This window comes from Shewanella septentrionalis (assembly GCF_025370265.1).
Lineage (GTDB): Bacteria > Pseudomonadota > Gammaproteobacteria > Enterobacterales > Shewanellaceae > Shewanella > Shewanella hafniensis.
In genome coordinates this window covers 57,672-173,014 of record NZ_JAMTCC010000001.1, presented here as the reverse complement: position 1 = coordinate 173,014, position 115,343 = coordinate 57,672, and the positions used below count along the sequence as shown (strand labels likewise).

At 42.7% G+C, this 115,343-nt stretch carries 110 protein-coding genes and 1 tRNA gene (2 of these 111 cut by a window edge); 90 read left to right on the top strand and 21 right to left on the bottom strand.

Translation table 11 applies throughout. From position 1 onward, the window contains the following. Window positions 1-421: the beginning of an efflux RND transporter periplasmic adaptor subunit gene (locus tag NE536_RS00810; RefSeq protein ID WP_261271487.1), read on the bottom strand. Its footprint begins 686 nt before the window's first position; 421 of the gene's 1,107 nt are visible here — the first part of the coding sequence; the start codon lies at window positions 419-421; its stop codon lies beyond the left edge, outside the window. 139 nt (window positions 422-560) lie between these two features. On the opposite strand from NE536_RS00810, the gene NE536_RS00805 reads away from it, so the two are divergent. Further along, a complete protein-coding gene (locus NE536_RS00805) occupies window positions 561-1,187 on the top strand; it encodes a TetR/AcrR family transcriptional regulator (protein ID WP_261271486.1) in 627 nt (208 codons plus the stop codon). Window positions 1,188-1,309: 122 nt separating this feature from the next. Next, entirely contained in the window at window positions 1,310-2,254 is a 945-nt protein-coding gene (locus NE536_RS00800) for an autotransporter outer membrane beta-barrel domain-containing protein (protein ID WP_261271485.1), read from the top strand. A gap of 12 nt (window positions 2,255-2,266) precedes the next feature. On the opposite strand, the gene NE536_RS00795 is transcribed toward NE536_RS00800, so the two are convergent. The 4 genes from NE536_RS00795 to NE536_RS00780 all read right to left on the bottom strand — a co-directional run bounded on the left by NE536_RS00795 (window position 2,267) and on the right by NE536_RS00780 (window position 5,135). Beyond that, window positions 2,267-2,827 carry a chalcone isomerase family protein gene (locus tag NE536_RS00795; protein WP_226058954.1) on the bottom strand — a complete coding sequence of 187 codons (561 nt, stop codon included), beginning with the start codon at window positions 2,825-2,827 and terminating at the stop codon, window positions 2,267-2,269. Window positions 2,828-3,116: 289 nt separating this feature from the next. Next, window positions 3,117-3,596 carry a DUF2947 domain-containing protein gene (locus NE536_RS00790; RefSeq protein ID WP_261271484.1) on the bottom strand — a complete coding sequence of 160 codons (480 nt, stop codon included), beginning with the start codon at window positions 3,594-3,596 and terminating at the stop codon, window positions 3,117-3,119. Window positions 3,597-3,837: 241 nt separating this feature from the next. Further along, window positions 3,838-3,913 (bottom strand) — tRNA-Arg (locus NE536_RS00785). Window positions 3,914-3,968: 55 nt separating this feature from the next. Next, entirely contained in the window at window positions 3,969-5,135 is a 1,167-nt protein-coding gene (locus NE536_RS00780; RefSeq protein WP_261271483.1) for a flagellar assembly protein FlgT, read from the bottom strand. 279 nt (window positions 5,136-5,414) lie between these two features. On the opposite strand from NE536_RS00780, the gene NE536_RS00775 reads away from it, so the two are divergent. Together NE536_RS00775 and NE536_RS00770 are read left to right on the top strand one after the other, a co-directional pair. Beyond that, on the top strand, window positions 5,415-6,047 hold the full coding sequence (locus NE536_RS00775) for a FlgO family outer membrane protein (protein ID WP_006085650.1): 633 nt from the start codon (window positions 5,415-5,417) through the stop codon (window positions 6,045-6,047). Further along, the gene (locus NE536_RS00770) at window positions 6,044-6,493 is read left to right on the top strand and encodes an LPP20 family lipoprotein (RefSeq protein WP_261271482.1); all 450 of its coding nucleotides are present in this window, start codon (window positions 6,044-6,046) and stop codon (window positions 6,491-6,493) included. The genes NE536_RS00775 and NE536_RS00770 overlap by 4 nt, the downstream gene beginning before the upstream one ends. A gap of 142 nt (window positions 6,494-6,635) precedes the next feature. On the opposite strand, the gene NE536_RS00765 is transcribed toward NE536_RS00770, so the two are convergent. From NE536_RS00765 to flgA, 3 genes are all read right to left on the bottom strand, one after another. Then, window positions 6,636-7,061, bottom strand: coding sequence for a flagella synthesis protein FlgN (locus NE536_RS00765; protein ID WP_006082434.1), 426 nt, complete (start codon window positions 7,059-7,061; stop codon window positions 6,636-6,638). A gap of 2 nt (window positions 7,062-7,063) precedes the next feature. Continuing rightward, window positions 7,064-7,387, bottom strand: coding sequence for a flagellar biosynthesis anti-sigma factor FlgM (gene flgM / locus NE536_RS00760; RefSeq protein WP_006082433.1), 324 nt, complete (start codon window positions 7,385-7,387; stop codon window positions 7,064-7,066). Between the two features lie 75 nt (window positions 7,388-7,462). Beyond that, window positions 7,463-8,170 (bottom strand): flagellar basal body P-ring formation chaperone FlgA, encoded by a 708-nt coding sequence (flgA, locus tag NE536_RS00755; protein WP_261271481.1) that lies wholly within the window; start codon window positions 8,168-8,170, stop codon window positions 7,463-7,465. A gap of 205 nt (window positions 8,171-8,375) precedes the next feature. Between flgA and NE536_RS00750 the strand changes: the two genes are divergently transcribed. The 50 genes from NE536_RS00750 (at window position 8,376) to NE536_RS00505 (ending at window position 58,809) form a co-directional block, all read left to right on the top strand. Further along, window positions 8,376-9,296: a chemotaxis protein CheV gene (locus tag NE536_RS00750; protein WP_006082431.1), complete on the top strand. Its 921-nt coding sequence runs from the start codon at window positions 8,376-8,378 to the stop codon at window positions 9,294-9,296. Window positions 9,297-9,395: 99 nt separating this feature from the next. Further along, entirely contained in the window at window positions 9,396-10,235 is an 840-nt protein-coding gene (locus NE536_RS00745) for a CheR family methyltransferase (protein ID WP_006082430.1), read from the top strand. Window positions 10,236-10,377: 142 nt separating this feature from the next. Further along, window positions 10,378-10,782, top strand: a complete 405-nt coding sequence (flgB, locus tag NE536_RS00740) for a flagellar basal body rod protein FlgB (protein ID WP_011847319.1) — start codon at window positions 10,378-10,380, stop codon at window positions 10,780-10,782. 2 nt (window positions 10,783-10,784) lie between these two features. After that, a complete protein-coding gene (gene flgC / locus NE536_RS00735) occupies window positions 10,785-11,201 on the top strand; it encodes a flagellar basal body rod protein FlgC (protein WP_006082428.1) in 417 nt (138 codons plus the stop codon). A gap of 24 nt (window positions 11,202-11,225) precedes the next feature. Beyond that, window positions 11,226-11,996 carry a flagellar hook assembly protein FlgD gene (gene flgD, locus NE536_RS00730; protein ID WP_261271480.1) on the top strand — a complete coding sequence of 257 codons (771 nt, stop codon included), beginning with the start codon at window positions 11,226-11,228 and terminating at the stop codon, window positions 11,994-11,996. 82 nt (window positions 11,997-12,078) lie between these two features. Beyond that, complete coding sequence (gene flgE, locus NE536_RS00725; RefSeq protein ID WP_261271479.1) at window positions 12,079-13,440, top strand: flagellar hook protein FlgE; 1,362 nt, start codon at window positions 12,079-12,081, stop codon at window positions 13,438-13,440. Window positions 13,441-13,613: 173 nt separating this feature from the next. Further along, window positions 13,614-14,357 (top strand): flagellar basal-body rod protein FlgF, encoded by a 744-nt coding sequence (gene flgF, locus NE536_RS00720; protein ID WP_219250937.1) that lies wholly within the window; start codon window positions 13,614-13,616, stop codon window positions 14,355-14,357. Window positions 14,358-14,367: 10 nt separating this feature from the next. Further along, window positions 14,368-15,156 carry a flagellar basal-body rod protein FlgG gene (gene flgG, locus NE536_RS00715; protein WP_261271478.1) on the top strand — a complete coding sequence of 263 codons (789 nt, stop codon included), beginning with the start codon at window positions 14,368-14,370 and terminating at the stop codon, window positions 15,154-15,156. Between the two features lie 11 nt (window positions 15,157-15,167). Next, on the top strand, window positions 15,168-15,842 hold the full coding sequence (gene flgH / locus NE536_RS00710; protein ID WP_261271477.1) for a flagellar basal body L-ring protein FlgH: 675 nt from the start codon (window positions 15,168-15,170) through the stop codon (window positions 15,840-15,842). An 11-nt stretch (window positions 15,843-15,853) separates the two neighbouring features. Further along, window positions 15,854-16,945 carry a flagellar basal body P-ring protein FlgI gene (locus NE536_RS00705; protein ID WP_028761203.1) on the top strand — a complete coding sequence of 364 codons (1,092 nt, stop codon included), beginning with the start codon at window positions 15,854-15,856 and terminating at the stop codon, window positions 16,943-16,945. Window positions 16,946-16,962: 17 nt separating this feature from the next. Continuing rightward, on the top strand, window positions 16,963-18,105 hold the full coding sequence (gene flgJ, locus NE536_RS00700) for a flagellar assembly peptidoglycan hydrolase FlgJ (RefSeq protein WP_219253409.1): 1,143 nt from the start codon (window positions 16,963-16,965) through the stop codon (window positions 18,103-18,105). A 40-nt stretch (window positions 18,106-18,145) separates the two neighbouring features. Next, on the top strand, window positions 18,146-20,071 hold the full coding sequence (flgK, locus tag NE536_RS00695) for a flagellar hook-associated protein FlgK (protein WP_261271476.1): 1,926 nt from the start codon (window positions 18,146-18,148) through the stop codon (window positions 20,069-20,071). A gap of 11 nt (window positions 20,072-20,082) precedes the next feature. Further along, complete coding sequence (gene flgL, locus NE536_RS00690; protein ID WP_261271475.1) at window positions 20,083-21,291, top strand: flagellar hook-associated protein FlgL; 1,209 nt, start codon at window positions 20,083-20,085, stop codon at window positions 21,289-21,291. 193 nt (window positions 21,292-21,484) lie between these two features. Then, window positions 21,485-22,891 carry a flagellin gene (locus NE536_RS00685; RefSeq protein WP_261271474.1) on the top strand — a complete coding sequence of 469 codons (1,407 nt, stop codon included), beginning with the start codon at window positions 21,485-21,487 and terminating at the stop codon, window positions 22,889-22,891. Window positions 22,892-23,292: 401 nt separating this feature from the next. Next, a complete protein-coding gene (locus tag NE536_RS00680) occupies window positions 23,293-24,696 on the top strand; it encodes a flagellin (RefSeq protein WP_261271473.1) in 1,404 nt (467 codons plus the stop codon). A gap of 293 nt (window positions 24,697-24,989) precedes the next feature. Then, window positions 24,990-25,388, top strand: a complete 399-nt coding sequence (locus NE536_RS00675) for a flagellar protein FlaG (RefSeq protein ID WP_261271519.1) — start codon at window positions 24,990-24,992, stop codon at window positions 25,386-25,388. A gap of 141 nt (window positions 25,389-25,529) precedes the next feature. After that, window positions 25,530-26,885, top strand: a complete 1,356-nt coding sequence (gene fliD / locus NE536_RS00670) for a flagellar filament capping protein FliD (RefSeq protein WP_261271472.1) — start codon at window positions 25,530-25,532, stop codon at window positions 26,883-26,885. A gap of 110 nt (window positions 26,886-26,995) precedes the next feature. Next, complete coding sequence (locus tag NE536_RS00665) at window positions 26,996-27,349, top strand: flagella biosynthesis chaperone for FliD, FliT (protein WP_113939463.1); 354 nt, start codon at window positions 26,996-26,998, stop codon at window positions 27,347-27,349. 8 nt (window positions 27,350-27,357) lie between these two features. After that, window positions 27,358-27,768 (top strand): flagellar export chaperone FliS, encoded by a 411-nt coding sequence (gene fliS, locus NE536_RS00660; RefSeq protein WP_261271471.1) that lies wholly within the window; start codon window positions 27,358-27,360, stop codon window positions 27,766-27,768. 286 nt (window positions 27,769-28,054) lie between these two features. Next, window positions 28,055-29,488: a sigma-54 dependent transcriptional regulator gene (locus tag NE536_RS00655; RefSeq protein WP_261271470.1), complete on the top strand. Its 1,434-nt coding sequence runs from the start codon at window positions 28,055-28,057 to the stop codon at window positions 29,486-29,488. Window positions 29,489-29,597: 109 nt separating this feature from the next. After that, window positions 29,598-30,680, top strand: coding sequence for a sensor histidine kinase (locus NE536_RS00650; RefSeq protein ID WP_261271469.1), 1,083 nt, complete (start codon window positions 29,598-29,600; stop codon window positions 30,678-30,680). Then, on the top strand, window positions 30,673-32,016 hold the full coding sequence (locus NE536_RS00645) for a sigma-54-dependent transcriptional regulator (RefSeq protein WP_220590733.1): 1,344 nt from the start codon (window positions 30,673-30,675) through the stop codon (window positions 32,014-32,016). Before NE536_RS00650 ends, NE536_RS00645 begins: the two co-directional genes overlap by 8 nt. Window positions 32,017-32,246: 230 nt before the next feature. Continuing rightward, window positions 32,247-32,582 (top strand): flagellar hook-basal body complex protein FliE, encoded by a 336-nt coding sequence (fliE, locus tag NE536_RS00640; protein WP_261271468.1) that lies wholly within the window; start codon window positions 32,247-32,249, stop codon window positions 32,580-32,582. A 45-nt stretch (window positions 32,583-32,627) separates the two neighbouring features. Further along, window positions 32,628-34,310, top strand: a complete 1,683-nt coding sequence (fliF, locus tag NE536_RS00635; protein WP_261271518.1) for a flagellar basal-body MS-ring/collar protein FliF — start codon at window positions 32,628-32,630, stop codon at window positions 34,308-34,310. After that, window positions 34,303-35,355 (top strand): flagellar motor switch protein FliG, encoded by a 1,053-nt coding sequence (gene fliG, locus NE536_RS00630; protein WP_220590731.1) that lies wholly within the window; start codon window positions 34,303-34,305, stop codon window positions 35,353-35,355. Before fliF ends, fliG begins: the two co-directional genes overlap by 8 nt. Continuing rightward, window positions 35,342-36,358, top strand: coding sequence for a flagellar assembly protein FliH (gene fliH / locus NE536_RS00625; protein ID WP_261271467.1), 1,017 nt, complete (start codon window positions 35,342-35,344; stop codon window positions 36,356-36,358). Before fliG ends, fliH begins: the two co-directional genes overlap by 14 nt. Continuing rightward, complete coding sequence (gene fliI, locus NE536_RS00620; RefSeq protein WP_012089703.1) at window positions 36,327-37,664, top strand: flagellar protein export ATPase FliI; 1,338 nt, start codon at window positions 36,327-36,329, stop codon at window positions 37,662-37,664. The genes fliH and fliI overlap by 32 nt, the downstream gene beginning before the upstream one ends. A gap of 29 nt (window positions 37,665-37,693) precedes the next feature. Next, a complete protein-coding gene (gene fliJ, locus NE536_RS00615; protein WP_006082402.1) occupies window positions 37,694-38,140 on the top strand; it encodes a flagellar export protein FliJ in 447 nt (148 codons plus the stop codon). A gap of 261 nt (window positions 38,141-38,401) precedes the next feature. Continuing rightward, entirely contained in the window at window positions 38,402-40,012 is a 1,611-nt protein-coding gene (locus tag NE536_RS00610; RefSeq protein WP_261271466.1) for a flagellar hook-length control protein FliK, read from the top strand. Window positions 40,013-40,100: 88 nt separating this feature from the next. Continuing rightward, window positions 40,101-40,628: a flagellar basal body-associated protein FliL gene (gene fliL / locus NE536_RS00605; protein ID WP_261271465.1), complete on the top strand. Its 528-nt coding sequence runs from the start codon at window positions 40,101-40,103 to the stop codon at window positions 40,626-40,628. Between the two features lie 39 nt (window positions 40,629-40,667). Further along, complete coding sequence (gene fliM / locus NE536_RS00600; protein WP_006082398.1) at window positions 40,668-41,696, top strand: flagellar motor switch protein FliM; 1,029 nt, start codon at window positions 40,668-40,670, stop codon at window positions 41,694-41,696. Window positions 41,697-41,707: 11 nt separating this feature from the next. Continuing rightward, window positions 41,708-42,088 carry a flagellar motor switch protein FliN gene (gene fliN / locus NE536_RS00595; RefSeq protein ID WP_028761182.1) on the top strand — a complete coding sequence of 127 codons (381 nt, stop codon included), beginning with the start codon at window positions 41,708-41,710 and terminating at the stop codon, window positions 42,086-42,088. A 29-nt stretch (window positions 42,089-42,117) separates the two neighbouring features. Then, window positions 42,118-42,546, top strand: coding sequence for a flagellar biosynthetic protein FliO (gene fliO / locus NE536_RS00590; protein ID WP_261271464.1), 429 nt, complete (start codon window positions 42,118-42,120; stop codon window positions 42,544-42,546). Further along, window positions 42,543-43,289 (top strand): flagellar type III secretion system pore protein FliP, encoded by a 747-nt coding sequence (fliP, locus tag NE536_RS00585; protein ID WP_220590727.1) that lies wholly within the window; start codon window positions 42,543-42,545, stop codon window positions 43,287-43,289. Before fliO ends, fliP begins: the two co-directional genes overlap by 4 nt. 18 nt (window positions 43,290-43,307) lie before the next feature. Next, entirely contained in the window at window positions 43,308-43,577 is a 270-nt protein-coding gene (fliQ, locus tag NE536_RS00580; protein WP_106651069.1) for a flagellar biosynthesis protein FliQ, read from the top strand. 4 nt (window positions 43,578-43,581) lie between these two features. Continuing rightward, complete coding sequence (gene fliR / locus NE536_RS00575; RefSeq protein ID WP_261271463.1) at window positions 43,582-44,379, top strand: flagellar biosynthetic protein FliR; 798 nt, start codon at window positions 43,582-43,584, stop codon at window positions 44,377-44,379. An 18-nt stretch (window positions 44,380-44,397) separates the two neighbouring features. After that, on the top strand, window positions 44,398-45,528 hold the full coding sequence (flhB, locus tag NE536_RS00570; RefSeq protein ID WP_106651067.1) for a flagellar biosynthesis protein FlhB: 1,131 nt from the start codon (window positions 44,398-44,400) through the stop codon (window positions 45,526-45,528). Between the two features lie 108 nt (window positions 45,529-45,636). Then, window positions 45,637-47,736: a flagellar biosynthesis protein FlhA gene (flhA, locus tag NE536_RS00565; protein ID WP_107404157.1), complete on the top strand. Its 2,100-nt coding sequence runs from the start codon at window positions 45,637-45,639 to the stop codon at window positions 47,734-47,736. An 11-nt stretch (window positions 47,737-47,747) separates the two neighbouring features. Beyond that, window positions 47,748-49,130, top strand: a complete 1,383-nt coding sequence (gene flhF / locus NE536_RS00560) for a flagellar biosynthesis GTPase FlhF (RefSeq protein WP_261271462.1) — start codon at window positions 47,748-47,750, stop codon at window positions 49,128-49,130. Between the two features lie 4 nt (window positions 49,131-49,134). Next, window positions 49,135-50,016: a MinD/ParA family protein gene (locus NE536_RS00555; RefSeq protein ID WP_261271461.1), complete on the top strand. Its 882-nt coding sequence runs from the start codon at window positions 49,135-49,137 to the stop codon at window positions 50,014-50,016. After that, on the top strand, window positions 50,009-50,722 hold the full coding sequence (locus tag NE536_RS00550; RefSeq protein WP_028761175.1) for an RNA polymerase sigma factor FliA: 714 nt from the start codon (window positions 50,009-50,011) through the stop codon (window positions 50,720-50,722). The genes NE536_RS00555 and NE536_RS00550 overlap by 8 nt, the downstream gene beginning before the upstream one ends. A 47-nt stretch (window positions 50,723-50,769) precedes the next feature. Continuing rightward, the gene (gene cheY / locus NE536_RS00545; RefSeq protein WP_007649667.1) at window positions 50,770-51,153 is read left to right on the top strand and encodes a chemotaxis response regulator CheY; all 384 of its coding nucleotides are present in this window, start codon (window positions 50,770-50,772) and stop codon (window positions 51,151-51,153) included. Between the two features lie 13 nt (window positions 51,154-51,166). Continuing rightward, a complete protein-coding gene (locus tag NE536_RS00540) occupies window positions 51,167-51,904 on the top strand; it encodes a protein phosphatase CheZ (protein ID WP_261271460.1) in 738 nt (245 codons plus the stop codon). 15 nt (window positions 51,905-51,919) lie between these two features. Then, a complete protein-coding gene (locus NE536_RS00535) occupies window positions 51,920-54,142 on the top strand; it encodes a chemotaxis protein CheA (RefSeq protein WP_261271459.1) in 2,223 nt (740 codons plus the stop codon). 20 nt (window positions 54,143-54,162) lie between these two features. Further along, a complete protein-coding gene (locus tag NE536_RS00530) occupies window positions 54,163-55,290 on the top strand; it encodes a protein-glutamate methylesterase/protein-glutamine glutaminase (RefSeq protein WP_006085600.1) in 1,128 nt (375 codons plus the stop codon). Between the two features lie 13 nt (window positions 55,291-55,303). Continuing rightward, the gene (locus tag NE536_RS00525) at window positions 55,304-55,843 is read left to right on the top strand and encodes a membrane anchored protein in chemotaxis locus (RefSeq protein ID WP_261271458.1); all 540 of its coding nucleotides are present in this window, start codon (window positions 55,304-55,306) and stop codon (window positions 55,841-55,843) included. A gap of 66 nt (window positions 55,844-55,909) precedes the next feature. Further along, window positions 55,910-56,701 carry a ParA family protein gene (locus NE536_RS00520; RefSeq protein WP_106651060.1) on the top strand — a complete coding sequence of 264 codons (792 nt, stop codon included), beginning with the start codon at window positions 55,910-55,912 and terminating at the stop codon, window positions 56,699-56,701. Continuing rightward, a complete protein-coding gene (locus NE536_RS00515; RefSeq protein WP_261271457.1) occupies window positions 56,685-57,680 on the top strand; it encodes a chemotaxis protein CheW in 996 nt (331 codons plus the stop codon). Before NE536_RS00520 ends, NE536_RS00515 begins: the two co-directional genes overlap by 17 nt. A gap of 7 nt (window positions 57,681-57,687) precedes the next feature. Beyond that, on the top strand, window positions 57,688-58,182 hold the full coding sequence (locus tag NE536_RS00510) for a chemotaxis protein CheW (RefSeq protein WP_006082380.1): 495 nt from the start codon (window positions 57,688-57,690) through the stop codon (window positions 58,180-58,182). Window positions 58,183-58,410: 228 nt separating this feature from the next. Continuing rightward, a complete protein-coding gene (locus tag NE536_RS00505) occupies window positions 58,411-58,809 on the top strand; it encodes a DUF2802 domain-containing protein (protein WP_006082379.1) in 399 nt (132 codons plus the stop codon). A 79-nt stretch (window positions 58,810-58,888) separates the two neighbouring features. On the opposite strand, the gene NE536_RS00500 is transcribed toward NE536_RS00505, so the two are convergent. Together NE536_RS00500 and NE536_RS00495 are read right to left on the bottom strand one after the other, a co-directional pair. After that, window positions 58,889-59,197 carry an EscU/YscU/HrcU family type III secretion system export apparatus switch protein gene (locus NE536_RS00500; protein WP_106651058.1) on the bottom strand — a complete coding sequence of 103 codons (309 nt, stop codon included), beginning with the start codon at window positions 59,195-59,197 and terminating at the stop codon, window positions 58,889-58,891. Window positions 59,198-59,241: 44 nt separating this feature from the next. After that, a complete protein-coding gene (locus tag NE536_RS00495; RefSeq protein ID WP_261271456.1) occupies window positions 59,242-61,173 on the bottom strand; it encodes a hypothetical protein in 1,932 nt (643 codons plus the stop codon). Window positions 61,174-61,392: 219 nt separating this feature from the next. Here NE536_RS00495 and NE536_RS00490 point away from each other — a divergent pair, with 219 nt between their 5' ends. Together NE536_RS00490 and NE536_RS00485 are read left to right on the top strand one after the other, a co-directional pair. Next, window positions 61,393-62,178 carry an MlaA family lipoprotein gene (locus NE536_RS00490; RefSeq protein WP_261271455.1) on the top strand — a complete coding sequence of 262 codons (786 nt, stop codon included), beginning with the start codon at window positions 61,393-61,395 and terminating at the stop codon, window positions 62,176-62,178. Between the two features lie 120 nt (window positions 62,179-62,298). Then, window positions 62,299-63,402 carry a response regulator gene (locus NE536_RS00485; protein WP_261271454.1) on the top strand — a complete coding sequence of 368 codons (1,104 nt, stop codon included), beginning with the start codon at window positions 62,299-62,301 and terminating at the stop codon, window positions 63,400-63,402. Window positions 63,403-63,502: 100 nt separating this feature from the next. Here the strand turns inward: NE536_RS00485 and NE536_RS00480 are convergent, their stop codons facing one another. After that, a complete protein-coding gene (locus NE536_RS00480; RefSeq protein ID WP_071939665.1) occupies window positions 63,503-65,008 on the bottom strand; it encodes a peptide MFS transporter in 1,506 nt (501 codons plus the stop codon). A gap of 475 nt (window positions 65,009-65,483) precedes the next feature. Here NE536_RS00480 and rfaH point away from each other — a divergent pair, with 475 nt between their 5' ends. From rfaH to rfbB, 28 genes are all read left to right on the top strand, one after another. Next, window positions 65,484-65,990: a transcription/translation regulatory transformer protein RfaH gene (rfaH, locus tag NE536_RS00475; RefSeq protein ID WP_226058932.1), complete on the top strand. Its 507-nt coding sequence runs from the start codon at window positions 65,484-65,486 to the stop codon at window positions 65,988-65,990. Between the two features lie 797 nt (window positions 65,991-66,787). Beyond that, window positions 66,788-69,556 (top strand): SLBB domain-containing protein, encoded by a 2,769-nt coding sequence (locus tag NE536_RS00470; protein WP_261271453.1) that lies wholly within the window; start codon window positions 66,788-66,790, stop codon window positions 69,554-69,556. 202 nt (window positions 69,557-69,758) lie between these two features. Next, window positions 69,759-70,721: a Wzz/FepE/Etk N-terminal domain-containing protein gene (locus tag NE536_RS00465; protein WP_261271452.1), complete on the top strand. Its 963-nt coding sequence runs from the start codon at window positions 69,759-69,761 to the stop codon at window positions 70,719-70,721. 232 nt (window positions 70,722-70,953) lie between these two features. Then, entirely contained in the window at window positions 70,954-72,234 is a 1,281-nt protein-coding gene (gene tviB, locus NE536_RS00460) for a Vi polysaccharide biosynthesis UDP-N-acetylglucosamine C-6 dehydrogenase TviB (protein ID WP_261271451.1), read from the top strand. 11 nt (window positions 72,235-72,245) lie between these two features. Next, a complete protein-coding gene (locus NE536_RS00455; RefSeq protein ID WP_261271450.1) occupies window positions 72,246-73,190 on the top strand; it encodes a Gfo/Idh/MocA family protein in 945 nt (314 codons plus the stop codon). 22 nt (window positions 73,191-73,212) lie between these two features. After that, window positions 73,213-73,788, top strand: coding sequence for an acyltransferase (locus NE536_RS00450; RefSeq protein WP_261271449.1), 576 nt, complete (start codon window positions 73,213-73,215; stop codon window positions 73,786-73,788). Window positions 73,789-73,815: 27 nt separating this feature from the next. After that, complete coding sequence (locus tag NE536_RS00445; RefSeq protein WP_261271448.1) at window positions 73,816-74,970, top strand: DegT/DnrJ/EryC1/StrS family aminotransferase; 1,155 nt, start codon at window positions 73,816-73,818, stop codon at window positions 74,968-74,970. Beyond that, complete coding sequence (locus tag NE536_RS00440) at window positions 74,970-75,467, top strand: acyltransferase (protein WP_261271447.1); 498 nt, start codon at window positions 74,970-74,972, stop codon at window positions 75,465-75,467. The genes NE536_RS00445 and NE536_RS00440 overlap by 1 nt, the downstream gene beginning before the upstream one ends. Then, entirely contained in the window at window positions 75,460-76,464 is a 1,005-nt protein-coding gene (locus tag NE536_RS00435; protein ID WP_261271446.1) for a Gfo/Idh/MocA family protein, read from the top strand. The genes NE536_RS00440 and NE536_RS00435 overlap by 8 nt, the downstream gene beginning before the upstream one ends. Continuing rightward, window positions 76,461-77,429, top strand: a complete 969-nt coding sequence (locus NE536_RS00430) for an NAD-dependent epimerase/dehydratase family protein (RefSeq protein WP_261271445.1) — start codon at window positions 76,461-76,463, stop codon at window positions 77,427-77,429. The genes NE536_RS00435 and NE536_RS00430 overlap by 4 nt, the downstream gene beginning before the upstream one ends. A 4-nt stretch (window positions 77,430-77,433) precedes the next feature. Then, window positions 77,434-78,543, top strand: coding sequence for a DegT/DnrJ/EryC1/StrS family aminotransferase (locus NE536_RS00425; RefSeq protein WP_261271444.1), 1,110 nt, complete (start codon window positions 77,434-77,436; stop codon window positions 78,541-78,543). Next, entirely contained in the window at window positions 78,530-79,054 is a 525-nt protein-coding gene (locus tag NE536_RS00420) for an acyltransferase (RefSeq protein ID WP_059744204.1), read from the top strand. Before NE536_RS00425 ends, NE536_RS00420 begins: the two co-directional genes overlap by 14 nt. Beyond that, a complete protein-coding gene (gene hisH / locus NE536_RS00415; protein ID WP_261271443.1) occupies window positions 79,051-79,674 on the top strand; it encodes an imidazole glycerol phosphate synthase subunit HisH in 624 nt (207 codons plus the stop codon). The genes NE536_RS00420 and hisH overlap by 4 nt, the downstream gene beginning before the upstream one ends. A gap of 4 nt (window positions 79,675-79,678) precedes the next feature. Next, window positions 79,679-80,443: an AglZ/HisF2 family acetamidino modification protein gene (locus tag NE536_RS00410; protein ID WP_261271442.1), complete on the top strand. Its 765-nt coding sequence runs from the start codon at window positions 79,679-79,681 to the stop codon at window positions 80,441-80,443. A 7-nt stretch (window positions 80,444-80,450) separates the two neighbouring features. Beyond that, window positions 80,451-81,602 carry an N-acetyl sugar amidotransferase gene (locus NE536_RS00405; RefSeq protein WP_261271441.1) on the top strand — a complete coding sequence of 384 codons (1,152 nt, stop codon included), beginning with the start codon at window positions 80,451-80,453 and terminating at the stop codon, window positions 81,600-81,602. A 47-nt stretch (window positions 81,603-81,649) separates the two neighbouring features. Continuing rightward, window positions 81,650-82,804, top strand: a complete 1,155-nt coding sequence (locus NE536_RS00400) for a hypothetical protein (RefSeq protein WP_261271440.1) — start codon at window positions 81,650-81,652, stop codon at window positions 82,802-82,804. Beyond that, entirely contained in the window at window positions 82,797-84,098 is a 1,302-nt protein-coding gene (locus NE536_RS00395) for an oligosaccharide flippase family protein (protein ID WP_261271439.1), read from the top strand. The genes NE536_RS00400 and NE536_RS00395 overlap by 8 nt, the downstream gene beginning before the upstream one ends. 616 nt (window positions 84,099-84,714) lie before the next feature. Continuing rightward, window positions 84,715-85,230, top strand: coding sequence for an acyltransferase (locus tag NE536_RS00390; protein WP_261271438.1), 516 nt, complete (start codon window positions 84,715-84,717; stop codon window positions 85,228-85,230). A gap of 52 nt (window positions 85,231-85,282) precedes the next feature. Then, complete coding sequence (gene wecB / locus NE536_RS00385; RefSeq protein WP_342455065.1) at window positions 85,283-86,410, top strand: non-hydrolyzing UDP-N-acetylglucosamine 2-epimerase; 1,128 nt, start codon at window positions 85,283-85,285, stop codon at window positions 86,408-86,410. Between the two features lie 93 nt (window positions 86,411-86,503). Next, window positions 86,504-87,544 carry a glycosyltransferase gene (locus NE536_RS00380; RefSeq protein ID WP_261271437.1) on the top strand — a complete coding sequence of 347 codons (1,041 nt, stop codon included), beginning with the start codon at window positions 86,504-86,506 and terminating at the stop codon, window positions 87,542-87,544. A 36-nt stretch (window positions 87,545-87,580) separates the two neighbouring features. Then, window positions 87,581-88,648, top strand: coding sequence for an EpsG family protein (locus NE536_RS00375; protein WP_261271436.1), 1,068 nt, complete (start codon window positions 87,581-87,583; stop codon window positions 88,646-88,648). 9 nt (window positions 88,649-88,657) lie between these two features. After that, window positions 88,658-89,776: a glycosyltransferase family protein gene (locus tag NE536_RS00370; protein ID WP_261271435.1), complete on the top strand. Its 1,119-nt coding sequence runs from the start codon at window positions 88,658-88,660 to the stop codon at window positions 89,774-89,776. Beyond that, window positions 89,766-90,524: a glycosyltransferase family 2 protein gene (locus NE536_RS00365; protein ID WP_259508347.1), complete on the top strand. Its 759-nt coding sequence runs from the start codon at window positions 89,766-89,768 to the stop codon at window positions 90,522-90,524. The genes NE536_RS00370 and NE536_RS00365 overlap by 11 nt, the downstream gene beginning before the upstream one ends. Beyond that, window positions 90,521-91,441, top strand: coding sequence for an NAD-dependent epimerase/dehydratase family protein (locus NE536_RS00360; RefSeq protein ID WP_261271434.1), 921 nt, complete (start codon window positions 90,521-90,523; stop codon window positions 91,439-91,441). The genes NE536_RS00365 and NE536_RS00360 overlap by 4 nt, the downstream gene beginning before the upstream one ends. Before the next feature lie 14 nt (window positions 91,442-91,455). After that, complete coding sequence (locus NE536_RS00355) at window positions 91,456-92,010, top strand: sugar transferase (RefSeq protein WP_261271433.1); 555 nt, start codon at window positions 91,456-91,458, stop codon at window positions 92,008-92,010. A 286-nt stretch (window positions 92,011-92,296) separates the two neighbouring features. Further along, window positions 92,297-94,237 carry a nucleoside-diphosphate sugar epimerase/dehydratase gene (locus NE536_RS00350; RefSeq protein WP_261271432.1) on the top strand — a complete coding sequence of 647 codons (1,941 nt, stop codon included), beginning with the start codon at window positions 92,297-92,299 and terminating at the stop codon, window positions 94,235-94,237. Window positions 94,238-94,314: 77 nt separating this feature from the next. After that, window positions 94,315-95,667, top strand: coding sequence for a phosphoglucosamine mutase (gene glmM / locus NE536_RS00345; RefSeq protein WP_261271431.1), 1,353 nt, complete (start codon window positions 94,315-94,317; stop codon window positions 95,665-95,667). Between the two features lie 131 nt (window positions 95,668-95,798). Further along, a complete protein-coding gene (gene rfbB / locus NE536_RS00340; RefSeq protein WP_261271430.1) occupies window positions 95,799-96,821 on the top strand; it encodes a dTDP-glucose 4,6-dehydratase in 1,023 nt (340 codons plus the stop codon). 198 nt (window positions 96,822-97,019) lie between these two features. Here the strand turns inward: rfbB and NE536_RS00335 are convergent, their stop codons facing one another. After that, a complete protein-coding gene (locus NE536_RS00335; RefSeq protein ID WP_261271429.1) occupies window positions 97,020-97,730 on the bottom strand; it encodes a HutD/Ves family protein in 711 nt (236 codons plus the stop codon). A 164-nt stretch (window positions 97,731-97,894) separates the two neighbouring features. After that, window positions 97,895-98,344, bottom strand: a complete 450-nt coding sequence (locus NE536_RS00330) for a copper resistance protein NlpE (RefSeq protein WP_115334245.1) — start codon at window positions 98,342-98,344, stop codon at window positions 97,895-97,897. A 259-nt stretch (window positions 98,345-98,603) separates the two neighbouring features. Here NE536_RS00330 and NE536_RS00325 point away from each other — a divergent pair, with 259 nt between their 5' ends. From NE536_RS00325 to NE536_RS00305, 5 genes are all read left to right on the top strand, one after another. Then, window positions 98,604-100,145 carry a DUF3369 domain-containing protein gene (locus NE536_RS00325; RefSeq protein ID WP_261271428.1) on the top strand — a complete coding sequence of 514 codons (1,542 nt, stop codon included), beginning with the start codon at window positions 98,604-98,606 and terminating at the stop codon, window positions 100,143-100,145. Continuing rightward, the gene (locus NE536_RS00320; protein ID WP_261271427.1) at window positions 100,142-101,503 is read left to right on the top strand and encodes a sensor histidine kinase; all 1,362 of its coding nucleotides are present in this window, start codon (window positions 100,142-100,144) and stop codon (window positions 101,501-101,503) included. The genes NE536_RS00325 and NE536_RS00320 overlap by 4 nt, the downstream gene beginning before the upstream one ends. Before the next feature lie 236 nt (window positions 101,504-101,739). Continuing rightward, on the top strand, window positions 101,740-102,627 hold the full coding sequence (gene rfbA / locus NE536_RS00315; protein ID WP_063884881.1) for a glucose-1-phosphate thymidylyltransferase RfbA: 888 nt from the start codon (window positions 101,740-101,742) through the stop codon (window positions 102,625-102,627). Beyond that, window positions 102,617-103,156 (top strand): dTDP-4-dehydrorhamnose 3,5-epimerase, encoded by a 540-nt coding sequence (gene rfbC, locus NE536_RS00310; protein ID WP_226058906.1) that lies wholly within the window; start codon window positions 102,617-102,619, stop codon window positions 103,154-103,156. The genes rfbA and rfbC overlap by 11 nt, the downstream gene beginning before the upstream one ends. A 33-nt stretch (window positions 103,157-103,189) precedes the next feature. Beyond that, window positions 103,190-104,284: an NADH:flavin oxidoreductase/NADH oxidase gene (locus NE536_RS00305; protein ID WP_261271426.1), complete on the top strand. Its 1,095-nt coding sequence runs from the start codon at window positions 103,190-103,192 to the stop codon at window positions 104,282-104,284. Between the two features lie 84 nt (window positions 104,285-104,368). Here the strand turns inward: NE536_RS00305 and NE536_RS00300 are convergent, their stop codons facing one another. Both NE536_RS00300 and panB read right to left on the bottom strand, forming a co-directional pair. After that, window positions 104,369-105,508 carry a patatin-like phospholipase family protein gene (locus NE536_RS00300; RefSeq protein WP_226058904.1) on the bottom strand — a complete coding sequence of 380 codons (1,140 nt, stop codon included), beginning with the start codon at window positions 105,506-105,508 and terminating at the stop codon, window positions 104,369-104,371. 136 nt (window positions 105,509-105,644) lie between these two features. Continuing rightward, complete coding sequence (panB, locus tag NE536_RS00295; RefSeq protein ID WP_261271425.1) at window positions 105,645-106,487, bottom strand: 3-methyl-2-oxobutanoate hydroxymethyltransferase; 843 nt, start codon at window positions 106,485-106,487, stop codon at window positions 105,645-105,647. A gap of 183 nt (window positions 106,488-106,670) precedes the next feature. Between panB and NE536_RS00290 the strand changes: the two genes are divergently transcribed. Further along, entirely contained in the window at window positions 106,671-107,588 is a 918-nt protein-coding gene (locus tag NE536_RS00290) for an AraC family transcriptional regulator (protein ID WP_342455064.1), read from the top strand. Window positions 107,589-107,706: 118 nt separating this feature from the next. On the opposite strand, the gene NE536_RS00285 is transcribed toward NE536_RS00290, so the two are convergent. The 6 genes from NE536_RS00285 to NE536_RS00260 all read right to left on the bottom strand — a co-directional run. Next, window positions 107,707-109,422, bottom strand: a complete 1,716-nt coding sequence (locus NE536_RS00285) for a proline--tRNA ligase (RefSeq protein ID WP_261271423.1) — start codon at window positions 109,420-109,422, stop codon at window positions 107,707-107,709. A 166-nt stretch (window positions 109,423-109,588) separates the two neighbouring features. Next, entirely contained in the window at window positions 109,589-110,227 is a 639-nt protein-coding gene (locus NE536_RS00280; protein ID WP_261271422.1) for an acyltransferase, read from the bottom strand. Continuing rightward, complete coding sequence (gene tsaA / locus NE536_RS00275) at window positions 110,228-110,962, bottom strand: tRNA (N6-threonylcarbamoyladenosine(37)-N6)-methyltransferase TrmO (protein WP_261271421.1); 735 nt, start codon at window positions 110,960-110,962, stop codon at window positions 110,228-110,230. It lies immediately after the preceding gene. A 223-nt stretch (window positions 110,963-111,185) separates the two neighbouring features. Further along, window positions 111,186-111,566, bottom strand: coding sequence for an Rcs stress response system protein RcsF (rcsF, locus tag NE536_RS00270; protein ID WP_006082342.1), 381 nt, complete (start codon window positions 111,564-111,566; stop codon window positions 111,186-111,188). A 78-nt stretch (window positions 111,567-111,644) separates the two neighbouring features. Further along, window positions 111,645-112,988, bottom strand: coding sequence for an amidohydrolase family protein (locus NE536_RS00265; protein ID WP_261271420.1), 1,344 nt, complete (start codon window positions 112,986-112,988; stop codon window positions 111,645-111,647). Further along, a protein-coding gene (locus tag NE536_RS00260; protein ID WP_261271419.1) for an amidohydrolase family protein crosses the window boundary here: on the bottom strand, window positions 112,988-115,343 show its 3' portion. Its footprint extends 734 nt past the window's final position; only the last 2,356 of its 3,090 coding nucleotides appear in the window; its start codon lies off the right edge, out of view — the gene reads right to left on this strand; the stop codon is at window positions 112,988-112,990. Before NE536_RS00260 ends, NE536_RS00265 begins: the two co-directional genes overlap by 1 nt.

The window sequence follows — 115,343 nt, the reverse complement described above, 5'->3', positions numbered from 1 at the left end:
AGACATAACCCGATTTTTTCAATTCTTGATTACGTTTTAGAGTGCTGGTGGCCAGATCAACATCGGCTTGGGTTTGCGCCAGACTCGCCTGGATCTCTTGACGCTCGGCTTCGAGTAGTCGGGTATCGAGAATTGCCAGTATTTGACCTTGCTTCACTTTGATGCCGGAATCGGCCTGTAGTTCGTTTAACTTTCCTGCTAGTTCAAAGCCGACGCCAGTTGTGTTGCCCGCACGGATAGTCCCCGTGAAGGTCTGCTCGTGCTCATAGCTTAGTGTCAGGATCAACGCTTGGCTCGTGACTGTGGGCAGTATGGTTGTCGTGGCGTGTTCAGTGACTTCCTTTTGACAGGCGGATAATGTGACTAAAGCAAACACGCAGACGCTGATAGTGCGCCAAGAACGTCGGGCAGTTCGATCCATTTTAAGTGCTTCCGCTGTAAGTTAAACGTTAATGCTATGTAACTAGACTTGCTAGTCTAGTTGTGTGGAACTAGACTGTCTAGTCTATTTTGTGCTTAACTAATGCCAATTTATTAGGTCTACCTATTCGAGAGTCGATATGACGCATTCCTCTGAGACGCAGTTACCTCTGAGCCGTAGCGAACAAAAACGTCAGCAAGTGCTTGTGGCTGCTATTGATTTATTTTGTCGTCAAGGGTTTCCCCATACCAGTATGGATGAGGTTGCCAAGCTTGCAGGCGTGTCGAAACAAACCGTTTATTCCCATTACGGCAGTAAAGATGAATTATTTGTTGCGGCAATTGAATCTAAATGTGTTGGCCATAATCTTAATGATGATTTGTTAAGTGATCCCACTAAGCCGGAATCCGCATTAACCCAATTTGCCCTGCAATTTGGGGAGATGATCGTCAGCCCTGAAGCTATTACGGTATTCAAAGCCTGTGTGGCGCAATCTGAAAGCCATCCCGAAGTGTCGCAGTTGTTCTTCGATGCGGGCCCGAAACATATAGTGGGATTGCTGGCTGACTATTTAGTGAAAGTAGAGGCGATAGGGCAATATCGATTTGGTAACGCTCACCACAGTGCGGTGCGTTTATGTTTAATGTTGTTTGGTGAGCTAAAACTCAAATTAGAATTGGGGTTAGCGGCCGATGAACTCGCTAACGATAGAAATGCGTATATTTTGGGTTGTGCCGACATGTTCCTGAAGGCGCATCGGGTTTAATAAAATTTGCACAATATAAAGGTATTATTTTGTATCTGAATATTGAAAGCATGAACCTTTTAGCTCGATAGCGCGTATTATGCGCAAAAATCTGTTAATCAATTTAAATGCAAGGAGCTGACGTGGCTAACCGAGAACTCTCACCATCGAGCGCAAAACTGCGCCTGCTGAAAAGCGCTGTATTACTGTTGCCGTTAATGAGCTGTGCTGCTATTGCAGCGGATAAACCTTCGCAGGAATACAAGCCTTTTAGATTAAGTGTCGCGCAGATCAGCACCCAGAGTGCCGAGGTTGCCAATGGTAATACTGAGCTACAAAGGGACAGTTTATTACTGAGTGCAGGGATGAATGTTCCGTTAAATCAGCAATGGTCTTTGGGCTTTCGTGTGGGTTACGACAGGCTGGATTATGATTGGCGCAATATCACGCTCACTGGTGCTAACAATGTCGCACCGCTGTTTGGTATCGACGGGCAGAATTGGGATCATATCAATCGTTACCGTGCCGGAGTGTCGTTAAATTATCGCATGGATAAACATTGGGCCTTCTTTTTAGCGCCGCAGATCCAATATGCCTACGCCGACACTGCATCGGCCAGCGAAGCCCAGAGTTACGGTGTTGTGGCATCTGCCATGTATGCATTTGATTCGGGGAATATGATTGGTGTTGGTGTCGCGTATCTTAATGATATCGATGAAGTTCGCACTGTGCCTTATCTCGCAATGCGCTGGCAGATAGATGAACATTGGGCACTCGCTAATCCTTTCCAAGCTGGTTTTAGTGGTCCTGCAGGATTAGAGCTCAGTTATCAATTCAATCCTGATTGGAATATTGGCTTTGGTAGTTCGCGTCGTACTGAGCGATTCCTGATCGAAGACGATGACACTGTAGTGGAAACGAACGAATGGGTGAGTTATCTGCGCGGTGGTTGGCGAGCAACGTCTGCAATAACAGTGAATCTTTACGCCGGATATTACTTTGATGGGGAGCTAGAAGTGACCGACCAAGCCGCGCTTGATATGGATAGCCAAGGCGCTGCGGCCTTGGATATCGAATTCAAATTCTAACGTTAATGTTAGTTATTTGCCTAGCATGGCCTCTTTGAGGCTTTTCTGGGCTGGCTTGTCACCTAGCCAAATTTTTAACAGTGCTTGACGGAACATTTCACCTTCGATGGTGGCTTGTTCCTGACCATTTTTATAGGCCGTCACGCCGCGGGCTTTATTGGCGACTAAGGTAAATTGGTCGCCTTCTTTAATTTCTTCGTTAAACAGCGCCATAAAGGCATCGATTTGCGGTTGAATATCGGCGGTATTATCTGCCGTCGCGTGCTCAAAACCTTCGGTGATCGCATCGCGCATTTTTTCTGAGGTGATCATGCCAGAGGTAATGTTAAGGCGGATTGCCGCAATCGGAGCATCGATAACCGCTGCTGTGCTACTCAAGGCTGCTGGCAAATACAGACTGCCCACATATAAATCCATAAAGAACTTACTGCGAACGCCCGCGCCATTGAGCTGTAATGCTTGGCTATCTAACGTCACAGTATCTGCGACTTGCACACCTGATACTTCTTTGGCCATTAATGTGTGGGGTAATAACAGCGCGCTTGCTAGGGTAAGAGTGGAGAGTAACTTCATAATACACCTCATTTTTCTATTTTAATTATTGGGTTTTAAGCAGATTTTTATGAGTATTTACAGCAGAAAGTTGACCCCAACTTCTCAAATACTCGGCACCGAAAATGGATGTTAATCTAAAGAAGAGGGGAGAGATAGGCTAATTGTGCCTAAGCATCATTCGAAAATGGTTAAATATGGCATACTCATCATTAAGTATGAGCATGCCTACAAGATGACTCATCGCGTTAAACTATTGATATAAAACTATCGGCGGCAAATCATCAGCGTTAGACTTTCTGCGTGAAAATTATCCGCGAGTGCCTAGCTTGTACTGACCACTCTGTTCGAACATCACAGCTTGTTTCTGTTTTGGTGAGATCAAAATTGGACCGTCGTCGAAGAAGAGAAAACACTTCCAATTACGGACGAACACATCCCAACGAGTTTCAATAATCTGATATTTTTCATAGCAAAAATAGACGGTTGTCTCATCGGGCCATTGTATAAACTCGGCTAACATGTCGGGTAAACTGCTCTCTTCACTATCCCAAGCACTCTGCCAATGATCTGTTTCCACCCAAGCATCAGCCTTCGCCGCCCAGTCTCCCTTAGTAAATTGCTCCGCACGACTACTCTTGTTACTGATCCATTGATTCCAGATTTCCATCGCATTTTTATCTGTTAACGGCAGGATATGCGCCTTGTCTTCGTCAGTGACAGGCAAGTCTTTGTTGTTGAAAATCCACTTACGGCGGTATTGTTCTAGCGGGATATAAGTGTTGGCCAAGCAAGCTCTCCTAGGTTGAGCCCTGAAGGCTCATCAAACATCAATGTGTCGGATTATACTGACTTAGCCAAGTTTAGGGAAATGGCGCAATGTGGCTATATCCTAGTATTGGATTTTATAGTAACGATTAAGAGAGCTGTTTTTTAAGGGGGATAGACAGAGGAAGCTGTAAATTGTGTTTCTGGAAATCATGCTTATCAGAAAACTCTTCAAGTGAAGTTGAAATCACATAAGCACTATCTGGTCTCTCCACAGGGACTCGAACCCCGATCGGCCGCTTAGGAGGCGGCTGCTCTATCCTGTTGAGCTATAGAGAGACGACAGTGATTATACTGGTTTTATCTCTGATTAAAAGGCTTATGATTTAGTTGCTTAAATCTTAAGCGCTATGTCGTTTATCTGCACATTGTAAGCTGCATTTTGGTCTAAAAGTACTGCTGTAGAGCTTTCTTCACTCACTTGTTCGATTTTTACCGTGGCTCGGCTTTTGGTTGCGACGGCGCGCATTTCATTGAGTCGATCGGGTAGGTTTTGCTGTAATACGACTTGGAATTTATCCCCGACACGAATGCCATGTTTACGGCCGAGATTTAAAATGATCCTGTCCGCTTGGCGGCTCACGACTTGGCCGAGTAAGGGTCTGCAATTGAGTGTGCTGTCTAAATCATGGGTAGCCTGTTGCATTAACTTAGTAATATTTTTGCCATAGGATGATCGCCAGAATCTGTCCGTATTCGGGGCAATAATGGCTTGTTCTTCAAATTCCCATGGCGCCGATGTGCTGTAGCTTTTACTCCAAACTTCTTCGCCACTGATCCCATGATAGAGGCTAAGTTTGAACTGGAATTGCCTGAGTGGAGCTTCATCCCAAAATCCTAGGAAGGTTGCCTGCACTGGCTCCATTGAGATATCCATAATTTGTGGTTGGAGGATATATTGGCTGTCGGTAATTTCACTGAGCCAGCTTGGGAGTCGATAACCGCGAATATCCACTAGATCTTGTTTAATATCGAGCAGCTCTTCAGCGTGAGTGTGGCTAAAACCTGTGGAAGAGTAATCTTCTATAACACTGCCTAATTTTTCGGAAATAACTTCTTCAAAGCCTGAAAGCTGTCCGTATCTGAGCTGAGTACGATCTTTAATTTGTGCTTGAGGGATTAGAATCGCAGCCTTTAATTGTCCATTTGGACACTGCTGCGTAGGATCATCATTTAGATCGAGTCGTAGGGACACATAAATTTTGTTTCCCTGGATTCGTTCGCTAACGAGTTGGATGCTGATGGCTTGGGCGTTGCGATTTATCGCGAAGTTATTCTGTGTAAGGTTTCCGTTAGAGGTTTGTTGTTCACTGGAGATTTGAATGCCCGTGCTTAATGTCGCGTAGCTAACGGCTTGATTAATCGCTTCTTCCCTTGCTTGAGCCGTATTACCATTGATAATAGTCGCTTCACCACTGGCTTCTATCCATTCGGCCCGAGTAGGCAAAGACAGCAGTGCAAGGCTCAAAATGATGAGCGAAGCTGAACGTGGTATGTGCATCAATACAATCCTTATCGCTAAGCTATTGGCGAGCTTGCTAATCGAGCCAGTTTCCTGACACTTAATCTAATATACCGACAAAGCAAATTTCATGCCTGACTAACGAGAGTTTTCGATAAAGTTTCCATTGGCGCAGTCGATATACAGCGTATGAGCATAATATTGTCGGGCTGGAGCAATTTTGGTCCGAAGATTGCTGGCTTTTGTTACTCACAAAAATGAGACGCGTAGAGTGTGAGTGATTTAATTGCCAGTACACCCACAGATGAGGTAAATCCAATGCTAAAGCGTGTGATTATTCCCTTAACATTACTGATGTTAGGTGGATGTGTGGCTAAATCGGTTACACCGCCCAAGCCGAGTTTAGTGGATGGCAATGGGTTGCCGCCAACGGCAGTGATCAACCATTTAGCACAGCGAATTGTGACAGAGCTCGTTAAGCAAAATGATGCTCTGCGTTCTGATCAACCAATTGTTGTCGCAACCCCAGTATTAGTGGGTGACATGAATGGCACAAATGCGTTGGCGCAGCAGTTACAGCAAGGATTAATGACGTCGCTCCATAGCTTTCAGTTTAATGTAGTGGATTTAAATTTAGCTGATGGCTTGAGAGTGACGGCTAATGGGGATTTTATTTTGACGCGAGATTGGCAACAATTGTCGAAAAATCTTCCCGTTGAGCATCTTGTTGTATCGACTATGAGCCCCGTTACCAATGGTATGGCGATCAATACTCGGATTGTGAACATAAGTAACAATCGTGTGGTATCGGCCTCTCAAACTTTTGTGACTCAAAAAGAGTTGGCAAACTACATGCAGCCTTCGGAGCAAATTGTGTCACAAAATGGCATCTTATATCGTCAGGCGAGTCCAGGCATGAATGAAGTCCGTGTTTTAGGAGATGGAAAATGAAACGCTACTTTTTAGTTATTGCGGCGCTAATGCTAACTGGCTGCGCTGCTAAAGATAGATATGTGCAATGGGAAGATGTGCCGCCGCCGAGTTTTCCTAAGTTAACGGCCATAGGATATGCGCCCTTAGCGACTCAACCGGCTAAAGAGCAATCACAAAGAGTGTTGATGGCCATGCAAGCATCAAAAATTGTGGCCTATCGTGAATTAGCAGAACAAGTTTATGGGCAGAAAATAACGGCAAACAGCAGTGTCAGTGATTGGATGTTGACGGACGATAATGTTAAAGCGTCGGTGTCTGGTGTGATCCGTGGGGCGCGGGTCGTTAAGAGTTATCCAGCTGGCGATCATTATGTCACTGAGTTAGAACTGGATTTTTCACAGGTATGGGCGCTGTATCAACAACAGAGTCGTCCACAGCGAGTGAAAGAAGTCACGTATTTCTAGTCATTTCTACATGACTCTATTGAGCCGCGTACTATGCGAGTAGTTATGCGGCTTTTCTTTTTCTGCACAAGTATCAAAGTCTAATCTTTAATCAAAGCAGAGCTTAGACGCGGGAAATACAGAGTGGAAATTGATGCGCCTGTTAGGCCTTTAAATCATTGCCTAAACTTGAGATAGTTGAGGTCTTGCCTTTATCGTTATACGTAAGGCTGGAGGCGTTTCTGCTAGCTTGTAAAGCTTGAGCGAAGCGATTCAGGCTGGCTAAATTCATCTCAATTAAACTGGCATTTTGATCGTTCAGTTCTTTGCATTCAGTTAATGCGTCTTTGACAACGGCCATTTTATGCACGAGTTCACTTTGCTGAGTGAGTTGAGACTTATCAGTGTGGTTTGCCAGAATATCGTCATTAGTCTTGAGTTCTTTCAGACATTGTGATTTTTCGTTAGCAAGAGAAAGCAGTAAATCGGCGTTTTGGTCAACCAAAGCGCCTTTTTCCTTGAGTATGATTTGCTTAAGAACAGCCAAATGGGCGTGTTGTAGATCTACCAGTTTAGCTATTTCAGTCATAGTTACTCTTTATTCAAGTCATTAAGTTCGGCTTCAAAACTTGCAATATTGGCAGCCAACTTTTCAGGGTCAATTTTATAGCGGCCTTCGGCGATAGCCTGTTTAATTTCGGCCACTTTCTTTTGATCAACTTCAGGAAGGCTCGCCATTTTAGTCTGAGCTCCTTGAAGTTGTTGCGCTTGCGCTGTAATCACCACTGAGTCGCTTCTTTGTGGTGTTGTCGATTTTGTGGCAACTTGAGCAGATTGATCGCTGCTAGTTTTAGTTGCACCTGAACGAACTTGTGTGGTCGTTGCAGTGTTGAGTTTGCTAATATCAATTGCCATTTTCGGCTCCAGCGTCGTGTGTACGGGATTTCTTAACTGGGGTATCGGCAGCTTATAAAAAAGCTTTAGATTATTTTACATTCTTACTTCAACTTCGCCAATGCCCGTGACTATAGCATCTAGTTCTTTGTTTGAACTGCTATTTTTAACTCTGATCCGATCGCCTTTATTGCCATCCTGTAGGGCTTCGCCCGCAGTTTTGAGCTCGAAGGAGTTAGAACGAACATAAATAGATACCGAGTCGTTTTTACACACAAAGCATAAGTTATTGCTCAATATAGGATAATCCTTCGAGACGCGTCGTTTGACTCGCACACCAGCTAATTTACTTGGGTCATCAAATTCAGCGCCTCGTAAACTATTTTGCTCAATGTAACGGATTTCAACTTGGCTAGGGGAGATGAGTTCGCCAGGCGCTAAGGTTTCAGTTGTGACAACAACGGGGAATAAAATATCCACTCTAACCGAGATATAAATCTGCCAAGGGTAAGCGAGCTCTTGCGTATTGCAGCTGACTTTTAGGGTGTTATTACGGCTAATTTCCCTGTCACTAGCCAATTCAACCTGAATTGGCGACGAACATAGTGACGGCAGCATTCTTGCGTCAACTATTTGCGGCGAAATATCGACTTTGGCATTCGCTGGCACGGATATCTTTTCTGAAATAAGCGCTTTAGCTAATTCTGAGATGGCCGATACGGTGGGAACAATAGGCTCTGCACTCGCAAAAGCGGGCATGAAGAGGGCGAAAACACTAAAAAAACAGACTAAATTTACTTTCATAATGAAGAGACTAGCTTGTAACGCCAGAATGCACCTATACTTTTATCAAGTTCGAAGCTGACCACTGTAATAATATTTTGCATCACTGTCAGAAGATTGACTCAGTTTCGACTATGTTTATCGATAGATAAGACGTAAGCAATTAATATGCCTATACTCAAACGAGTCATAGGGCCGTACATAAACAGAACAACAAGGCAGAGTTATGTCGAGTATTCTTGATTCAGTCAACAAACGAACCCAGCTCGTTGGTCAAAACCGTTTAGAATTGCTGCTTTTTAAATTAAACGGTCGTCAACGGTTTGGGATTAACGTGTTTAAGGTGAAAGAAGTACTGCAGTGCCCGCCACTGACAACTTTGCCTAAACTTAATCCTTATGTTAAAGGTGTCGCGCATATTCGCGGTACGACTATTTCAGTTATTGATCTGAGTGCGGCAACAGGTGGTAGACCTTTAGCGAGTACTGAAAACTGTTTCATCATTATTTCTGAATATAACCGCAGTGTTCAAGGTTTCTTGGTCAGTTCTGTTGAGCGGATTATCAACATGAATTGGGAAGCGATTATGCCTCCGCCGCAAGGTGCCGGTCGTTATTCTTATCTGACGGCTGTAACTGAGATTGAAGGTGAATTGGTTGAAATTCTCGACGTAGAAAAAATCTTAGATGAGATTTCACCGGTTAAAACCGCTATCAGTGAAGAAGCCAATGAAAAGCTGACCCTCGACAGAACCCAGCATTACCATATTATGGTTATCGATGATTCTGCCGTGGCGCGTAAGCAAATTATTCGTTCACTCGAGTCATTGAACTTACAAATTGATACCGCAAAAGATGGTCGAGAAGCATTAGATAAGCTTAAAGAAATCGCCAAAGAAATGGACAATGTTGCCGATGAAATCCCTCTCATTATCTCAGATATTGAGATGCCTGAAATGGATGGTTATACCCTGACCGCTGAGATCCGAGACGATCCTAAGCTCAAGCATATTAAAGTGGTACTGCATACGTCGTTAAGTGGTGTATTCAATCAGGCAATGGTTCAAAAAGTGGGGGCCAATGACTTTATCGCTAAGTTTAATCCCGACGAACTGGCTGCTGCCGTGAATAAACACTTAAGTTTGTAAGTGCAGTAGTTAGTACCTAGATACGCTTTACGCTATAATCTCGACTTTATAACATGATGGTTTCGCACTGATTTTGGTGCTTGCTATAGGATTTAGGATGTGAATGTGCCAAATAAATCACTCGCTGAAGCTGAATATAATCAATTTAGGTTGTTCTTAGAACAACACAGCGGCATCGTACTGGGTGAAAATAAGCAATATCTGGTGCGCAGTCGTCTAGCTCCTCTGATGGGGAAATATAACCTGCCATCCTTATCCGATGTGGTTAAGCATTCGATGAAGCCAACGGAACGTGCGCTTCGGGCTGAAGTGATCGATGCTATGACGACCAATGAAACCCTTTGGTTTCGTGATCGTTATCCATTTGAGTTATTGCATAACGTTTTGTTACCTGAGTATAGTCGTTTAGGTCGTCCACTTAAGATTTGGTCGGCCGCGTGTTCGTCTGGGCAAGAACCCTATTCATTGGCGATGACGATTCTTGAGTATCAACAGAAGAAGCCTGGTGCGCTTGCGGGTAGTGCGTCAATTCAAGCCACGGATTTGTCGCCTTCCATGTTGGAACGTTGCAAAAATGCTGAGTACGATAGTTTGGCATTAGCGCGCGGTTTATCCGAAGAGCGTAAGCGTCAGTTTTTTGATGCTTTGCCTTCAGGCAATATGAAGTTAAAGGATAATGTTAAGCGTTTGGTGAACTTTAGAGCACATAATCTGCTTGAAAGTTATAGCTTACTTGGTAAGTTCGACATTATTTTTTGCCGCAATGTGCTGATTTATTTTGCGCCTGAGGCAAAGGCAAAAATTTTGCGGCAATTCGCTGCCGCTCTTAATCCAAAAGGTATTCTATTTCTTGGTGCTTCCGAATCTATCGCTGGTTTAACGGACGAATTTGATATGGTCCGTTGTAACCCAGGGATTTATTACCAGAAAAAGACTTAAGTCTACAGCTTTAAAGAAATTACCGACATTTGTCGGTAATTTTTTACCCATCACTTGCTTATCCTAATTGTTATTTTCATTGTCTCCTGATGTTGGCACATGAATTGCTTTGTTTCCGTGAGTAACACGAGGAGGCAATTTTATGGCGATCAATTTTGATAATGCACTGGGTGTGCATCAGTACACTCTCGGTATTAGAGCGCAGCGAGCTGAAGTCATTTCGAGCAATATCGCTAACGCCGATACGCCACATTATAAAGCCCGCGATGTTGATTTTTCTGCGGCAATGCAGGCCGCCCGTGGCCAACAACAGCAGCGTAATAGTCTTGAAATGCAAGAGACAGACAAGCATTTTGGTCTTGCTGAGTTGACTGGTCAATTTGTTAAGTTCCGTGTGCCAAATCAACCCGATACCGGTGATGGTAATACTGTTGATATCCAACAGGAACAATCGGCATTCATGCAAAATGCACTTGAATATCAAATGTCGCTAGGTTTTTTAGATAGTAAGTTTAGTGGCATGAAGAAAGCGTTGAGAGGGGATTAATCATGAGTTTATTTAGCATATTTGATGTTGCTGGCTCGGGAATGTCTGCTCAATCGGTCAGGCTAAACACCACCGCGAGTAACATAGCTAACGCTGATTCCGTCTCGAGTAGCGTAGATAAGACCTATCGTTCCCGTCATCCTATTTTTGAAGCTGAAATGGCTAAAGCGCAAAGCCAGCAACAAGCCTCACAAGGTGTTGCGGTAAAAGGTATTGTTGAAAGTGATCGACCACTACTAAAAGAATATTCGCCCGATCATCCAATGGCGGATGCGGACGGGTTTATTTATAAACCGAATGTTAATGTCATGGAAGAAATGGCAGATATGATTTCTGCTTCGCGCTCATATCAAATGAATGTTCAGGTCGCTGAAGCAGCTAAGTCTATGCTGCAACAAACACTTGGGATGGGTAAATAACATGTGTTACTTAGGAGGTAAGCTGTGAGCCTCATTAATCAAATTAACCAAGCATCGGCGCAGACGGCTCAAAATAAGAGTCAGTCAAATGCCGTTACGACCAATTCATCAACTAGTTCAACGGGCAATCCGTTTCTTGATGGCATACGTCTGCCAAAAGATTCGATAGTACCGGAAGCGAAAAGCCAACAGTTAACTCAAGATGACTTTTTCTCGTTATTAAGCCAACAGTTATCGATGCAAGATCCCTTTAAGCCCGTCGACAACGACCAAATGATTGCGCAGATGGCATCATTCTCGACGGTTGATGGTATTACTAAGTTGAATAAGGAAATCGTTAATTTAAACGGTGTTATGACATCAAGCCAAGCATTACAGGCATCAGGACTTGTTGGTCGCAAGGTGTTGATCCCAACTGATACAGGTAACATTTCAGCTGAAAGCCCAACAATAAAAGGTGTGATTAGCACGCCAGCAAAAATTCCTGAAGTTACTGTACGTGTTGAGGATGAGAAAGGCCAAGTTGTGACCACCTTTAAAGTTGATGGCAGTAAGGGGGGGAATGTCGATGTTAACTGGGATGGCCTCGATAAAGATGGAAAACCTGTAACCGCAGGTAACTATACGATCAAGGCGAGTGGTTTAGTGGATGGGAAATCCCAAGAATTGCCAGTCTCGACCTATGCTCATGTGACCAGCGTTTCTCTCGGTACGGCCAGTACTGGCGCGATTCTTAACTTGAGAGGCGGTATGGGCATCAAGTTAACCGATGTGTTAGCTGTGTCTGAAACCTAAGCTTGTATAAAAGAATTTTTGCAGCATCCGAATTGGGCGTAAATCGCTCATAAATGAATTGAGTTAAATGTAGAGGTGAATTATGTCGTTTAACATTGCATTGAGTGGCATTTCTGCCGCGCAGAAAGATTTAAACACTACGGCGAATAACATTGCTAATGCGAACACCATTGGCTTTAAAGAATCCCGAGCTGAATTTGCGGATGTTTACGCTAATTCTATTTTTTCAAATGCTAAAACTGCCGTGGGTGGTGGTGTTGCTACGAGTAAAGTGGCGCAGCAATTCCATCAAGGTAGCTTACAGTTGACGAATAACTCCCTTGATATGGCGATTAAAGGGGGTGGCTTTTTCGTTACAGCCTCTGAACTGGGTACATTAGACCACTCGTTTACCCGTGCTGGAGCATTTACGGTCGATAAAAATAATTACATGGTTGATTCTTCTGGTAATTATTTGCAAACTTTCCCAGTGGATAAAGATGGGAACTCAACATCAGTGAGTTTAACGACGGCTAAGCCGGTACAAATACCAGACACTGCAGGTAGCCCTGTAAAGACTGAGAATGTTACTTTGCAAATGAACTTAAATGCTAAGGAAAGTGCACTCGACCCCGCGGCATTCGATCCTCTAGATGCAAAAACCTACAATAGCGTTACATCAATGACAATTTATGACTCACTCGGTGAGCCGCATATTATGACCACTTATTTTGTTAAGCCCAAAGATGGTTCGTACGATGGTGAGAACAATTGGGTGGCTTACTATGCTGTTGATGGAAAGCAAGTCGATCTAGCTGGTCCTGCTGGTACTTATCAAACAGATACCACAGGCGATGGTACACCTGATGCAACGGGCACGGCTCAAACTGCTGGTGGTTGGAAAGGCTCTGTACTCAAATTCAATTCTGTTGGTGTCTACACAGGTAGCGATCCTGCTATAGTCAAGACTGAGACTTTGGGCGTCAGTGGTGCGGGTGTTTTAGGGGCTGGTGCCGATGGTACTCAAGAGTTGACTGTGAAGTTTAATGCCCCAACGCAATATGCTGCTCCTTTTGGTGCAACTCAGTTGACGCAAGATGGTACGACTGTAGGTCGCTTAACTAACGTTGAAATCGGCGAAGATGGTTTAGTGACCGCGAGTTATTCTAATGGTTCAACCGTGCCTTTAGCACGGGTTGCTTTAGTTCGTTTTGCTAACGAACAAGGTTTAACGCAAGTGGGTAATACGTCGTGGAAAGCCAGTTTAGCTTCAGGTCCAGCGTTAGCGGGTCAGGCAAATAGTGGTACTTTTGGTAGCATCAGTTCATCGGCGTTAGAGCAATCGAACATCGATTTGACCACTGAACTGGTTGATTTAATTTCTGCGCAGCGTAACTTCCAAGCGAACTCTCGTACCCTTGAAGTGAACAACACGTTGCAACAAACCGTATTACAAATCCGCTAATCATTACATTGTTTGACTAAGGTGTTGCCGCCAGTGGCAACACTTAGCCTTTATCTAGCTGTCAATTCACTTCATTTTCCTATTCTTCAATTCTATCAGTAAATTAAACGTCAATTTTGTTGGCATGATGCTTGCTTTGCTATTGTCATGTAGAAAATTTGACGGAGCAGTCTGTGGACAAATTCCTTTATGTCGCCATGAGTGGTGCCAAGCAAAATATGAATGAGCTGGCGCTCCGTGCGAACAACTTAGCCAACGCTAATACCGATGGTTTTAAATCAGATATGGCACAGGCCAGATCGATGCAAGCCTTCGGTGAAGGGTTGCCTTCAAGGGTGTTTGCGATGACAGAATCTCCGTCAGCTAATTTTCGCTCTGGTCCGATAAAAACCACTGGACGGGATCTCGATGTTGCCATTAAAGGCGATGGCTGGTTTGCCGTTCAGGCGAAAGATGGCAGTGAAGCTTATACCCGTTCAGGTAGTCTCAGTTTCGATGCGACGGGCATGTTGTATAACGACAGAGGCAATCCCGTAATGGGGGACGCTGGTCCGATAGTGCTGCCATTACCTATTGATAAAGTGTCAATTTCACAGGATGGCATAGTGTCTGTTCGCCCTCAAGGGGCGACTGCTGAAGTGATAGAAGAAGTGGCGAGATTGAAGTTAGTCAATCCCGGCAATGCGCAGATGATGCGTGGTGAAGATGGATTATTTCGACAAATGTCAGGTGAAGCAGCACCAGCAGACCCTTTCGTCGCAGTTGAAAGTGGTGCCGTAGAGGGCAGTAACGTTAACCCTGTTGATGAAATGGTGTCTTTGATTGATCTTCAGCGCCAGTTTGAATTGCAAGTCAAGATGATGAAAACCGCGGAAGAGAATGATCGCGCTTCATCTTCATTAATGCGTATTAGTTAGGAGATAGATTATGCATCCGGCGTTATGGATTAGTAAAACTGGCTTAGACGCACAGCAAACTGATATTTCAGTGATTTCAAACAACGTAGCGAACGCTAGCACTGTGGGCTACAAAAAAAGCCGCGCAGTATTTGAAGATTTACTCTATCAAACAGTTAACCAAGCAGGTGGTGTTAGTGCATCTAACACTAAGCTACCCAACGGATTAAACATAGGTGCGGGTACGAAAGTCGTCGCTACTCAAAAAATGTTTACTCAGGGTAACATGCTGACGACGGATAACTCACTGGATCTCATGATTGAAGGTCCCGGCTTTTTTGAAATCCAGCTACCCGATGGTACTGCGGCCTATACCCGAAACGGTCAGTTTACCTTAGACGATACGGGTCAGATTGTGACGCCAGGTTCTGGCTATTTGCTACAACCCGCGATCACTATTCCTGATAATGCGACCAGTATTACCGTTTCAGCAGAGGGTGAAGTTTCAGTAAAAACGCCGGGTACCGCTGAGAACCAAGTCGTGGGTCAGTTGACTATGACGGATTTTATTAATCCATCGGGTCTAGATCCTATGGGACAAAACTTATATACGGAAACTGGTGCCAGTGGTACGCCCATTCAAGGTACCGCTTCGTTAGATGGCATGGGTGCAATTCGTCAAGGCGCCTTAGAAACCTCTAACGTGAACGTGACCGAGGAACTGGTGAACCTTATCGAAAGTCAGCGCATTTACGAGATGAACTCCAAAGTGATTTCAGCGGTAGATCAGATGCTGTCTTATGTGACTCAGAATTTATAGAGGCAAACATCATGGCTAGATATCTTGTGTTGGCCGTCGCGTTATTGCTTGCAGCTTGTAGCTCGACGCAAAAGAAACCCCTTGCGGATGATCCCTTTTACGCGCCGGTATACCCAGAGGCTCCGCCAACAAAAATTGCCGCGACTGGTTCTATTTATCAAGACAGTCAAGCATCTAGCTTGTATTCGGATATTCGTGCTCACAAAGTGGGTGACATTATCACTATCGTTTTGAAAGAGTCGACTCAAGCTAAGAAGAGTGCAGGCAATCAGATTAAAAAAGGCTCCGACATGACTTTAGACCCCATTTTTGCCGGTGGCAGTAACGTGTCTATTGGCGGAGTGCCAATTGATTTACGTTATAAAGATAGCATGAACACTAAACGTGAATCGGATGCGGATCAGAGCAACAGTTTAGATGGCAGCATCTCGGCAAACGTGATGCAAGTGTTGAATAACGGCAGCTTAGTGATCCGCGGCGAAAAATGGATCTCAATCAATAACGGTGATGAGTTTATTCGCGTCACAGGTCTCGTTCGCTCGCAGGACATTAAACCCGATAACACTGTCGATTCAACGCGAATGGCTAATGCCCGTATCCAATACAGTGGCACAGGCACTTTCGCAGATGCTCAAAAAGTGGGCTGGTTAAGCCAGTTCTTTATGAGCGACTGGTGGCCCTTCTAAGGAGTCGTATCATGAAATATAAACTGGTGTTAGCCGTTGCCATGCTAGTGTTTTCTCTACCTAGTCAGGCTGAACGAATTAAAGATATTGCCAATGTGCAAGGTGTGCGTAGTAACCAGTTGATTGGTTATGGCTTAGTGGTCGGTTTACCGGGAACGGGGGAAAAAACCAGTTATACCGAGCAGACCTTTATGACTATGCTCAAAAACTTTGGGATTAATCTTCCTGACAACGTCAAACCGAAAATTAAAAACGTTGCAGTGGTAGCCGTACACGCGGATATGCCCGCCTTTATCAAACCTGGTCAAGATCTTGACGTGACGGTATCTAGCTTAGGTGAAGCCAAAAGCTTACGCGGTGGCACCTTATTACAGACCTTTTTGAAAGGGGTAGACGGTAATGTGTATGCCATAGCCCAAGGCAGCTTAGTGGTGAGTGGTTTTAGTGCCGATGGTTTAGATGGTTCAAAGGTGATTCAAAATACGCCAACTGTAGGTCGTATACCCAATGGCGCGATTGTTGAGCGTAGTGTGGCAACCCCATTTTCAACTGGCGATTATTTGACGTTTAACCTACGTCGTTCGGATTTCTCTACTGCGCAGCGCATGGCCGATGCGATCAATGATCTATTAGGTCCTGATATGGCGCGTCCTTTAGATGCGACGTCTGTTCAGGTAACAGCTCCACGTGATGTATCACAACGGGTCTCCTTTTTAGCAACGCTTGAAAACCTCGATGTTGTTCCCGCAGAGGAATCTGCCAAAGTGATCGTTAATTCACGTACTGGAACCATAGTGGTTGGGCAAAACGTACGCTTACTCCCTGCGGCGATTACCCATGGCGGCATGACTGTCACTATTGCGGAGGCGACACAGGTTTCGCAGCCTAACGCGTTGGCAAATGGTCAAACAACCGTCACGAGTAATAGTACGATCACAGCGACAGAAAGTGACCGTCGTATGTTTATGTTTAATCCAGGCACTACGCTGGATGAGCTGGTTAGAGCTGTTAACTTAGTCGGTGCAGCCCCTTCAGATGTGTTAGCAATACTTGAAGCATTAAAAGTGGCAGGAGCTTTGCATGGTGAACTTATCATCATCTAATTTCTGTCGGGAAAATCATGGAAAAGCTTTCAAGTTCATCACATTTTCTTGACCTGGGCGGGCTAGATTCACTCCGCGCTCAGGCTCAGAAAGATGAGAAGGGCGCCTTGAAAAAGGTCGCCCAACAATTTGAAGGTATTTTCGTGCAAATGCTGATGAAAAGTATGCGCGATGCCAATGCGGTTTTTCAGTCTGATAGTCCACTCAATAGCCAATACACTCAGTTTTACGAGCAGATGCGCGATCAGCAGTTATCGGTCGATTTATCTGACAAAGGTGTATTGGGCCTTGCCGATATGATGGTGCAGCAACTCTCTCCCGAAACAAGTCATTTCACGCCTGCATCGGTATTGCGTGACGATGGTGGCATGAAAATGCTCCACGACGATAAAGCGCTTAATGTGCCTATGCAGAGTTCAGCCGCTCCTGTGGTTGAACCCACAGTTGTAAATCATGGTGTGCCGGCTGCTATCGCTCGGCCTGTATTTGAACCGGATAGAGCTGAAGATGCCAATTCATCAATGGACATTGATACGCCTAATCGTTCACTGGCTATCGATACGCCTAAGCCGAGCTGGAGTGAACAATCACTTTCAGTGGTAGAACCTGTGATTAGCGGCCAAGTTTTGCCGACGGCAGCATTTAGGGAAACCCAAAAGATTGTCAGGTTCGGTAGTCGAGAAGAATTTTTAGCGACCTTATATCCACATGCTGAAAAAGCCGCAAAAACATTAGGTACCCAACCAGAAGTATTATTGGCGCAATCGGCACTGGAAACTGGCTGGGGACAAAAAATCGTCCGCGGCAATAACGGTGCGCCGAGTCATAACCTATTCAACATTAAAGCTGATCGTCGTTGGTTAGGCGATAAGGCTAACGTCAGTACCTTAGAATTTGAGCACGGTGTTGCTGTTCAGCAAAAAGCTGACTTCCGAGTTTATAGTGATTTCGAGCATAGCTTTAACGATTTTGTGTCCTTCATTGCCGAAGGTGAACGTTATCAAGATGCGAAAAAAGTGGCCGCTTCCCCTACTCAATTCATCCGAGCTTTGCAGGATGCGGGTTATGCCACTGATCCTCGATACGCTGAAAAAGTGATTAAAGTGATGCAGTCGATCAGTGAAGAACTGAAATCAATTCTGCCAGGAGAAGACAAATGATGAATCTTACAACCCTGTTTGTTCATAGGAGTGTCAACTAATGGCCGTTGATCTACTGAATATAGCGCGAACTGGGGTGCTTGCCTCCCAGTCGCAACTGGGTGTTACCAGTAATAATATAGCTAACGCCAATACCGCTGGTTACCACAGACAAGTAGCAACGCAGTCGACTCTTGAATCGCAGCGTTTTGGTAGTAGCTTTTATGGCACTGGAACTTACGTTAATGACGTTAAGCGTATCTACAATGACTATGCTGCAAGAGAGTTACGCATTGGTCAAACAACGTTAAGCGCCGCCGAAGCCAGCTACGGTAAATTGAGTGAGCTAGATCAGCTGTTTTCACAGGTAGGTAAAGTTGTGCCACAAAGCTTGAATGACCTGTTTTCGGGGCTGAATAGTGTGGCTGATTTGCCTGCAGATTTGGGTATTCGGAGTTCGACCCTAACAAACGCACAGCAAGTTGCCAGCAGTCTTAATCAGATGCAGTCGTATTTGAATGGCCAGCTTAATCAGACCAATGACCAGATCACAGGTATGACTAAGCGTATCAATGAGATCAGTACAGAACTGGCAAATTTAAACCTAGAGTTAATGAAGTCGCCGAATCAGGATGCGCAGTTGCTTGATAAGCAAGATGCACTCGTTCAAGAGTTAAGCCAGTATGCTCAAGTGAATGTTATTCCATTAGAAAATGGTGCTAAGAGCGTAATGCTCGGTGGCTCAGTGATGTTGGTTTCTGGCGAAATTGCTATGACGATGGGAGTCCAAGCGGGTGATCCATTTCCGAATGAGCTCCAATTGACTTCAAGTATTGGTTCGCAAAGTGTCACTGTTGATCCGAGTAAACTTGGCGGTCAGTTAGGGGCCATTTTTGATTATCGTGATCAAACGTTAATTCCCGCGGGTCATGAGCTCGATCAACTAGCCTTGGGCGTGGCTGATAACTTCAATAAAATGCAAGCACAAGGTATTGACCTCAATGGGCAAGTTGGTGCCAATATCTTCAAAGATATCAACGATCCTATGATGTCTTTGGGCCGTGCAGCAGGTTTTTCTGGTAATACGGGTAATGCAACGTTAGGCGTTACCATAGATGACACCAGTTTATTAACTGGTGGTGCCTACGAACTGTCATTTACCGCGCCTGCAACTTATGAGCTGAGAGATTCGAAAACGGGGGCAATTACGCCACTGACGTTAACTGGCTCGACTTTATCGGGTGGATCTGGATTTTCAATTGACATAAAAGCGGGCGCTATGGCGTCTGGCGATCGTTTTGCCATTCGCCCGACAGCGGGTGCTTCAAATGGCATTGAAGTGGTCATGAAAGACCCTAAAGGCATTGCCGCCGCATCACCAAAGATTACCGCAGATGCCGCTAACTCGGGTAATACTCAAGTTAAGTTGACTCAAATTAGCAATCGTAATGCCGCAAATTTCCCTGTAACGGGCAGTGAGTTGACGATAAAGCTCGATACCACAGTTGTGCCTCCAACCTATGAAGCATTCGACGCCGCGGGAACATCCCTTGGGGCTGCAGCCCCTTATACGCCTCCGAGTATTAGCGCTTTTGGTTTTACCTTTGAAGTTGACAGCAAAGCGGCTGCAGGCAATGACAGATTTACCTTCGATTTATCCTTCGCAGCGGGGGATAACTCTAATGCTGTCGCTATGGCTAAGTTGAGCGAAAGTAAGGTGATGAATGGGGGAAAGTCGACCCTAGCTGATGTGTTCGAGAACACTAAGCTCGAGGTAGGCAGTAAAACGAAAGCGGCTGAAGTGCGTGTTGGTTCGGCAGAGGCCGTGTATCAACAAGCTTATGCGCGAGTAGAGAGTGAGTCGGGCGTGAACTTAGATGAAGAAGCAGCAAATTTAATGCGTTTTCAGCAAGCCTATCAAGCCTCTGCGCGGATCATGACGACTGCACAGCAGATTTTTGACACCTTATTATCCTCAGTGCGTTAGGAGATTTAACTATGCGATTATCATCCGCGCAGATTTTTAATCAAAGCATTACCAGTGTGCTGCAAAAGCAAACGGCGACCAGCAAAATTCTTGACCAATTGAGCAGTGGTAAGAAAGTCAATACTGCTGGTGATGATCCTGTGGCGTCACAGGGTATTGATAATTTGAATCAGAAAAATGCACTCGTCGATCAGTTTATTAAGAACATTGATTATGCAACGAATCACTTACAACAGACTGAAAGTCAACTTGGCCAAGCAGATAAACTAGTATCGAGCATGAAGGACATGATGCTACGGGGTTCTAATGGCAGTATGACAGCGGCAGAGCGGCAAACAATTGCCGATGACCTGCGCAAAAGTTTGGATCAATTGCTGACAATTGCGAATACCAAAGATGAATCGGGAAATTATCTCTTTGCAGGTAATAAAACTGACACGCAACCGTTCGCATTCGATAACAATGGTCAGATTATTTACTCAGGCGACTCAGGCGTTCGTAATAGCATGATTGCTTCAGGTATTCAGCTTAATACTAATGTGGCTGGAGATACCGCTTTTATGAAGTCACCTAATGCAATGGGTGATTATAGCGTCAATTATTTGCCGTCCCAACAAGGTGATTTTAGTGTATCTAGCGCTAAGCTAGCTAACGCGACACCTTCTCTCTCTGATTACACAGTTTCATTTCTAGATGATGGTGCTGGTGGCATCAATGTTCAAGTTACCGACAACGCTATTCCCGCCAATATCATCTCCCCCGCAGCGGCGTTCGATCCCGCGGTGCCAGTCACTTTTGACGGTGTTGAACTAAAAATTGCTGGCGAGCCGAAGATAGGTGACAGCTTTACCCTTCATCAAGAACCAGAGGTTAGTATTTTCAATACATTAAATAAGGCAATTGCTCTTTTTGAAAATACTGACCAAGTGCAGACGCCTTCTGGGCAGTCTGAGTTGGCACAGTTATTGAATAATGTTGGGAGTGGTGTCAAACAAATGAGTCAGCAGCAGGGCTTAGCAGGTAACAGTTTAAAGATACTGGAAAAATATACTGATAAGCACACTGATGAAAAATTGATTAACACCTCGGCATTATCCAAATTGGAAGATCTTGATTATGCCACTGCGATAACTGAATTTGAGAAGCAACAACTCGCACTCAATGCCGTATCCAGTGTGTTTAGTAAAGTGGGTTCCGTATCGCTGTTTGATTACATCTAGATCGAATGCCTTCTGAACCGAAAGCGCTAAAACAAGACGGTTTTCAATGATGAAAGGCATCAAGGTCTGAAGGTTAAGTAATTAAATTAAGCAAATAGAGTTAAGCACGTTAAGTAAAGTTGCAGCAATTGATGGCAACAAGATTTAGCCAGGCTTCCACGTCTTGGCACCCAACTTAGAAGAGGAATGTAACATGGCTATTTCAGTAAACACGAACGTCACATCAATGAAGGCGCAAAAAAACCTTGGTGGAGCCAATGGTAATCTGCAAACGTCCATGGAACGCTTGTCGTCAGGATTACGGATTAATAGCGCTAAGGATGATGCCGCAGGTCTACAGATTTCAAACCGTATGACGAGTCAGATTAATGGGCTCGATGTTGCAATGCGCAACGCTAACGATGGTATTTCTATTGCTCAAACTGCCGAAGGTGCAATGCAAGAATCGACTAACATTTTGCAACGTATGCGAGATTTGTCACTGCAATCTGCTAATGGCTCGAATTCAACCAGTGATCGAGAATCAATGCAAAAAGAACTTTCTGCATTGCAAACAGAATTAACTCGTATTTCAGATACCACTTCTTTTGGTGGTCAGAAATTACTTGATGGTACGTACGGTACGCAAAAATTCCAAGTGGGCTCCAATGCTAATGAAACGATTTCAGTATCGTTGTCTAGCACAGCAGCGAATAAAATTGGTAATAATAGCGTTTCAGGTGCAGGCACTAAATTTGGTGTAGAAGCGGCGACTGTTTTAACACAAGGTACAACCGCAGATGCAGCCTTTGCTGTTAATGGAAAAGTTGTAGCCATTACGGCTGGTGACAATGCTGCCAAAGTTGCGGAGAACATTAATAAAGCAGGTGCTGGTGTTACGGCTGAAGCCTCAGTTAAGACAACGCTGTCTGGTTTAAGCGCCGCGGATACCGGGACTTTCTCTGTTGTTGCCAAAGATGGTACAAAAGATAGTTACGATTTAGCGACATATAAAGGTGATTCAGCGCAACTTGCGACTGACTTAGGTAAAGCGGGATACGATGTTAGCCACGATAAAGAAACAGGTGTCATTAGTATCACGGCTAAGGGTGTTGCAGGTGTAGAAGTTGCTGGTTATGGTGGCGGTACAACAGCTAAATTAGGTGGTCAAGCTGCTGGTGCAGCAAACGCCAGTAAAACGGCTGAACTTAAATTATCTTCACCTGATAAATTTGCCATTAAAGGTACAACAGCTAACGAGTTGCTCGGTGGCGGTGTGACTGCCACTGCTGGTAATTCATCTTTAAACGCAGTGAGCAAGGCTGATATTAGTACTGCAAATGGCGCCCAAGATGCGATAGCTGTGATTGATAACGCTTTGGCTGGAATCGATGCACAGCGTGCAGATTTAGGTGCGGTTCAAAATCGAATGAGCTTCACTATTAATAACTTAGGCAACGTGCAGACTAACGTGGCTGACGCCCGTAGCCGTATTCAAGATGTCGACTTTGCAAAAGAAACTGCCCAGATGACCAAGCAGCAAATTCTGTCTCAGACCTCTTCTGCTATGTTAGCACAGGCTAATCAGTTGCCTCAGGTGGCATTATCATTACTGGGCTAATCCTTAAGTCGAGTAATAAAAAATGAGCTTAATGCCCAAGTCTCTATCTAAACTTTTGTTTAGATGATGTACTTGGGCATAGCTATTTTTTCCGCGTTTCATGCTATTAATTTTATTTTTGTGAACAAGCAATAGAATCAGACCATCTATAAGAATTTGCACAGCTCTCAGCTTATTTCCTTCTTCTTTTCTTTTTATTCCTGAGTAATCCCTTAGTTACAATGAGTTAATTCATTGCAATCATTTCTAATGGATATATTTTTTCAATTATTTAAATAAAAATATTAAAGTTAGCCAAAGTGCTGCCGTTAAACTGAATGTAACCCATGAGATTGGCCTGGCTTAACGTCATTACAGCAAGACAGGCACTAACGTAACGTCAGGTAAAGAGGATATATTTTATGGCTATTTCAGTAAACACCAACGTGACTTCAATGAATTCACAAAAGAACCTCACTAATGCGAACAATGGTTTGAAAACTTCCATGGAACGCTTATCTTCAGGTTTGCGTATCAATGGCGCTAAAGATGATGCGGCGGGCCTACAAATATCTAACCGTATGACGAGTCAGATTAATGGTTTAGACGTAGCAATGCGTAACGCGAACGACGGTATTTCAATTGCGCAAACTGCCGAAGGTTCAATGCAAGAATCGACTAACATTCTGCAGCGTATGCGTGACCTGTCTCTACAATCTGCTAACGGTTCTAACTCTACTGCTGACCGTGAGTCTATGCAGAAAGAGATTTCTTCATTACAAACAGAATTAACACGTATTGCTGACACGACTTCTTTTGGTGGTCAGAAATTACTTGATGGTAGTTACGGTAGTCAAAAGTTTCAGGTCGGTTCAAACGCAAATGAAACGATTTCAGTTTCGCTTTCTAGTACTGCGGCGAATAAGATTGGTAATCACAGCGTTTCAGGTGCTGGCACTAAATTTGGTGTAGAAGCGGCGACTGTTTTAACACAAGGTACAACCGCTGATGCAGCTTTTGCTGTTAATGGTAAAATTGTGGCAATTACCGGCGGTGACAATGCTGCTACAGTTGCTGATAACATTAATAAAGCAGGTGCAGGCGTTACGGCTGAGGCCTCAGTTACGACAACACTGTCTGGCTTAAGTGCTGCGGATACGGGGACTTTCTCTGTTGTTGCCAAAGATGGTACAAAAGATAGCTACGATTTAGCAACATATAAAGGCGATTCAGCGCAACTTGCTACTGACTTAGGTAAAGCGGGATACGATGTTAGCCACGATAAAGAAACGGGTGTCATTAGTATTACAGCTAAGGGTGTTGCTGGTGTAGAAGTTGCTGGTTATGGTGGCGGTACAACGGCGAAATTAGGTGGTCAAGCTGCTGGTGCAGCAAACGCCAGTAAAACGTCTGAACTTAAATTATCTTCACCTGAAAAATTTGCCATTAAAGGCACAACAGCTAACGAACTGCTCGGTGGCGGTGTGACTGCAACTGCTGGTAGCTCTAAATTGTCTGAAGTGTCTAAAATTGATATTGGCACGGCTAAAGGAGCACAGGATGCCTTGGCTGTCATAGATTCAGCTATTGCTGGTATTGATTCCCAACGTGCAGATTTGGGTGCGGTACAAAACCGTATGAACTTCACAATCAATAACTTAGGGAACGTGCAAACTAACGTAGCAGATGCCCGTAGCCGTATTCAAGATGTTGACTTTGCAAAAGAAACTGCAGAAATGACTAAGAAACAAATTCTGTCTCAGACATCTTCTGCTATGTTGGCACAAGCCAACCAATTACCACAAGTTGCCCTGTCATTGCTGTAATTATGATTGGCGGTTATCTCATACTGAGATGATTGACAGCTAAGTGTTTGGCACTGAGAGGGGAGGTTCGTTTAGACCCTTCCCTTTGTGCATTAAAATGGTCAGTTTAGTGTTGTTAATAAAGTGATTATAAGTCAATAACATTTAGTAGCATCATCAATATACAGTAGTAAGCAGATTAGTAGCTGTTTGAAGATAAAGCTGAAGCGTGTAGTTTTGTGCTTCATCTGTGAGGTTAGTACTTTCTAGCAGTACCAGAGTACATAGGTAAGTGTGACTAAGAGGGTGGCATGATGGATATTAATTCAGTTAGTACATCTAATGTAGTGGGGCTGAAGACAGAGCTTAAACTAGCTCCTCCACAATCTCTTCAGCAAGAGTCAAGTGGTTCAATAAAGCCTTTGTTTGGCCAATCAAACAGCGTGAACATGGTAGAAGATGGCGAGTCTACAAAAGATACTAAAACGAATGTTGAGCAGTTAGATAAGGTTGCGAGTGACCTGACGGATATGGTAACTATGATGCGTAAGGGATTAGCATTTAAAGTTGATGCGAGTTCTGATAGGCCTGTTGTCAGTGTTATGGATATAGACTCTGGTGAAGTGCTGCGACAAATTCCTAGTGAAGAGGCGCTTGCCTTGGCTGAAAAATTGTCTGAAGTGACTGGTGCATTAATAAAAACAGAGGTTTAAGTTGTAGTTTTTAATATGCATTGATGAGAGGTTCAATCTAAAGTGGTAAGCTATTCACATTAACTGAAGTGTTGGCGTGAATCTTGCTGAATTATTGACTATGCGTTTTGGTAAGTTTTTAGACGCAGATCAGAGGTGGATATGGGATTAACATCATTGGGTGTAGGTACTGGCATGGACATCGGCGGCATTGTAACCGCTCTAGTTAATGCAGAAAAAGCGCCTAAAGAAGCCAAATTCAATGCTCAAGAAGGTAAGATAAATACTCAGATCTCTGCTCTTGGGGCATTGAAAAGTGCAATGTCTGATTTCTTAGAGAAAATAAAACCTCTATCTGATGCTAAAACTTTTACAGGTTTTAAGAGTGCGCTTTCCAATAAAGATTTTATGACCGCAACAGTTGACCCGACTGCAGTAGCTGGTAACTATAAAGTTATTGTTGAACAGTTGGCTGAAAGCCATAAATTAGGTTCTACAGCAGTTACAGATGTTACGGCTCCAATAGGAAGTGGCTCATTAAGTCTGACAGTGGGAAGTGAGAGCTTTAATGTCGCTGTTGGTGCAGAAGACTCTCTGCAAGACATTATGAAAAACATCAATGCTTCTAAAGATAATGTTGGAGTAACTGCAACCATTATTAAGGGCGATAATGGTGCTCAGTTGGTTCTTACATCTAACAAGACTGGTGCGGCTAATGTAGTTCAAGCATCGGCCACGGATGACGCTGGAACAGCACTTTCAGATGTTTTTGCAATGACAGAATTACAACCTGCAAAAGATGCAATTTTGTATGTTGATGGTTTAAAAGTGACTTCTGATTCAAACGAAGTAAAAAATGCGATTACAGGTATCAACTTAACATTGACGGATGCTAACAAAGATAAAACAACGACACTCAAAATTGAACCTAATCGTGAATCTTCTAAAACAGCTATAAAAGATTTTGTTAATTCATACAATGAGTTAATGAAAACCATGTCTGGCATGTCAGGCTATGATCCCAAAACTAAGAAAGCAGGTGTATTGCAAGGTGATTCTGTTATTCGTGGTGTCCAAAACCAGATGAGGGGCGTGTTGTCATCAACGAGTGGTGATAGTGGCTCTATGATGTTAGCGAATCTGGGCATTAAAACCACTCAGACGGGGAGCCTTGAGATTGATGATAAAAAGCTTGATGAAGTGCTAAGTAAAGATATTAATGCCGTATCCGACTTTTTTTCAGCGGAAAAAACTGGGTTTGGTACACGAATGAAAGATGTTACTGACTCCTATGTAAAAACAGGGGGGATTTTAGATAGTCGAGATGAAAGTTTAGATACTCAACTTTCTCGTATTACCGATAGCCGTGAGAGTCTTGCCTTAAAAATGAAGGCCTATGAAGCTAGGTTATTAAAGCAGTACAATGCTATGGATTTGATTGTTGGCCAGATGAACGCTCAAGGTAGTATGCTAACTCAGCGACTCGACTCTCTTCCTGGGCTTGTGAGCAAACGATAATATTTTATCAGCCAAATTGTCCCTACCGTAAGATAGATTTACACGATGTTTGCCAGTTTTTGGATTTTATGAGTTTGTTATCTAAAGTGGCAGAGTAAGAGATTTTATTTATGCATCATAGCCAAATTAATACACAGAATGTTGTTAGCACATTAGATTCTCTTAATGAGCAAATGAATGAAATCATTAGACAAGTGACTACATTATCAATAGATAATGAAAATATTGATTTTTTGGTATTAAAATTGCAAGAGTTTGTTGGCCAGCGTCAATTATTACTTGAGGCTTTGGTTGCAGATGAGCAATTTGTTGACAGAGATTATTTGCAGTTACAGTTTTCATTAACTCAAGCATGTACAGAGAAAGCCAATGTTTTCTTACTGGACAGGCAAGCTCTATTGCATGCTGGTAGTAATAGTCAACGTCATATCAATGTATACAAGTCGATAGATGCAAATAGGTAGGTACTAATATGAGAGGTTCATTACAGTCATATCGTAAGGTTTCTTTAGAAAGTGAGATAGCAGTGGCATCGCCTCACCGCATTATTCAAATGATGTTTGCTGGTTTGCTTGAGCGTTTGGCTCAGAGTCGATATGCAATAGAGCAGCGTGATTTTGCAAAAAAAGGGCTTCTTATTGGCAAATCGCTAGGGATTATCGCGGGGCTGAATAGCTGCTTAAATATGGAAGCTGAAGGCAGTGTTGCTTACAATCTCAGTAATTTATATGATTTTATGTTGCGCCGTATTTCTGAGGCGAATTTGAATAATGATGTTAAAGCGATTGATGATGTAAGTGACATAGTTCGTACTCTAAAAGAGAGTTGGGATGCGATTCCTGCAGATAAACATAATATTTCTGCGCATTCTGAAGCGGGTTAATATCTTATTTGGTGATTAAAAATAGACGCACTGGTTGCGTCTTTTTTTTGGCTTAAAGTCAAACATTTGACGTTTTTAGCTAGAATCATGGCATAAATGAACTAAAATCAATTCAGTTTGGCATAAACCTCATCTGAGGCTTGCTTCTCGTCTGCTGATAATACAATATTCATCACAGTAGTGATGGTGGCACAGATTGTTACATTGAATTTGTTAAGCTTTTACAGCAACTAATCATAAATAATTAATGCGAATTAATACATATTAGAGCTTTACGGCCTACTGAATGATGCAAACAGATCAACGAATTTTACTTATCGGCCCCCCATCAGAGCGATTAAATCGCCTGTGTTGCATTTTTGATTTTTTAGGTGAGCAAATTGTACAAATTGACGCCGAAAAATTAGGTGCTAGCCTCCAAGATACCCGTTTTAGAGCTTTAGTTATCCTAACTGATGTTATGGATGCAGAGATGCTTAAAAACATCGCGGGTCAACATCCATGGCAACCTATGCTGTTGCTTGGCAACGTTGACGATCTGCAAGTATCTAACATTCTTGGAAATATTGAGGAACCTTTAACCTATCCTCAACTCACTGAATTATTACACTTCTGCCAAGTATTTGGCCAAGTTAAGCGTCCTCAAGTCCCCACAAGTGCGAATCAAACTAAGTTATTCCGAAGCTTGGTGGGGCGCAGTGATGGTATTGCCAATGTAAGGCATTTGATTAATCAAGTGGCAACATCTGAGGCAACCGTGCTTGTACTGGGTCAATCCGGTACAGGTAAAGAAGTGGTCGCCCGTAATATCCATTATTTGTCTGAACGCCGTGATGGCCCTTTTATTCCAGTGAACTGTGGTGCTATACCACCAGAGTTGTTAGAGAGTGAACTTTTTGGCCATGAGAAGGGATCATTTACTGGGGCAATATCCTCTCGTAAAGGCCGTTTCGAATTGGCTGAAGGCGGCACACTATTTCTTGATGAAATTGGTGATATGCCATTGCAGATGCAAGTTAAATTGCTTCGTGTACTGCAAGAACGGGTATTTGAGCGTGTTGGCGGCACTAAGACCATCAACGCCGATGTGCGCGTTGTAGCAGCGACACATAGAGATTTAGAAACCATGATCAGCGTTAATGAGTTCCGTGAGGATCTCTATTACCGCCTAAACGTATTCCCAATTGAAATGCCCGCGTTGTGTGATCGCAAGGATGATGTACCTTTGCTATTACAAGAGTTGGTTAGCCGAGTCTACAACGAAGGCCGTGGCAAGGTGCGTTTTACGCAGCGCGCGATAGAGTCGTTAAAAGAACATGCTTGGTCGGGTAACGTGCGTGAGCTGTCTAATTTAGTCGAACGTCTCACGATTTTATATCCGGGTGGACTGGTTGATGTTAACGATTTACCCGTCAAGTATCGCCATATCGATGTACCTGAATATTGTGTAGAGATGAGTGAAGAGCAGCAGGAGCGTGATGCTTTGGCTTCTATCTTTAGTGATGAAGAGCCGGTTGAAATTCCTGAGACGCGTTTCCCAAGTGAGCTGCCGCCTGAAGGTGTGAACCTTAAGGATTTGTTAGCAGAGCTTGAAATCGACATGATACGTCAGGCGCTAGAGTTGCAAGATAACGTTGTTGCTCGCGCTGCTGAAATGCTTGGAATACGTCGTACAACGCTTGTAGAAAAAATGCGTAAGTACGGAATGACAAAAGATTAGTTTTCTATTTTATTGTAATATAAGTCTTTTTAACCTCTAAAGTTTAATTTCTAATTTGGCATAGATACTGCAGTCACTCCGTCATAAGCAATTTTTTGACGGAGTGACTATGTCAGCCAACCCACTAGCGCAAATTGAGTCATTCAAGCACACTAGCAAACAATGGAACCAACTGCGTGAGGCCGCGAATATGTCCAATCGAATGGAGCATATTTTACAGGCTATGCCATCAGGCGTGGTGATTATCAATGGCGACGGTATAGTCACGGATGCCAATCCGGTTGCAGTTGAATTACTAGAGCGCTCCTTGTGTGGCGTTCGCTGGATTGATGTGATCCACAGTGCCTTTGCGCCACAGGATGATGATGGCCATGAAGTGTCACTGCGTAATGGCCGCCGAGTTAAATTAGCCATTACGCCACTCACGCCAGAGCCTGGTCAATTAATTGTGTTAACTGATCTGACTGAAACTCGATTATTACAGAAAAATATCTCCCATCTACAACGTTTATCTGCACTGGGCAAGATGGTAGCAACTTTGGCGCATCAAGTGCGCACACCTTTATCAGCCGCATTGCTATATGCCTCTAATCTTGCGAGTCCTAAGTTATCCGATGCCGCTAAAGCGAAATTCCAGCAAAAACTTGTTGATAGACTCAATGAACTCGAGCGGCAGGTTAACGACATGCTATTGATGGCGAAAGGCCGTCAGGATGAACTGGGAGAGTTGATTACGCTTGCTGAGGTTATCGACAATGTTTTGGCAAATTGTGAGCCAATAGCGGCAAAGCAAGGCTGTGACTTGTCATTTGATGATGCATCAAGCAGTTTAATGTTAGCTAATTCCAATGCGTTAAGCTCGGCGATTAATAATTTAGTCATGAACAGTATTGAAGCTGGCGCCACTGAGATTCGTATTCAGGCGAAAGAAGAGGGCGATCAGTTACTACTGAATGTCATCGACAATGGCAAAGGCCTAGATGCCAATATGCAGCAGAAGGTGCTTGAACCTTTCTTTACGACAAAATCGCAGGGAACTGGGCTCGGGTTAGCGGTGGTGCAATCTGTGGTGCGCAATCATGGAGGGCAACTGCAATTAAGTTGCTTACCGAATAAAGGTTGTACTGTGTCTTTAGTCTTCCCTCGGGCTAAATCTGCGGTGATATTACCTTTGGAGATTACCCATGTCTGAAGCAAAGTTATTGCTCGTTGAAGATGATGCTTCATTGCGTGAAGCCTTGTTGGATACTTTAATGTTGGCTCAGTATGAGTGTGTTGATGTTGCCTCGGGTGAAGACGCTATTCTAGCCTTGAAACAACATCAATTTGATTTAGTCATTAGCGATGTGCAAATGCAAGGTATTGGTGGTTTAGGATTATTAAATTTCCTACAGCAACATCATCCTAAGTTGCCAGTGTTGCTGATGACAGCTTATGCCACGATTGGTAGTGCGGTGGATGCCATTAAATTGGGCGCTGTTGATTACTTAGCCAAACCTTTTGCGCCAGAAGTCTTGCTCAATCAAGTTTCCCGCTATTTGCCGTTAAAACAAAATGTGGATCAGCCAGTTGTTGCCGATGACAAGAGTTTAGCTTTATTGGCACTGGCTCAGCGGGTTGCGGCTTCTGATGCATCGGTTATGATCTTAGGTCCAAGCGGCTCGGGTAAAGAAGTCTTAGCCCGTTATATTCATCAACACAGTAGCCGCGCCGATCAAGCTTTTGTGGCTATTAACTGTGCTGCCATTCCTGAGAATATGCTTGAAGCCACTCTTTTTGGTTATGAAAAGGGTGCATTTACGGGGGCCTATCAAGCGTGTCCTGGGAAATTTGAGCAGGCTCAAGGTGGCACTTTGCTGCTAGATGAAATATCTGAGATGGATTTAGGCCTACAAGCTAAGTTATTGCGAGTATTGCAAGAGCGTGAAGTTGAGCGTTTAGGCGGCCGTAAAACTATTAAGCTCGATGTGCGCGTGCTTGCCACATCCAATCGAGACCTAAAAACCGTGGTGGCGGCAGGTGGCTTTAGGGAAGATCTCTACTATCGAATCAACGTGTTCCCATTAGCTTGGCCCGCATTAAGTCAACGTCCAGCGGATATTTTACCCCTTGCACGCCATTTATTGGTTAAGCATGCCAAGGCATTGAATGTCGCCGATGTGCCTGAGTTGGATGAAAATGCACGTCGACGTTTATTGAGTCATCGCTGGCCGGGGAACGTACGTGAACTCGATAATGTGATCCAGCGGGCTTTGATATTAAGAGCCGGTCAAGTGATCACCGCCAATGACATTATTATCGATACGCAGGATGTGGTTTTAGGCGGTGAAGACCTAGATCAATTTGCTGCCGAGCCAGACGGTTTAGGCGAAGAACTTAAAGCGCAGGAGCATGTGATTATTCTAGAAACTCTTAATCAATGCCAAGGAAGCCGCAAACTGGTCGCTGAAAAACTGGGGATAAGCGCCCGAACTCTAAGATACAAGATGGCAAGGATGCGTGATATGGGCATTCAATTACCAAATTAGTCTTTAAATTCAAGCTATGATATCGCAGCCTCCATATTGATTGTGAGGCTGCATTTTTTGAAATATACCAGCATAAAAGTGACTTATTTTATCCAGAATCCTTAGTGTTAACTTCAGGTTATCCCGTCAATTTATTATCAATCACGACCACTTGAAAACTTGGCCGTTATTTTGCATTGTCCCATTATCGGTATTTTGATCGTCAAGAACTCGACGACTGGGAGCTCAGCATGCAAATAGGCGCAAATTCATTCCTGCAGGAAATGCAGAAACTCCAAGGCGAGATTACGCCGTCTTTTGGCGTTCAGCCAAATATCATGCAGCAAGTGAATAACACCAGTGGTGCGGACTTCGGTCAGTTACTCTCGCAAGCCGTCGGCAATGTCAGCGGCTTACAGTCGACATCATCAAACCTCGCGACGCGCTTAGAAATGGGAGATAATACCGTCACTTTGTCTGATACTGTCATCGCCCGTGAGAAAGCCAGTGTCGCCTTCGAGGCAACGGTACAAGTACGAAATAAACTTGTCGAAGCCTATAAAGAAATAATGAGCATGCCTGTCTAGGCCAGTGAATAACCCAATTAGCAGGTACGAATCGTGAGCACAGAAATGATTGTCGGATCCAATTCCGGCTTAGCTGACCAAGGTGTCCAGCAAGAACATAAGTCAGGAATGATGGGAAACCTTGGCGGTGTCGATATGATGCGTCAAGTAACTATGATTTTAGCCTTGGCGATTTGTTTGGCTTTGGCCGTATTTGTTATGCTTTGGGCACAGGAGCCTGAGTATCGTCCATTGGGAAAAATGGAAACTCAGGAAATGGTTCAAGTATTAGATGTGCTTGATAAAAATAAAGTTAAGTATCAAATCGACGTGGACGTGATTAAAGTCCCCGAAGATAAATATCAAGAAGTGAAAATGATGCTGAGCCGCGCAGGCGTCGACAACCCTGCCGCTAGTCAAGACTTCTTGAATCAAGACAGCGGCTTTGGTGTCAGCCAACGTATGGAGCAAGCCCGTCTTAAGCATAGCCAAGAAGAAAACCTCGCTCGTGCAATTGAGCAACTACAAAGTGTTAGCCGCGCCAAAGTGATCCTCGCGTTACCTAAAGAAAACGTCTTTGCCCGCAATGCTTCAAAACCAAGTGCAACTGTGGTTATCAATACCCGTCGTGGCGGTTTAGGCCAAGGTGAAGTAGATGCCATCGTCGATATCGTTGCCTCTGCTGTACAAGGTTTAGAGCCATCACGGGTGACAGTAACTGACTCGAACGGCCGCTTATTAAACTCAGGCAGCCAAGATGGCGCGTCTGCGACAGCCCGTCGCGAGCTTGAATTAGTACAGCAAAAAGAAGCCGAGTATCGCACTAAGATTGAATCGATTTTGGTACCTATCTTAGGCCCTGATAATTTCACCTCTCAAGTCGATGTTAGCATGGACTTTACTGCGGTCGAGCAAACCTCTAAGCGTTATAACCCTGATTTACCAGCCCTGCGCAGCGAAATGACCGTTGAAAATAATACCACTGGCGGCTCTTCGGGTGGGATCCCTGGGGCGCTATCGAATCAGCCGCCAATGGAGTCAAATATTCCAGAAGATGCGACTAAAGCGACTGAGTCTGTCACCGCAGGTAATTCGCACCGTGAGGCGACACGTAATTTTGAGTTAGATACCACCATTAGCCATACCCGTCAGCAAGTTGGCGCGGTTCGCCGCATTAGTGTGTCGGTTGCGGTGGACTTTAAACCCGGTGCCGCTGGAGAAAATGGCCAAGTGGCGCGCGTTGCCCGTACTGAACAAGAACTGACCAACATTCGTCGTTTACTCGAAGGTGCGGTCGGTTTTAGCTCGCAACGGGGTGATGTGTTAGAAGTGGTCACGGTTCCCTTTATGGATCAATTAGTTGAAGACTTGCCTGCACTAGAACTGTGGGAGCAACCTTGGTTCTGGCGCGCAATTAAGCTCGGTATTGGCGCGTTAGTGATTTTGGTGCTGATTTTAGCTGTGGTACGCCCTATGCTGAAACGCTTAATCTATCCTGACAGTGTCAATATGCCTGAGGATGGCAGATTAGGTAACGAACTGGCCGAAATTGAGGATCAGTACGCGGCAGATACGCTAGGGATGCTTAATACTCAAGAGGCGGAATACAGTTATGCCGATGATGGTTCAATTCATATCCCTAATCTGCACAAAGATGATGATATGATTAAAGCTATCCGTGCGCTCGTGGCGAATGAGCCTGAGCTCTCTACTCAAGTCGTGAAAAACTGGTTACAAGACAATGGCTGAGAATAAAACGAAAGAAGTGGCTTCAGCGGCCGCACCTGCCTTTAACATTAAAGATATTAGCGGTGTCGAAAAGACCGCTATCTTACTCCTCAGTTTGAGTGAGGCCGATGCTGCATCCATTTTAAAACACTTAGAGCCTAAGCAAGTGCAAAAAGTGGGTATGGCGATGGCGGCAATGGAAGAGTTTGGTCAAGAAAAAGTCATCGGGGTACATAAGCTGTTTCTCGATGATATTCAAAAGTATTCTTCTATTGGTTTCAACAGCGAAGAGTTCGTTCGTAAAGCCTTAACCGCCGCACTGGGTGAAGATAAAGCGGGTAATCTGATTGAACAGATTATCATGGGCAGCGGTGCTAAAGGTTTGGATTCGTTGAAATGGATGGATGCACGCCAAGTGGCGACCATTATTCAGAATGAACATCCTCAGATCCAAACGATCGTGTTGTCCTATTTAGAACCCGATCAGGCGGCGGAAATTTTTGGTCAATTCCCTGAAAATACTCGCTTAGACTTGATGATGCGGATTGCGAATCTTGAAGAAGTTCAGCCCGCTGCACTGCAAGAGCTGAACGACATCATGGAGAAACAGTTTGCAGGTCAAGGTGGCGCACAGGCCGCGAAAATGGGTGGCCTAAAAGCGGCTGCCAACATAATGAACTACTTAGACACGGGTATCGAAAGTCAGTTGATGGAAACCATGCGCGAGTCAGATGAAGAAATGGCGCAGCAAATCCAAGACTTGATGTTCGTGTTTGAAAACTTAATCGATGTTGATGACCGTGGTATTCAAGCACTGCTCCGTGAAGTGCAACAAGATGTACTGATGAAGGCGCTCAAAGGCACTGATGATCAGCTGAAAGAAAAAATCTTGGGCAACATGTCAAAACGTGCCGCAGAATTGCTGCGTGACGATCTTGAGGCCATGGGCCCAATTCGTATCAGTGAAGTGGAAGTCGCTCAAAAAGAAATCCTGTCTATTGCCCGTCGCTTAAGTGACAGCGGCGAAATTATGTTAGGCGGCGGTGGTGGCGATGAGTTCCTCTAATCCGAGCGACAATAAACCGTCAAATAAGGTCTTGAGCGACGGTGATATTGAGTTTAGTCACTGGGCGCTGCCGGATGTGACTGAAGCCGATGACGATTCTATCTCGAATTTATTCGGCCATTCTAATCATCAAGCCGCTAAGCCGACAACAGTTGAGAGTGTTTCTCCGCCGACGATGGCCGAGATTGAAGATATTCGTGCCCAAGCCGAAGAAGAAGGGTTTGCCGAGGGTAAACAGCAAGGTTACGAGCAAGGGCTAGAAAAAGGTCGCTTAGAAGGCTTAGAGCAAGGCCATACTGAAGGGCTCGCCCAAGGGCATGAGCAAGGATTAGAAACCGGTTTAGCTCAAGCTAAAGTTTTACTCTCGCGGTTTGAAGCCTTATTAACTCAATTTGAAAAGCCATTGCAATTACTCGATGGCGATATTGAGCTCTCCCTACTGAACCTGAGTATGAAATTAGCTAAATCTGTCATAGGCCATGAGTTAAAAACCCATCCAGAACAAGTGCTTTCGGCATTACGCTTAGGCATAGAGTCGCTACCCATTAAGGAGCAAGCGGTGACTATTCGGCTGCATCCTGACGATGTGATCCTTGTCGAACAACTTTATTCCACCGCCCAACTGACCCGCAGTAAATGGGAACTTGAAGTCGATCCGACGTTAAGTGCAGGCGATTGTATTCTGAGCAGTCATCGCTCATTAGTCGATTTAACGCTTTCATCGCGTATTGATACTGTGTTTGAGTCATTACGAAATCAACATGCGCATTTGAGTGATAAACAGCATCAACTGCAAGAGACGATTGAAGCTGAAGATACTGCCAAACAAGTGGCTGTGGCGCTTGAGTCTGAGCGAGATAATCAAACGGCGGATAACCAAGCTGTCGATACGGTTAACCAAGACGCTGAGGATATGCAATTTGCCTCAAATACAGGTGAGCACTTAGATACCCAACCGGATGCCAGAACAGATGCAAAATCGCCAACACCAACTGCTGAATAGGCTTAATCATCATCAGGATAAAGTGCCGCCATTTCGTGCTGTGGCCAGTGGTCAGCTGGTGCGTGTTGTTGGCTTAACCTTAGAGGCGAGCGGTTGCCGCGCGCCTGTAGGCAGCTTATGTTCCATCGAAACTATGGCGGGCGAGTTAATTGCCGAAGTTGTCGGCTTTGATGGTGAACTCCTTTATTTAATGCCTATCGAGGAATTACGTGGGGTATTACCCGGTGCCCGGGTGGTGCCTTTAGGGGAACAAACTGGACTCAATGTCGGCTTGTCGTTGTTAGGGCGCGTGCTCGATGGTAACGGCGTGCCTTTAGATGGTTTAGGTGCGTTGCAGACTGATCAACAAGCGCCAAGACATAGCGCTGCCATTAACCCCTTATCTCGCCGTGCTATTACCGAGCCGCTGGACGTTGGCGTTCGCGCCATTAATGCCATGCTGACTGTGGGTAAAGGCCAACGTATGGGCTTGTTTGCCGGTTCTGGTGTGGGTAAGAGTGTGCTTTTAGGCATGATGACCCGCGGTACCACTGCCGATATTATTGTGGTTGGGCTGGTGGGCGAGCGTGGCCGTGAAGTCAAAGAGTTTATTGAAGAGATTCTTGGGGATAAAGGTCGAGCGCGTTCTGTTGTTGTTGCCGCGCCTGCAGATACCTCGCCGCTGATGCGCCTGCGCGCCTGCGAAACCTCGACTCGTATTGCCGAATATTTCCGCGATTTAGGCTATAACGTCTTGTTATTAATGGATAGTTTGACGCGTTATGCCCAAGCGCAGCGGGAAATAGCTTTGGCTGTGGGTGAGCCGCCTGCCACCAAAGGCTATCCGCCTTCAGTGTTTGCCAAGCTGCCGCGTTTAGTTGAGCGCGCCGGCAACGGTGGCCCAGGCCAAGGTTCAATTACGGCATTTTATACTGTGCTGACGGAAGGGGATGATCAACAGGATCCCATTGCCGATGCATCACGGGCGATTCTTGATGGTCACATAGTCTTGTCCCGTTCGCTTGCTGACTCTGGGCATTATCCCGCCATTGATATTGAAGCCTCTATTAGCCGGGTAGCACCTATGGTGATCTCCAATGAACACTTGGAAGCGATGCGCCGCGTGAAACAAACCTATTCCTTGTATCAGCAAAATCGGGATTTGATTTCCATTGGTGCCTATGCCCAAGGCAGCGATCCTCGAATCGATAATGCGATACGATTACAGCCGGCGATGAATGCTTTTTTACGCCAAACCATGCGTGATGCATTCAGTTTTGCCGATAGCCAAGTCATGCTCGGGCAACTTGCCGCACAGTGCAAATAATGGCGTCATCGAATTAATCGAGGTCTAGTATGGCTAACGCCGATCCCTTGTTGTTAGTGTTAAAGCTCGCCAATGATGCCGAAGAACAAGCGGCGTTATTGTTAAAGTCCGCGCAGTTAGAGTGCCAAAAGCGGCTGAATCAACTCAGTGCACTGAATAACTATCGCTTAGAATACATGAAGCAAATGCAATCCCAGCAAGGTCAAGCCATTAGTGCCAGTCACTATCACCAGTTTCATCGCTTTATTCGTCAGATTGATGACGCTATTACTCAGCAAAATCGCGTTGTGGCCGACGGTGAAAAACAAAAAGAATATCGACAACAGCATTGGTTGGAAAAACAGAAAAAACGTAAGGCAGTGGAATTACTGTTAGCGAGTAAAGAGAAGAAGCGCCAAGTTGTTGAACAAAAACGGGAGCAGAAAATGACCGATGAATTTGCTTCTCAGCAGTTTTATCGCCGTCATCAGCGTTAGTGAAATAGTGCGTTAAATGATCGGTATCTTCACCATTCACTAGCCCGATATGAGTTCAGTTTTCTGCCGCCGCCCTATGGCGCTGAACATTTGTTCGACTTCTTCCTTTGGGTTTTACTCTTTTTAATATTCTGTAGTAAAAAACTGAAGTTTTGGCACCTTATTTGCTTTGATTTAGTCCATGGCCCTGCAACCGCAGTGTTTAATTGACGTTTTTACCTAGCCATTTTCTCTTCTGCTGGGTGATGTTTGGGAGCTCTTATGCAACAAATGACCAATATCCTGTTGAGTAAAACAGGCAACTCTGCGGCCAATTCCGCTAAGATATCTTCCCAAGATTCTAATAATGAAGACTTTTCATCTACACTTGCGTCTGTCTCCGCTAGCTCATTTTCTATTTCCGCGCCTAAAAAGGCTGTCGCGAATACTGACGATAAAGTGCAGATCGTCTCTACTGATAAAGTAAAAGATAAAGACATATCAATGGATGACGCTGACGTTAATCTTATCTTCGCCCAGATCAGTATGGCAAATGACATGAAGAAAACGGCATCAGAGGGAGAGAGTTTGCCGCTAGTATTTTTAAATGCTGAAGATACTACTGACATGACGGGTAAAGATAATACTGATGCGACATCGGCGGTATTAATCGATCCTTCATTAGTATCAGCTATTTCTGCCGATGTTGAGCAGGCATCAGATGCAATGGTTGATGAAGTGGGCTTCTCTGCTGAATTACAAAAATTAGTTTCTACTGCGTCAGATGTGCCAGTGGCTGTATCTGCTGATAATGATGTTAAGTCAGTCCCTTTGACTGATAAGCCACTCGTTCAGATTCTTCCCATAGATCCAATAATTGCAGCGTCAGTGGATTCCGATGCTGTTATTGACCCCAATTTGATCGATGATGCTGCTGAATTACAGATAGAAGACACAGAACTTGTTGCTACCACTCAAATGGGCGTTAGCATAGATGAGCCTTTAGTCGAGAATGAAGTCACACTTAACGCTATGGTTAATCAAGCTGGTTTAACGAATAGCGCAACGACAAAATCGACGATGAGCACTTCGCCAAAGTCATTTGCTAGTGCCGCGAGTACTCCGATATTGGACAGTCTCAATACAGGTAACGTTTCTACCTCGGCAAATACGTTTGAACTTAATACTTTAGGTTCTGCTGTTTCATCTGAATCATCGGTTACTCAGTCTGTAACAGAAAGTGATCTTGATGGAAGTCCTAATCTTGAACTGGCTGCTAACCTATTACTTAAAGATGCAAAATTGACCGTTGCGATGGATATTCCCCGAGATGAAAATTTTATTGATGATGGCAGTACCTTCTCAGATATTAAGTCTACATCATCAATCCATACACTCTCGATGTCACAAGTAAATCGCCAAGAAACAATGCAAGTTCAATTGTCATTACGCCAAGGTGTCGATCAACAAAACCAAATGCAAGAGATGATCCAACGGTTTTCACCTGTAATGAAGCAACAGTTGATCACTATGGTGAGTCAAGGTATTCAACATGCAGAGATTAGGCTCGATCCCCCCGAGCTTGGGCATATGCTGGTAAAAATTCAAGTGCATGGCGAGCAGACCCAAGTACAGTTCCATGTCACTCAGACACAAACGCGTGATCTGGTTGAACAAGCTATGCCAAGATTACGTGAGTTATTGCAAGAACAAGGGATGCAATTAGCGGATAGCCATGTGTCTCAAGGTGGCCAAGGTGAACGTCGAGAGGGGAGTTTTGGCGACGGTGGTGGTTCAAGTGGGGCTGATGTGGATGAAATCTCGGCAGAAGAGCTACATTTAGGTTTAAATCAAACCACTAGTGTAAATTCAGGTATAGATTATTATGCTTAAGTAGGTAACCTATAGCAATGATTAAACATAATGACGTTTTGATTAATCAGAATCGTCATTTGTTCCGCCTAAATTAAAGAGAATAGTGATGGCTAAGGAAGAATCGTTAGAACTTGAAAGTACCGAAGAGCCTAAAAGTAAGAAAAAACTGTTTATTTTTGTTGGCGTAGGTGTTCTTATCGCTCTCTTAATCGGTGCTGGTATCTGGTTTTTTATGGGGAGCAATTCTGAGGAAGTTCCTGTCGCTACGGCTGATGGAGTTGTTCAGGCTGAAACCCCTGCCACCGGAGATTTAGCCATAGCATCCTATGTGCCTATGCCACGCCCTTTCCTATTCAATTTACCAGGGCCTGACAGAGCACGTTTAGTTGAGATCAAAGTCCAACTTATGGTGCGTGGTACCGATGATGATGTGCTGACACAAAAGCACATTCCGTTGATTGAAGATGCGCTTTTAACAACTTTCAGTGGTGCTGATGTGCAAAAACTCAGTACGCAAGCGGGTAAAGATGAGTTACGCCAGTTAGCACTCTTAAGTGTGCAAAATACTCTGCAGTCGGTCACAGGCCGTAAAGTTGTCGAGAAAGTACTATTTACCGGTTTTGTAATGCAATAACCCTTTAACTTCAGCACCAAAAGAGGCGAAGGCAATATAGTGAGTGATTTATTAAGCCAAGACGAAATTGATGCGCTATTGCACGGGGTTGATGACGTCGATGATGACGAAATTGATGCTGTTGGAGAAGATGCCCGTTCCTACGATTTCTCTTCCCAAGATCGAATAGTTCGTGGGCGTATGCCGACGCTGGAAATTGTGAATGAGCGTTTTGCGCGCCATTTGCGTATCAGTATGTTTAATATGATGCGCCGTGCGGCCGAAGTGTCGATCAACGGTGTACAGATGCTCAAGTTTGGAGAGTATGTACATACGCTATTCGTTCCTACTAGTTTGAATATGGTACGTTTTAGTCCGCTCAAAGGTACAGCATTGATCACCATGGAAGCCAGATTAGTGTTCATCCTAGTGGATAACTTTTTTGGGGGAGATGGCCGTTTCCATGCCAAGATCGAAGGGCGGGAATTTACGCCTACTGAGAGACGTATAGTACAGCTATTGCTTAAAATAATTTTTGAAGATTATAAAGATGCGTGGGCACCTGTGATGGATGTGGAGTTCGATTATTTGGACTCAGAAGTCAATCCGGCCATGGCCAACATTGTCAGTCCTACTGAAGTTGTCGTGATTAATTCATTCCATATTGAAGTTGATGGTGGTGGCGGTGATTTCCATATCACTATGCCGTATTCCATGATTGAGCCGATTCGCGAGTTGCTCGATGCGGGTGTTCAAAGTGATAAGCAAGATACTGATATGCGTTGGTCGCAGGCATTGCATGATGAAATCATGGATGTGAAGGTCGGGTTCGATGCCAACATTGTGGAACATGAATTAACGCTCAAAGATGTGATGAATTTTAAAGCGGGCGATATTATTCCGATTGAGTTACCGGAATATATTATGATGAAAATCGAGGATTTACCGACATATCGTTGTAAAATGGGCCGTTCTAGAGATAACCTAGCACTTAAAATATATGAAAAGATCCCTCGGCCAGAAACCGTTAAATCCGAGCTACAATTAGTGACGCGCAAGGGTAAATCTCGCGATATATCAGAATTATAAGGTGAAGTAAGATGAGCACAGACGATACGGATGATTGGGCTGCAGCAATGGCAGAACAAGCCTTAGAAGAAGCTAACGCGATTGAGCTCGATGAATTAGTTGATGATTCGAGACCTATCTCTAAAGCAGAAGCGGCGAAATTAGACACTATTTTAGATATCCCCGTCACTATCTCTATGGAAGTGGGCCGTAGCTATATCAGTATTCGTAACCTGTTGCAGTTAAACCAAGGTTCTGTGGTTGAGCTCGACAGAGTTGCAGGTGAACCTTTAGATGTGATGGTTAACGGTACGCTGATTGCGCATGGTGAGGTTGTGGTTGTAAACGATAAATTCGGTATTCGTTTAACCGATGTGATCAGTCAAACCGAGCGAATTAAAAAGCTTAAATAATTGTCTCATCAACGAAAGTTGGAACCAGAATGACTATTTCGGTAATACTCAGTTTAGCTGCAGTATCTCAAGCAAAAACTGAGAGTCTTGTAGGCGATAGTGCTCAAGGCGTAACAGCAGTGACATCTTCGGCCGCAAAAATGGCTGAACCTTCTCAAGTCGCAACCCTAGCGAGTATGTTAGGTGGCTTAATTCTGGTTTTACTCTTAATTTTTGCGTTAGCTTATTTATTAAGACGGTTCAATTTAGTTCCCACGACCAACGGTGTTTTAAAAACCATAGCCGTGACTTCGCTCGGTCAGAAAGAGCGTTTAGTCTTAGTGCAGGTGGGGGAGCAGCAATATTTACTTGGCGTTAGCTCGCAGCAGGTGAGTTTGATTGATAAGTTAGTTGAACCTATTCATATAGAGTCTGATTCCTTTGCGAGTCGGCTACGTCAGGCGAAATCAAAACAATGATAACACGTATCCTCGCGTTAGTTGGGTTCGTTATTCTGTTATGCATGCCGTCGGCATGGGCCGCTGATGGTGTTTTGCCTGCAGTGACTGTAACAACAGGACCAGACGGCTCCACAGAATACTCAGTCACAATGCAGATTTTACTGCTGATGACATCGTTGAGTTTTTTACCTGCGATGCTCATCATGTTGACCTCTTTCACGCGGATCATCATTGTTCTGTCTATATTACGTCAAGCTATTGGCTTACAACAAACACCTTCCAATCAAGTATTAATTGGCATGAGTTTATTCATGACCTTTTTTATTATGGCGCCGGTATTTGACCGGATTTATGACGAAGGGGTTAAGCCTTACATCGAGGAGCAGTTAACCCTGCAGCAAGCGTTCGAAAAAGGTAAAGAACCAATAAGAAGCTTTATGCTAGGGCAGGTTAGGACCACAGACTTAAAAACCTTTATTGAGATTTCAGGCTACAAAAACATTAAGTCGCCTGAAGAAGCCCCTATGAGTGTGCTGATCCCCGCCTTTATTACCAGCGAGCTGAAAACAGCTTTTCAAATTGGCTTTATGTTGTTCGTGCCGTTTTTAGTGTTAGATCTAGTGGTCGCCAGTATCTTAATGGCCATGGGTATGATGATGTTATCTCCTATGATAGTGTCGCTACCGTTTAAGATCATGTTGTTTGTGCTCGTCGATGGTTGGAGCTTAGTTCTAGGGACATTAGCGAATAGTTTCGGGTAGCCAAGGGAGAGTACTTACATGAGTCCAGAGGCGCTGATTGATATTTTTCGTGAAGCTCTATCCGTAATTGTTATTATGGTGTCAGCTATTGTATTACCAGGGCTGGGTATTGGTTTGATTGTCGCCGTGTTTCAAGCCGCGACTTCGATTAACGAGCAAACCTTAAGTTTTCTTCCGCGTTTAATCATAACGCTGCTTGCGCTAATGTTTATGGGGCATTGGTTGGTTGAAACTTTGATGGACTTTTTTGTCGAGATGGTTAATCGCATTCCGCAAGTAATAGGCTAACCCAATGGAGCTGCTGCTCGATACGTTAGTGCAGACCATTGCCGCTTATATGTGGCCGCTGTTTCGGGTCGCGAGTATGCTAATGGTTATGGTGGTGTTTGGGGCCGCAACCACTCCAACTCGTGTGCGTCTATTATTGGCCATGGCGATTACCTTTGCGATCGCGCCAGTCCTTCCTCCGGTTCAAAATGCCGATCTATTCTCACTCAGTGCAGTATTTATTACTGCGCAGCAAATCATTATTGGTGTTGCCATGGGGTTTGTGACTCAAATGGTGATGCAAGTTTTTGTATTAACCGGCCAGATTATTGGTATGCAAACCAGTCTCGGGTTTGCTTCTATGGTTGATCCTGGTTCGGGTCAGCAAACACCCGTTATTGGTAACTTTTTTCTATTATTGGCGACATTAATCTTCTTAGCCGTCGATGGACATCTATTGATGATCCGTATGTTGGTGGCGAGTTTTGAGACCCTACCCATTTCTAATCAAGGATTAACTCTTACTAGCTACCGCGCTTTAGCTGATTGGGGCTCGTATATGTTTGGTGCGGCATTAACTATGTCAATATCCGCGATTATTGCCTTGTTATTAGTGAACTTGTCCTTCGGTGTGATGACTCGCGCCGCGCCGCAATTAAACATTTTCTCTATTGGTTTTCCGATCACTATGATTGGCGGGTTATTTATTCTTTGGTTAACCTTAACGCCTGTTATGGCCCATTTCGATGAAGTGTGGGCTGCGGCTCAAGTGCTGCTTTGCGATATGTTAGCGCTTCAATGTAACGTCGATGGTTTGATATGACGGTATTAGGAGCTGCCCATGGCTGAAGAATCAAGCGGTGAACGCAGTGAGGAACCCACAGGGAGGCGTCTTGAACAGGCGCGGGAAAAAGGACAGATTGCGCGTTCGAAAGAACTCGGTACAGCAGCGGTATTAATTTCTGCTGCGTGTGGTTTTTATATGCTAGGTCCAAGTCTAGCCAAGAGTTTAACTCGGGTGTTTGAGACTGTTTTCACCATGGACAGGGCGCAAGTTTTTGATACTGAAGAAATGTTTAATGTTTGGGGTGTTGTCGCGGGTGAAATCGTCTGGCCCATGGCAAAAATAATGCTGTTAATTGTGGTTGTTGCTTTTATTGGCAACGTGGCTTTAGGTGGAATGAATTTCTCGACCCAAGCTATGATGCCCAAGGCCAGTAAAATGAGCCCTGCAGCAGGTTTGAAGCGTATGTTCGGTGTGCAGGCGCTAGTTGAGCTGACGAAAGGGATTGCCAAGTTTTCTGTGGTGGCATTTTCTGCATATTTATTACTGAGCTTTTATTTCAATGAAATTCTGTTGTTGTCTAGTGATCATCTTCCTGGCAATGTTTACCACGCATTAGATTTGCTCGTGTGGATGTTTATTTTGTTATGTTCCTCTATTTTGTTGATTGTCGTCATCGATGTTCCATTTCAACTTTGGAATCACAATAAGCAACTCAAGATGACCAAACAAGAAGTAAAGGATGAGTATAAAGATACTGAAGGGAAGCCTGAAGTTAAAGGACGGGTACGGCAGATGCAACGCGAGTTGGCTCAGCGTCGAATGATGGCTGAAGTACCCAATGCCGATGTCATCGTTGTTAACCCTGAGCATTTTGCGGTAGCGATTAAATATGACGTGCAGCGTTCAGTCGCGCCTTTTGTTGTTGCCAAAGGTGTTGATGATGTCGCATTTAAAATTCGTGAGATTGCCCGCGCCCATAATGTGACAATCGTCTCTGCTCCGCCATTAGCAAGAGCTATATACCATACAACTAAGTTGGATCAACAAATCCCTGAAGGACTGTTTACTGCTGTGGCGCAGATTTTGGCCTATGTGTTCCAGTTGCGCCAATACCAAAAAGGCCGAGGTCGCAAGCCTATTCCAATCCCACTTAATCAACCCATTCCCGATGAGTTAAAATATTAAGATCTAAGCTAAAAATTCTTTGAAGTCGTGATATTATTGTGCGCCAATACGCTATTGGCGTACTTTTTGCTTTCATGCTGTCATACGTCAAAGTTTAGGTAAATATGAATGGATGTTAGAGCGACCTTAGGTCAAGTAAAACAAATGCGCTTGAGCACGTTTAAAGGTATAGGCACTCCTATACTCGTACTCGCAGCATTGGCCATGATAGTTTTACCTATCCCTCCATTCTTACTAGACATACTTTTTTCATTCAACATAGCCTTAGCGCTCATCGTATTATTAGTCGCAATTTATACTGATAGACCGTTGGATTTTGCCGCTTTCCCAAGTGTCCTGCTAGTGGCGACGTTATTACGCCTTGCGCTAAACGTCGCTTCTACTCGTGTAGTGTTACTCGAGGGGCATAATGGGGGGGATGCGGCTGGTAAGGTCATTGAAGCCTTCGGTTCTGTGGTGATTGGCGGTAACTATGCCGTTGGTTTAGTTGTATTCATCATTTTGATTATCATCAACTTTGCGGTGGTGACTAAAGGTGCCGGTCGTATCGCAGAAGTGAGCGCCCGCTTTACCTTGGACGCTATGCCTGGTAAGCAAATGGCTATTGATGCCGACTTAAATGCCGGAACTTTGAATCAAGATCAAGCAAGATTACGTCGCGCCGAAGTGACCCGTGAAGCTGATTTTTATGGCGCGATGGATGGTGCTTCAAAATTCGTAAAAGGTGATGCAATTGCGGGTATCATGATTTTAGTGATTAACATCTTAGGTGGTTTCATCATAGGTATTGTTCAACATGGCTTAAGTTTCTCTGAAGCGGTTGAAATTTATACCTTGCTGACCATTGGTGATGGTCTGGTGGCGCAGATCCCAGGTTTGTTGTTGTCAATCGCTGCTGCCTTGATGGTAACCCGTCAAAATGAATCGGGCGATATGGGCCAAATGATGATGAGTCAGATGTTTGACAGTCATAAATCATTGGGTATCGCCGCCGGAGTGTTATTTGTCATGGGTATTGTCCCTGGCATGCCGCATATGGCGTTCTTAAGCTTCGCCTTTATTACTGCGGGTGCTGCCTATTTTGTCTATAAGCGCAATGAGACGAAACGTATTAAAGCCCTAGAACAAGTCAAATCTGGTCCGATTGAGAGACAAGATAAAGAGCCTAAAGAACTGGGCTGGGACGATGTGCATCATGTTGATACTATTGGCCTTGAGGTTGGCTATCGCTTAATTCCACTGGTCGATAAGGGCCAAGGTGGCGAGTTATTAAGCCGTATCAAAGGCGTCCGTAAGAAGTTATCGCAAGAGTTGGGCTTCTTAGTGCCTGCGGTGCATATTCGCGATAACTTAGATTTGTCACCTAATGCCTACCGCATTTCTCTAATGGGCGTTGTTGTTGGTGAGGCGGATATTCGTCACGACTGCGAATTGGCGATTAATCCTGGCCAAGTCTATGGCAAGCTCGATGGTATCGAAACGCGCGATCCAGCTTTTGGTCTTGAAGCAGTATGGATTGCCCCTGAATTACGTGAGCATGCCCAAACATTAGGGTATACGGTTGTCGATGCCGCTACGGTTGTGGCAACCCATATTAGTCAATTGCTGACCAATAATGCTGCTAAGTTGTTAGGATACGAAGAAGTGCAACAACTGATGGATATGCTTGCGAAACATTCGCCTAAGCTGGTGGATGGCTTTATTCCTGATGTCATGCCGTTAGGGCATGTCGTAAAAGTGATGCAGAACCTATTAAATGAAGGGGTTTCAGTCAGAGACTTGCGTACTATAGTGCAAACTTTGTTAGAATACGGCACTAAGAGTAATGACACTGAAGTCTTGACCGCTGCAGTCCGTATCGCGTTGAAACGTATGATCGTTCAGGAAATCTCAGGCCCAGAGCTCGAAATCCCTGTCATAACTTTGGCGCCAGAGTTGGAACAGATGTTGCATCAGTCAATGCAAGCAACCGGTGGTGATGGTCCTAACATTGAACCCGGTCTTGCAGAACGCATGCAGCAGTCCCTTGCCGATGCGGCTCAGAAGCAAGAAATGGTCGGACAACCCGCCATATTGTTGACGTCAGGTATGTTACGCGCGACGCTGTCACGCTTTGTTAAACATACTATTCCTAATCTCAGAGTCATTTCATATCAAGAAATACCTGATGAGAAGCAAATACGTATCGTATCTGCAGTCGGCCAGTAGAGGACGCATAAGTGAAGATTAAACGATTTTTTGCCAAAGACATGCGCGCCGCACTGGCCCAAGTGAAAGAAACACTCGGCTCAGATGCCGTCATTATGTCGAATAAGAAAGTGAATGGGGGCATCGAAATTGTCGCCGCCGTTGACTATGACGAACCTAAAGCAAAAACCGCAGCAACTGCGCCAGCGCCAACCTTTATGGACGTGAGTGACGATCTTGTGTCCCTGGGTGCTAAGCAGCCAGTACGGGCTGAAACCCGAGCTAAGCCAGCTGCACCTGCTGACTCATTACAAGCCTTGCTAGAGAAGCAACAAAGCCGTTTGAATCAACAAATGTCGCATCAGCAAGTGGATGCCACGTTACCCGCATGGGCAAAGGGCTTACAAGCGCCGGCAGCGGCAAAAGTGGAGCGTCGCGAAGCGCCTGCTACTTTTGATAAGAAGCCACAAACATCACAGAAACAAAGCGCAGATATTGAGGCAATGCGTGATGAGTTAGCATCACTGCGTAATTTACTGACACATCAAGTGTCCTCTTTGATGACAGAACATAAAAAACGCATCGACCCAGTCGGTGCTATGCTCGAAGCCAAGTTACTTGAGGCTGAATTTTCCCCAGCTGTTGCGAATAAATTAGCGGCGCTGAGCCAACATTATACGCCTGCAGAATTAGTCAGAGCTTTACCTCAAAGTTTAGCTAATATGCTTGATAATCAAGGTGATGATATTGTTAACCAGGGCGGCGTGGTGGCATTGGTGGGTCCAACTGGTGTGGGTAAAACCACGTCATTAGCGAAACTTGCAGCCCGTTTTGCAGCCCATCACGGTGCTGAGCATGTTGCTCTTATAACGACAGATCATTATCGCATCGGAGCCTATGAGCAATTAGCAACTTATGGCAAAATAATGGGCTGCCCAGTAAAGCAAGCTCATGATCTGAATGAATTAGAGCAAATTCTCTATCAGTTTAGGAATCGCAAGCTAGTATTGATAGATACGGCTGGCATGGGACAGCGAGATATGCGTCTTTACCAGCAACTTGATAATTTAACTGCAAATAGCAGGATACCTATCCGCAGTTATCTGGTACTGTCTGCGACAGGACAGCGCCGTGTGCTGCAAGATGCAGTCAATCATTTTAAACGCATTCCCCTATCTGGTGTCGTTCTCACAAAACTCGATGAATCTGTGTCGTTAGCAGGGGCATTAAGTGTGTTGATCCAAAACGGATTACCATTAAGTTATGTTACTGATGGACAAAGAGTTCCTGAAGATATGAAAGTTGCGGATACCTTAGATTTAGCCCAGCAGGCACTCGCAGCGTTAGATAGTACTGAACAACAATCATTACAAGACACAGCGTGGTCAGATAATATGGCCTGTGCATTTGAGTAGATTTATGACCCTGGATCAAGCAAGTGGTTTACGTATGATGAATCAACCCTATAACGAAAAAGTGAAAGTAATCGCGGTCACAGGTGGTAAAGGTGGCGTTGGTAAAACCAGCGTTTCCATTAATGCAGCTGTGGCATTAGCCGAAAAAGGCAAGCGTGTCTTGGTACTTGATGCTGACCTTGGCTTAGCAAACGTCGATGTCATGCTGGGTATTCGTGCCGAGCGTAACCTCTCCCATGTCCTCTCCGGTGATGCAGAGCTTGACGATATTATCGTTCGTGGCCCTAAAGGGATTGGCATAGTACCAGCCACTTCAGGAACACAAGGGATGGTGGAATTAAGTCCAGCGCAACATGCCGGGTTAATTCGCGCATTTAGTGAGATGCGGACTCAGTTTGATATTCTAGTCGTAGATACTGCTGCTGGGATTTCAGATATGGTGCTCAGTTTCTCACGTGCATCGCAGGATGTGCTGGTCGTTGTTTGTGATGAACCCACATCAATTACCGATGCCTATGCCCTGATAAAAATCCTCAGCCGTGAGCATGGCGTGTTCCGTTTTAAAATAGTTGCCAATATGGTGCGTAGTTTACGAGAAGGTATGGAATTATTTGCTAAACTCAGTAAAGTGACCGACAGATTTTTGGATGTCGCCCTTGAATTGGTTGCAACAATCCCATTTGACGAAAACTTACGTAAATCTGTTCGTAAACAAAAATTGGTGGTTGAAGCGTATCCTAAATCACCAGCAGCGATTGCGTATCAAGGGTTGGCAAATAAAATTCTAAGCTGGCCTGTACCGCAGCAACCTGGTGGGCATTTGGAGTTTTTCGTTGAGCGTTTAGTACAACGACCAGATTTTCAAGAGGAAAAAACGAGTGAATAAAGCCGCTGCGTATACTTGTTTAGACAATAAATCGTCGATCGTTGAACAGTATGCTCCGTTGGTTAAAAGAATTGCGCATCATTTACTCGCCAGACTACCTGCCTCCGTGCAGTTAGATGATTTACTCCAAGCTGGGATGATGGGGTTATTAGAAGCATCATCCAAGTTTGATGGTGGCAAGGGTGCGAAATTTGAAACCTTCGCCGGCATACGCATACGTGGGGCCATGTTAGATGAAATTCGCCGCGGCGATTGGGTGCCTCGTTCCGTTCATCGTAATAACCGCAAGGTTGCACATGCTATTGATGAGTTAGAGCAAGAACTGGGTCGTGATGCACGCGACACAGAAATTGCAGAAAAACTTGATATGACGCTCGATGAGTACCATCATATTCTTAACGATGTTTCTGTCGGAAAAATCATAGGGATAGAAGACTTAGGCGTATCTCAGGATATACTTACAGTGAGTGATCGGTCCGATGATGACTCATTTGAAGCATTAGCTGAGAACCAATTTCATTCTGCGCTGGTTGAGGCAATTAAATTATTGCCTGAAAGAGATGCATTAGTGTTATCCCTGTACTACGATGAAGCATTGAATTTAAAAGAGATTGGCGCCATTCTTGAGGTCAGTGAATCGCGTGTTAGCCAGATATTAAGTCAGGCAATGTTGCGATTGAAAGCTAAACTCAAGCACTGGACATAAGTATAATTATTAATCGAGCACAGAATGTCAGCTCACCGGAGGAAACCTTGGACAAGAATATGAAGATTCTCATTGTTGACGATTTTTCGACAATGAGGCGTATCATCAAGAACTTGTTGCGAGACTTGGGGTTTAATAATACCCAAGAAGCAGACGATGGCTCAACAGCCCTGCCGATGTTGCAAAAGGGGGATTTTGATTTTGTTGTTACAGATTGGAATATGCCCGGTATGCAAGGCATCGATCTGTTAAAAGCAATTCGCGCAGATGATTCGCTAAAGCATTTACCCGTATTAATGGTGACAGCTGAAGCAAAACGTGAACAGATTATCGCTGCCGCTCAAGCGGGAGTGAATGGATATGTGGTTAAGCCTTTTACCGCTGCAACGCTGAAAGAGAAGCTAGATAAAATATTCGAACGACTCGCTTGAGCAAGGATGAGCTATGAAGTCACAAACATCAGGGCTCATCACGCTCGAACAAGCTCAGCACTTGGTTGAATTATTAAGTGTCGGTGAGCAACGTCAGGCAGATGATTTATTACGGGAGCTTGCTGCTCCACTGCAACGAGAATTATTTGAAGAGGTAGGGAAATTAACTCGGCAACTTCATAGCGCTTTAATGGATTTTCAAGTTGATAATCGTCTAGCTGAATTAGCCAATACAGAAATTCCCGATGCCAAACAACGTTTAAATTACGTTATTGACATGACTGAACAAGCGGCAAATAAAACCATGGATGCGGTAGAAGAATGTTTACCTTTGGCCAATGCCGTAACGGTAAATATTCAAAAAGTCATGCCATCTTGGGACAAATTAATGCGCCGAGAAATAGAACTCAGCGAGTTTAAGGTTCTTTGCCACGATGTCCAAGATCTTATGTCCCGTAGTTCAAATGACTCGACTCGACTGCGTGAATTGTTAAATCAAATATTGATGGCGCAAGATTTTCAAGACTTAACAGGACAAATGATACGTCGTGTTATTGATCTGGTTATGGAAGTTGAAAGCAATCTGGTTTCTATGCTGACGGTATTTGGTGAGCAACCTATGATTGAAACTCAGATTGCTCAGAAAAATAATATTGAAGCGGAAGGGCCGATAATGAATGCCGAGCTTCGTCAAGATGTAGTAACAGGTCAAGACGAAGTGGATGATCTTCTATCGAGTCTGGGTTTCTAACTGGGAGTCAATTTGATGGCCTTTGATGTAGATGAAGAGATACTCCAGGACTTTTTAATCGAAGCCGGTGAAATTTTAGAGCTTCTGCAAGAGCAACTCGTTGCGCTTGAAAATAATCCTGATGACACTAACTTGCTAAACGCCATTTTTAGAGGGTTCCACACCGTTAAAGGTGGCGCAGGCTTTCTTAGCTTAACTCCCATGGTCGATGTGTGTCATGAGGCTGAAAATACCTTCGATTTATTACGGACAGGCAAACGTAGCGTCAATGCAGAGCTGATGGATATTATTTTGCAGGCTGTTGATGCAATTAATACCATGTTTGCTCAAACGCAGCAGGGCGAGCAGCAAGATCCTGCCGATTCGGGTTTGTTGGCTAGGCTTAAAATGCTGAGTTCAGGTGCGCCATTGCCATCTGAAGTTGCGTCTGCAGAGGTGGTCGAAATTGTCGAACCTGAGCCTGTCATTGAAACCATTGTTGAAACTCCCGTCCCACAAGACATCTCTATAGAGATAAGTCATAGCTCATCTTCAAGTATTGATGATATCAACGACGCTGAATTTGAAGCTTTATTAGATGCGCTTCATGGCTCAGGAAAAGGTCCTGCGGCGGCTACCGCCGTAGTCTCTGAACCTGTTGTCGCTAAGCCTGCGGCACGGGTTAAAGCGTCTCCTGCATCGGGCGATGATATCACTGATGACGAGTTTGAAGCATTGCTTGATGAACTTCACGGTTCTGGCAAGTTTAAAGTCGAGGCAGAAGTGCCGGCCAAACCAAAGGTTGTCGCCGCACCTACGCCTCAACCTATAGTCGATGCCGATGAAATTACTGATGATGAGTTTGAAAGATTACTTGATGAACTCCATGGTAAAGGCGGAGCACCTGCGAAAGCTGACGTAAAAGCGTCGCCAGCTGTGGCAGCTGCACCTAAAGCCGCAGTGACTCCTGAGCCTGCGAAAGTTGCAGCACCAGCCCCCGTTGTTGCCGCAAAACCGAAAGTAGACATCGCGGTTGTAGAGAAAGCGCCTGCTAAAGCAAGTTCAGCAAATGTGCCTCAAGGTGAAACCACGGTTCGTGTTGATACTGCACGACTCGACCAAATCATGAATATGGTCGGTGAGTTAGTATTAGTGCGTAATCGATTAGTGAGCTTAGGCATCAGTCGTGATGATGAGGAAATGTCTAAAGCCCTCGCGAATTTAGATCTCGTAACAGCTGATTTACAGGGCGCTGTGATGAAAACCCGTATGCAACCGATCAAAAAAGTGTTTGGTCGTTTCCCTCGGGTAGTCCGTGATCTTGCGCGTACACTCAATAAAGAAATTGATTTGATTATGGTCGGTGAAGAAACTGACCTAGATAAAAACTTAGTTGAAGCGCTTGCCGATCCACTCGTCCACTTAGTGCGTAACTCGGTGGATCACGGTATTGAAATGCCAAATGAGCGTGAAGCCAGTGGCAAGCCGAGAACGGGTACAATTACCTTATCTGCAAGTCAGGAAGGTGACCATATACTGCTGAAAATCGAAGACGATGGCGCAGGTATGGACCCTGAAAAACTGAAAAAAATCGCGATAACACGTGGTGTACTTGATGAAGATTCAGCTTCGCGGATGACTGACAGCGAAGCTTATAATTTAATTTTTGCGCCAGGTTTTTCAACTAAGGTCGAAATTTCAGATATTTCTGGTCGTGGCGTTGGGATGGACGTGGTAAAAACCCGTATCACCCAACTTAACGGCACAGTGCATATTGATTCTATGAAAGGTAAGGGCACGATACTTGAGATTAAAGTACCGTTAACCTTAGCAATTATGCCGACCTTAATGGTTGATGTCGCTAAACAAGTGTTTGCATTACCTTTGTCTAGTGTGAATGAGATATTCCATCTCGATCTCACTAAGACCAATATTGTCGATGGGCAACTCACTGTCATAGTGCGTAACAAGGCAGTACCTCTGTTTTATTTGGAGCACTGGCTACATAGAAATAAAACGACCTTTAGACATGGCGATAAAAAGCATGGTCATGTAGTGATTGTGCAATTAGGTATGATGCAAATTGGTTTTGTTGTGGATGCCTTAATAGGTCAAGAAGAGGTAGTGATTAAACCCCTTGGCGCTATGTTACATGGCACTCCTGGGATGGCTGGCGCGACGATTACATCGGATGGTGGTATCGCACTGATTTTAGATGTCCCAGGATTGTTAAAGCATTATGCGAAAAGTAAGAATTAGTTTCCAAGCTAAGGAATGGAATGGCCATTAAAGTATTAGTCGTTGATGACTCAAGTTTTTTCAGACGACGTGTTAGTGAAATAGTCAATCAAGATCCTGAACTGGAAGTTATCGCGACGGCCTCAAATGGGGCCGAAGCGGTGAAGATGGCTGCTGAGCTTAATCCTCAAGTTATCACTATGGATATTGAGATGCCCGTGATGGATGGTATTACTGCCGTCCGTGAAATCATGGCTAAATGTCCGACTCCGATCTTGATGTTTTCTTCTTTAACCCATGATGGCGCTAAAGCGACGTTAGACGCTTTAGATGCTGGTGCGTTAGATTTTCTACCTAAACGTTTTGAAGACATTGCTACCAATAAAGATGATGCTATTTTATTGTTGCAGCAGAGAGTTAAGGCATTGGGACGCCGCAGAATGTTTCGCCCTATTGCACGTCCTGTCGTAGCTTCAACACCTAGCGTGCGCCCAACAAGTAGCGTTTTAGGGACAACGAGTATAGCGTCGCATACACCTGCCACTGCTCCTGTGAGGACCTCAACAGCAGCGTCGATTCGTGCAAGTGGTAAGCAGTATAAAATACTGCTGATCGGCACATCTACTGGTGGTCCAGTTGCTTTGCAAAAAATTCTTACTCAATTCCCGGCAAACTATCCGCATCCGATTTTATTAATCCAGCATATGCCCGCAGCTTTTACGCCAGCATTTGCAAGTCGTTTGAATGGCTTATGTAAGATTGAAGTAAAAGAGGCCGCTAATGGCGATCTTCTTAAACCGGGTTGTGCATATTTAGCGCCTGGCGGTATGCAAATGATGGTTGAACGTACTGGAGGTAGTGGTCGATTAAAAGTCATCGCTGGCAGTGCGGACATGAACTACAAGCCTTGCGTTGATATCACCTTTGCTTCTGCATCCAAAGCCTTTAGCGGTGACGTGCTTGCCGTTGTGCTAACTGGTATGGGCGCGGATGGCAGAGAAGGTGCCCGGATGTTGAAAGCAGTCGGTGCGACCATTTGGGCGCAGGATGAAGCCAGTTGTGTGGTTTATGGCATGCCGCAGGCTGTCGCTAGTGCTGGTATTGCCACTCAGTCGATTGCGTTAGACAACATGGCTGAATGCATTTTAAAAGAGTCTGTTCGTGTCTAAGAGTTTGCATCCGATGAGCACGAATAGTGTGCTCATCATTTTGCTGATGGCGATTGCTATTTTGTGTCTTGGCGCCTTGAGTCTCGATTATCGGCATAAAAATAGTTTGTTGAGAGAAGAGATAAAACGTTTGGAATCGACTCAGGTACTGTTAATGGTCCCTGACGAACAAGCTGAAGCAATTGCTGCTTGGTTAGCGTCTCATCCTGATCAAACTAAAGCTATGTTGCAATTGGCTACTCCTGGTGAACAAAAGGCTGTGACAATTGGTCCTGACTCTACCCAGATTAGTGTTCCGCCTTTGCTGAATAAGCAGAATTCTGGGGTGGATACGACGAAGGATAACGCTAATCAGCAACCTTTAGTTCCTACGCTGCTCCAGACGCCAAAAAAGGATGTCGAGACTGCGACTTCGCCTATTGAACCTAATCAGTCAATTGAACCGAAAAATACACAGATGCTGCCAGTGGTGATTTCTGAAAATGCCGATGGAGTTAAAGTGATTAGTTTACCCAATGGTGGTATCCGAGTTACGACGAGAGAAGAGCAATAACCTTTGGAATGCGTGTTAAATATTCTCATTTATTAGCATTGAATCAATTTATGTGGGGGTCACTTCTTGAAAGTCTGGACCATAGCGAATCAAAAAGGTGGTGTAGGCAAAACCACGACGGTTGCGAGTTTAGCGGGAACCTTAGCTAAGCGTGGCAAGCGTGTGCTTATGATTGACACCGATCCACACGCTTCGCTAGGTTATTATTTAGGCATTGATTCTGAAGAGGTTCCTGGCTCTTTATTTGATGTGTTTCTGGCCCATAAAAGCCTCTCTAAAGAACTCGTTTTATCCCATGTAGTACCAACCTTAGTCGATGGTCTCGACTTGTTGCCGGCTACTATGGCATTGGCAACATTAGACAGAGCCTTGGGTCATCAAGAGGGGATGGGGCTAGTTTTACGTAATTTATTAGCGCTAGTTGCTGATGAATATGATGTGGCTATCGTTGATTGCCCACCCGTACTTGGTGTTTTAATGGTCAATGCCCTTGCGGCAAGTCAGCATATTATTATTCCCGTGCAGACAGAGTTTCTTGCCATTAAAGGGCTAGAGCGGATGATAAAAACGATGGAGTTGATGGGGCGATCTAAAAAGACGCGTTACAGCTATACTGTCGTGCCAACCATGTACGATAAACGTACTAAGGCATCACCCGCTGCTTTGCAAGTGCTGGGCACAGAATACACTGAAACCCTATGGAAGGACGTTATTCCAGTCGATACTAAGTTTAGAGATGCCAGTTTGGCACATTTACCTGCATCGCATTATGCGAGTGGATGTCGTGGCGTAAAAGCCTATGAAAGATTATTAGATTTTTTATTAGTTGGGGAGTTTGGCCATGTCAAAATCGGTTGATGAAACTGTTTTTGATTTTTTCGCATTATTGCTGCAGGAAGACGACGCTCCAAGTCAGGCAGTTTCTCCTCAAAGCATAGTAAAAGCTGACTCAAATCAAAATGTTGCCACTAATCAAACGGAGGCAGCATTACTTGATGCAGCCATCTTGGCTGAAAATGGTTGTACGGCTGGATCACAAGCTCATGAGAGGGCGATAACGCCAACGGTACAGCTACAACCAAAAGCCACGCCAAGACAACATGAGTTTGTTGCACCTGTAAGTAAGATTGCTTCTCAAGTGGATAAGCAAGCGCTAGAAAAATTGCTGGCGCCTGTACTTAAGGCTAAAACAGTAGAACCGATACCATCTTTTGTCGAAGTTACGCCTGCTGTTGATGTTCAACCTGTGGTGGAAGTACCACAAGCACAGCCTGTTGTTGAAGAGCCAGTTAATGATGAAATAATTGCTGAAGAAGTCGTTGAGCCAGAAACACAAGTCGGTATTACGCCTCCTAGTGTGACAAAAGATTTGCAAGAAGTGCTCGATGATGAGTTTCAGGTACTATTCTTTAAAGTAGCAGGGCTGACATTGGCTGTGCCTTTGGTCAGTTTAGGCGGAATAGTTAAAATTGAGCGGATAAACCATATCTTTGGTAGACCCGCATGGTTTCTCGGTGTACAAACGCATAGGGAAGAGCAATTAAATATTGTCGACACTTGTGCGTGGGTTATGCCAGAAAAATATTCAGATAAACTGGCGCAATCGGTAAATTATCAATATCTTGTACTACTAGAAGGCAGTAACTGGGGATTAACTTGTGAGTCCTTGGTCAATGCGGTAAAAATTAATAAATCGCAAGTCAACTGGCGTAGTCAAGCGGGTAAGCGCCCTTGGTTAGCGGGTGTAGTGAAAGAGCAGATGTGTGGCATTTTGCACGTACAAGCCTTAGTTGAAATGCTTAATGCGGGTTTAGGTTGTCAGGACTCAATTGGTTGAGGTAAACATGAAAGATACAAGAAATGTAGCAGCAGTCGCTGCAAGTAAAGATGATGCAGTATTACAATGGGTTACCTTTAAGTTAGACCATGAAACTTACGGTATCAACGTAATGCAAGTGCAGGAAGTATTGCGTTACACTGAAATCGCCCCCGTGCCCGGTGCACCTTATTACGTATTAGGCATCATTAACTTACGTGGTAACGTTGTCACAGTTATTGATACTCGCTCACGTTTTGGATTGCAGTCTGCCGAAGTTGATGACTCAACTCGAATCGTTATCATTGAAGCTGAAAAGCAAGTCATTGGCATCTTAGTGGATAGTGTTGCAGAAGTGGTTTATCTACGCCGCTCTGAAATCGACAATGCGCCTAATGTTGGGACTGAAGAGAGTGCTAAATTTATTCAAGGTGTGAGTAATCGCGATAATGAGTTACTGATCTTAGTCGATCTTGACAAGTTATTATCCGATGAAGAATGGGCCGAACTGACTCAGATTTAATCAATTAGCGAGATAAAGCTGAATGATATCAATTCATTCAGCTATTTTGTGTATTTGCGAATAAATCGATGATGCTAATACTTTACAATTTACGGATAGGCAAAGTATTTTATCGCGGCTTGAACAATGGCTAATTATATTAAGTCATTTAAGTGCAGCACTTTGGAATAGATAACTCAGTTGGAATGCCTACTAGTTTATGGCTATGAGTGAGTATAAGGATTTTTAATGGGCGATGAATTTTTGATCGCAGCGTTAGTCTATGTCATCGCATGCTTAGGATTAGTACTCTTTTTACAAAAACAATTGAGCAAACTAAGAAGCAAGGTCGAAGCCTTAACCGTTTTGGTCAAAGAAGGTGATCGTCAGCGAGAGTCGTTTAAGCGTGAGTTACAAGAGTTACGCAGTGGCACTATCGGAGTCGGTCGGCGTGTGATTGAGTTAGAAAAACGCCTACTTCAGCAGTCAGAACGGATAGAAGAGACGACTCAACAGGACCCACAGGCTAAACTTTATACTCGAGCCATGAAAATGGTGGCGCTTGGTGCTGGTGTGGATGAGTTGATTAAAGAATGCGAATTACCCAAAGCGGAAGCCGAGTTATTGATCCGACTTCATCGCAAATGATTGAGTGTAATTGTAAGTGATTGATATTTAAACTATGTTTAACTCTTAAAGCTAATTTTCCAAAATTAGCTTTTTTATTTTATGCCTTCTCAACAATTTTTTGATGCATATTATTCCATTGCTCGGGAAACTTACCGTCGAGCATATACACAAATGCGATCAGTTCGGCGATAAGCAGATAAAGCTCCTTAGGTATTTCATCCCCTAGTTCAAGCAACTGTAAAAAATGGCTTAGATGGGGATCTTGATGGATATAAACGCCGTTAGCCTTGGCTAAAGCAATAATCTCTTCTGCGATAAGCCCTTCACCTGTTGCCACAATTTTAGGCGCGTTATGACCATCATAGCTCAGCGCGACAGCTTGTTTAGGTTCTCTCTCTTCGCTCATTGGGTTATTCCTAAAGTATTCAAAAATTTAGTATCCTACCCTAGCTAAGCCTTCGTCTTGACGAGGAAATGATCACCAGGTAATAAGGTTGCTGGTACTTGCGCTATTTGTGTCGTGAGCTCGCCTGGTGTGAACCCTATCTGCGACAGTTTTTGGCTTAAGGGCGTTAAAAAGTTATTGACCTTATTGAGTAGCATTTGGCTATTGCCTTTAAACTGGATATCTAACTGTTGATTGTGCTGCTGAGCTGCAATCAGCAGTGGACCTTGTGCTAAATTAAACTTGAGCTGTAAACGCCATCCCGCTTTTTTCTCTGGATCATCTGAATCAACTTCTTGCTCAAATTTACCTTCCAATTGCTCGTGGCGTTGATTAATGCCATAGGGCAGTGCAAAGAACCAGACTAAATTGCCCGCATTCTCATTGCTTGCCTGTTGGTACAAATGTAAGTTTGAGGCCAATTGCCCCATGCTATCAAGACCGCCAGCTTTGCTTAGTTGGCCAAGTTGTTTAGTGGAAAAGCCGACTTTGGCTTGCAGTTGTTCAAGATAATCGGCCAATTTCTTACTCATTGAATTCGAACTATTATTAGCCTTAAAGCCTAGTAGTAGTTGAAATAGTGAGGTAATCGCACTGGCATTCATGAACATTGAGGCTTGATTTGACAGAGGTGTGGCAAGGTTAAGACTCGTTAGCCCGAGGATATTGGCCTTGAGCTCATCTAAATCATTTAACTGACTGAGTGGCGGTAATCCTATATGCGGTAAGTGCTTTAACAACTCTGATGCTAAATTTGAGCTGTTGTTAGAACGAGACAACTCAATAGGAAGTGCCCCCGCTTTATTAAACGCTTTTTGCAAAACATCAGCCACCTTCATAGGGCTGTCAGTTTTAACGTCACTAGCTTTTAGTTCATTTTTAAGGCCACTGGAACCCAAAATATCCTTTAGCTTGTTTACATCTGCAGTATAGGCCCCAAGCGTTTCTTGAGGTGCTTTACTTAATGAATCACCAATGCCATGAGGCAAGGTATTTTTACTATTTGTTTCTGTACTGATTGTGGATGGCGAGGGTTGACTCACAATCCGATTTATATTGTCTGAGTTTAGAGTACTGACTAAAGGACTTTTTTCTAAACCTTTTGGCATTGACGTTATGGCTTGCACATTGAAAGTATTGGGAGAACTGGCTGAATTAGTAGCCTGTGGCGTATTTGCTTTACCTTGAAGTTGCGTGACCTCAGTTTTGGGTATGATGTCTTGTTTTGTTGGTTCAGGTAAAGAAACGATAGCTTCAAGTTTTTTTAAAAAGGAAGCGATGATCTGAACCGGTTCAACTTTGGCGATCACTATGTCAGAAGACAATTTATTTGTGGGAACCTGAGTTTCATTTACTGGCGCCCCAATAACGATTTCGAGTTTGCTCTGTATTGGGGTGAGTAATAAAATAGGACGCCCTTGCTGAAAGGTTATTTTTGCTAAGAATTCTCCTTGATTCAGCTGAGGTCCAGAATCTTGTGCTACAACAGTGCCATTAGCAAATTGAAACGCTTTGTTAATAATAGTGACGTTCGGTAACGGGTAGCCTTGAGTTCGAGCCGCAAGAGCCGAAAGCTGCGCCTGAGATATGCCATTTTGTTGCGCCAAATTGATAACAGCCTCTGGAACTTTTAGCGCAATAGGCGTGGCTAGAGCAAGCAGTTGGCTGATGGGATTTTGAGTCGCTGTGGTTGTTGGTGGCGTGTTTTGCGTATTAGGCGTGACTAGAAAAGTATTAGCTGTCAATAATATTTGCCGCTGCTGAGCGTTAACAAGCTTTAAATTATATTCTGTACCGTTTAGAATAATACTATCTCCTTCAGGCGAGGTTTGCACCTGAGCTGGAATAGGGCGCGGAGAAGCATTGAGAGCATCAGCTTGGGTCGTCGCAGTATGTAACTGCGGGTTTTGACTGCTAACAAGTGGAATCGACTCCATTTCTAGACCTTATATAGTTTATTCGGCGATACATTCGTTTTGTAAAATTAACAATTGACCAATTTTTTTTGCCAAGTATGCTTATGCGCCTTGTGACAACGGAACTGTCATACTGGATAGTATGCCACTAAGACGAATTATCTTTATATCGTCATTTTTGTATTGTCACTTTAGCGAAAACTTGATGCCTAAGCTGTACATTTATATTAAGAGAGCGATATGAAGTTAAAATGGATGGGGTTATCTTTGGGGCTAATGCTGTTGCCTAAAGTGCAAGCGGCTGAAGTGCCCGGATCAGATACCATTCCGCAGGAAGCACCTGCTAAGGTACAAATCACCTATGATGATCCCCGCGACCCGTTCGAAGGGTTTAACCGTGCGATGTGGGATTTTAACTATCTCTTTTTAGATAGATATTTATATCGTCCTGTTGCCCATGGTTACAACGATTACGTTCCTATGCCTGCTAAAACGGGCATCAATAATTTTGTACAGAATTTAGAAGAACCGAGCAGCTTAGTAAACAACGTGCTGCAGGGAAAGTGGGGCTGGGCGGCGAATGCGGGTGGACGCTTTACGATTAACACAACTGTTGGTCTATTAGGTGTCATTGACGTCGCAGATATGATGGGCTTGAGCCGTAAGCAAGATGAGTTTAACGAAGTGCTTGGTTATTATGGCGTACCCAATGGACCTTATTTCATGGCACCGTTTGCGGGTCCTTATGTCGTGCGAGAACTCGCGTCTGATTGGGTTGATGGTCTATACTTTCCCTTGTCTGAGCTAACAATGTGGCAAACCATTGTTAAATGGGGACTTAAAAATCTTCACTCCAGAGCATCTGCGATCGATCAAGAGCGACTCGTTGATAATGCACTCGATCCCTATGCCTTTGTCAAAGATGCGTATTTACAACACATGGACTATAAAGTCTATGATGGTAATGTTCCTCAAAAACAAGATGATGATGAGTTACTCGAACAGTATATGCAGGAGCTAGAGTAACCAATAGGCCGTACTTGACAGCATTTGTCTTTAGTATGCAAGTGTTCGCCTTATCGAATAACGTTATCGGTATGTTCACTTGAGTAATGGCAATGCGATGAATTCTATTCAGGAACTTTTATGGCGTTAAATGGTGTTGCGGTTCTTTTAGTTGAAGATGATCCTGTGTTTAGGCAGATTGTTGCAAGCTTTCTTGATAGTAGAGGCGCGCAAGTTACACAAGCCTGTGACGGTGAAGAAGGATTATCATTTTTCAAATCGCAGCACTTTGATGTTGTTCTTGCAGACTTAAGCATGCCTAAGCTTGGTGGGCTCGATATGCTTAAGGAAATGACAAGGTTAGCGCCACTAGTTCCTTCAGTTGTGATCTCAGGTAATAATGTCATGGCTGACGTTGTTGAAGCCCTAAGGATTGGCGCCAGTGATTATCTCGTTAAGCCAGTATCCGATTTATTCATCATCGAACAAGCCATTAAGCAAAGCCTGCATAATTCCTACATTGATGATACCCAAGCCGCGGATTTTGAAGCCCTATCCCATCAAGAGTTAAGTGATAACCTCGCTTTACTCGAGCAAAGTGTTGCCGCGGCCAAGCAAGTGCAGCAACAATTATTCCCCGCTTCAAACATCAGTTACCCTGCCGCCAAAGTTGACTACAGTTTGTATAAAAACAGTGATATTAGCAGTTACTTTATTGATTCAGCAATGGTCGGCACTGATCACTTGATCATGTATATGGCGCATTTATATCCCGAAGATAATCGAGCCGCTTTTGCCTGTGTTCTGCTGAGAAGTTTTGTTAATCAGAAGCTTAAAGATTTTCGAAATGGCCAAAGCCAAAGCATTATTGAACCATTTAATATGATGAGCTATTTGAATGAGCGTCTAGTTAAATCGGGACTCGATATCAAAGCGGATATGATTTATGTCTCCATTGAGCTAACTAAGTACCGTGCTGCTATCGCACAGGCTGGGAAGGGACTGCGTTGTTATCTGCGTAATGACGAGGGATTAAGCCCGCTAGCGCTTTCAGAGAGCCTACCGCTGGGCGTATTAGATTGGGGTAAGCCGAGCATTCAGTTCCGCAGTATTTTACCGCAAGAGCAGTTATGTATTGCGACCAGTGAGCCTGAACATAAACAGGCTTTGCTTGATAATAAATTTAAGGGGTTGGTTTACGATGCCACAATCCCCGAAGGTGGCTTCCTACAGTTGAGCCTCTAGTTTGTCTTAAATGAAATCAGTATTCAGTCCAAATTCGACATAAAAAAAACGCCTTACTAATGCTAGTAAGGCGTTTTTGTTTTTACAGTCGAATAGCTAATTAGCGTTTTATTGCTTCATGTTCAGCAGTTACAGCAATTTCACTTTCTAATACTTCTGCTTCAGTCTGGTGCTTGCTTTCAGCGCCATGCATCCAGTCCACTAATTTATCAGCCATAAAATACAGAATAATGCCTGAAAGTGCCGCTGTAATGGCAATGCCAGAGAAGATCGCCATTGCATTCGCCAGTTGCTCTTCCTTTTCACCGCCATGGCCGATGAATGAGCCAACCACACCGCCAATCTTGTTGGCGGCAGCGACGAATAGGAACCAAGCGCCCATCATCAAAGAAGCAATGCGCAGAGGTGCTAACTTAGTCACCATAGATAAGCCGATGGGCGATAGGCAAAGTTCACCCATAGTGTGGAAGAAATAAGCGCCCACTAACCACCACATGCTCGATTTAACCGATGCATCGCCACCCATTTGCATTACAGCACCTATCATGAATAGGAAACCGATCGCGAGTAAGAACAGACCAAGCGCAAATTTCACTGGAGAGTTAGGTTCATTTTTACCTAAGCGGATCCAGATAGAAGCAATTACAGGTGCAAATAATACGATAAAAATAGCGTTTAATGATTGGAACCAAGTGGTTGGGACTTCAAAGCTACCGACCATGCGATCGGTGAACTCGTTAGTGAACAAGTTCATTAAACCGCCAGCTTGTTCGAAACCAGCCCAGAAGATAATTGTGAACAAACCCATTACCATGATGACTTTAATACGGTCACGTTCAACTTTGGTCAGAGGTTCTTTACGTACTTCACCTTTCTCTTCCGCTTTTTGCTTTTCAAGCTTAGCGGCTGGCACTCTGCCGATATCGCCTAAATACTTCTGTGCGAACAAAAATTGGATGATTAAAGAGAAAATCATACCAACACCGGCACAGAAGAAACCTGCTTGCCAGTTGTTAACAAACACTTCTTGTCCGTCAACGATAGTAGCGTGTCCGAAGCTAGTATAAGCCCAGGCCACAATAAAGCCTGAAAGTGCAGCACCTAAGTTGATGCCCATGTAGAAAATTGTAAATGCGCCATCACGACGGTGGTCGCCTTCTTCGTATAGATCCCCCACCATAGTGGAGATGTTTGGCTTGAATAAACCGTTACCCAGAATGAGAGTACCCAAACCAATATAGAATACAGTTGTTTCTAAACCTGGGATCCAACTGTGCGGCGCGGCAAGTAAGAATTGACCCGCAGCCATTAAAGCGCCACCAAAATAAATGGCTTTACGTTGACCCAGTACGTTATCGGCTAACCAGCCGCCGATAAGTGGCGTTAAGTAGACTAACCCTGTGAAGGTACCATAAAGCGATAATGCTTCTGCTTGAGTCCAACCTAGACCATGCCCGCCATCACTCTGCACTTTATCGACTAGATAAAGTACCAAAATGGCGCGCATTGCATAATAACTAAAACGTTCCCAAAGTTCTGTTGTAAACAGCAGGAACAATCCCTTAGGATGCCCAAGCATCGTTCCTTGTGGTTTTGCTACGCTCATGAAGTCTTCCACCTTAAGCTCGTGATTGCCTGTGGGCCCCTGAAACAGGATGATGTCACCACAGAAAAATGGTTGTTACTCGTCCCAATATCGCCTGCAGGTTTAATCAGCAATCAATTAACACAAATGCATTCATTAATTGTTGAATAACCGCTAGTTACGTATGGGTTATTGTTACGTTCTTATAATAAAAGTAATGGTTTTAGCTGTAAAATGAGTATTTTCGCTAAAATCCCACCTTATATACCCCTTAAAAGCAACCAAAGTCAATTTTGGTAAGCTAAGTGGTGACATTATCAGCAATATAGTGTTGCCGTGTTTTTAGATGTGCTTTCACTAATGTATATGGGCATTGTATGTATACCGAGCGAGAGGCTGGAATAGGCGAAAAACTACTTCCATCGACTTAAGCATCTTTGCTATGATTGCGGCCCGTGAACGGACGTCACTTATAATAGGGCAGTGAGATTAGCGTATGAAGGCATGGTACCTTTTGTATTGTAAGCCTCGTAGTGAAGCGAGAGCACAACAGAACTTAGCACTTCAAAATTTAGAGACGTATTTGCCAATGGTCTCTGAAGAGAAATCTCAACGCGGACGTAAACAGATCAGTCGTGTTCCATTATTTCCTAACTATTTATTCATCAATTTTGACCCAAGCCAGACGAGCGTTAGGCAGGTCCACTCTACTCGTGGTGTAAATCGAATCGTTAATTGTCAAGAAAAAATGACGCCCATTGACGACAGAGTTATCCATGCCATTCGCATGAAAGAATTAACGCCTGCCCAAACGGTATTAGCCGAAGCATTAGAGCTAAAAACTGGGGAAAAAATTCGTTTTACAGATGGACCGTTTGTTGATCTAGAAGGTATTTTTCAAGAAAAATGCCCAAACAAGCGTTGTCACATATTATTTAACATAATGGGTCAAGTGAAAACTGTTACTGTACCTGAGGAAAGCATCAAACGAGTCCGCGTTTAATTGTCCAATACAAGCATATTTGTAAGAATAGCTCTAATGATTTTGTAAGATATTAGCCATTCTAAAAGCCTGTGAAATTTTCATATTAGCGATATTGCTCGTATAGCTGACTTTAAAACCACTTAAAATCAAGTGGTTAAAATTATGGGGGTGATGTTTCACTATTTTTTAACTTAACGGACTAAAATGTTCTTTGGCAGTATTCGGTTTGAGTATTAAGTGTTCTATTGAAACTTGATATTTAGAGTAAAATCTCGAATTCGAAAATGAGACCTATAATAGGTTTTATTTTAATTGTGCACCAAGCTTCAAAGTGCTGCAGTAGCGTTGGTCAGTTTGAGTTGGTATAGCGAGCGTGTCTTATGCTCTTAAGCCTTTTGATAGATTTAGCGTAGACATGTAAAGCTTTAATTGTATGTAAAAATAAGAATTTCGCATCGCGAAGGGCAATATAGAAGCCGCAATCTATGGGCGGTAGCGTGTCTGAAAGGCATCGAATGAATAGTTTCATGCGTTAAGCGAACGCCGAAGGCCTCTGGCCGCCACGCGGATCGGTAGTGTGTCTAAAACGTGAATAGCTGCAGGTTTAGTGGCCGAACGAGAGGCTGAAATGCCCCAGTGGTTCTTAGTCGTATTGCTCCGCAGTTAAAGTTGACGAGCTTTGTTGCTGCGGAATGATTTTCTGGAACTTGTTTTCCAGCGATCGATGCGTTCTGTAAGTGAAATATTGTGTAAACGACGTACTTTGTTTTTAGTCGCACAGCGACGCCTTGTTTTCAACCAATCGGAGATATCTGGTGTTACAACAAATCAAACAATTCATCATAGTAGGCCTTATTGCCACGATATTGATGGGCGTTCAGGCTCATGCCGTTACGCCATCTCCACAAATGATTGAGCAGTTTAAGCAATTACCAAAATCTGAACAGGCAAGGCTTGCTAAGCAGTATGGTATTGATCCAAGTCTACTGACGGGGACTCAGGCCCAAAATCAGCTTTCTAATCCTGAAGTGGTAGGCACTAGAGATATTAACGCTAGAGATAATAATGCCAGAGATGAAGATGGGCGAGGTACCGATAACCGTAAAAAAACTGCTAAATCAGAATTAGATTTCTCTGAAGATTCCAGTAAAGGTCAATTACGCCGTTTCGGTTATGAGATGTTTGCTGGTGAGCCATCGACCTTTGCTCCAGTATCAGATGTTCCAGTTCCAGGCGAATATCTTGTTGGTCCAGGGGACAACATCAAAGTTCAGCTGTATGGTAAAGATAACAAGGAATATGATCTTGTTATTAACCGAGAAGGTGTTATTCAGTTCCCTGAGTTAGGTCCTATCCCTGTAATGGGACTCAGTTTTTCTGAGCTTCGAGACTCTTTGTCGCAAAGAATTAAGCAACAAATGATAGGTATTGAATCTAATATTACTATGGGTGAGTTGCGTTCTATCCGCATTTTTGTTGCTGGCGATGCCTATAAACCAGGTTCATATACGGTTTCTAGTTTATCAACAATAACACAGGCTCTGTTTGTCGCCGGTGGTGTGAATGAGATTGGTTCTTTACGCAACGTTCAACTAAAGCGTAACGGTAAACTTATTGGTACTTTAGATCTTTACGATTTGCTAATGCGCGGCGATGCTTCTGGTGATTTGCGACTCCATTCTGGTGATGTTGTATTTATCCCTTCAATTGGTGGTCTTGTCAGTGTTACTGGCGAAGTAAGACGTCCTGCTATCTACGAGCTTAAACATAATGAAAGCATGGCTGATGTTATCGCTATGGCTGCTGGGCTGAATGCGGGTGCATATCCGAGAAGCAGTTCCATAGAACGTTACAACAGTAAATCATTGAAAACAATTGTTAATGTGGATTTGACGACTGAGCAAGGCAAAAATACTTTGGCGAAAGCGGGGGACGTTGTTCGAGTTAAAAGTGCGACCGAACAGTATGAAAGTGCAATTACAGTCGCAGGTGCCGTTGTTAGACCTGGAAAATATCAATGGTTTGCTGGGCAAAAAATTAGTGATGTATTGCCTTCACTTTGGGGCGACTTAGCGGTTTCGGCTGATCTTGATTACGCCATTGTCATTCGTGAAGTAAATCAGTACGGCGATATTGAAGTACATCAATTTTCTCCAGGAAAAGCGATAGTAGCAAAAGAAACTAGTCAAAATTTAAGCCTAAATGCTCGTGATAAAATTCTTATTTTTAGTTTCTCTGATGATATACAGAATCGTTATGAATTGAATAAGCTTGTGAAAGAGCGAGTTGAAAAAGTTACGTCTTTAAATACGAATAACCTATTAGGTTCTGATTTATTCAAAGCCGGATTCGTCCAGCTTGATAAGTCTAACTTAACGCAACGTTCTGAACTTGCTGGTGTAGTAATAGCGGATAAGGACGAGGCTGAAGAAGCGGAAGTGGTAAAAGGCGTAGTCAATAAAATGTTGGCTAATCTTTTTGACGATACAGATCTTCTTAAACTCAGTAATCAAATGGGGCGTCAGGAATTACTTTACCCTGTAATGGTTAAATTGAATAGCCAAGGGCGAGCTGGCTCAGGTATTCAAATCGTTGCGATTGATGGGCAAGTACGAGAGCCTGGAGTCTACCCGCTGACGGTAGGCGCTCGTGTAAATGATCTTGTAATCGCTGCTGGTGGATTAAAAGAAGGTGCCTATACCGCAAGAGCTGAGCTCACAACTACCTTTACTGATATCAAAGGTTCAAGCATTGAACATCATAATATTGATTTAACTCAGGCAATGCAGGGTATTGATGATGCCAATGTTCGGTTAACTGGCCGTGACATGTTAACAGTGATGACAACACCGGATTGGCAAGAAACGAAGATAGTAGAAATCAGAGGCGAAGTGAAATTCCCCGGACGTTATAACATTCGCCGTGGTGAAACCTTAAACGACTTGCTCACCAGAGTGGGAGGATTTACTGAATATGCCTATTTGCCTTCGGCAGTATTTGTGCGCGAATCAGTTCGTAAGCAAGAACAAATTGAAATTAAAAAGCTAGCAGATCAACTTCGTCGAGACCTCGCTACGCGAGGAGTGTCTAAGGATGGGACAGTTGTAAATTATGCCGATGCACAATTGATGTTGGCTGATTTAGAAAATATTAAAGCGGTTGGACGTTTAGTTGTTGATTTATCGGCGATTTCATTAGGTATTGAACAAGCAAATCTTCAGCTTGAAGATGCTGATATTCTCTATGTTCCATCGACTAAGCAAACCCTTGCTGTTATTGGAGAAGTGCAAAACCCTGCTACTCATCGCTTTAAAGATGGCTTAACGGTAGAACAATATGTGGCTATGTCTGGTGGTGAGCGTAAACGAGCTGATGAAGGACAAACTTATGTTATTAAAGCTAATGGTTCAGTATACATTCCAAGTCATTCGAGTTGGTTTAGCAGTGAAGATCAGCTTCAAGCCGGAGACACTATAATCGTGCCATTGGATACAGAATACAAAGATAGTTTGAGTCTCTGGAGTCAAATTACAGGGATTATCTACAATACCGCTGTCGCATTATCTGCAATATCTAATATGTAAGCTTAAATCCATATTCGTTAAATGGTTTATGCTTCATACGAGATAAATAAACGCTTTATTAACGTAACAACTGAAGTTAGATAGTAAGCTTGTTTAAATATAAGCAAACTTTTAAATGGTTTACGTTTGTGAAGCGTTTTTCCTAAATATTTAATCAGCCGTAATTAATCATCTACACTTTGCATAGAGAGACAATTCGTTAATGTCCACTATTTCAGAATACAAAACAGATGCAATTTTTCCTCATGTCTCCGCAGCTAATGACGAAATTGATTTGCGTGAACTTTTTTCTGTTATTTGGCAGGGAAAATGGATAATTATTTTTATAACTGCTGTTTTTGCTATTGGTTCAGTTATTTTTGCCATTATGCAACCTAATATCTACAAGTCTGAGGCATTGCTCGCTCCTGCATCTGAAGAGCAAAGCGGTGGACTAAGCGGATTAGCATCACAATTCGGCGGTTTAGCAAGCTTGGCGGGGGTAAATTTAGGTGGAAAAGGTGGTATAGATAAAACCCAAATGGCAATCGAAGTCATGAAGTCCCGTCAATTCACCAGTGATTTTATTAAAAAGCATAATGTTCTACCAGATTTAATTGCTGCCAAAAAGTGGGATAGGAATTCAGATAAACTAATCTATGATCCTGAACTTTATAACGATAAAACCAATACTTGGGTACGTGAAGTTAAAGCACCATTTATACCTGAGCCATCAATGCAGGAGGCATTCAAAATATTCAGCAAAATTATTGCTGTTAATAAAGCGCCAGAAACTGGAATGGTTACTATTTCAGTTGAGCATATATCACCTATAGTGGCGCAGCAGTGGGTTACTTGGTTAATACAAGATATTAATAAAGTTATGAAGGAACGTGATGTTGCAGAAGCAAACCGCAGCAGCGAGTTTTTAAATAAACAAATTGGCCTAACTAATGTCGCCGATATTAAGACAATTCTTTATAAGCTAGTCGAAGAACAGGCCAAAACCATTATGTTCGCTGAAGTACGAGATGAATATGTATTTAAAACTTTAGACCCTGCATTAGCACCTGAAGAAAAGGCAAAACCTAAACGAGCATTAATTTGCGTATTAGGTACTCTCCTTGGCTGTATTCTCGCAGTAATGATAATACTTATAAGGTATTTTGTAAGAAAAGCCAACTAGAACACCAATTCGTGTCTTACACAGCTTTACCCTGCTTGCAAGCTCTAGAATTTATATATGCCTATTGAGGTTGTTTTCAAAAAACAGTGAAACTGAGGTTTTCTTTGAGATAGCGGCAATTGCGTTGTCTCAAAATGGATAAAATGTGTCTCAGCCTAGTTTAAGTGGTTGAGATCTAAAAATAATTTTTGGCATACAATTTTTCTATTTATTTTAGTTGAGATATCTATTAATGAAAATCAATCTTGAAAGTTTAAATATAGGCATTATTGGTTTAGGGTACGTTGGTTTACCATTAGCCGTTGAATTCGGCAAGAAATATAGCACTACCGGTTTTGACATTAATGAACCTAGAGTACAAGAGTTAACTTCAGGTAAAGATTCAACTTTGGAGTGTACAAGCTCAGAGTTATCGGAAGCCCTCTTATTGAAGTACACATCATCTCTGGAAGATATAAAAAAATGTAACTTTTATATCGTGACGGTCCCTACACCCATAGATTGTAACAATGCGCCAGATTTGACACCATTAAAAAAGGCATCTGAAGCATTAGGTCAAGTTATATCTGTGAATGATACTGTTGTATTTGAGTCAACTGTTTATCCTGGGGCAACAGAAGAGATTTGCCTGCCTATTATTGAGCGTATCTCCGGCTTGAAGTTCAATAAAGACTTTTTTGCTGGTTACAGTCCAGAACGGATTAATCCAGGTGATAAAGTAAATCGCTTAACAACGATCGTTAAAATCACTTCGGGCTCAACACCTGAGGTTGCAGAGTTTGTTGATATCATTTATAGAACAATTATTACAGCAGGTACGCACAAAGCTTCATCAATTAAAGTCGCTGAAGCTGCAAAAGTCATTGAAAATACCCAACGAGATTTAAACATAGCCATTATTAATGAGTTCGCTAAAATTTTTAATCGTTTGGATATTGATACTGAAGAAGTGTTAAAAGCGGCTGGTACAAAATGGAATTTCTTACCATTTAAGCCTGGTTTAGTCGGTGGTCACTGTATCAGTGTTGACCCATACTACCTTACACACAAAGCTAAAGAAGTGGGCTATATGCCTGAAGTTATTTTAGCCGGACGGCGTATCAATGATGGTATGGGCAATTATGTCGCAACTCAAATGGTTAAAAAACTGGCAAGTAAAAAAATTCATATTGATGAAGCAAAAGTGCTTGTTATGGGATTTACCTTTAAAGGCGATTGTCCTGATGTGCGTAATACTAAAGTTATTGAAATTATAAAAGAACTTAAAAGCTTTAATATTTATGTAGATGTTTATGATACTTGGGCGGATCCTGCTGAAGTAAAACATGAGTATGGTATTGATTTAATCACTGAGCTTAAAGAAAACAACTATGATGGGATCATTTTAGCTGTTGATCATAGTGAACTAAAAACACTGGGTATAGAAAAAGTAAGAGCTCTAGGTAAACAAAACCATGTTGTTTACGATGTTAAATATGTATTCCCACTAGATGCTGCTGATATTCGTTTATAAGGATTTATGTTATGAAAAGATTTGCTCTGATTGGTACTGCGGGATATATCGCTCCACGTCATTTGAAAGCGATTAAAGATACTGGCAATGATTTAATCGTTGCTATGGATGTTAATGATTCTGTTGGCATTATGGATATGCACTTCCCTGAGTCAGAATTTTTTACTGAATTTGAAGATTTTGCTGCTTATGTTGAAGATGAAGCGTTAAAAGGCAATAAACTCGATTATATTTCAATCTGTTCACCCAATTACCTGCATGCACCGCAAATGAAGTTTGCGTTGAAAAATGGTATTGATGTTATATGTGAAAAACCGCTCGTTCTGAGCTCTAAAGAAATCGATACCCTAAAGCTATATGAAGAAAAATATGGTGCGAAAGTAAATAGTATTCTTCAATTACGTCTTCATCCATCAATTATTGCATTGCGTGAAAAGGTACAGAATAGCCCTGTCGATGAAGTATTTGATGTGGAACTAACATACATGACATCACGTGGTAAGTGGTATCTAAAGTCTTGGAAAGGGGTTGATGAAAAATCAGGCGGTGTAGCAACCAACGTTGGTGTTCACTTCTTTGATATGCTTCATTTTATATTCGGCGATATTAAGTTTAACGAAGTTCACTATAAAGATGAGCAAACCGTTGCAGGTTATTTAGAGTACGAACGTGCTCGCGTTAAATGGTTTCTATCTATCGATGCAAATAATCTACCTGAGAATGCTATTCAAGGCGAAAAGAAAACATACCGCAGTATTATGATTGGTGATGAAGAGCTTGAGTTTTCTGGTGGATTTACCGATTTACATACCCAAAGTTATCAGAATGTGCTAGCAGGAAAAGGTTACGGGCTTGAAGAGAATCGCACTGCTATTGAAACAGTAGAAGGCATACGTGATCAAGCTGTAGTTGCAAATCCAGAGCATTATCATCCATTAATGTCTAAATTAATTTAAATAAATCTTGGAACTCACAAAGATGAATTTTATGAAACACGAGACAGCAATTGTTGATGACGGTGCCGTAATTGGAGAAAATTCAAGGGTTTGGCATTGGGTACACGTTTGTGGCGGTGCAGTAATTGGTCAGGGTGTTTCGTTAGGGCAAAACGTTTTTGTAGGCAATAAAGTGACCATTGGGGATAAATGTAAAATCCAGAATAATGTGTCTATCTACGATAATGTTCACTTAGAAGAAGGTGTTTTTTGTGGCCCTAGCATGGTCTTTACTAATGTATATAATCCTCGTTCACTTTTAGAACGCAAAGATGAATACCGCGATACCATAGTGAAGAAAGGCGCAACTTTAGGTGCCAATTGCACGATTGTTTGCGGTGTCACTATTGGTGAGTATGCTTTTGTTGGTGCTGGTGCTGTCATTAATAAAAATGTGAAACCTTTTGCCCTTATGGTTGGCGTGCCTGCTAAGCAAATAGGTTGGATGAGCAAGTATGGTGAGCAGTTAGCCTTACCTTTGAATGGCGATGCTGAAGTGACATGCACCCATACGGGTGAAAAATACCTTTTGAACCAAGGCAACCTGATTCTTGTTTAAAATTAACTTTATGTAAGAGTGTCAAAAATGCAATTTATTGATTTGAAATCACAGTACGCGGCGTTGAAAGATAAAATAGATAAAAATATTCATAACGTATTAGACCATGGCCAATATGTTATGGGACCTGAAGTCTATGAGTTAGAGCAGAAATTGGCTGAGTATACCAATGCCAAACATTGTATATCATGCTCTTCAGGTTCTGATGCATTGATTATGGCTTTGATGGCTCATGGTATAGGAGAAGGGGATGTTGTTGTTACAACACCTTTCACTTTTATTGCAACCGCCGAAGCGATTAAGCTTGTTGGAGCTAAACCTTTATTTGTTGATATCGATATTGATACTTTCAATTTATCACCACGTCTACTTGAAGAAACGCTTGAGGCTATCGCAAGTAATCAGGTAACGATTCATTCCAATATTTGCAATGATATAAAAGATATTAAAGCAATTATGACCGTTGATTTATTTGGTTTGCCAGCCGATGCTGCAGCGATAAATAAAATTGCTAATAAATATGGTTTAATTGTTATTGAAGATGCTGCACAAGCATTTGGTGGCTCTGTCGATGGCGCAATGGCGAGTAATCTTGCTGATATTGGTTGTACTTCGTTCTTCCCAGCTAAACCACTCGGTTGTTATGGTGATGGCGGTGCAATATTTACTAATAGCGATGAAATTGCAGCAATATTAACCTCTATTCGCGTCCATGGGCAGGGGTTGCATAAATATGAAAATATTCGCATAGGGTTAACTGGACGTTTGGATACCATTCAAGCTGCGGTACTTTTACCTAAACTTGAAGTGCTTGATACTGAAATAAAACTACGTCAAAAAGTCGCAGAATTATACACAAGTAAGCTGTCTAAAATAGCCGGCATAACCACTCCAAGTACCCCAAATGGATACACTAGTGCTTGGGCTCAATATACTTTAATGGCAAAAGATGACGAACATCGTACGCAAATTATGGAACATTTAAAAAATAATGACGTTCCTACTGCCATCTATTACCCCATTCCTTTGCACGAGCAAAAAGTATTTAGTTCATTAGAGTATGCGCCTTACGCGTTTGAAGTCACTTCAAACGTGGCAAAACGTGTATTCAGTTTACCTATGCATCCATATCTTCAAGCAGAAGATATTGATAAAATTTGCAAATTAATCGAGACAATGTAATGGCTAATGATACTTATATTGATCAATCAGCACATGTGAGTGCTGGTGCAAAGATTGGCGCTGGCACTAAAGTGTGGATTAATACCCAAATTAGAGAAAATACATCTATAGGCGATAATTGCATTATATCTAAAGATGTCTATATCGATGCCGGTGTGAGTATTGGTAATCGCTGTAAAATACAAAACTCTGTTTCTGTATACCAAGGTGTGACGATAGAAGATGATGTGTTTGTCGGGCCTAACGTATCCTTTACAAATGATAAAGTCCCGAGAGCTTTCAATTCTGAGTGGAGCATAATCCCGACTTTAGTAAAGCAAGGCGCCAGTCTAGGGGCTAACTCAACAGTAATCTGTGGAATTACCCTTGGCGAGTATTGTATGGTTGCTGCTGGAAGTGTAGTAACTAAAGATGTTGAACCATATAGTCTTGTTATGGGCAATCCTGCTGTTCATTATTGCTATATAGATAAGATGGGAAATAAAGTAGATGATTAATATTGGTCTTATAGGCTATGGCTATTGGGGGCCAAATGTAGCTCGCAATATCCATGCAAATGTAAACCTTAAATTATTTGCTATCTGTGATTATCAAGTTCAACGACTTGATAAAGCAAAATCAATTTATATTGAACAAACAACATATGAAACTGATTATAAGCGGTTACTTACTAACCCTGAAATACAGGCTATAGCAATAGCGGCTGAAACTAGCGCACACTTTCAACTCGTGAAAGAATCGTTGTTAGCAGGTAAGCATGTTTATGTCGAAAAGCCATTTACGTCGACATCAGAAGAAGCTATTGAACTTAAAGAACTAGCAGATAGCTTAAATCTGATTATTCACATCGACCATATTATGATCTTTCATCCGGTATTAACCAAAATCAAGTCCTTGATAGACACAGATGAAATTGGTGATATTTTATACATAGATGCTATGCGGATGAATTTGGGCCAAATAAAGAAAGACGTTAGTGCTATGTGGGATCTAGCGGTTCATGATCTCTCAATCATTGATTATCTTTGTGATGGTAAAGAACCCTTTTATATCAATGCAATCGGTGAGAAATTTTATAACCCAAAAGAAAGTGTGTGTTTCTTGACGCTTAAATACGCTGGTTTTATATCGAATATACAATCTAGCTGGGTTTCACCTCTTAAAGAGCGAAAACTTATCATAGCGGGCACAAAGAAAATGATTGTGTTTGATGATATGAACACATTTGGTAAGTTGACGGTTTACGACAAAGGCGTTAGTGTTATTTCAGGCGCTGATGTTGAATACGAGGATTATGCAGTTAAAACTCGTGAAGGAGATGTATGGATACCCTATATCCCTCAAGAAGATGCCCTGTTTAATAGTATCAATCATTTTTTATCATGTATTTTGTCAAGTAAACCATCGATATCAGGGCCGCTACAAGCTATACGTTTATTAAAAATATTAGAAAAAGCGGATATTAGCATGGCAGAAAAGGAATCATTAGTATGAGTATTCGTTTAAAGATTAAAGATAGTGTTGTTCTAGTCACCGGTGGTGCTGGATTTATAGGTAGCCATTTAGTTGACCGCTTAATCTTTGATGGTGCTAAAAAAGTTATTATTGTAGATAATTTATTTCTAGGCTCTGAAGATAATATTGAAGATGCAGTGGCTAAAGGTGCTGTTTTTTACAATGAAGATATAGAGTACAAGGACAGCCTAGAGTATATTTTTGATGCTCATGATGTTGATATTGTTTTTAACTTAGCAACCAAAGCGTTAAATTATTCCTTTATCAACCCAGGCAATGCTTTTACAACCAATGTCACGGGCACCATTAATCTGTTAGAGCTCCAACGAAAAGGCAAATTTAAATCTCTGTGTCATTTTTCTACTTCAGAGGTTTATGGCTCAGCCGTTTATGAACCTATGGATGAGCTACATCCTAAAGCACCAACGACAACTTATGCAGCAGGCAAGGCCGCAGCAGATTTAGCTGTTGAAAGCTATGTGAACATGTTCGATGTGGATGCATTTATTGTCCGTCCATTTAATAACTATGGTCCTCGTCAAAACTACAAAGGGCTACTCGCTGGCATTATTCCTATCACCGCATGGCGTATCCATAATGGAATAGCACCTGAATTACATGGTGAAGGCAATCAAAGCCGAGATTTCATTTATGTCTCTGACACTGTAGATGCAGTAGTTAAACTGTTTGATGTGCTACCTGCCGGTGAGAGTGTCAATATCTCTACCGATAATAGTTGTTCAATGAAAGAGTTATTAACAAAAATAATTAGTTATTACGACTATAAAGGTGAGTTGGTTCGTAAAGAAGCGCGTGGAGCTGACGTACTTTCTCATAACGCCAGTAATGCAAAAGTGAAACAGCTTATTTCATACAATCTAACCTCTTTTGAAAAAGGTTTAGCGGATACACTTGATTGGTATAAAGCCAAATTTATAGGATAGTAACGTGAACGAAAGAATTAAATTAATTAAACCTTATATTTCTTTTAATGAAGTTTCTACCGAATTAGAAGAGATATTCGAATCTGGCCAGCTAACCAAAGGTCAGCATGTTGCTAAGTTTGTCAAAAGCTTAACAGATTATACTGGCGGTCAATATGCCGTACCTATGACCTCTGCAACAACGGCATTAACCATGTGCCTTAAAGTACTTGGTATTAAAAAAGGTGACAAAGTTGCCATTTCTGACTTTTCTTTTCCGGCAACGGCAAACGTAGTTGAAGATGTTGAAGCAACTCCTATTTTTATCGATGTTGATAAAGACACCTACAATATGTCGGTTGATGATTTACGCAGTAAAATAGACGATAAAGTCAAAGCGGTTATTTTTGTTGATGCTTTGGGTAGCCCATCTGGTTTAGATAAAATAAAAGCAGTTTGTGAAGAGTTTGGTATTCCATTAATTGAAGACGCTGCTTGTGCTATTGGTAGCTCTATAGATGGTGTAAAAGTTGGTAATTTAGCTGATTTAACCTGTTTTAGTTTTCACCCTCGCAAATTACTGACTACTGGCGAAGGCGGAGCTATTCTTACCAATAATGCAGAATACGCAACTTGGTTAGACATGAAAGCCAATCACGGTGCCTCTGGTTTACGCGGCAAAGTATTTGATTTTGTCGACTTTGGTTATAACTACCGCATGAGTGAAATCCAAGCGCTTATGGGCTGGAAACAAGTTCAAAAACTTGATGGTATCACTGAGCGCCGCAACTTGATTGCAAATCAATATGCTGAAATTTTAGAGCCATTAGGCATGAAACGACAACAAATTGCTGCTGGCGTTTATCATAATATTCAATCGTTAATTTTCACGGTACCAGAAACGGTACAACGTGATGACCTGATCGATTATTTAGCAAAGCATAATATTGAGTCTACTTTAGGCACTTATTGCTTAAGTGGAACTACTTTTTATAGCAATAAATATAATACAATTCAGCCGAATGCTCAGTGGTTAGAAAATAACACTATTACACTTCCTTGTTATGATGATGTGGATGTTCAGCTTGTGGCTAACACGATAAAACAATTCTTGTCTCAACATGCAAAAACTTAATATCGTCTTAAAAGAGCTTACTTTATACCTTCGTTCTAAAATGAAAACTAACCATAATCGGCATGTTTCATTCGGAGACCTTTTTTCCGATCGCTGGGAAACCGCAAAGTTTCTTGGCTTTGGTGATGGAACATCTTGTTATAATAATGTCCTCGTTTTAGGCAATGTTAAAGTAGGCAAAAACACTTGGATTGGCCCCAATGTCATTTTAGACGGTAGTGGGGGCCAGTTAGTTATAGGCGATTATTGTTCTATCAGTGCAGGCGTACAAATTTATACGCATGACTCTGTTGCATGGTCCACTAGCCTTGGTGTTGAACCTATAGTAAAGGCCGATACCATTATTGGAAACGGCGTTTACATCGGGCCAAATACAATTGTTCAAAAAGGTGTCAACATTGGTGATAGTGCGATTGTTGGCGCCATGTCTTTTGTCAATAAAGATATAGAACAACACTCAACAGTATTTGGTTGTCCTATAAAGGTTAGAGAAACTAAAGGCGATTTATGATATCTATCATTGATTGTGGAATGGGAAATTTGGGCTCTGTTAAGAATATGCTGAAGCATATTGGAGTACAAAGTGAAATTATATCTACGTCATTAGAAGTAGAACAAGCTGAAAAAATAATTTTACCAGGGGTCGGTAATTGGGATAACGGCGTTAAAAAAATCAACGAAAGCGGACTATTAGAAGCATTAAATAAAAAAGTCCTTATCGATAAAGTGCCTATTTTAGGTATTTGTTTGGGTATGCAATTACTGCTAGAGTCCAGTGAAGAAGGCTCTTTACCGGGTATTGGCTGGATATCTGGCAAAGTTAAAAAATTTGAGTTTTCTCCTTCACAACAAGAACTGAATAAATTACGTATTCCCCATATGGGCTGGAATATTGTAAACGCTAAAAAAAGTACCGAACTCACGGGGTTTGATGGTGATGAAACTCGTTTCTATTTTGTTCATTCCTACCATGCTGTTGTAGATAACCCTCTAGATGTATTAATGACTTGTGATTATGGCTATGAATTTGCTTGTGCCATTCACCATGAAAACATTTGGGGTGTTCAATTTCACCCGGAAAAAAGCCATAAATTTGGTATGGCTTTAATGAAAAAATTCGCGGAGCTATAATATTTTGCTTAGAACTCGAGTTATGCCTTGCTTATTACTCAAAGGCCGCGGATTAGTAAAAACAATCAACTTTAAAAATGAGCGTTATGTTGGTGATCCAATCAATGCAGTAAGAATTTTTAACCAAAAAGAAGTTGATGAACTGATTTTATTTGATATTAATTGTACCAGTCATAATTCCCCAATTAATTTCCCTTTGCTTAAACAGATAACATCAGAGTGCTTTATGCCTTTATGCTATGGGGGAGGTGTCAAAACGCTAGCTGACTTTAAAAAGCTATTTGCGATGGGCATAGAAAAAATATCTGTTAGTTCTTTATTATTTGATGACCCTGAAATAGTTAAGCAAGCCGTGGCTATTTATGGCTCGCAGAGTATTGTGGCGACATTAGATATAAACCAGTCATGGTTTAGAAATAAATATAAAGTGTACACTCATTCAGCTAAACGAAAAAAACAGCATACGCCAGTATCCGCTGCTATTTATGCATGTGAATTAGGCGTGGGCGAAATTGTTATTAACACTATTCATCGTGACGGTACATGGCAAGGTTTTGATCTAGAACTCATTAAGCAAATAGCGGCATGTGTAAATGTACCGGTTGTTGCCGCTGGAGGGGCGGGTTCGTTAGACGATATTAAAGATGCGGTAGTGAATGGACATGCTTCTGCTGTCGCACTTGGTAGTATGGCTGTATTTCAGGCAAAAGATATGGGAGTTTTGATAAAATTCCCAAAAATTTCAGAGTTAACCAAAATTTTACCATAGGCAAAAAATGACTTATCAAATCTGTACTCGTTGTATTTATGATACCAAAGTTCCTAATATTTCTTTTAACACACAAGGTGTATGTAATTATTGCACTCAAATTGATGAACTTTCAGAACAGTTCCCAAATGATGAAAGAGGTGAGGTTGAGTTACAGCGCTTAGTTGATGAGATGAAACGTGCTGGAAAAGGTAAAAAGTACGATGCACTAATTGGTGTCAGCGGTGGTTGTGATTCATCTTATTTATTAGATTTGATGACTAAAAAATACGGACTTCGCCTACTCGCCGTGCATTTTGATAATACCTGGAACTCAACTGTTGCAACTGAAAATATTCACTGCATGACCGATAAATTGGGTATAGATTTATTTACCCACGTGGTTGATGCCCATGAATTTGATGATCTCATTTTATCTCACCTAAAAGCTGGGGTGAAAGAAATTGAAAATCCAACAGATATTGGCTTAGCGACAACAATGAATCTGGCCGCTGAGAAATACGGTATTAAGTACAAAATAGATGGGCACTCATTTAGAACGGAAGGCTCTGCTCCTATGGGCTGGATTTATATGGATGCAAAGTATATAGAAAGCGTTCATAAAAAGTTTGGAAAAGTACCTATGAAAACTTTTCCCAACCTTTGGCTTTCTAAGCAATTAAAGTGGATGTTATTTAATCAAATTAAATCGGTTAGACCACTTTATTATTTGCAGTATGACAAAGAAGCCGCTAAAGAAATGCTGACCAAAGATTATGGCTGGACCTGGTATGGTGGACATCATTTAGAAAATAGAACGGCCTCTTTTTTTCATAGCTATTTTTTCCCAAAACGTTGGGGAATTGACTTTAGAATTGCAGGTTACTCTGCCTACTGCCGTGACGGCAGAATGACACGTGAAGAAGCTATTGCGTTAATGAAAGAGCCTCCTCATATGGAAGAGGGGTTACTTGAATTCTATAAGAAACGATTAAACCTTTCAGATGAAGAGTTTGATAAGTTAATGAATTTGCCTAAAAAGCACTACACTGATTTCAAAAACTATAAAAAAACCTTTGAACGCATGCGACCATTTTTCTATTTAATGGCAAAGTGGAAATTAATCCCTTGGAGTTTTTACATTAAATATACATTACCTCATAATGTAGAAAAGAAATAATATGTCCACTTAGATGTTTAACAAGTTTTTGTAGGTGTTTTAATATTTTGAAAAAAAAATTAATCATGTGTACAAGTGTCATACAAATGATACTTGTCAAAATAAGCTACTTCATCTGTTGCTTATTTAATAAAAATAAGCAAGATGGTTGGGTTGTAGTCGCCGTTGAAACAGCCTCTATGCTTAAAAATATATCAAGTGCATTACCCAACTCAGTGGCAGTTAATTTTGCACCTAATCGTTTCTACGATTTTAATTATGATTATGAAGTGTATCCCAAAAAAGGCATTTTCAAGATCGGCAACTTGATATATTCATCATTATTGTTTGGTTACTTATTAAGTAAATACGATAAGTTTTTATATTTGGGGGCAATTGGTTTTGTGAGTCCTTATGTCGATGGTCGACAGCAAGAATTTGAGTTCATTAAAAGTCTACACAAAAAACTCGTGTGTTACTTTTTGGGGTCCGAAATTCGCTCTTTTGAATTGCTAAATAAGTTTGCGCAAGAACGTTCAATAGATGTGCTGACAACTTATCAAGCCATTTCTTATGTAGGCATAAATTCACCTGAAAATGAATATAATAGAAAAAAATTAGGCGAAGTCGCAGATAAATTTGCAGATGCTATATTTAATCCTAGCACTGACCAAATGGCCTATATCAAACGAAAAACGCTCCCTTGCATTTATTTTCTTCCTGATGATTTATTTAACTCATCCTTAAATAAATTTAATGATGTAAGTGAAATTGTTGTATTGCATGGCCCAAGCTCCCCGCTGATAAAAGGTACGCCAATCGTTCGAGCAGCCATTAAAAAACTTCAAGTGGAAGGTTATAAATTCAAGTACGTTGAGCTGATTAACGTACCCCATGAACAAATGCTAACCACTCTTAAGTCAGCCCACATAGTATTAAATGAGTTCTATGCATTTGTACCGGGAGTTTTTGGTTTAGAAGCGATGGCAAGTTCTTGTGTTTTGTTAACATCTGCTGATAGAACAATAGAGCCAACATTAGAAGAAGGAGCTAATGAGGCATGGAAAGTCACTCCATATTGGTCTGTTTATGATAATTTAAAATTATATTTTGATAACCCTGATATGATGAAGCCACAAGCAATAGCAGGTTATATGTGGGCGAAAGAAAATTGTACCTACGCAGCTGGCGCAAAAAAAATAAACGGTATAGTTAATGATTAAAGCATTTTTTAAGGATTCATTACTTTACACCTTCGCGAATTTATTCACTCGTGGTATTGGCTTTGTATTATTACCCATTTACACCAGAGTTATTTCCAAGCATGAATATGGCTTATTCGATTATTTAACAACGATAGGTTTTTTGTTAGGTGTAATAGTCACGCTGGAAGTGACTCAAGCAATATACCGTTTCATTCCTGAATATAAAGAAACCCCGCTGAAGCAGATAAAGTTAGCATCAACTGGCTTTTGGTTTTCATTGTTAATGTATTCATGGCCATGTTTGATCTGTTTTACTTATTCAAGTGAATTAGCCCATTTATTACTTGATGATGCGCTCTATGCCGATGTCATTAAAGTCACCAGTATTCTATTTCTTAGTAATGCAGTTTTGTACAATTTTACGGCATTGATGCGGGCAAACCTTTTATCTAAACAAGTGGTCATTGTATCTACCCTTAACGCTGTTTTTGTTGCTGGTTTTTCGTTGTTATTCGTCGTTTACTTTAAGTTAGGCATTTTAGGCCTCATTACGGGTCAATTATTTGGGGTTACTTTAAGCAGTATTGTTTCATTTACTCTGGTTAAGGCTTGGGTAAAGTTTGTTTTCTGTTTTGAGTCGCTCAAAGAAATGCTTACATTTTCTGCACCATTAATATTTTCTAGTATCGGTGTTGTATTATCAATGTTTGTCGACAGAGTGATGCTAAAAGAGTTTCTAGGCGCTGAGCATCTTGCTTCTTATGCGGTTGCGATAAAAATTGCCAGCATAGTGACTCTACTTATGGTAGGTTTTCAATCAGCATTAACGCCCTTGATATACTCTAATTATGAAAAAGCCGAGACACCTCGAAAAATTGCTCAATTATTTCATTTCTATTTATTGGCAGCGCTTTTTAGTTTATTCGTTTTAGGTTTTTCTGCGCAGTGGTTAGTCGTCATAGTTGCTGGAACCCAATATACCGATGCAGTTAGTTATGTTGCTCCGTTAGTTTGTTCAGCATTAGTTTCTAGTATGTATCTCTTTTTTCCTGGCTTAAGTATTGCGAAAAAAACCTACCTAATAGCGGCGGTAAATATTTTTGTTGGTGTTCTTAATGTCATACTTAATTACGTTTTTATTCCTAAGTATGGCGCCTTAGGTGCAGCGTTCAGTACCTTGTTTTCGGTGTTTTTGGCATTGATGTTAAATGCCGCTTATTCACAAAAAAATTATGAAATTCCTGTTAATAAAGTTTTTGCGTTTTTTGCGTTTTTAAGCTCGGGTATAATCATCCTTTTTTTATTAATATAAAATATTTAATTGAATAATAGGTTTTTAAATTAAGAGTGCTATGGCTGTTGCTTGAATTCTTCATTGGTTTATTAATGTTATGATTTTCAATCGCAATTTTAGCTTTTATAGTGAGTTTAATTGCGGATTATTTTTTAATGCCTGCGTTAGGTACTATTGGAGCCTCTTTAATTACAATTTTTCGTTTTTTGTATTAATAACCGAGTTTCCTATATTTTTATAAAAGCCCATACTGCGTATATCATTATACAAGCTTGTTGGTTACAGGCTCTGTAATTAATGGGGGTTATGGTGATCTTTATAGATGTTAATTAAAGGCTTCTGGGACTTGGTGCTAATTACTGTGTTAGTTTTTTAAAGTTGAAATTAATGGTTCATTTAAATTATAATTTTACAGGTAAATAGTAAAGGTCGGTCTCCCTAGTAATAAAGTGAGAATGCAAGTATTTTATTTATTCTCTTTATTTATTCTCTTTATTTGGTGTGTTGTCATATAGTAAGTCGGGAAGTGTTAAATATTAGTTGTTTTAGTGCATTGATTTTAGAGTAAACTCATTTTTTGCTTTAAAATTGGTTTTTTTTCATATTTTTTATAAGTATTGTAGAGAGTGTTAGTATGTTTAGATTATTGTTATTAGCTTACGCCTTATTTGTCGTGTGGCTTCCTGGCTCAAATGTTAATGGGGTTAGCTGCCGGTTGAGAGGGCTTTTTTTCAAACATTGGAGTAAATCTTTTGGTAAAGGTTCTGTAGTTTTGAAAGGCGTTGAAGTGTCTAATCCGAAAAATCTGAGTGTTGGTGAGCAATCTGGACTTGGTTTAAATGCATACTTAAGTTGCGTAGATGAGGTTACTATTGGAGACCGAGTATTAATGGGTCCTGATGTAATGATATTTACAGCTGATCATAATTGGTGTAATGTTGATAAGACTTACTTTAATAAAGGAATGACCAGAGCTGCAGTCATAATTGAAGATGATGTATGGATTGGAGCCAGAGTTATTATTTTAAAAGGTGTAACTATCGGCAAAGGGGCCACTATTGCTGCGGGTAGCGTTGTAACTAAAAATGTCCAAAGTATGGCTATAGTAGGTGGTGTTCCTGCAAAGTTTATCAAAAGTAAAAGTAGTTAAGTTTAATTAATATTGTTTTTAATCAGAAAAGGATAAGGTTTACTTAGTGGAAATAATAAAAAAAGTATTATTGGTATTTGGTACTCGACCAGAAGCGATAAAAATGTGTCCACTTTTCTATATTCTCAAGAAGGATGCCAGATTTGATGTAAAAGTATGCGTTACTGGGCAGCATCGTGAGATGCTAGATCAAGTACTTGAACTTTTTAAAATAATGCCTGATTACGACTTAAATATAATGAGAGTAGGGCAATCATTGCCTGAAATAACAAGCCGTATTTTATTAGCGTTAACGCCTGTATTAAAAGATTTTAAGCCTGATGTCGTGCTTGTACATGGTGATACAGCTACTGGATTTGCTGCAAGTTTAGCAGCATATTACGAACAAATAGCTGTTGGGCACGTTGAGGCTGGCTTACGGACAGGTAATATTTACTCGCCGTGGCCGGAAGAAGGTAATCGTAAATTAACGGGCGCATTAACTAAATTTCACTTTGCTCCAACTGAAACATCTAAAGTTAATCTTATAAAAGAAAATTATTCAGCTGCTAATATTTTTGTAACGGGTAATACTGTTATTGATGCTTTGTTAATGGTTAAAAGTAAAATTGAGAGCGATATTAATTTATGTAACTCACTTAAAGTCCGGTTTCCAATGCTTGATGAAAATAAAAAGCTTATTTTAGTTACAGGTCATCGCCGTGAAAGTTTTGGTGGCGGTTTTGAACGTATTTGCGAGGCTTTAGTGAAAACAGCTAAAGCTCATCCAGATTGTCAAATACTATATCCGGTGCACTTAAATCCTAATGTTCAAGAACCGGTAAACCGCATTTTGAAAAATGTTGACAACGTATATTTGATTGAACCACAAGAATATCTTCCGTTTGTATACTTAATGAATCGCTCACATATAATTTTGACTGATTCTGGTGGTATTCAAGAAGAAGCGCCTAGTTTAGGTAAGCCTGTATTGGTAATGCGAGATACTACTGAACGCCCAGAAGCATTAGAAGCTGGAACAGTAAGATTGGTTGGTACTGATGTAGACAGAATTACGGCAGCACTAAATTATTTGCTAGGGAATGAAGGTGCATATAAAGAGATGAGCAAAGCACATAATCCCTATGGTGATGGTTCTGCATGCGTAAGAATTGCTGAACATCTTTATACGGCACTATAAGCTATTATTTTAATTATTTAATGTAACGTAATATATTTTATGAAAAAAATATTGATAGTAGGCCTTCCGTTCTTTGCTTCTAAGTATAGTTATATGATGGATTCATATTTAAATATAGGGGTTAAGCCAAAGGTTTTACTTAATTCGTGTCCTACAAAATGTAATGAGCCTTATGATATAGTGTTTGCAGGTAAACATCCATTTAAAAGAATGTGTAGATTTATTAATACACTTTATACTTTCAAGCCAGATTATATTGATTGTTATGATTATTCTATACTATCTCTCTATTATGTTGTTATAGCTAAGTTACTCAGAGTAAAGATAAGATTCTGGCTAATTGGTGGTGAATTAAAAGAAGACAAAACGCACTTTAATAAAAGTTCGTATTTTTTGAGTATTTTCATTAAAGTAAAAACAGCCTTTACAAGGCTGAGCTTACGTTTGTCTGATTTAATTTTAGCAAAAGAATTACATCATTTAGTATCCATAAGTTCGATCAATAAAAAGCTAATTAATAAAACCATCAGTATTTATAATTGTGTACCAGTTAAGGATGCATATCAGGTCAGAGATAAAATCGCTAAAGATTTTATTTATGCTAATGCTGTAATCGAGAGCAGAAATGTATCAACATTTGTTGAAGCACTTTCTACGCTTAAAAAAAATGGATTTAAATTTTTAGCATCTATTTATGGATTTAATAGTATTTCTAATGAAGTGTATGGTGTCCGAGCAGAAGGTTATTCAAATCGCGTTCTAAATATACTTGCAGAAGCTGACTTAGATAATGAAGTTATTGCGGATGGTTTTATTTTAAATATATCTCAAGAAATGGTTAAACATAAGTTTTTTGTTTTGCCAGCAGATTTTATTTTAGCTAATTATGCTTTATTAGAGGCAATGTCTTATGGTTTAGTACCAATTATTTTTCCGGGTAATGGATATGAAAAAATTATAACTGATGGTGTCAATGGTATTGTCGCATTTGACTTTAATTTGCAATCAGCCTTAGAGAAGGCTCTAAATCTATCTGATTCTGAGTATGAAAAAATGTCATTATCGGCATATCAGAAAGTAAGATCTGATTTTTCTCTATCTGAGTGGTCCTCTAAATTACTAAGTACTCTTTGATTGCATAGTATAAATATATCAAGTGATAGCTAGCTTATGCTGCCATACATTTTTTTTATAATAGTATTATTGTTTTCGACTGTTTTTGATAAAACAAAATTTGAAAAATTAACTTTTCTTATTTTGTCATTATTTCTTTTAACGTTTTCTGCTTTTCGTGTAGGTGGTACAGGTCCAGGTGATTATGATGCATATCTAAGGCTTTACTCAAAAATCGTTAATTGGGAAAGTGTAATAGACCCTACAATTCATGCTGAGCTTGGCTTTAGATTATTATCGTTTATTGGTAATGCTACGGGTTTTGATGGGCAGTTTATTATATTCTCCATGGCTTTATTAGCCGCTATTCCTGTTTTATGGTTAATTAATAAATATTCATACTACCCAATAGTGTCGCTGTTATTTTGGACTCCATACTTCCTAACTATGAATATGCATTCATCTAGGATTTCCGTAGCAGTTAGTTTTGGATTGCTTTTTATAATTAGCTTTTATGAATCTAGGAAGTTAAGTTCAGTTATATTATTTTTAATAGCAATTTCATTTCACAGCTCGGCTATTTGTTTGTTCTTGGTTTTTTTGACTTGTTTTACTTATAGAACCCTTTTGGTTTTAATAGTACTGGCATTCTTATTCGGGCTAGTTTTTAATCCATTCTTTCTTATTGCAAATGTTTTTAGTTTGATAGGTATGGATCATATTGCTTGGTTGATAAAATCTTATATATCATCTGAAGATTATGGTTATCCTATGAAATTATATGATCCCCGTATTATTTTAAGCTTAATGACGACCCTTCTGATTTATAATATCAGGAAATCGATAATCCATGGCTTTGATTCTTATATATTCAAAGTTTTTTTTGTAGGCGTATTTTTAATGATTGCCTTTTCAAGCGTTACTATTATTGCTTGGCGATTAAGCTATTTCTACCTTGTTTCTTGTGTTTTAGTTATACCTCTGATTTGTAAGTATTATAATTTCAGGTTTTTCAATTCATTTGGTCATATAAGGATGATGTCAGTATTTTACTCTTTTGTTTATGTGCTATACACCTTGCCAATTATTTTAGGTGCCCAACCGTATAGCTTTTATTTTGGATGAAATTATTAGATGAAAAATTTACTTGTCGTTGATACAACTTGGCCTATGAACACAAGGACTGAACGCTTTACAAATACATTTAAGAGCAAATTTAATTGTATAGTATGTGCTTGGAATCGGGGACGTGGCGGAAAGACCTACCCTGAGGAAAGCTATATTTTAGAGACTAATACTGGTTATGGTAATCCATTAAGGAAGCTATTAATACTACCTTTATTTCTTCTGCATATCATAAAGGTATACAAAAAATGCCGACCTGATGTTATTTTGGCTAGTCACTGGGACTCTCTTTTTTTAGTTTTATTAGCAAAAGTAATTGTTCGTGGTGATGCTTTAATTGTATACGATTGTTTAGATCTTCCTACGTCAAGAAATAAAATTATTTTAAAATTTCTCCATTGGTTAGAGCGTAAAATGTTGAGGTCAGTTGACTTAACTATATATGCATCAAGGTTTTTTGGTCAGTTATATGATGGAAATAATTCATCGATTACATTTGAAAACTACCCTCCTAAAACTTTATGTGACAAGAATATAGAGCCACCAAGTTGGTTCCAATCAGTACTAGATTTCGATAGTGATACACTAAACTTGTCTTGGATCGGCGTTGTTCGTTACCCTGAAGTTTTAATGAGTTTGCTTAAGTTCATTAAACAGACAAGTCGTTATAGATTATTAGTTTTTGGTGATGGTCCTTCACTTAAATATATGCAAGATTTAGTTGGTGACATGTGTATTTGCGATAAAGTGTTTTTTTTTGGCAGGTATAACAACAATCAGCTGAAATATATATATGATGTTAGTGATTTAGTTTGGGCTGCTTACCCTACTAATGACTACAATACTCGTTATGCCATCTCAAATAAATACTTTGAATGTTCTTTATTTTCTACAGTACCAATCATATCTGCAGGCACAATGATGTCCAAACATCGGGAGATAGATAGCAGTATAATATTTGTTGATGAATCTAGCGTAGATGATATTTTTGAAAAATTAGAAAGATACGATTTTGGAAAAAAATTCAAAAAATATGAGATTGAACTGTTTTGGGAATGTCAAGAATATAAGCTATTTGAAGCGTTTAATGATATGTCTTTGAAAAAAGAAAAATTTAATGTCTCATAAAACTCAGACTCAAGATAGTCCACTTGTATCCATCATTATGCCTAGTTTTAATGCTGGTCTTTATATAAAATCTGCTATTGAAAGCATCCTGCATCAAGATTATTCTAATTGGGAATTGTTAGTTGTAGATGACAATTCAACAGATTGTACTAAAGACCTTGTTTTGAATTTCATGGATGAACGTATTAAACTAATCTCACTACAAGAAAACAGTGGTTCACCTTCAAAACCTAGAAATATAGGGTTGTCTCATGCAAAAGGTGATTATATAGCTTTTTTAGACTCTGATGACCTTTGGTTTTCAAATAAGCTTAGTACTCAAATAGAGTTTATGTTGAGAGAGGATTGCTTATTCTCTTGTTCATCGTATCAGTTATTTGGTCTCAAAAATGGGCTTTACGAACCGCCAAGAGAAGTAACATACAATGATCTATTGAAAAATAATTCTATTGGCTGTTTAACTGCCATAATTCATAAAAGTCTTTTATTTGGACTTAAATTCCCTAGATGTGGGCATGAAGACTTTTCTTTGTGGTTAAAAGTACTAAAAGTTTATGGTAGTTGTAAATCTGTTGGAGTCGTTTTAGCCAAATATAGAGTTGTTGGCAATTCGGTTAGTTCTAATAAGTATAGAGTGATTCATTTTTTTTGGCATATATATAGGAATGAAGAAAAATTCAGTGTTCTGAAGTCTCTTTATTATTGCTTCAGGTATTTAGTAAATGTTTTATGGTTTAAGTATAAATGAATGTATTGTTAACTGGCTATAGTGGTTTTTTAGGTGGGGCGATATATAAAGCCTTGTGTCAAAAATATACCCTTTCGTTAATCTTGAGAGAAAATAGAGAGTTGGTAAATAATGTTGAAAACATTTATTATCTTGGTAGTTTTTCTGGTAGCAGTGATTTCTCCTTAGCATTAAATGGAATAGAGTGTGTAATACATGCAGCTGCTTTAGCACATAAGGTTAATATTGATTACCCTAGGCAGTCCTATTATGAAGTTAATACGTTGGCTACTTTAAAGTTAGCCAGGCAAGCTGCTGAACAAGGTGTTAGAAGATTTATTTTCATAAGCTCTATAGGTGTAAATGGGGCGTCAAACAAAAAGCCTTTTTTAGTCGATGATGCACTTAATCCAACTGATAGCTACTCTATTTCAAAGTATGAAGCTGAAGAAGGATTGAATGTAATTGCGCAAGAAACAGGGCTTGAAGTAGTCATAATAAGGCCTCCATTAATATATGGGAAGAATGCTCCGGGTAACTTTGGAACTTTACTGAAAATAGCAAATAAAAACCTACCACTACCTCTCGGGGCTATTAACAATGAGCGTAGTTTTGTTGCTTTAGATAATTTAATTGATTTAATAGTAACGTGTATTGAACATCCAAATGCAGCCAATCAAATTTTTTTAGTGAGTGATGATGAAAACATATCTACATCAAACCTTTTAAAGAAAATGATTTTAGCTTTGGGTTTAAAGCCTAGGTTGTTACCTGTACCGGTTTCTTTTTTAAAATTTGTAGCCTTAATATTTGGTAAGAAAGCTTTGGTAGAGAGGTTTTCTAGTTCGTTAACTGTTAATATAGAGCACACTAAAAAAACACTAAACTGGAAGCCCCCCATTACATTAGACGAAGGTATTCGTCGTTGTTTTAAATAACTCTGGATTTATAAATGATTCGTATACTAGATATTTTATCTTCTTTCTTTGGCCTCTTGTTACTTTGCCCTCTGTTAGTTATAGTGACTATTATTGGTTTGTTTGATACAGGCTCACCGATTTTTATCCAAACTCGGGTAGGTAGACATAAAAAGCCATTTAGTCTGGTTAAGTTTCGCACTATGAGTAAGGATACTGCATCGGTTGCGAGCCATCTTGCGAGCAATGCTTCGATCACTAAGTTTGGTGGTTTTTTACGTAAGACCAAAATTGATGAATTACCACAACTAATTAACGTGTTAAAGGGGGAGATGAGTTTAGTCGGTCCACGGCCCAATTTATTTAACCAAGAAGAGCTGATTGCAGAACGTGATGCTTTGGGAGTTTATAATTTTTTGCCTGGCATAACAGGATTAGCGCAAGTGCAAAATATTGATATGTCTACGCCTAAACTGTTGGCTGAAACTGATAAACAGATGATCGAGTCATTAACCATCAAAGATTATTTTAAATACATTATTAAGACTGCTACGGGGAGTGGTAGTGGAGATGCGGTTAAGCCAAAGTAATTGATTCTTTGTTTTATGTTTAGCGATTCAATTGGTAGTGTTTTTTTTACGCTATAAATATTATTGATGCTGTTTTCATGAAGCTATTAGTTTGTATAGATTATCCCTATCTTATTATTTTTCATACTTTTAAAGCTGTCGCTCATATTTTAGATAGCATCCTTAGTTAGAGATTTTTTAACAGGGCTGTGATATTGTTGGTCTTTGTTGTTTGAGCCTCTTGCGAATGGAGGCGGTGCAGTTAATTATGGAATTTATGAAGTTTTTGAGTAAATTGGAGCGGAAAATGGAATTTTTGCAATGTTTATTTTCTTTGAAACGGTCACATAAACGTTTAGTGAGTGTGGCGATTGATTCGGTATTTCTCTTAGTCGCATTTTGGGCAGCCTTGTTGGTGCGGTTAGATGCCGTGAGTGTCTTAACTAATAGTACATACTGGTTGCTCATTGTTTTGGTTGTGCCTGTGAGTATCATGGTGTTTGCTAAGCTGGGGTTATATCGCGCTGTACTTAGATATATGGGCTTGCAGGCGCTTACTGCGATTATAGTAGGTGTGCTCGCATCAACAGTGTCGTTAGTGTTAATTGCTTATTATAGCGAGGCGAATTTACCCCGTACTGTACCAATTATTTACGCAGCTTTTGCCTTGGTATTTATCGGTGGAACTCGCGCTATGGTGCGCTCGCTTGTGGGGGCTGGCCTAAAACGCATTGGTGAGCCGGTGATTATTTATGGTGCAGGTGTGAGTGGTCGCCAACTGGTAACTTCACTTGTTCAAAGCCATGAGTATTATCCCTTTGCATTTGTTGATGATGATGCGACCTTGCATGGCACTGTCATCCAAGGAGTGCATGTTCATTCGCCTTCTATTATTAAAAAACTCATCACACAAAAAGCAGCTACCAAGGTCTTATTGGCTATGCCAAGTGCCTCTCGCTCTCGTCGCCAAGAGATTTTAGTTAAGCTTGAACCTTTGGCTGTCCAAGTTTTAACCTTACCTGCAATGGCTGATCTGGTGAGTGGTAATAAGCTTTATAGCGATATTAAAGAAGTCGAAATTGATGATTTGCTAGGACGTGATGCAGTTACTCCCCGTTGTGACTTAATGGTTGCCAATATCCGCAATAAAGTAGTGATGGTCACGGGAGCGGGTGGCTCGATTGGTTCTGAGTTATGTCGACAGATATTAAAACAATCACCTAAAAAATTAGTGCTATTTGAATTATCTGAGTTTGCCTTGTATACGATTGAGCGCGAACTTTCAGCGACAGCTTTTGAGCTAGGACTTGATGTTAAGATTTTACCAATTATGGGTTCGGTACAGCGGGAAAATCGTGTTCATGCTGTAATGCAATCGTTTAAAGTCCAAACTGTGTATCACGCTGCAGCCTATAAGCATGTGCCATTGGTGGAACATAACGTCGTTGAAGGTGTGCGTAATAACATCTTCGGTACTCTATACACGGCTCGCGCAGCGATTGCAGCAAAGGTTGAAACTTTTGTATTGATTTCGACCGATAAAGCTGTACGACCAACTAATATCATGGGCACTACTAAGCGTATGGCCGAGTTGGCACTTCAAGCGTTATCTAAAGAAACACATCAAACCCGTTTTTGCATGGTTCGCTTTGGTAATGTATTAGGGTCTTCTGGATCTGTAGTACCGCTATTTCGCAAGCAAATTGCCAATGGTGGGCCTGTTACTGTTACTCACCGTGAAATTACCCGTTTCTTTATGACTATTCCTGAGGCTTCACAGTTAGTTATCCAAGCGGGTGCTATGGGTAAAGGTGGTGATGTGTTTGTCCTTGATATGGGTAAATCCGTCAAAATAGTTGATTTAGCGGCAAAAATGATTCGTCTCAGCGGTTTTGAAGTGAAGGATGAACTCAATCCTGATGGTGATATTGCCATTGAGTTTAGTGGATTACGTCCGGGTGAAAAATTATACGAAGAATTACTTATTGGTGATGATGTTACTGGTACTGAGCATGAACGTATTATGACTGCCAATGAAAGCTATCTTTCTTGGAAAGAGCTAGAAGTTATTCTTAGTCGCTTAGATAAAGCTTGTCATGAGTTTAACCATGAAGCTATACGAGAAATCTTACTGTCTGCACCAACAGGTTTTAACCCAACAGACGGTATATGCGATTTAGTGTGGCAGCAAAAGAAAAAATTAAGCGCTGCTGATGGGCAAAATAAAGTTGTTCCGCTAGTTTCTTAGTTTTCTTGTGGTATTTGAAAAGCCAAATCAAATTTGATTTGGCTTTTTTCGTTTATAACTGTTTTTAAGGATGCTGTATGTCTAGGAAGTATTTTGGTACTGACGGTGTGCGTGGCAAGGTCGGTGAGTTTCCTATTACGCCTGATTTTGCGATGAAGTTAGGTTGGGCTGCGGGCACTGTGCTGGCGTCTAGTGGCACTAAAGAAGTACTGATTGGTAAAGATACCCGTAGTAGTGGTTATATGCTTGAGTCGGCAATGGAAGCAGGGTTTTCTGCTGCAGGCGTTAATGTTGCGCTTATCGGCCCTATGCCGACCCCCGCGGTGGCGTATTTGGCCTCAACATTTCGTGCTGACGCAGGGGTTGTGATCAGCGCATCGCACAATCCATTTTATGATAATGGCATTAAGTTCTTTTCTAATTCTGGCACTAAGTTAAATGATGCCCAAGAACTTGAAATCGAAGCCTTGTTAGACAAGGCGCTTAACCAGAATGCAATGCAGTGTGTTTCTTCTGAAAAGCTGGGCAAAGTGCGCCGTATTGATGATGCTGCCGGTCGTTATATTGAGTTCTGCAAAGGCACTCTTCCAAATCATTTGTCTTTAGCGGGATTGAAGATTGTCGTCGATAGCGCCCATGGCGCCGCATACCATATCGCGCCCAATGTTTACCGTGAACTTGGTGCTGAAGTGATTAGTATCAATGATAAACCTAACGGCGTGAATATTAATGATCACTGTGGGGCGACGTATTTAGACAGTTTGCAAACTGCGGTTATGGTACATGAAGCTGATTTAGGTATTGCGCTTGATGGTGATGCTGACCGTGTCATATTTGTCGATCACAATGGACATGTGGTTGATGGTGATGAGATTTTATTTATTCTTGCCCAGGCTGCCTACAGCAAAGGTGAAATGACGGGTGGCGTGGTTGGTACCTTAATGTCAAATCTAGGTTTAGAGCTGGCGCTTAAGCAAATGGATATTCCCTTTGTGCGTGCAAAGGTGGGCGACCGTTATGTGGTTGAACAGCTTAAAGCAACTGGTTGGCAACTCGGCGGTGAGGGGTCAGGTCATATATTGAGTTTGCAGCATGCTTCAACGGGTGACGGCATTGTTGCATCCTTACAGGTGCTTAAAGCTGTATTAGAGTCCCAGAAGAGTTTATCTGAGATTAAAGCTGGCATGACTAAATTGCCTCAAGTGTTAATTAATGTACGTTTAGCCACAGCTGATGCTGATAGCATTTTAGCGACAAGTAGCGTTCAGCAAGCTGTGATTAAAGCCGAAGGGATTTTAGGTGACCAAGGGCGTGTGTTGCTGCGCAAATCGGGTACAGAGCCGCTTATTCGGGTAATGGTCGAATCGACTGATACTATAATGACGCAGACTCAAGCAGAATATATTGCAGATGTGGTTCGAGCAGCTTAACTCAGGACTCTGTGAAGCCTAACGGCGCTAAATGTCCTTTCGAATATTATTATGCTGATTTTTTCAAGCCAGAAAGTTGTATACTTTCTGGCTTTTTTATTTTAATGCTTTTTATTTTTGGGGTAGGCGATATGCGAGTGCTCGTTACCGGTGGTGCAGGCTTTATCGGTTCTGCTTTGGTCCGGATGCTGATTGAGCAAACGGCGTGTGTTGTGATCAATTTCGATAAGTTGACCTATGCCAGTGATCTCGAGTCCTTAGCATCTATTGCCAATAGTGAGCGCTATCATTTTATTCAAGCAGATATTGGCGATAGGGCGAAATTAGATCAAGTGTTTCAGGATTATCTGCCTGATGTGGTGATGCATTTGGCGGCCGAAAGCCATGTTGATCGCTCAATTAATGGTCCTGCTGAATTTATCCAAACCAATATAGTGGGTACTTATACATTGCTTGAGGCGTGCCGTAGTTACTTTCAAAGCTTGACTGACGACAAGCAAAAAGTGTTTCGATTCCATCATATTTCTACTGATGAGGTTTATGGTTCACTTGGTGATACTGGGCTCTTTTCTGAGACGACAGCTTATGCTCCCAGCTCTCCTTATTCGGCGAGCAAGGCATCGGCGGACCATCTAGTTCGGGCTTGGTATCGTACCTATGGTTTACCGATAGTCATCACTAACTGCTCCAACAATTATGGACCTTTTCAATATCCTGAGAAATTGATCCCGTTAATGGTGTTGAATGCATTAGCTGGCAAGCCGTTACCTGTATATGGTAATGGCCAACAAGTTCGTGATTGGTTGTATGTTGATGACCATGTACGGGCGTTGTTTCTCGTGGTGACCCAGGGTAAGGTGGGGGAGACTTATAATATTGGTGGTACTAATGAGCGGAGTAATCTTGAAGTCGTACATCAAATATGCGATTTACTTGAGGAGTTAGTACCCACTCATGCACAAGCACTTGCGGCTGATGGTGTTGGTTTTCGCAGTTTGATAGAACATGTTACTGACAGAGCAGGGCATGACGTTCGGTATGCTATTGATGCTAGCAAGATCCAGCGAGAGCTTGGTTGGCAACCATTAGAATCCTTTGATTCAGGCCTTAGAAAAACGGTCGAGTCGATAGTGGCTCGGTATCATAAATCGTAAATTGATTAATATTGCAGATTTGTACCGCTAGCGAGCATGGGGAAATTTGAGGTTACATATTATTTGAAGCTACTTATTCAGTGCAGTAGAAGCTAAGACATGTTGTTTAGTTAATTATCGAGGCAATTTCTACAACTATGTTTATAGCTAAATTTAACTGTTCCTAAATATGATGAATCTGAGAAGCAAGGATAGCTTTTATGGTTTACAGGCCGTAATGGTGACTCTAAGTAATCGACTTGGTGCTGCCGCTGCTAACTTTATATCTTCGCCTGGTTTAGTGATAAGCATGTCATAGGGCATGATTTTGATAACTTTTCCATTATGCTCCCATGTCATTGTATCTAAGCAGCAGAGTAGGTCGACTATAGGAGCGTCTGCTGTGTTGTGGTGTTCACTTTTATTGTTGTTTGTAATTGCAGCATGTTCTACTATAAATATGCTATCAAAGTTAAGCCTTTGAGTATGTGCTTTAAATACGCCTCGTTTAGTCATCACATTGAAATCAATAACATCACTACCCAATAGTTGGCTTGTTATTGAGGTTTCACCTGCAAAGCAGAAGGGACTGTCTATGGGCGTGAGTCGTTTATACTCAGTTGTATCTGTGTCTCCCTGTATCCTTTCTTCTGCACCAAGGTCATTTATCTGTTTTTCCCCTTCATGGCTATCGATACTGAGTTCAACACCATCGCCTTCTAGGATGACCAGTTGTCTGTCTATGCCATTAAATAATGAAAAGGATCCGTTACTGCTAATGCTTGCTATGCTGAGCCGATAATCGAATTCAGTAAGTTCGGCATTGATGGGGGAAATAAGTAGCTGTTTTGTGCTCCCACCGCCATTTTTCCATGGCGTTGATGGGCAATCTTGATAGCGGATCAATTGTGCTTGTATATTTAAAGTCATTCCTTTGTCTCTGTATTTTAACCTGTGGCTTAATAACAATGTCGTTCGCTCATCCTTGAGCCTTCTATTTGTTCCTTGATTTGGCGGAGTACATTTGATCTTTAGAGGGTTACTGCACGATTTTATAATCGCATAGCGATGCCTCTCTTCAAACAAACACTCTGCTATTGTTTCTTTTTCAACACATAATTAGCGGCCAGATCGCCGGTAATTCTTTGGCCTTCAGTATCTAACATGATCAGCTGATTTTCACCGACCAGATACTGTGTACCATCTTCCAAGGTGATTTTTTGGCCTTTCTCATCCCACGCTGCTTTGCCCATCAGTTTTAAAATCTTCTCATCTTTGCCCAAATAAACCGTTTCTTGAACAAAGCTATTATCAGATTGTAATGTGATCAGGGTTTGAATACCTTCGCAACTGGCGCAAGGCAACACACCTTCATAGCTGCCTGCCCAATCGAGCGAATTTTGACTGGTATCACCGACAGGGACGGTTTTGGCGGCTTCTGTTTGAACTTGGGTTGTATCGACTGCTGTTTCTTCTTTTGGGGCTTCAGAGCAAGCCGTGGTAAATAAGGCCAGAAGTGCGATGCAACATAGTGATTTGTTCATAGTGGCTCCAATAGAATTTCGGGGTATTACGGGTTAAGTGCATTCATCATACCCGCCAAGGCTGGCTTAGCCTAGCTTTGGCTATTTCTATTTTATAACAATAACTTAAGTTGTACTTGTGTGTGTTCTAAGTGGCGTGAGTGTTAGTTGTTAGCCTAAAGTCTGTGACCAATAAGATGATAATTTATCCTTTGAAACTAGTCACTTTCGAGATTGAATCTATACTAAAGCTTAACTATTCATCGTAGACGGTGGTTCTGTGGCGTTATTTAAGAAAAGTGCTGATGTTATCGAGGATACATCCCATAAGCCTAAACAAGGCATTTGGAAAGTTGCCATTATTGATGATGAGCCTGGGATCCATGAGGTGACTCGATTTGCCCTAAAAAATCTGACCTTAGATAATCGGGTATTACAGTTCTATTCCTGTTACAGCGCCGCTGAAGGTTTAGCATTACTTCAAACCGAAACAGATATCGCATTGGCTTTTATTGATGTGGTCATGGAAACCGACCATGCCGGATTAGAGCTGGTTCAAAAAATCCGTACTGAATTAAATAATCACAGCACCCGCATCATTTTACGCACAGGTCAGCCGGGACAGGCACCAGAAGAACAAGTGATTCGGGATTTTGATATCAATGATTACAAAGCCAAAACAGAACTTACCGCGGCTCGGCTTAAGTCTTGTGTCTATACTTCACTGCGTTCCTATCGCGATATTAAAATTATCGAGCAAAGCCAAAAGGGGATGGAGAAAGTCATTGCCGCCTCTACCTCTGTGCTTAAAAGCCATACATTGCATAATTTTGGCAGTGCGGTACTCGAACAGACCCTGCAGTTACTCAATCTTGAAAGCTCAGCCCTGTATCTCACGAGTTACCATCAAGACCTTTACCTCGATACCCAAATGAACCTACTGGCCGCCACGGGCGATATGGTCAGTTACTGTGAAGGTGGCAGCGTTGAGACGCTACCAGGGGATGTACGTGAGTATATTATTGAGGCTATTGCGCTAAGAACTTCGCTCGTGCGTGACAATATTTACGTTGGATTTTATGAGCTAAGTGGCCATGTCACCAGTATTTTATATTTGCAACACGACACTAAGTTAACGGATTTTCAAGTCAGTATTCTTGAGCTATTTGCGGCGAATGTGAGCTTAACCTTCGAGAATTTGTCGGGCCGTGAAAATGTACAGCAAACACAAAGGGAGCTGATTTTAATCATAGGCGATGCCATTGAGCAGCGCAGTAAAGAGACCGGAGCCCATGTACGCCGGGTTGCGCGCATGACTGAAATGCTCGCGATTGCCATTGGCATGAACGCCGACTTTATTGAAACGATTCGTTACGCCGCGCCTTTGCACGATGTAGGTAAAATAGGTATCCCAGAGAGTATCTTACATAAGCCAGGCAAGCTTGATGCCGAGGAATGGGCCATCATGCAAACCCATGCCGAGAAAGGCTATAACTTGCTCGCAGGCTCAAATCGTATTATTGCCAAAATGGGTGCCCGAATTGCTTATACCCACCATGAACGTTGGGATGGGCAAGGGTATCCCCGTGGAATTGCTAAGGAAGAAATCCCCATTGAAGGCCGACTCATGGCGATTGTCGATGTGATTGATGCGTTGCTTTCCAAGCGCAGTTATAAAGATGCGTGGTCAGTCGATGCGGTACGAGAGTATATTTTGGCGCAATCGGGTAAGCAGTTTGACCCCGTATTGTGTGAAGCGAGTTTAAAACTGTTAGATGCGTTTGCCTCCCTACATATTCATATTCCGGACGAACCGCTATGACCCGAATGCTTGATCGAATCCTATTTGATGTCAGTAAGTCTCAGGTTATTGATGAGGGCGATCTCATTCAAGCATCACAACTTATTGTGAGTTCAATCTGTAAGGGATTACAGATCACGCGGGCGGGCATTTGGTTGTTTGGTCAGGATAATCAGACTATCGCTTGTTATTATTTACTCGACCACCAACAGCCACAAGAAGCGTTAGTGCTCACTCGCACGCAGTTTCCCCATTATTTCAGCCTACTCGATAATGAGCGCACTATTGTCGCCAATAATGCCCAAACCGATCCCGCCACCAAAGAGTTTGTTGAAACCTACCTGAAACCGAATCAGATCACCTCTATGCTAGATAGCCCCATTCGTCACCACGGCAAAATGGTGGGGATCATTTGTTCTGAGCATCAAGGTGAGGCGAGGGAATGGACGCGGGATGAAAAGGCATTTGCTTCGGCACTGGCCGATCTCTTTGGCCGAGCCATGAGTGCTAAAGAGATCCTCGAATACCAACAACAGCTCAAACTCATCAATACCGATTTGGAGCATCAAGTTCAACTGCGAACAACGGAACTCGAGACGGCCCTATCGACCTTAAAATCGACCCAAAAGCACTTAATTGAAAATGAAAAAATGGCCGCATTAGGTAGTTTAGTCGCCGGTGTGGCCCACGAGGTGAATACGCCGCTGGGTATCGCGGTAACATCCGTGACCCATTGTTTGGATGAGTTATCGCTACTAAAAGGGTCATTCGAGAAAAACGATCTCGATGAAGATAAGTTTGTCAGTTTTATCAATACAATGCAGGACGGTTTATGTTTAATTGAGCGTAATCTTTCCCGCGCCGCAGAACTTGTTCATAACTTTAAACGCACTGCCGCAGATCAATCGATATTGGAACGTGAGCGCTTTAATTTAAAGAATTATATTTTCCAAATTTTTAGTTCGTTAAAGCCCTTAATGCGTAAGAAAAACATCACCTTAAAAGTTGAACTCGATGACAATATTTTCATTGATTCTTACCCAGGAGCGATCGCTCAGATCTTTACCAATTTAGTCGCTAACAGTTTTCGCCACGCTTTCCCTGATGATTTTGTTGGAGATAAACAAATTGTCATTGTGGTTGAAAAGGAGGGATCACGAATCAAGATGACGTATCAAGACAATGGCATCGGCATGTCCGATGAAGTGAAAGCCAAAGCATTCGAGCCTTTTTTCACCACGGCGCGCCAAAGTGGTGGCACAGGTTTGGGGATGTCGATTATTTATAATCTGGTCACCCAAAAGCTTAATGGTAATGTTTCACTCTTCTCTGCGCCAAATCAGGGGTTACGTATTGAGATGCTGATCCCTGAGCAGTAGCAAGGGCGAAGATTGGTGAGCGCTAGGTTCAGCAAATGCACTTGTCTTTATTGAATAGAGGATTCTCCATCTTACTGAAGCTGAATGGCTTTTAGTGCTTGGAATGCAAACGGCTATTGCGCCATTATTTTCGTTAATCGACTGACTCATCTGCTGTCATCCGTTCTTCCGGCTCGTCGTCTTTTATATGCTACAATCTGGACACTTCACCTAGCTTATCAATCTTAAATATTTCAATGAGAAAAGGCATTTTACTGGCGGGCGGTACTGGCTCGCGTCTTTATCCTATGACGCAGGTTGTCTGTAAGCAATTACTGCCCATTTACGATAAACCTATGATTTATTATCCACTTGTCACCCTGATGCAGGCTGATATTCGGGATATATTGATTATTTGCACTCCCCACGATTTGCCGCTATTCCATGCATTACTCGGCGATGGCAGTCATTGGGGACTTAAGCTGCAATATGCCGAGCAAGCCTCTCCGAAGGGATTGGCGCAAGCGCTCATCATTGCTGAGCCATTTTTAGCGGGTGAAGCATGTGCGCTTATTCTTGGGGATAATCTATTCTATGGTCAGCACTTAGCGGCAAATTTGCAATATGCTTGGCAAGCCCAAGCTGGGGCGACCGTTTTTGGTTACCATGTGGCGAATCCTAACGCTTACGGTGTCGTTGAGTTTGATGGTGCAGGTAAGGTGCTTTCTATTGAAGAAAAACCTCAACATCCACGCTCTCGTTACGCTATGCCTGGGTTGTACTTTTTTGACGGCCGCGCGGCCGCATTTGCAAAAACGGTTTTACCTTCGGCAAGGGGCGAGTTAGAGATTGTCGATGTTATCACTCGTTATTTAGCCTTGGGAGAATTGCGCGTTGATATTCTTGGGCGGGGGACAGCTTGGTTAGATACTGGCACGCCGGATGCGATGGCCGAGGCGACACAATTTGTTGCCGCCATTGAGAAACGACAAGGTCTAAAGATCAATTGCCCAGAAGAGACTGCATTTCGCAGCGGTTGGATCAATGCGCAGCAATTAGTTGAATTAGCTCAGCCTTTACTCAAAAGTGGTTATGGTGAGTATTTGCTCGGCTTACTCGATAAGCAGGTTTTTGATGAAATGTAGCACAACTGAGTTAGCCGAAGTGCTAGTGTTTGAACCGCAAGTCTTTGGGGATGAACGCGGTTTCTTTATGGAGACGTTTAGGCAATCCTATTTTGATGCCTGCTTTGCACAGCGGGGATTCGAGTCATGTGTGTTCGTGCAGGAGAATCACAGCCGTTCGCAACGTAATGTCCTGCGAGGCTTGCATTTTCAACGGCGTAAACCGCAGGGTAAGTTAGTGCGGGTCTGTGCAGGGAGCATTTTTGATGTGGCCGTCGATATAAGGCCCGACTCGGCCACCTATGGGAAATGGGTTGGGCGAGTGCTATCTGCAGAGAATCATCTGCAAATGTGGATCCCACCGGGCTTTGCTCACGGTTTTTATGTTCTCAGTGATTATGCTGAGGTTATTTATCAATGTACCCAATACTATGATCCTGAAGATGAAAGCGTTGTCGCTTGGAACAGTGCTGAGTTTGCCATTGATTGGCCATTAATTACTGCACCGATTTTATCCACGCGAGATAGCATCGCCAGTTCACCATCATAAAGCCAATCACGGTTTGTATTAAAAGGAATGACAATGAGTTTATTATTTTCGCCTTTAACCTTAGGTCAACTTGAGTTAGCGAACCGCATTATTATCGCGCCCATGTGTCAGTATTCGGCTGAAAACGGCCAAGCAACCGATTGGCATACGATTCATTTAGGGAGCATGGCGTTATCGGGCGCGGGAATGCTCATTTTAGAGGCTACCGCCGTTCTGCCCAATGGCCGAATTTCCTATGCAGATTTAGGCCTATGGGATGACAAAACGGAAGCCGCCTTAGATAAAACCCTCAAGTCTATCCGTAAATACTCAAATATGCCGATGGCGATACAGCTTGCCCATGCGGGGCGTAAAGCATCAACTCGAAAACCTTGGGAAGGTGGTGGCGCTATTGCACCCGACGAACATAACGGTTGGCAGACGATAGCGCCTTCCGCGCAGGCCTTTAATGAAGGCACTGCATTACCGAGTGCGATGACATTTGATGAAATTGATGAGCTTATCTTGGCATTTGTCAGTTCGGCGCAAAGAGCCGAACGATTAGGGCTTGATGCGATTGAAATTCATGCTGCCCACGGTTATTTGTTACACCAATTTTTATCTCCGTTATCGAATCAACGTACCGATAAATATTGTGGCAGTTTAGAGAATCGACTGAGCTTGTTGTTGGCCGTGTTTGATGCCATTAAGGCTGTGATATCGCCTAAAATGGCACTCGGTGTGCGGATTTCGGCAACCGATTGGGTCGAGGGTGGTTGGGATTTAGCCCAAAGCCTAGTGTTGGCAAAAGCATTAGAGAGCAGAGGTTGCGATTTTATTCATGTGAGTACTGGCGGGTTAAGTCCGCTGCAACAAATCCCTGTCGCTGAGCACTTTCAAGTGCCTTTTGCCGAAGCCATTAAAGGTGAGGTAAACACACCTGTGATTGCCGTGGGATTAATTACAGACGCTAATAAAGCGGAAACGATTTTGGCACAAGGGCAGGCCGATGCTATCGCGCTTGCTCGCACTATGCTCTATGACCCCCATTGGCCTTGGCATGCCGCTGCAACATTAGGTGCAACTGTTAAAGCGCCGCCACAGTATTTACGCTCATCGCCCCATGGGATCAAGTCACCAATAGAGTAGAGCGCCGGGTATTACTTAGGGTGACTTAGCATGATTTTAGAATGTTAAGGTACCAAATACCCATTGGGAATTTCAGTTATGTTCTTAAGATGATGGATTTTGGTCTAAACCAAAAAAGGCTTTAAGTTCGTCGATTTGCTCCATGGCATCTTTGTAGCCTAGGTCGATCAACGCGCTGGTGTAGGTTTTTTCAAATAATAGGTAGGACACGATACTAGAATCTGATTGTCTATCTATACCAATAAAACCGAGTAAGGTTTTTACTGCCCATGGCATGTCATCGTAGAAGCGGGCGGCAATTTTGCTGAGGTCTTCGCTGGGTTTGATGACTAAGGTTTTAATAGGATGCAAGGCCAGTTTGTTACGGCTTGACTCGGGGATCAGGCTTAAGGTGTTATTGATCCTTTCGAGTCGTTCAAGGTCGCTGTTTAAAGTGTCGGAAAAGATAGTATCGAGCAGATGGCCCGCTATGGATGCCGTTTTCGGGTGATATTCCAGTTCCATTGGGAAATGCTTATGTGGACTCTCTAAGTTAATGACTAAGAGTTTTTCGGCGCCTAAATGGATAGGACTTGAGAGCGGTGCCAGCTGGTGGACCGAGCCATCGCCATAATAGGCTTGGTTGAGTTTAATCGAGGGAAACACCATAGGGATGGCCGAACTGGCGAGTAGGTGCTCAGTGTTGAGCATCATACGTTCGCCGCTGCGTCTAGCGCGGGTCCAGTTTTCGATATCCCGTGAAGCTTGGAAAAAACTTACTGAGCGTGAGTTGTTGTAGCAAGAGGCATCGACGCTGAGTGCGGTGAGTGCGCCGCTGCGAATATTACGATCGATGCGTTTAAAATCGATTAATTCATTGAGCAGTTTTCGGAGTGGATCGTTATCGAGCAGACTGCCAGCGTCGGTATTAACCTTATCGTCCTGCATGCCTTTGAGAGCCATTTTACCAAGGTGGCCAAGCACGCCTGTGATGGATGCGCGATACACTTTGCGAGTCTCAAAATGGCGCCACACCCATTCAAGCTTTTTGACGCCAAGATGAAAACAGGAAGCATGGGTGGCTATAGAGGTGCCATTAATGGCACCTGCCGAGGTGCCACAAATGATTTTAAAGGGAATGCCATGATTACGCGGATAAAGCTGAACCAGTGCTTTTAGCACGCCGACTTGATAGGCGGCTCTTGCGCCGCCGCCACCTAAGACTAATGCAGTTGATGTAGGCAATCTTCAGACTCAATTTATTGTTTTAATAGTTTTATTAAAGCAACGCCCCCCTATAAAAAGCAAGTCGATAGACTCAATTAGTTGTAAATTTCGATTTATAGTTTATTCGATTGCTGCAATATTTCGTTTTAGACAATTAATCCGCTGTAACCTTGGTCGTTTGGCTGAGGCCAAAACAATGCTCTGCTGTTGGAAACTCAGCGGTTCTCACTTCTCTGGCGTATTCGGCGCAGGCGTGAGTGATTAAGGGGCTTAGGTCGATATAGCGTTTGGCAAATTTAGGCGTGTAGTCAGAAAATAAGCCTAAAATATCCTCAGTCACGAGCACTTGGCCATCGCAGGCGGGTGAGGCGCCAATGCCGATTACGGGGATTGAGACTTCTGCCGTTACTGTGCGCGCCGCGAGCTCGGATGTGCCTTCAATCAGTATGCTAAAAGCGCCAGCCTGCTCAAAGTCTTTCGCTAAACGAACGAGGGCTTCGATGGCGGCAGCATCCCTTGCTTGGGTTTTAAATCCACCTAATTGATTGACGTGTTGTGGCATCAATCCTATGTGTGGCATCACAGGGATGCCTCGCTGGGTTAAAAAGCGAGTGGTGTCGAGCATCTCTGCGCCCCCTTCGAGTTTTACCGCCTGCGCGCCAGTACGTATTAATACTTGGCTGGCATGTCTAAAGGCTTGCTGAGGCGATTCTTGATAACTCCCAAAGGGCATATCGATAATCACGCAGGCATGTGCTGCGCCGCGAGTGACAGCAAGACCATGATTAATCATCATTTCTAAGGTAACCCCTAGTGTAGAGTCTTGCCCATAAACCACCATACCGACGGAGTCGCCGACGATAATCATATCCACATGGGGATCGATAAGTTCTGCCATCGGCTTTTCATAGGCGGTGAGGGCAACTATGGGGGGTTTACCTTTCATTTTCTGTAAGGTCACGGGCGTGACGCGGTTTTGATTCATGTGGATGCTCATGTCATCTCCAATCTGTTAAATCTGAGAAGGCATGTTAGCGCTTGCAGCTTTGGTATTCGCTCGATAGATTGACTTAATGTCTAGATAAAAAGACATTTCTTAAAATAAAAGACGTTGCTAAATTAGCGTTGTCAAATTGAGAGGCACGCTAATACGAAAAGAAGCTTCGATATAAAAATCACCTTGGGCGATAACACCTTGAATCAAGCCAGCGACACGCATTTATCCCAGCAGCATATCACTCAGCATACTCAGGTGGCGCCATCACGTTTAGCCGCCGTAGGGCTAAGTGCCTCCATCAAGTTGCTTAAGCGAGCGCTCAAGCCGTTTGAACATGTGCAGCGCCATAGTCATTCTTGGGGGCAGGTCATTTATGCCAGCCAAGGCGTGTTGAGTGTGATTACGCCTGCGGGGCGTTACATAGTGCCACCTGAACAAGCGGTGTGGGTGCCGCCCTTTGTCGAACATGAGGTTATCGCGCTAAGTCAGGTGCAATTGAGCAGTCTGTATTTGGATGACACCCAGATAGGCGGGTTTCCACCCGACTGCACTTGTCTGAGTGTGAAGCCTGTTTTGCAGTTGCTACTGCAAGAGGCTAATGCCTTGATGAAGAGTGAGGCTGGGCTGATTGATCCCGATTTTAAGGATAGCGTTATGCGCCTCTTGATGGTGATCCGTGACTTTATGGTGCTCGCGCCTAAGGTCGCCTTGGATTTACCTTATCCAAGGGATAAAAAATTACTGCGCATTACCGAGGCTTTGCTTGCGGATCCGAGCGAACAGCGCACTTTAGTGGATTGGCAGCGGGAGGTCGGCGCCTTGGCTCGCACGTTAGCGAGATTATTTAAACAGCAAACAGGGCTGACTTATAGCCAATGGCTGCAAAGGCTTAGATTGCAGGTGGCGATTCAAATGCTCAGCCGAGGTGAATCTGTGCTCACCACAGCGTTATCCTTAGGTTATGCCTCGGGTTCAGCCTTTGGGTATATGTTCAGACAGTTAATGGGTGTTGCTCCGAGTCAATATTTGTTAGCGCAAAGTACCTTGCCAAAAGTACAGTGCCAAAAATATAAAGATAAACAGCCACAGATAAAAAAGTAATGTCGCGAGTCAATGGGTCAATAAAAGTCCAATAACAAGCCAATAAAAAACGCACTTAAGCTGGGCTTAAGTGCGTTTCGTTTTGATCGTTAAACTTTTCTAGATTTCGCGTTGAGGCTTAGCCTTTGACTGCGTTTTTCAGGAAGTCGAGCAGTTGATCGAATGGAATATCTTGTTTTTCACCTGTGCGGCGGTTTTTATATTCAAATACGCCAGCATCGATATTGCGATCGCCAATCACCACTGTATGTGGGATACCAATCAGTTCCATATCGGCGAACATCACGCCTGGACGCTCTTTACGATCATCCAATAACACTTCGATACCCGCTTCGTTTAAGTCTTTGTATAACTGCTCGGCGATATCGGTGACGCGGTGCGATTTGTGCATGTTCATTGGCAGAATGCCCACGCTAAATGGTGCAATCGCTTCTGGCCAAATGATGCCACGGTCATCGAAGTTTTGTTCGATGGCTGCTGCCACAATACGGCTCACGCCGACACCGTAACAACCCATCAGTAGCACCTGTGACTTGCCATTTTCGTCAAGTACAGTCGCGTTCATCGATTTAGAATAGTTAGTGCCCAGTTGGAAAATATGGCCCACTTCGATACCGCGTGCCATAGCATAAGTGCCTGAACCATCAGGTGTTGGCTCGCCTTCGACTACGTTACGGATGTCGGCAACTTGCGCTGTCGGCAGATCGCGTTCCCAGTTGATACCAAAATAGTGTTGGTCATCAACGTTAGCACCGGCGGCAAAATCGCTCATGACGCTAACGCTGTGATCGATAACGATAGGGATTTTAAGACCGATAGGGCCAAGTGAACCTGGACCTGCGCCAATGGCGTCACGTATTAGGGCTTCTGGCGCCATTTCCAATGGTGATGCGACTAAATCTAACTTGTCGGCTTTGACTTCGTTGAGTTCATGGTCGCCACGAACGATTAACGCCACTAGCGGAGCGGCTTCGGTTGCACCGACTACGATCAAGGTTTTGACTGTTTTAGTGATATCCAAACCAAACTGCTCAACTAATTCCGCAATGGTCTTCGCATTTGGGGTATCGACTAAACGCAATTCTTCAGTGGCTGCGCCGCGAGGCTCAGTAGGCACTGGTGATTCAGCTTTCTCGATGTTAGCCGCGTAATCGCTACCCGTTGAGTAAGCAATTAAATCTTCACCGCTTTGCGCTAGCACGTGGAATTCGTGTGACATGCTGCCACCGATAGAACCTGTGTCAGCTAATACTGGACGGAAGGCTAAGCCCATGCGCGTTAGAATGTTGCTATAGGCGTTGTACATGGCCTCATAGGTTTCATTCATGGTATCGACGTCAAGGTGGAAAGAGTAGGCGTCTTTCATCAAGAATTCGCGTGAGCGCATCATGCCAAAACGTGGGCGAACTTCGTCACGGAATTTGGTTTGGATTTGGTAAAGGTTTAGCGGTAACTGCTTGTATGAGCTGACTTCTTTACGAATGAGATCGGTGATCACTTCTTCGTGGGTTGGGCCCAGTACGAAGTCGCGATTGTGGCGATCTTTAAAGCGCAGCAGCTCGGGACCAAACTTTTCCCAACGACCTGTTTCTACCCACAAGTCTGCCGGTTGCACCATAGGCATTAGAATTTCAATTGCACCGGCTTTGTTCATTTCTTCACGAACAATGGCTTCGACTTTACGCAGTACGCGTAAGCCCGTGGGGAGATAGCTATAAAGGCCCGACGCATTACGACGGATCATGCCCGCACGTAACATTAATTGATGACTAATGACTTCTGCGTTGGCAGGAGTTTCTTTCTGTGTTGATAGCAGGTACTTGCTGACGCGCATTACCGATGTCCAAATTTGAGTTGAATGGTCGCCATTTTATCACCTGCTTTGATGATGTCACCTACGTATTTAGGTTAAATTCAACTAGCTGGGAGACAAATAGCATTTTTGAGAAGATTACTGAGGCAAAGGAAAGCGATTTTATCGGCGATTTGTACCAGCCGATTTAGCTTTTATCGCGCCTATCGCCAATCACTTTGGCAGGGTTGCCAGCCACTATCGCCCAGTCGGGCACATCTTTCGTCACTATGCTACCCATACCCACCACAGCGTGATCGCCAATGGTCACACCATCGACTATGCCGACCTGAGCGCCAATCCACACATCTTTGCCAATAACAATGCCTTTGGAGTTGGCAGCTTGTTGATAGATGGGCGTATCTGGCGCCATGCCATGGTTGAAGGCATAAATAGTGACATTATTGGCGATGCGGGTCTGGCTGCCAATTTGAATACCGACTCTGCCGCCATCGAAGGAGCAACCATGATTAATCGCCACTTCATCCCCTAGCGTGATGGGCCCGTGTAAAAAACAGTCGGCGGCGATCATGCAGCGATTACCCATGCGGATATCGCGATTGGGTTCGGCAAATAATTGCGCTTCGGGGGCGATAAAACAATGCTCGCCGATGTTGACCGTTTCGAGGGAACAAAGTCTTGCTTGAATATCATCCTGCCAAGGTTTTGCCCAGACTAAATGTTTCTCTTTTAAAGAGAAATACAGCCACGGCATCCAAGAGAGCCGCTTTTTATGCTGGCTTTGATAATCAGGCAAAGATGCTGGTTCTGAGCTAGGCATAGACATTTAGCCACATTTCCCCGGTTTGAGTTCCAGTACCAAGATATATTCTTGGTCATTATCATCGACTGCCATTTGCCAAAATACATCTAAATCATAGAGGGCGACTTGGTATAACTTAGGATCTTCTTTGGCTTTTTTATAGGCGGGGCGTGGATCTTGACCCAAGACTCCGCGGATAAGCACGGCTAAATCTGTGTAGGTTTCCAGCTGGGCGTAACGTTCAATCTGTGCCTTGGCATTATCGGAATACACCACTGAAATCAGTTTTGGGGCGTCTTGAGCAATGCCGCCGACTGCATCGGTAATCGAATCCGAGAAAGGAATGTAAGGCTTAATATCGATAATGGGCGTGCCATCGACCAGATCCATACCGGAAATTTCGAGGCAAACTTTGCCCTTGCGCTGCACTACGCCGTGCAGTTTTACCACAGACTGACCAATGCCATTGGGGCGAAAAGTGGAGCGAGTGGCGAATACGCCGAGTTTTTCATTGCCGCCTAATCGCGGCGGCCGCACTGTGGTTTTCCAACCTTGGGCAAGATTTTCATGGAAGCAAAATAGCAACCAGAGATGGGAATATTGCTCTATGCCACGCACCGCATCGATATGATTGACATGGGGTTCGAGTTCGACATAGCCGCGAGCCTCAACGAGTCCGGGTTGTCTTGGAATGCCAAACTTTTGTTTATAGGGGGTGCGGCAGGTCGCTACTGCGACAATTTGGTTGGTAAATGTCATGCAAAAAATTACCTAAAAGGGTAAGTATCATAACCGCCTAAGTTCATCATTCTAAGCTCATCATTAAGGCTCATCATTAAGGCTCATCATTAAGGCTCATCTTTGAGCGCTAATTATGCAGCGTTAGCCATGAATCCTTGCTCATGGAACATCAGCCATTAAGCGGTTGATACGGGCAATCTCAGATCATCGAATCGCGAGCAGTGTGTTGCTCGCGTGGGATTTACTCTGCGGTAGCCGTTTTAACTGCTTGGCCTACGCACAGGGCGCGGCTGATACAACCTTGCGCGGCTTCATCTAACATCACACATTGTTTGATGATAATGCCGTTAGCACCTTTATCTGCGGCGTTACGGCGGGCTTCGGTTCTGGCATCGGCTAATGACGCAGGTACGCTGTTGACATCGGCCTGACAGGATTCCCCTTGGACCAAACCTTTTAATTCATAATGACCTTTTGGCAAGGTATCGCCTTCATAGAGGGTGACATCGGATGCCTTGAAATAGTCATTAATCGCCTCACCGTCCAAATTACTGTTAAAACTGTAGTCGCTTGCACAGGCACTGAGCAGTAGCACTAATGCACTTGAGAGGATAATTTTCATGGTTTGACCTGAGATTGAGGAGAAAACTGCGCAGCCCTGGTAGGCTGCGCCGATGCGATATTATTATCTGAGTAAATTCTACCGCTTAAGGTACTTTTGATAAAGCTGCTGATGGCGATTATTCAGATCTATCTGCCGTCCTTCAATCCAGATAGCCTCAATCTTATTGGTCATAGGGTCGAGAATGTCTCCCTCGGACAATACAACACTGCCTTGGTATCCCACGGCAATCGCCCCTAAATCCTCGACACCTAACAGTTTTGCGGCATCTAAGGTGATGGACTTAAGCGCTTGCTCAGGCGTTAAACCATAGGCGGCGCTATAACCTGCTGCATAGGGTAAGTTACGGCTGTTCCAGTCCGATGAGAACCCGAGGGCGAAGGGAATTCCGGCATTGGCGAGCAAGGAGGGGATTTTAAAGGGCAAGTCCACGGGTTCATCTTTACGCTTAGGCAGACTCAAGGTATGAGGATAAATGACCCCCGCCTTAACCTCCCTCAGGCTTGAGGCCAAACGCCATGCATCGTATCCGCCGACAATTACCAATTTGAATTGGTATTTTTTTGTCAGGGCAATCACTTGCTCAATTTGACCAACACTGTCGGCATGGGCAAACAGTGTCGCTTTACCTTGGTATAGCGGCAACATGGCCTGCCAGCGCAGGTTGTTGGTTGCAGACTGTGGATCTTCATCCTTGTTGTCTTTACCGCTGGCCTTATCACTTAAGAAATAGCGATAACCATCCTCAAAGGCGATATTGAGCTGGTCGATTGCTTGCTGATTTTTCTCGATGGCTTTGGCTTTCTTTTTTTCATCTTCTGGCATGCGTTTAATTTGCGGCCAGTAGACATGGAACTGTCCTGCACTGGGTGTCAGTGCATCCTCAATCGTCCACGCATCGAGATCCACTAGTACCGATTGGCCAGCAATACCATCGCCGCTCGGGACGATTTGCGCGTGGGTAATGCCGTTGAACCGTATGGTCGGGATCAGCTCCGAATCCGCATTGTAAGCTGTGGCTGTGCTGATCTGCGGATTGATATAACCCACCTCGGCGTTATCGACCGTGGGGCGGCTCATTTCAATTTCAACTAAGCCCAAGCTGGTATCGAGGGCAATTAAGCCCGGATACAAGTGTTTACCGCTAGCATCGACGACTTGAGTGTCACTGGTTTCTGCGGTTGCACTGTTGGCTTGGCTGGTGAGTTGAGGCCCAACGGCCGTGATTTTGCCATTTTCAATCAAGACATCAGTGTTGCTGAGCACGCCTTGACTGACTGTGTGCACTGTGGCGTTTTTAATCAGTACGCTGCGACTTTGTTTAGGTGTTGGCACGATATCGCTTGCCATCGCTGGGGCCAGCGTGGTGCAAATCGCGCCCAGTAGCGCCGCAAACAAAACGGGTTTAGATGAATGTTGCATTATTTGGCTCCCTCATGAGTGTGGCCCCATGCTTGATAGTGGGTGTCGCAGTGCCACTGTGGCTCGTTAAGTGGCGTGACTTTTTCACCCGCTTTGGCTTGATCATCACTGCTGAGAATTTTTTGGATAAGTGCGGCGCGCTCGTTGACGACCGCTTGCTGGGCAATTTGGTCTTGATCGCGGTCAAAGTAGCGTTTTCCTTCAACCCATGCCTGTGTCACTTTGGCGTAAATCGACAGAGGCTCTGCGTTCCACAGCACGATATCGGCCATTTTCCCTGAGGTGAGTGAACCCACCAATTCATCGACTCTTAATTGCTTGGCCGGATTAATAGTGACCATGTTCCAAGCATCTTCCTTCGACATATTGCAATACATCATAGACTTAGCCGCTTCTTGGTTGAGTCTGCGCTGCATTTCATAGTCGTCTGAGTTTATGCTGGTGGTCACGCCTTTGTTTTGCATCAAACACGCGTTTTGTGGAATTGCGTCGTACACCTCAAACTTATAGGCCCACCAATCGGCAAAGGTCGATGCGCCAGCGCCATGGGCGGCCAGTTCACTCGCCACTTTGTAACCTTCGAGCACATGTGTAAAGGTTTGCACTTTAAAGTGATAAGCCTCAGCTAAGCGGATAAACATCAGGATTTCTGACTGCACATAGGAGTGAATGTGCACATCACGTTGCTGATTTATTACTTCGGCCACAGCCTGCAGGCGATAACTTGGGCGCGGTGCGACGGTTTTTTTCTTATCGCTGGAGCGCAGATCATCATAGGCTTTTAACGCATTCTCATAGGCGATGGCGGCATCGAAGGTCTCTTCAAATAAGGCTTTGACTCCCATACGCGTTTGCGGGAAGCGCTGCACAAATTTCTCGCCCCAATTACTCTGTTTGACGTTTTCACCTAAAGCAAACTTGATACTGGCGGGCGCGTTAGCAAATTTGAGTTGTTCGGCTGGCTCACCCCATTTCATTTTGATCAGTTGCGATTGGCCGCCAATAGGATTGGCGCTGCCGTGGAGTAATTGTGCGCTGGTGACGCCACCCGCTAAGGCCCGATAGATTGAAATATCCTCGGGATTAATAATATCGCCAATGCGTACTTCAGAGGTCACAGCATCCGTGCCTTCGTTAGTGCCACCATTAATGGCGATATGCGAGTGTTCATCAATAATGCCCGCAGTAAGATGTTTACCTGTTGCATCGAGGACTTGATAACCAGAAGGCGTACTGAGTTGCTGGCCAATTTTTTCGATGCGGCCATTGGCCATCAAGAGATCTGCATGTTCGAGAATGCCTTGCTTATCCGAGGTCCACAGGGTGGCATTTTTGATGTGCAGCTTCTCGACCTTAGGTGCTTCGCTCAGTCCATAAGCAACGTTAGGGAAGGTGAGGTGACTTACTAGGCTTGTGTTGGCTTTATCCTTGGGCGCTTGATGGTCATCTTGAGTGGCATTATCAACCGCTGCAGTTTGCGCTATCGCAATACCAGCAACATTTGTGGTGCGACTCTTGGCATCGACCATACGACCTTGAATGCCGTCATCGGCCATCCACAGCGTAAAGCGGCTAAGACCATTGATGCCCGCGGCGCTCAAATCGGCAGTAAAGCTTAATCGACCGTCGTCATCTAATTTAAGTTGGCTGAGCGCGATACTTTGCTCGCCACTGCTTAAGCTGCCTTGGATTTTGGGTTTATCACCTTTGCTCGCATCTTGCAGCGATAAATCCAGCGTGAGGTTATTGAGGCTTAATTGATAATCGCCCAGTAATCGTGCTTGGGGCAGTGAGCGAAGACTTTGCTGCTGACCTTGCAACCAAACACTGTAGATCTGGCCTTCTTTAAAAATATTGCCCTTAGTGACTACAAAGTCTGCCATGTAACCGGGAGCGAGTTTGCCGGTAAAATCGGCGGTGCCTGTCATCTCGGCGGCTTGGGTGGTCAGTGCGGCTAAGGCTTGCTCTTCACTCAAACCTTGAGTAATGGCTTGGCGCAGGCGCGGCCAGAAGGAATCTGTCTTAATACCAAACTGCGTTAGCGCGAAGGGAATACCTGCTTTGGCAACTTCTGCTGGATTGGTTGGCGCACGTTCCCACTGTCTTAAATCCGCCAGTGACACTTCGCGATCGGCATCATCTGTCCCGACATCAGGTGCTTGTGGATAGTTTAAAGGCAAGATTAACGGGTAGTTCAGCGCCTTTAACTCATTGATGCGCGAGTATTCTTGACCATTACCGAGTAGATTGGCTGACAGTTTATGTTCTTTGAGTAAATGGGCGGCGCGCAATTGATCATTGAGATTTTTGGTTTCAAAGATAATTTGCTTATCGGTTAAATCATCTAAGCGTTCA

Excerpts from the sequence above, each read along its gene's own strand:
- NE536_RS00805 (WP_261271486.1), top strand. The coding sequence starts at position 561 with ATGACGCATTCCTCTGAGACGCAGTTACCTCTGAGCCGTAGCGAACAA.
- NE536_RS00795 (WP_226058954.1), bottom strand. The coding sequence starts at position 2,827 with ATGAAGTTACTCTCCACTCTTACCCTAGCAAGCGCGCTGTTATTACCC.
- NE536_RS00780 (WP_261271483.1), bottom strand. The coding sequence starts at position 5,135 with ATGCACATACCACGTTCAGCTTCGCTCATCATTTTGAGCCTTGCACTG.
- NE536_RS00775 (WP_006085650.1), top strand. The coding sequence starts at position 5,415 with ATGCTAAAGCGTGTGATTATTCCCTTAACATTACTGATGTTAGGTGGA.
- NE536_RS00770 (WP_261271482.1), top strand. The coding sequence starts at position 6,044 with ATGAAACGCTACTTTTTAGTTATTGCGGCGCTAATGCTAACTGGCTGC.
- NE536_RS00765 (WP_006082434.1), bottom strand. The coding sequence starts at position 7,061 with ATGACTGAAATAGCTAAACTGGTAGATCTACAACACGCCCATTTGGCT.
- flgM (WP_006082433.1), bottom strand. The coding sequence starts at position 7,387 with ATGGCAATTGATATTAGCAAACTCAACACTGCAACGACCACACAAGTT.
- flgA (WP_261271481.1), bottom strand. The coding sequence starts at position 8,170 with ATGAAAGTAAATTTAGTCTGTTTTTTTAGTGTTTTCGCCCTCTTCATG.
- NE536_RS00750 (WP_006082431.1), top strand. The coding sequence starts at position 8,376 with ATGTCGAGTATTCTTGATTCAGTCAACAAACGAACCCAGCTCGTTGGT.
- flgB (WP_011847319.1), top strand. The coding sequence starts at position 10,378 with ATGGCGATCAATTTTGATAATGCACTGGGTGTGCATCAGTACACTCTC.
- flgC (WP_006082428.1), top strand. The coding sequence starts at position 10,785 with ATGAGTTTATTTAGCATATTTGATGTTGCTGGCTCGGGAATGTCTGCT.
- flgE (WP_261271479.1), top strand. The coding sequence starts at position 12,079 with ATGTCGTTTAACATTGCATTGAGTGGCATTTCTGCCGCGCAGAAAGAT.
- flgG (WP_261271478.1), top strand. The coding sequence starts at position 14,368 with ATGCATCCGGCGTTATGGATTAGTAAAACTGGCTTAGACGCACAGCAA.
- flgH (WP_261271477.1), top strand. The coding sequence starts at position 15,168 with ATGGCTAGATATCTTGTGTTGGCCGTCGCGTTATTGCTTGCAGCTTGT.
- NE536_RS00705 (WP_028761203.1), top strand. The coding sequence starts at position 15,854 with ATGAAATATAAACTGGTGTTAGCCGTTGCCATGCTAGTGTTTTCTCTA.
- flgJ (WP_219253409.1), top strand. The coding sequence starts at position 16,963 with ATGGAAAAGCTTTCAAGTTCATCACATTTTCTTGACCTGGGCGGGCTA.
- flgK (WP_261271476.1), top strand. The coding sequence starts at position 18,146 with ATGGCCGTTGATCTACTGAATATAGCGCGAACTGGGGTGCTTGCCTCC.
- flgL (WP_261271475.1), top strand. The coding sequence starts at position 20,083 with ATGCGATTATCATCCGCGCAGATTTTTAATCAAAGCATTACCAGTGTG.
- NE536_RS00685 (WP_261271474.1), top strand. The coding sequence starts at position 21,485 with ATGGCTATTTCAGTAAACACGAACGTCACATCAATGAAGGCGCAAAAA.
- NE536_RS00680 (WP_261271473.1), top strand. The coding sequence starts at position 23,293 with ATGGCTATTTCAGTAAACACCAACGTGACTTCAATGAATTCACAAAAG.
- NE536_RS00675 (WP_261271519.1), top strand. The coding sequence starts at position 24,990 with ATGGATATTAATTCAGTTAGTACATCTAATGTAGTGGGGCTGAAGACA.
- fliD (WP_261271472.1), top strand. The coding sequence starts at position 25,530 with ATGGGATTAACATCATTGGGTGTAGGTACTGGCATGGACATCGGCGGC.
- NE536_RS00665 (WP_113939463.1), top strand. The coding sequence starts at position 26,996 with ATGCATCATAGCCAAATTAATACACAGAATGTTGTTAGCACATTAGAT.
- fliS (WP_261271471.1), top strand. The coding sequence starts at position 27,358 with ATGAGAGGTTCATTACAGTCATATCGTAAGGTTTCTTTAGAAAGTGAG.
- NE536_RS00655 (WP_261271470.1), top strand. The coding sequence starts at position 28,055 with ATGATGCAAACAGATCAACGAATTTTACTTATCGGCCCCCCATCAGAG.
- NE536_RS00650 (WP_261271469.1), top strand. The coding sequence starts at position 29,598 with ATGTCAGCCAACCCACTAGCGCAAATTGAGTCATTCAAGCACACTAGC.
- NE536_RS00645 (WP_220590733.1), top strand. The coding sequence starts at position 30,673 with ATGTCTGAAGCAAAGTTATTGCTCGTTGAAGATGATGCTTCATTGCGT.
- fliE (WP_261271468.1), top strand. The coding sequence starts at position 32,247 with ATGCAAATAGGCGCAAATTCATTCCTGCAGGAAATGCAGAAACTCCAA.
- fliF (WP_261271518.1), top strand. The coding sequence starts at position 32,628 with ATGATTGTCGGATCCAATTCCGGCTTAGCTGACCAAGGTGTCCAGCAA.
- fliG (WP_220590731.1), top strand. The coding sequence starts at position 34,303 with ATGGCTGAGAATAAAACGAAAGAAGTGGCTTCAGCGGCCGCACCTGCC.
- fliH (WP_261271467.1), top strand. The coding sequence starts at position 35,342 with ATGAGTTCCTCTAATCCGAGCGACAATAAACCGTCAAATAAGGTCTTG.
- fliI (WP_012089703.1), top strand. The coding sequence starts at position 36,327 with ATGCAAAATCGCCAACACCAACTGCTGAATAGGCTTAATCATCATCAG.
- fliJ (WP_006082402.1), top strand. The coding sequence starts at position 37,694 with ATGGCTAACGCCGATCCCTTGTTGTTAGTGTTAAAGCTCGCCAATGAT.
- NE536_RS00610 (WP_261271466.1), top strand. The coding sequence starts at position 38,402 with ATGCAACAAATGACCAATATCCTGTTGAGTAAAACAGGCAACTCTGCG.
- fliL (WP_261271465.1), top strand. The coding sequence starts at position 40,101 with ATGGCTAAGGAAGAATCGTTAGAACTTGAAAGTACCGAAGAGCCTAAA.
- fliN (WP_028761182.1), top strand. The coding sequence starts at position 41,708 with ATGAGCACAGACGATACGGATGATTGGGCTGCAGCAATGGCAGAACAA.
- fliO (WP_261271464.1), top strand. The coding sequence starts at position 42,118 with ATGACTATTTCGGTAATACTCAGTTTAGCTGCAGTATCTCAAGCAAAA.
- fliP (WP_220590727.1), top strand. The coding sequence starts at position 42,543 with ATGATAACACGTATCCTCGCGTTAGTTGGGTTCGTTATTCTGTTATGC.
- fliQ (WP_106651069.1), top strand. The coding sequence starts at position 43,308 with ATGAGTCCAGAGGCGCTGATTGATATTTTTCGTGAAGCTCTATCCGTA.
- fliR (WP_261271463.1), top strand. The coding sequence starts at position 43,582 with ATGGAGCTGCTGCTCGATACGTTAGTGCAGACCATTGCCGCTTATATG.
- flhB (WP_106651067.1), top strand. The coding sequence starts at position 44,398 with ATGGCTGAAGAATCAAGCGGTGAACGCAGTGAGGAACCCACAGGGAGG.
- flhA (WP_107404157.1), top strand. The coding sequence starts at position 45,637 with ATGGATGTTAGAGCGACCTTAGGTCAAGTAAAACAAATGCGCTTGAGC.
- NE536_RS00555 (WP_261271461.1), top strand. The coding sequence starts at position 49,135 with ATGACCCTGGATCAAGCAAGTGGTTTACGTATGATGAATCAACCCTAT.
- NE536_RS00540 (WP_261271460.1), top strand. The coding sequence starts at position 51,167 with ATGAAGTCACAAACATCAGGGCTCATCACGCTCGAACAAGCTCAGCAC.
- NE536_RS00535 (WP_261271459.1), top strand. The coding sequence starts at position 51,920 with ATGGCCTTTGATGTAGATGAAGAGATACTCCAGGACTTTTTAATCGAA.
- NE536_RS00530 (WP_006085600.1), top strand. The coding sequence starts at position 54,163 with ATGGCCATTAAAGTATTAGTCGTTGATGACTCAAGTTTTTTCAGACGA.
- NE536_RS00525 (WP_261271458.1), top strand. The coding sequence starts at position 55,304 with ATGAGCACGAATAGTGTGCTCATCATTTTGCTGATGGCGATTGCTATT.
- NE536_RS00515 (WP_261271457.1), top strand. The coding sequence starts at position 56,685 with ATGTCAAAATCGGTTGATGAAACTGTTTTTGATTTTTTCGCATTATTG.
- NE536_RS00510 (WP_006082380.1), top strand. The coding sequence starts at position 57,688 with ATGAAAGATACAAGAAATGTAGCAGCAGTCGCTGCAAGTAAAGATGAT.
- NE536_RS00505 (WP_006082379.1), top strand. The coding sequence starts at position 58,411 with ATGGGCGATGAATTTTTGATCGCAGCGTTAGTCTATGTCATCGCATGC.
- NE536_RS00500 (WP_106651058.1), bottom strand. The coding sequence starts at position 59,197 with ATGAGCGAAGAGAGAGAACCTAAACAAGCTGTCGCGCTGAGCTATGAT.
- NE536_RS00495 (WP_261271456.1), bottom strand. The coding sequence starts at position 61,173 with ATGGAGTCGATTCCACTTGTTAGCAGTCAAAACCCGCAGTTACATACT.
- NE536_RS00490 (WP_261271455.1), top strand. The coding sequence starts at position 61,393 with ATGAAGTTAAAATGGATGGGGTTATCTTTGGGGCTAATGCTGTTGCCT.
- NE536_RS00485 (WP_261271454.1), top strand. The coding sequence starts at position 62,299 with ATGGCGTTAAATGGTGTTGCGGTTCTTTTAGTTGAAGATGATCCTGTG.
- NE536_RS00480 (WP_071939665.1), bottom strand. The coding sequence starts at position 65,008 with ATGAGCGTAGCAAAACCACAAGGAACGATGCTTGGGCATCCTAAGGGA.
- rfaH (WP_226058932.1), top strand. The coding sequence starts at position 65,484 with ATGAAGGCATGGTACCTTTTGTATTGTAAGCCTCGTAGTGAAGCGAGA.
- NE536_RS00465 (WP_261271452.1), top strand. The coding sequence starts at position 69,759 with ATGTCCACTATTTCAGAATACAAAACAGATGCAATTTTTCCTCATGTC.
- tviB (WP_261271451.1), top strand. The coding sequence starts at position 70,954 with ATGAAAATCAATCTTGAAAGTTTAAATATAGGCATTATTGGTTTAGGG.
- NE536_RS00455 (WP_261271450.1), top strand. The coding sequence starts at position 72,246 with ATGAAAAGATTTGCTCTGATTGGTACTGCGGGATATATCGCTCCACGT.
- NE536_RS00450 (WP_261271449.1), top strand. The coding sequence starts at position 73,213 with ATGAATTTTATGAAACACGAGACAGCAATTGTTGATGACGGTGCCGTA.
- NE536_RS00445 (WP_261271448.1), top strand. The coding sequence starts at position 73,816 with ATGCAATTTATTGATTTGAAATCACAGTACGCGGCGTTGAAAGATAAA.
- NE536_RS00440 (WP_261271447.1), top strand. The coding sequence starts at position 74,970 with ATGGCTAATGATACTTATATTGATCAATCAGCACATGTGAGTGCTGGT.
- NE536_RS00435 (WP_261271446.1), top strand. The coding sequence starts at position 75,460 with ATGATTAATATTGGTCTTATAGGCTATGGCTATTGGGGGCCAAATGTA.
- NE536_RS00430 (WP_261271445.1), top strand. The coding sequence starts at position 76,461 with ATGAGTATTCGTTTAAAGATTAAAGATAGTGTTGTTCTAGTCACCGGT.
- NE536_RS00420 (WP_059744204.1), top strand. The coding sequence starts at position 78,530 with ATGCAAAAACTTAATATCGTCTTAAAAGAGCTTACTTTATACCTTCGT.
- hisH (WP_261271443.1), top strand. The coding sequence starts at position 79,051 with ATGATATCTATCATTGATTGTGGAATGGGAAATTTGGGCTCTGTTAAG.
- NE536_RS00405 (WP_261271441.1), top strand. The coding sequence starts at position 80,451 with ATGACTTATCAAATCTGTACTCGTTGTATTTATGATACCAAAGTTCCT.
- NE536_RS00395 (WP_261271439.1), top strand. The coding sequence starts at position 82,797 with ATGATTAAAGCATTTTTTAAGGATTCATTACTTTACACCTTCGCGAAT.
- NE536_RS00390 (WP_261271438.1), top strand. The coding sequence starts at position 84,715 with ATGTTTAGATTATTGTTATTAGCTTACGCCTTATTTGTCGTGTGGCTT.
- NE536_RS00380 (WP_261271437.1), top strand. The coding sequence starts at position 86,504 with ATGATGGATTCATATTTAAATATAGGGGTTAAGCCAAAGGTTTTACTT.
- NE536_RS00375 (WP_261271436.1), top strand. The coding sequence starts at position 87,581 with ATGCTGCCATACATTTTTTTTATAATAGTATTATTGTTTTCGACTGTT.
- NE536_RS00370 (WP_261271435.1), top strand. The coding sequence starts at position 88,658 with ATGAAAAATTTACTTGTCGTTGATACAACTTGGCCTATGAACACAAGG.
- NE536_RS00365 (WP_259508347.1), top strand. The coding sequence starts at position 89,766 with ATGTCTCATAAAACTCAGACTCAAGATAGTCCACTTGTATCCATCATT.
- NE536_RS00360 (WP_261271434.1), top strand. The coding sequence starts at position 90,521 with ATGAATGTATTGTTAACTGGCTATAGTGGTTTTTTAGGTGGGGCGATA.
- NE536_RS00355 (WP_261271433.1), top strand. The coding sequence starts at position 91,456 with ATGATTCGTATACTAGATATTTTATCTTCTTTCTTTGGCCTCTTGTTA.
- NE536_RS00350 (WP_261271432.1), top strand. The coding sequence starts at position 92,297 with ATGGAATTTTTGCAATGTTTATTTTCTTTGAAACGGTCACATAAACGT.
- glmM (WP_261271431.1), top strand. The coding sequence starts at position 94,315 with ATGTCTAGGAAGTATTTTGGTACTGACGGTGTGCGTGGCAAGGTCGGT.
- rfbB (WP_261271430.1), top strand. The coding sequence starts at position 95,799 with ATGCGAGTGCTCGTTACCGGTGGTGCAGGCTTTATCGGTTCTGCTTTG.
- NE536_RS00335 (WP_261271429.1), bottom strand. The coding sequence starts at position 97,730 with ATGACTTTAAATATACAAGCACAATTGATCCGCTATCAAGATTGCCCA.
- NE536_RS00330 (WP_115334245.1), bottom strand. The coding sequence starts at position 98,344 with ATGAACAAATCACTATGTTGCATCGCACTTCTGGCCTTATTTACCACG.
- NE536_RS00320 (WP_261271427.1), top strand. The coding sequence starts at position 100,142 with ATGACCCGAATGCTTGATCGAATCCTATTTGATGTCAGTAAGTCTCAG.
- rfbA (WP_063884881.1), top strand. The coding sequence starts at position 101,740 with ATGAGAAAAGGCATTTTACTGGCGGGCGGTACTGGCTCGCGTCTTTAT.
- rfbC (WP_226058906.1), top strand. The coding sequence starts at position 102,617 with ATGAAATGTAGCACAACTGAGTTAGCCGAAGTGCTAGTGTTTGAACCG.
- NE536_RS00305 (WP_261271426.1), top strand. The coding sequence starts at position 103,190 with ATGAGTTTATTATTTTCGCCTTTAACCTTAGGTCAACTTGAGTTAGCG.
- panB (WP_261271425.1), bottom strand. The coding sequence starts at position 106,487 with ATGAGCATCCACATGAATCAAAACCGCGTCACGCCCGTGACCTTACAG.
- NE536_RS00285 (WP_261271423.1), bottom strand. The coding sequence starts at position 109,422 with ATGCGCGTCAGCAAGTACCTGCTATCAACACAGAAAGAAACTCCTGCC.
- NE536_RS00280 (WP_261271422.1), bottom strand. The coding sequence starts at position 110,227 with ATGTCTATGCCTAGCTCAGAACCAGCATCTTTGCCTGATTATCAAAGC.
- tsaA (WP_261271421.1), bottom strand. The coding sequence starts at position 110,962 with ATGACATTTACCAACCAAATTGTCGCAGTAGCGACCTGCCGCACCCCC.
- rcsF (WP_006082342.1), bottom strand. The coding sequence starts at position 111,566 with ATGAAAATTATCCTCTCAAGTGCATTAGTGCTACTGCTCAGTGCCTGT.
- NE536_RS00265 (WP_261271420.1), bottom strand. The coding sequence starts at position 112,988 with ATGCAACATTCATCTAAACCCGTTTTGTTTGCGGCGCTACTGGGCGCG.